Annotated in this window: 97 protein-coding genes and 1 tRNA gene (1 of these 98 running past the window's edge); 54 read left to right on the top strand and 44 right to left on the bottom strand. The window is 36.7% G+C overall.

Features of this window, described 5'->3' with window-relative positions:
• A protein-coding gene (locus ACRD62_RS06400) for a TonB-dependent receptor plug domain-containing protein (RefSeq protein ID WP_430819303.1) crosses the window boundary here: on the top strand, positions 1-1,487 show its 3' portion. It extends 922 nt beyond the left edge of the window; only the last 1,487 of its 2,409 coding nucleotides appear in the window; its start codon lies beyond the left edge, outside the window; it ends in the stop codon at positions 1,485-1,487.
• A 191-nt stretch (positions 1,488-1,678) separates the two neighbouring features.
• On the top strand, positions 1,679-3,331 hold the full coding sequence (locus ACRD62_RS06395) for a DEAD/DEAH box helicase (protein ID WP_430819301.1): 1,653 nt from the start codon (positions 1,679-1,681) through the stop codon (positions 3,329-3,331).
• 89 nt (positions 3,332-3,420) lie between these two features.
• Here the strand turns inward: ACRD62_RS06395 and ACRD62_RS06390 are convergent, their stop codons facing one another.
• Positions 3,421-4,266, bottom strand: a complete 846-nt coding sequence (locus tag ACRD62_RS06390; protein WP_430819300.1) for a DUF6599 family protein — start codon at positions 4,264-4,266, stop codon at positions 3,421-3,423.
• Positions 4,267-4,296: 30 nt separating this feature from the next.
• Entirely contained in the window at positions 4,297-5,493 is a 1,197-nt protein-coding gene (locus ACRD62_RS06385; RefSeq protein ID WP_430819298.1) for an aldo/keto reductase, read from the bottom strand.
• A 271-nt stretch (positions 5,494-5,764) separates the two neighbouring features.
• On the opposite strand from ACRD62_RS06385, the gene dpp5 reads away from it, so the two are divergent.
• Both dpp5 and ACRD62_RS06375 read left to right on the top strand, forming a co-directional pair.
• Positions 5,765-7,852, top strand: coding sequence for a dipeptidyl-peptidase Dpp5 (gene dpp5, locus ACRD62_RS06380; protein WP_430819297.1), 2,088 nt, complete (start codon positions 5,765-5,767; stop codon positions 7,850-7,852).
• Positions 7,853-8,100: 248 nt separating this feature from the next.
• Positions 8,101-9,507 (top strand): type III PLP-dependent enzyme domain-containing protein, encoded by a 1,407-nt coding sequence (locus tag ACRD62_RS06375; protein WP_430819296.1) that lies wholly within the window; start codon positions 8,101-8,103, stop codon positions 9,505-9,507.
• Between the two features lie 20 nt (positions 9,508-9,527).
• Here ACRD62_RS06375 and ACRD62_RS06370 read toward each other — a convergent pair whose 3' ends face one another.
• Complete coding sequence (locus ACRD62_RS06370; protein WP_430819295.1) at positions 9,528-11,936, bottom strand: TonB-dependent receptor; 2,409 nt, start codon at positions 11,934-11,936, stop codon at positions 9,528-9,530.
• Between the two features lie 205 nt (positions 11,937-12,141).
• Between ACRD62_RS06370 and ACRD62_RS06365 the strand changes: the two genes are divergently transcribed.
• On the top strand, positions 12,142-13,848 hold the full coding sequence (locus tag ACRD62_RS06365; RefSeq protein WP_430819294.1) for a chloride channel protein: 1,707 nt from the start codon (positions 12,142-12,144) through the stop codon (positions 13,846-13,848).
• Positions 13,849-13,957: 109 nt separating this feature from the next.
• On the opposite strand, the gene ACRD62_RS06360 is transcribed toward ACRD62_RS06365, so the two are convergent.
• Together ACRD62_RS06360 and ACRD62_RS06355 are read right to left on the bottom strand one after the other, a co-directional pair.
• Positions 13,958-14,995 carry a tRNA dihydrouridine synthase gene (locus ACRD62_RS06360; RefSeq protein ID WP_430819293.1) on the bottom strand — a complete coding sequence of 346 codons (1,038 nt, stop codon included), beginning with the start codon at positions 14,993-14,995 and terminating at the stop codon, positions 13,958-13,960.
• A 14-nt stretch (positions 14,996-15,009) separates the two neighbouring features.
• Positions 15,010-15,393: a co-chaperone GroES gene (locus ACRD62_RS06355; RefSeq protein ID WP_430819292.1), complete on the bottom strand. Its 384-nt coding sequence runs from the start codon at positions 15,391-15,393 to the stop codon at positions 15,010-15,012.
• A gap of 267 nt (positions 15,394-15,660) precedes the next feature.
• Here ACRD62_RS06355 and ACRD62_RS06350 point away from each other — a divergent pair, with 267 nt between their 5' ends.
• Positions 15,661-16,227, top strand: coding sequence for an NUMOD4 domain-containing protein (locus ACRD62_RS06350; RefSeq protein WP_430819291.1), 567 nt, complete (start codon positions 15,661-15,663; stop codon positions 16,225-16,227).
• Positions 16,228-16,349: 122 nt separating this feature from the next.
• Positions 16,350-18,128 (top strand): chloride channel protein, encoded by a 1,779-nt coding sequence (locus ACRD62_RS06345; protein WP_430819290.1) that lies wholly within the window; start codon positions 16,350-16,352, stop codon positions 18,126-18,128.
• A 163-nt stretch (positions 18,129-18,291) separates the two neighbouring features.
• On the opposite strand, the gene ACRD62_RS06340 is transcribed toward ACRD62_RS06345, so the two are convergent.
• Entirely contained in the window at positions 18,292-18,693 is a 402-nt protein-coding gene (locus ACRD62_RS06340) for a DUF2752 domain-containing protein (protein ID WP_430819289.1), read from the bottom strand.
• The gene (locus ACRD62_RS06335) at positions 18,686-19,021 is read right to left on the bottom strand and encodes a TM2 domain-containing protein (RefSeq protein WP_430819288.1); all 336 of its coding nucleotides are present in this window, start codon (positions 19,019-19,021) and stop codon (positions 18,686-18,688) included. The genes ACRD62_RS06340 and ACRD62_RS06335 overlap by 8 nt, the downstream gene beginning before the upstream one ends.
• Positions 19,022-19,252: 231 nt before the next feature.
• Here ACRD62_RS06335 and glyA point away from each other — a divergent pair, with 231 nt between their 5' ends.
• The 9 genes from glyA to ACRD62_RS06290 all read left to right on the top strand — a co-directional run bounded on the left by glyA (position 19,253) and on the right by ACRD62_RS06290 (position 28,193).
• The gene (glyA, locus tag ACRD62_RS06330; RefSeq protein WP_430819287.1) at positions 19,253-20,533 is read left to right on the top strand and encodes a serine hydroxymethyltransferase; all 1,281 of its coding nucleotides are present in this window, start codon (positions 19,253-19,255) and stop codon (positions 20,531-20,533) included.
• Positions 20,534-20,777: 244 nt separating this feature from the next.
• Positions 20,778-21,017, top strand: coding sequence for a hypothetical protein (locus ACRD62_RS06325; protein WP_430819286.1), 240 nt, complete (start codon positions 20,778-20,780; stop codon positions 21,015-21,017).
• Between the two features lie 361 nt (positions 21,018-21,378).
• Positions 21,379-22,053 (top strand): hypothetical protein, encoded by a 675-nt coding sequence (locus ACRD62_RS06320; RefSeq protein ID WP_430819285.1) that lies wholly within the window; start codon positions 21,379-21,381, stop codon positions 22,051-22,053.
• Positions 22,054-22,118: 65 nt separating this feature from the next.
• Positions 22,119-22,970 carry a GLPGLI family protein gene (locus tag ACRD62_RS06315; RefSeq protein ID WP_430819284.1) on the top strand — a complete coding sequence of 284 codons (852 nt, stop codon included), beginning with the start codon at positions 22,119-22,121 and terminating at the stop codon, positions 22,968-22,970.
• A gap of 18 nt (positions 22,971-22,988) precedes the next feature.
• On the top strand, positions 22,989-23,234 hold the full coding sequence (locus tag ACRD62_RS06310) for an HTH domain-containing protein (protein WP_430819283.1): 246 nt from the start codon (positions 22,989-22,991) through the stop codon (positions 23,232-23,234).
• Positions 23,235-23,621: 387 nt separating this feature from the next.
• The gene (locus ACRD62_RS06305; protein ID WP_430819282.1) at positions 23,622-23,819 is read left to right on the top strand and encodes a hypothetical protein; all 198 of its coding nucleotides are present in this window, start codon (positions 23,622-23,624) and stop codon (positions 23,817-23,819) included.
• Between the two features lie 57 nt (positions 23,820-23,876).
• The gene (locus ACRD62_RS06300; protein WP_430819281.1) at positions 23,877-24,728 is read left to right on the top strand and encodes a GLPGLI family protein; all 852 of its coding nucleotides are present in this window, start codon (positions 23,877-23,879) and stop codon (positions 24,726-24,728) included.
• A gap of 3 nt (positions 24,729-24,731) precedes the next feature.
• Positions 24,732-27,371, top strand: a complete 2,640-nt coding sequence (locus ACRD62_RS06295) for a TonB-dependent receptor (RefSeq protein ID WP_430819280.1) — start codon at positions 24,732-24,734, stop codon at positions 27,369-27,371.
• Positions 27,372-27,422: 51 nt separating this feature from the next.
• On the top strand, positions 27,423-28,193 hold the full coding sequence (locus ACRD62_RS06290) for a sulfite exporter TauE/SafE family protein (protein ID WP_430819279.1): 771 nt from the start codon (positions 27,423-27,425) through the stop codon (positions 28,191-28,193).
• Positions 28,194-28,434: 241 nt separating this feature from the next.
• On the opposite strand, the gene ACRD62_RS06285 is transcribed toward ACRD62_RS06290, so the two are convergent.
• From ACRD62_RS06285 to ACRD62_RS06265, 5 genes are all read right to left on the bottom strand, one after another.
• The gene (locus tag ACRD62_RS06285) at positions 28,435-29,334 is read right to left on the bottom strand and encodes a TonB family protein (protein WP_430819278.1); all 900 of its coding nucleotides are present in this window, start codon (positions 29,332-29,334) and stop codon (positions 28,435-28,437) included.
• A 2-nt stretch (positions 29,335-29,336) separates the two neighbouring features.
• On the bottom strand, positions 29,337-29,732 hold the full coding sequence (locus tag ACRD62_RS06280; protein WP_430819277.1) for an ExbD/TolR family protein: 396 nt from the start codon (positions 29,730-29,732) through the stop codon (positions 29,337-29,339).
• Positions 29,732-30,121 carry an ExbD/TolR family protein gene (locus ACRD62_RS06275; RefSeq protein WP_430819276.1) on the bottom strand — a complete coding sequence of 130 codons (390 nt, stop codon included), beginning with the start codon at positions 30,119-30,121 and terminating at the stop codon, positions 29,732-29,734. The genes ACRD62_RS06280 and ACRD62_RS06275 overlap by 1 nt, the downstream gene beginning before the upstream one ends.
• A 2-nt stretch (positions 30,122-30,123) precedes the next feature.
• Positions 30,124-30,819 carry a MotA/TolQ/ExbB proton channel family protein gene (locus ACRD62_RS06270; protein ID WP_430819275.1) on the bottom strand — a complete coding sequence of 232 codons (696 nt, stop codon included), beginning with the start codon at positions 30,817-30,819 and terminating at the stop codon, positions 30,124-30,126.
• Positions 30,820-30,913: 94 nt separating this feature from the next.
• Positions 30,914-35,263, bottom strand: coding sequence for a translocation/assembly module TamB domain-containing protein (locus tag ACRD62_RS06265; RefSeq protein ID WP_430819274.1), 4,350 nt, complete (start codon positions 35,261-35,263; stop codon positions 30,914-30,916).
• Positions 35,264-35,417: 154 nt separating this feature from the next.
• On the opposite strand from ACRD62_RS06265, the gene tsaD reads away from it, so the two are divergent.
• The 6 genes from tsaD (at position 35,418) to ACRD62_RS06235 (ending at position 40,282) form a co-directional block, all read left to right on the top strand.
• Positions 35,418-36,437 (top strand): tRNA (adenosine(37)-N6)-threonylcarbamoyltransferase complex transferase subunit TsaD, encoded by a 1,020-nt coding sequence (tsaD, locus tag ACRD62_RS06260; RefSeq protein ID WP_430819273.1) that lies wholly within the window; start codon positions 35,418-35,420, stop codon positions 36,435-36,437.
• A gap of 127 nt (positions 36,438-36,564) precedes the next feature.
• Positions 36,565-36,849: a PqqD family protein gene (locus ACRD62_RS06255; RefSeq protein ID WP_430819272.1), complete on the top strand. Its 285-nt coding sequence runs from the start codon at positions 36,565-36,567 to the stop codon at positions 36,847-36,849.
• Between the two features lie 12 nt (positions 36,850-36,861).
• Positions 36,862-37,068 (top strand): hypothetical protein, encoded by a 207-nt coding sequence (locus tag ACRD62_RS06250; RefSeq protein ID WP_430819271.1) that lies wholly within the window; start codon positions 36,862-36,864, stop codon positions 37,066-37,068.
• A 76-nt stretch (positions 37,069-37,144) separates the two neighbouring features.
• Positions 37,145-37,963 carry a hypothetical protein gene (locus ACRD62_RS06245; protein WP_430819270.1) on the top strand — a complete coding sequence of 273 codons (819 nt, stop codon included), beginning with the start codon at positions 37,145-37,147 and terminating at the stop codon, positions 37,961-37,963.
• Entirely contained in the window at positions 37,956-38,399 is a 444-nt protein-coding gene (locus ACRD62_RS06240; protein ID WP_430819269.1) for a S24/S26 family peptidase, read from the top strand. The genes ACRD62_RS06245 and ACRD62_RS06240 overlap by 8 nt, the downstream gene beginning before the upstream one ends.
• Positions 38,400-38,500: 101 nt before the next feature.
• The gene (locus ACRD62_RS06235; protein ID WP_430819268.1) at positions 38,501-40,282 is read left to right on the top strand and encodes an ABC transporter ATP-binding protein; all 1,782 of its coding nucleotides are present in this window, start codon (positions 38,501-38,503) and stop codon (positions 40,280-40,282) included.
• Here the strand turns inward: ACRD62_RS06235 and ACRD62_RS06230 are convergent, their stop codons facing one another.
• From ACRD62_RS06230 to ACRD62_RS06215, 4 genes are all read right to left on the bottom strand, one after another.
• Positions 40,283-41,626: an outer membrane beta-barrel protein gene (locus ACRD62_RS06230; RefSeq protein ID WP_430819267.1), complete on the bottom strand. Its 1,344-nt coding sequence runs from the start codon at positions 41,624-41,626 to the stop codon at positions 40,283-40,285.
• A complete protein-coding gene (locus ACRD62_RS06225; protein WP_430819266.1) occupies positions 41,620-42,168 on the bottom strand; it encodes an RNA polymerase sigma factor in 549 nt (182 codons plus the stop codon). Before ACRD62_RS06225 ends, ACRD62_RS06230 begins: the two co-directional genes overlap by 7 nt.
• Positions 42,169-42,339: 171 nt before the next feature.
• On the bottom strand, positions 42,340-42,801 hold the full coding sequence (gene smpB / locus ACRD62_RS06220; RefSeq protein ID WP_321408330.1) for an SsrA-binding protein SmpB: 462 nt from the start codon (positions 42,799-42,801) through the stop codon (positions 42,340-42,342).
• Positions 42,798-43,355 (bottom strand): YIP1 family protein, encoded by a 558-nt coding sequence (locus ACRD62_RS06215; protein WP_430819265.1) that lies wholly within the window; start codon positions 43,353-43,355, stop codon positions 42,798-42,800. Before ACRD62_RS06215 ends, smpB begins: the two co-directional genes overlap by 4 nt.
• A 198-nt stretch (positions 43,356-43,553) precedes the next feature.
• On the opposite strand from ACRD62_RS06215, the gene miaA reads away from it, so the two are divergent.
• Positions 43,554-44,489 carry a tRNA (adenosine(37)-N6)-dimethylallyltransferase MiaA gene (gene miaA / locus ACRD62_RS06210; RefSeq protein ID WP_430819264.1) on the top strand — a complete coding sequence of 312 codons (936 nt, stop codon included), beginning with the start codon at positions 43,554-43,556 and terminating at the stop codon, positions 44,487-44,489.
• On the opposite strand, the gene ACRD62_RS06205 is transcribed toward miaA, so the two are convergent.
• Positions 44,484-45,323: a hypothetical protein gene (locus tag ACRD62_RS06205; protein WP_430819263.1), complete on the bottom strand. Its 840-nt coding sequence runs from the start codon at positions 45,321-45,323 to the stop codon at positions 44,484-44,486. The two genes, miaA and ACRD62_RS06205, sit on opposite strands and share 6 nt — an antisense overlap.
• A 173-nt stretch (positions 45,324-45,496) precedes the next feature.
• On the opposite strand from ACRD62_RS06205, the gene ACRD62_RS06200 reads away from it, so the two are divergent.
• From ACRD62_RS06200 to ACRD62_RS06190, 3 genes are all read left to right on the top strand, one after another.
• Entirely contained in the window at positions 45,497-46,909 is a 1,413-nt protein-coding gene (locus ACRD62_RS06200) for an adenylate/guanylate cyclase domain-containing protein (protein WP_430819262.1), read from the top strand.
• Positions 46,910-47,058: 149 nt separating this feature from the next.
• Positions 47,059-48,696 carry a dipeptidyl-peptidase 3 family protein gene (locus ACRD62_RS06195; protein WP_430819261.1) on the top strand — a complete coding sequence of 546 codons (1,638 nt, stop codon included), beginning with the start codon at positions 47,059-47,061 and terminating at the stop codon, positions 48,694-48,696.
• A gap of 233 nt (positions 48,697-48,929) precedes the next feature.
• A complete protein-coding gene (locus tag ACRD62_RS06190; protein ID WP_430819260.1) occupies positions 48,930-49,922 on the top strand; it encodes a TRM11 family SAM-dependent methyltransferase in 993 nt (330 codons plus the stop codon).
• A gap of 144 nt (positions 49,923-50,066) precedes the next feature.
• Here the strand turns inward: ACRD62_RS06190 and ACRD62_RS06185 are convergent, their stop codons facing one another.
• Both ACRD62_RS06185 and ACRD62_RS06180 read right to left on the bottom strand, forming a co-directional pair.
• Positions 50,067-50,708: a Crp/Fnr family transcriptional regulator gene (locus ACRD62_RS06185; protein ID WP_430819259.1), complete on the bottom strand. Its 642-nt coding sequence runs from the start codon at positions 50,706-50,708 to the stop codon at positions 50,067-50,069.
• Positions 50,709-50,842: 134 nt separating this feature from the next.
• Positions 50,843-52,846, bottom strand: a complete 2,004-nt coding sequence (locus ACRD62_RS06180) for an FAD-dependent oxidoreductase (protein WP_430819258.1) — start codon at positions 52,844-52,846, stop codon at positions 50,843-50,845.
• A gap of 170 nt (positions 52,847-53,016) precedes the next feature.
• Here ACRD62_RS06180 and ACRD62_RS06175 point away from each other — a divergent pair, with 170 nt between their 5' ends.
• Together ACRD62_RS06175 and ACRD62_RS06170 are read left to right on the top strand one after the other, a co-directional pair.
• Entirely contained in the window at positions 53,017-53,715 is a 699-nt protein-coding gene (locus tag ACRD62_RS06175; RefSeq protein WP_430819257.1) for a Crp/Fnr family transcriptional regulator, read from the top strand.
• A 67-nt stretch (positions 53,716-53,782) separates the two neighbouring features.
• Positions 53,783-54,550 carry an exodeoxyribonuclease III gene (locus ACRD62_RS06170; protein WP_430819256.1) on the top strand — a complete coding sequence of 256 codons (768 nt, stop codon included), beginning with the start codon at positions 53,783-53,785 and terminating at the stop codon, positions 54,548-54,550.
• A gap of 406 nt (positions 54,551-54,956) precedes the next feature.
• Here ACRD62_RS06170 and ACRD62_RS06165 read toward each other — a convergent pair whose 3' ends face one another.
• From ACRD62_RS06165 to ACRD62_RS06150, 4 genes are all read right to left on the bottom strand, one after another.
• Complete coding sequence (locus ACRD62_RS06165) at positions 54,957-55,385, bottom strand: UPF0158 family protein (RefSeq protein WP_321408294.1); 429 nt, start codon at positions 55,383-55,385, stop codon at positions 54,957-54,959.
• Between the two features lie 156 nt (positions 55,386-55,541).
• Complete coding sequence (locus ACRD62_RS06160; RefSeq protein ID WP_430819255.1) at positions 55,542-57,602, bottom strand: ATP-binding protein; 2,061 nt, start codon at positions 57,600-57,602, stop codon at positions 55,542-55,544.
• 130 nt (positions 57,603-57,732) lie between these two features.
• Complete coding sequence (locus ACRD62_RS06155; protein ID WP_430819254.1) at positions 57,733-59,772, bottom strand: tetratricopeptide repeat-containing sensor histidine kinase; 2,040 nt, start codon at positions 59,770-59,772, stop codon at positions 57,733-57,735.
• Between the two features lie 26 nt (positions 59,773-59,798).
• A complete protein-coding gene (locus ACRD62_RS06150) occupies positions 59,799-60,164 on the bottom strand; it encodes a hypothetical protein (protein WP_430819253.1) in 366 nt (121 codons plus the stop codon).
• Between the two features lie 159 nt (positions 60,165-60,323).
• Here ACRD62_RS06150 and zupT point away from each other — a divergent pair, with 159 nt between their 5' ends.
• The 3 genes from zupT to ACRD62_RS06135 all read left to right on the top strand — a co-directional run bounded on the left by zupT (position 60,324) and on the right by ACRD62_RS06135 (position 63,190).
• On the top strand, positions 60,324-61,133 hold the full coding sequence (gene zupT / locus ACRD62_RS06145; RefSeq protein WP_430819252.1) for a zinc transporter ZupT: 810 nt from the start codon (positions 60,324-60,326) through the stop codon (positions 61,131-61,133).
• A 12-nt stretch (positions 61,134-61,145) separates the two neighbouring features.
• A complete protein-coding gene (nth, locus tag ACRD62_RS06140; RefSeq protein ID WP_430819251.1) occupies positions 61,146-61,793 on the top strand; it encodes an endonuclease III in 648 nt (215 codons plus the stop codon).
• Positions 61,794-62,488: 695 nt separating this feature from the next.
• Positions 62,489-63,190 carry a cytidylate kinase-like family protein gene (locus ACRD62_RS06135; protein WP_430819250.1) on the top strand — a complete coding sequence of 234 codons (702 nt, stop codon included), beginning with the start codon at positions 62,489-62,491 and terminating at the stop codon, positions 63,188-63,190.
• A 2-nt stretch (positions 63,191-63,192) separates the two neighbouring features.
• Here the strand turns inward: ACRD62_RS06135 and ACRD62_RS06130 are convergent, their stop codons facing one another.
• Genes ACRD62_RS06130 through ACRD62_RS06120 form a run of 3 tightly spaced genes read right to left on the bottom strand, consistent with a single transcriptional unit; the run spans position 63,193 to position 66,067 of the window.
• Complete coding sequence (locus ACRD62_RS06130) at positions 63,193-64,050, bottom strand: fructosamine kinase family protein (RefSeq protein ID WP_430819249.1); 858 nt, start codon at positions 64,048-64,050, stop codon at positions 63,193-63,195.
• Positions 64,043-64,519, bottom strand: a complete 477-nt coding sequence (locus tag ACRD62_RS06125; RefSeq protein ID WP_430819248.1) for a low molecular weight protein-tyrosine-phosphatase — start codon at positions 64,517-64,519, stop codon at positions 64,043-64,045. Before ACRD62_RS06125 ends, ACRD62_RS06130 begins: the two co-directional genes overlap by 8 nt.
• A 57-nt stretch (positions 64,520-64,576) precedes the next feature.
• On the bottom strand, positions 64,577-66,067 hold the full coding sequence (locus ACRD62_RS06120; RefSeq protein WP_430819247.1) for a cytochrome c3 family protein: 1,491 nt from the start codon (positions 66,065-66,067) through the stop codon (positions 64,577-64,579).
• 199 nt (positions 66,068-66,266) lie between these two features.
• On the opposite strand from ACRD62_RS06120, the gene ACRD62_RS06115 reads away from it, so the two are divergent.
• Positions 66,267-67,436 carry an alkaline phosphatase gene (locus tag ACRD62_RS06115; protein ID WP_430819246.1) on the top strand — a complete coding sequence of 390 codons (1,170 nt, stop codon included), beginning with the start codon at positions 66,267-66,269 and terminating at the stop codon, positions 67,434-67,436.
• Between the two features lie 349 nt (positions 67,437-67,785).
• Here ACRD62_RS06115 and tnpA read toward each other — a convergent pair whose 3' ends face one another.
• From tnpA to dinB, 3 genes are all read right to left on the bottom strand, one after another.
• Positions 67,786-68,229, bottom strand: coding sequence for an IS200/IS605 family transposase (gene tnpA / locus ACRD62_RS06110; protein ID WP_430819245.1), 444 nt, complete (start codon positions 68,227-68,229; stop codon positions 67,786-67,788).
• 282 nt (positions 68,230-68,511) lie between these two features.
• Complete coding sequence (locus ACRD62_RS06105) at positions 68,512-71,451, bottom strand: DNA polymerase III subunit alpha (protein ID WP_430819244.1); 2,940 nt, start codon at positions 71,449-71,451, stop codon at positions 68,512-68,514.
• A 181-nt stretch (positions 71,452-71,632) separates the two neighbouring features.
• Complete coding sequence (gene dinB, locus ACRD62_RS06100) at positions 71,633-72,835, bottom strand: DNA polymerase IV (RefSeq protein WP_430819243.1); 1,203 nt, start codon at positions 72,833-72,835, stop codon at positions 71,633-71,635.
• 163 nt (positions 72,836-72,998) lie between these two features.
• Between dinB and ACRD62_RS06095 the strand changes: the two genes are divergently transcribed.
• The 6 genes from ACRD62_RS06095 to ACRD62_RS06070 all read left to right on the top strand — a co-directional run bounded on the left by ACRD62_RS06095 (position 72,999) and on the right by ACRD62_RS06070 (position 79,640).
• On the top strand, positions 72,999-73,724 hold the full coding sequence (locus tag ACRD62_RS06095) for an XRE family transcriptional regulator (protein ID WP_430819242.1): 726 nt from the start codon (positions 72,999-73,001) through the stop codon (positions 73,722-73,724).
• Between the two features lie 51 nt (positions 73,725-73,775).
• On the top strand, positions 73,776-74,192 hold the full coding sequence (locus ACRD62_RS06090; RefSeq protein WP_321408289.1) for an endonuclease domain-containing protein: 417 nt from the start codon (positions 73,776-73,778) through the stop codon (positions 74,190-74,192).
• Positions 74,193-74,292: 100 nt separating this feature from the next.
• The gene (locus ACRD62_RS06085) at positions 74,293-74,943 is read left to right on the top strand and encodes a hypothetical protein (protein ID WP_430819241.1); all 651 of its coding nucleotides are present in this window, start codon (positions 74,293-74,295) and stop codon (positions 74,941-74,943) included.
• A gap of 17 nt (positions 74,944-74,960) precedes the next feature.
• Positions 74,961-75,728, top strand: coding sequence for a TIGR00266 family protein (locus tag ACRD62_RS06080; RefSeq protein ID WP_430819240.1), 768 nt, complete (start codon positions 74,961-74,963; stop codon positions 75,726-75,728).
• Positions 75,729-76,040: 312 nt separating this feature from the next.
• Complete coding sequence (locus ACRD62_RS06075) at positions 76,041-77,090, top strand: proline iminopeptidase-family hydrolase (protein WP_430819239.1); 1,050 nt, start codon at positions 76,041-76,043, stop codon at positions 77,088-77,090.
• A gap of 357 nt (positions 77,091-77,447) precedes the next feature.
• Positions 77,448-79,640 carry an ATP-binding protein gene (locus ACRD62_RS06070; RefSeq protein WP_430819238.1) on the top strand — a complete coding sequence of 731 codons (2,193 nt, stop codon included), beginning with the start codon at positions 77,448-77,450 and terminating at the stop codon, positions 79,638-79,640.
• Between the two features lie 43 nt (positions 79,641-79,683).
• On the opposite strand, the gene ACRD62_RS06065 is transcribed toward ACRD62_RS06070, so the two are convergent.
• The 5 genes from ACRD62_RS06065 to ACRD62_RS06045 all read right to left on the bottom strand — a co-directional run bounded on the left by ACRD62_RS06065 (position 79,684) and on the right by ACRD62_RS06045 (position 87,123).
• Positions 79,684-80,466: a LytR/AlgR family response regulator transcription factor gene (locus ACRD62_RS06065; protein WP_430819237.1), complete on the bottom strand. Its 783-nt coding sequence runs from the start codon at positions 80,464-80,466 to the stop codon at positions 79,684-79,686.
• A gap of 6 nt (positions 80,467-80,472) precedes the next feature.
• Positions 80,473-81,495: a sensor histidine kinase gene (locus ACRD62_RS06060; RefSeq protein ID WP_430819236.1), complete on the bottom strand. Its 1,023-nt coding sequence runs from the start codon at positions 81,493-81,495 to the stop codon at positions 80,473-80,475.
• 84 nt (positions 81,496-81,579) lie between these two features.
• Complete coding sequence (locus tag ACRD62_RS06055; protein ID WP_430819235.1) at positions 81,580-82,938, bottom strand: TolC family protein; 1,359 nt, start codon at positions 82,936-82,938, stop codon at positions 81,580-81,582.
• A gap of 56 nt (positions 82,939-82,994) precedes the next feature.
• Entirely contained in the window at positions 82,995-86,051 is a 3,057-nt protein-coding gene (locus ACRD62_RS06050) for an efflux RND transporter permease subunit (RefSeq protein WP_430819234.1), read from the bottom strand.
• Positions 86,052-86,070: 19 nt separating this feature from the next.
• Positions 86,071-87,123, bottom strand: coding sequence for an efflux RND transporter periplasmic adaptor subunit (locus tag ACRD62_RS06045; RefSeq protein ID WP_430819233.1), 1,053 nt, complete (start codon positions 87,121-87,123; stop codon positions 86,071-86,073).
• 274 nt (positions 87,124-87,397) lie between these two features.
• On the opposite strand from ACRD62_RS06045, the gene ACRD62_RS06040 reads away from it, so the two are divergent.
• The 8 genes from ACRD62_RS06040 to ACRD62_RS06005 all read left to right on the top strand — a co-directional run bounded on the left by ACRD62_RS06040 (position 87,398) and on the right by ACRD62_RS06005 (position 95,827).
• Complete coding sequence (locus tag ACRD62_RS06040) at positions 87,398-88,264, top strand: ChaN family lipoprotein (RefSeq protein ID WP_430819232.1); 867 nt, start codon at positions 87,398-87,400, stop codon at positions 88,262-88,264.
• Between the two features lie 152 nt (positions 88,265-88,416).
• Entirely contained in the window at positions 88,417-89,817 is a 1,401-nt protein-coding gene (locus tag ACRD62_RS06035; protein WP_430819231.1) for a TlpA family protein disulfide reductase, read from the top strand.
• A gap of 196 nt (positions 89,818-90,013) precedes the next feature.
• Positions 90,014-90,598: a TetR/AcrR family transcriptional regulator gene (locus tag ACRD62_RS06030; protein ID WP_430819230.1), complete on the top strand. Its 585-nt coding sequence runs from the start codon at positions 90,014-90,016 to the stop codon at positions 90,596-90,598.
• A gap of 21 nt (positions 90,599-90,619) precedes the next feature.
• Positions 90,620-91,381: an outer membrane lipoprotein-sorting protein gene (locus ACRD62_RS06025; RefSeq protein ID WP_430819229.1), complete on the top strand. Its 762-nt coding sequence runs from the start codon at positions 90,620-90,622 to the stop codon at positions 91,379-91,381.
• Positions 91,382-91,398: 17 nt separating this feature from the next.
• Complete coding sequence (locus ACRD62_RS06020) at positions 91,399-92,622, top strand: ABC transporter permease (RefSeq protein ID WP_430819228.1); 1,224 nt, start codon at positions 91,399-91,401, stop codon at positions 92,620-92,622.
• Positions 92,623-92,639: 17 nt separating this feature from the next.
• Positions 92,640-93,860 carry an ABC transporter permease gene (locus ACRD62_RS06015; RefSeq protein WP_430819227.1) on the top strand — a complete coding sequence of 407 codons (1,221 nt, stop codon included), beginning with the start codon at positions 92,640-92,642 and terminating at the stop codon, positions 93,858-93,860.
• 34 nt (positions 93,861-93,894) lie between these two features.
• Entirely contained in the window at positions 93,895-94,581 is a 687-nt protein-coding gene (locus ACRD62_RS06010; protein ID WP_430819226.1) for an ABC transporter ATP-binding protein, read from the top strand.
• Complete coding sequence (locus ACRD62_RS06005; protein WP_430819225.1) at positions 94,565-95,827, top strand: hypothetical protein; 1,263 nt, start codon at positions 94,565-94,567, stop codon at positions 95,825-95,827. The genes ACRD62_RS06010 and ACRD62_RS06005 overlap by 17 nt, the downstream gene beginning before the upstream one ends.
• A gap of 6 nt (positions 95,828-95,833) precedes the next feature.
• Here the strand turns inward: ACRD62_RS06005 and ACRD62_RS06000 are convergent, their stop codons facing one another.
• From ACRD62_RS06000 to def, 8 genes are all read right to left on the bottom strand, one after another.
• Positions 95,834-97,642, bottom strand: a complete 1,809-nt coding sequence (locus tag ACRD62_RS06000; protein WP_430819224.1) for a PAS domain-containing sensor histidine kinase — start codon at positions 97,640-97,642, stop codon at positions 95,834-95,836.
• Positions 97,629-98,105, bottom strand: coding sequence for an alpha/beta fold hydrolase (locus tag ACRD62_RS05995; RefSeq protein ID WP_430819223.1), 477 nt, complete (start codon positions 98,103-98,105; stop codon positions 97,629-97,631). Before ACRD62_RS05995 ends, ACRD62_RS06000 begins: the two co-directional genes overlap by 14 nt.
• A gap of 57 nt (positions 98,106-98,162) precedes the next feature.
• Entirely contained in the window at positions 98,163-98,468 is a 306-nt protein-coding gene (locus tag ACRD62_RS05990; RefSeq protein ID WP_430819222.1) for an alpha/beta fold hydrolase, read from the bottom strand.
• 165 nt (positions 98,469-98,633) lie between these two features.
• A complete protein-coding gene (locus tag ACRD62_RS05985; RefSeq protein WP_430819221.1) occupies positions 98,634-101,978 on the bottom strand; it encodes a ligand-binding sensor domain-containing protein in 3,345 nt (1,114 codons plus the stop codon).
• Positions 101,979-102,042: 64 nt separating this feature from the next.
• On the bottom strand, positions 102,043-102,618 hold the full coding sequence (locus tag ACRD62_RS05980) for a DNA alkylation repair protein (protein ID WP_430819220.1): 576 nt from the start codon (positions 102,616-102,618) through the stop codon (positions 102,043-102,045).
• Positions 102,619-102,759: a hypothetical protein gene (locus ACRD62_RS05975; RefSeq protein WP_430819219.1), complete on the bottom strand. Its 141-nt coding sequence runs from the start codon at positions 102,757-102,759 to the stop codon at positions 102,619-102,621. It abuts the gene before it with no gap.
• 259 nt (positions 102,760-103,018) lie between these two features.
• Positions 103,019-103,261 carry a hypothetical protein gene (locus ACRD62_RS05970; protein WP_430819218.1) on the bottom strand — a complete coding sequence of 81 codons (243 nt, stop codon included), beginning with the start codon at positions 103,259-103,261 and terminating at the stop codon, positions 103,019-103,021.
• A gap of 93 nt (positions 103,262-103,354) precedes the next feature.
• On the bottom strand, positions 103,355-103,936 hold the full coding sequence (gene def, locus ACRD62_RS05965) for a peptide deformylase (protein WP_430819217.1): 582 nt from the start codon (positions 103,934-103,936) through the stop codon (positions 103,355-103,357).
• A gap of 201 nt (positions 103,937-104,137) precedes the next feature.
• On the opposite strand from def, the gene ACRD62_RS05960 reads away from it, so the two are divergent.
• Complete coding sequence (locus ACRD62_RS05960; RefSeq protein WP_430819216.1) at positions 104,138-104,872, top strand: lysophospholipid acyltransferase family protein; 735 nt, start codon at positions 104,138-104,140, stop codon at positions 104,870-104,872.
• 124 nt (positions 104,873-104,996) lie between these two features.
• Positions 104,997-106,769 (top strand): hypothetical protein, encoded by a 1,773-nt coding sequence (locus ACRD62_RS05955; RefSeq protein WP_430819215.1) that lies wholly within the window; start codon positions 104,997-104,999, stop codon positions 106,767-106,769.
• 54 nt (positions 106,770-106,823) lie between these two features.
• Here the strand turns inward: ACRD62_RS05955 and ACRD62_RS05950 are convergent, their stop codons facing one another.
• Both ACRD62_RS05950 and ACRD62_RS05945 read right to left on the bottom strand, forming a co-directional pair.
• On the bottom strand, positions 106,824-107,282 hold the full coding sequence (locus ACRD62_RS05950) for a cupin domain-containing protein (RefSeq protein ID WP_430819214.1): 459 nt from the start codon (positions 107,280-107,282) through the stop codon (positions 106,824-106,826).
• Between the two features lie 28 nt (positions 107,283-107,310).
• Entirely contained in the window at positions 107,311-108,600 is a 1,290-nt protein-coding gene (locus ACRD62_RS05945; RefSeq protein ID WP_430819213.1) for a M28 family metallopeptidase, read from the bottom strand.
• A 276-nt stretch (positions 108,601-108,876) separates the two neighbouring features.
• Between ACRD62_RS05945 and ACRD62_RS05940 the strand changes: the two genes are divergently transcribed.
• The 6 genes from ACRD62_RS05940 to ACRD62_RS05915 all read left to right on the top strand — a co-directional run bounded on the left by ACRD62_RS05940 (position 108,877) and on the right by ACRD62_RS05915 (position 115,251).
• Positions 108,877-109,419, top strand: a complete 543-nt coding sequence (locus ACRD62_RS05940) for an RNA polymerase sigma factor (RefSeq protein WP_430819212.1) — start codon at positions 108,877-108,879, stop codon at positions 109,417-109,419.
• Complete coding sequence (locus tag ACRD62_RS05935; RefSeq protein ID WP_430819211.1) at positions 109,403-110,119, top strand: hypothetical protein; 717 nt, start codon at positions 109,403-109,405, stop codon at positions 110,117-110,119. The genes ACRD62_RS05940 and ACRD62_RS05935 overlap by 17 nt, the downstream gene beginning before the upstream one ends.
• A gap of 21 nt (positions 110,120-110,140) precedes the next feature.
• A complete protein-coding gene (locus tag ACRD62_RS05930) occupies positions 110,141-111,205 on the top strand; it encodes a hypothetical protein (protein WP_430819210.1) in 1,065 nt (354 codons plus the stop codon).
• A 230-nt stretch (positions 111,206-111,435) separates the two neighbouring features.
• On the top strand, positions 111,436-113,619 hold the full coding sequence (locus ACRD62_RS05925; RefSeq protein ID WP_430819209.1) for a S9 family peptidase: 2,184 nt from the start codon (positions 111,436-111,438) through the stop codon (positions 113,617-113,619).
• Between the two features lie 232 nt (positions 113,620-113,851).
• Positions 113,852-113,935: transfer RNA gene (locus ACRD62_RS05920), tRNA-Leu, on the top strand.
• Positions 113,936-114,150: 215 nt separating this feature from the next.
• Entirely contained in the window at positions 114,151-115,251 is a 1,101-nt protein-coding gene (locus ACRD62_RS05915; protein ID WP_430819208.1) for an AbiH family protein, read from the top strand.
• Positions 115,252-115,343: the final 92 nt, after the last annotated feature.

The raw sequence follows: 115,343 nt of genomic DNA, 5'->3' as shown, positions 1-115,343 counted from the left end.
ACACAAACCCGGAGCTACAAACTCCTACTGCCTACAACCAGGTGAACCTGATGCAAAAGTTTAAATATACACCCAATAATAACTGGCAACTGAATTACAGCTTTAATTACTCTGAATCTTCAAATGTTGATCGTTACGATCGACTTATACAATACAAAAACAATACATTGCGCTATGCCGAATGGTATTATGGACCGCAGGTTTGGATGATGAATAACCTTAGCATCCAACACTCATCTCCAACCAAGATCTATGACCACATGCACATTATTGCATCTCACCAACATTTTAAAGAAAGCAGACACAACCGTAGCTTAAATAGTTCATCCATCACTCACAGAACCGAAAAAGTTAATGCCATTAATCTGAATGTTGACTTTGAAAAAAACAATCAGAATGGCAATCGTCTATTCTACGGTTTTGAAGCTATCGGTAATTCTATCAACTCAGAAGGACTTCAGGAAGACATCTTTACTAACATAACAGCACCTGCTTCATCACGTTACCCCGATGGCTCTGTTTGGTTATCTACGGCAGCTTACGGAAACTACTTACATAAAGTAACAAAAAAAACAAGTCTGCAAGGAGGTGTTCGCTACAACTACATTCACTTAAATGCCGAATTTAGTGATGAGTTTTTCGATTTCCGCTTTGACAACACAACTCTTAACACTGGAGCATTAACCGGTAGTCTTGGCATTATTCACAATCCTAATGAAAATATTCAGCTAAGCTCTTCTTTGTCGACGGGATTTCGTGCTCCCAATATTGACGACATTGGTAAAGTATTTGATTCAGAACCCGGATCAGTCGTAGTTCCCAATCCTGATCTAAAACCTGAATATGCCATCAACGGAGAAGTAGGTGCAGCCATTGTTGTAATTGAAAAACTAAAAATCGACATGGCAGCTTATTACACCTGGTTAACCAATGCCATGGTTCGCAGAGATTATCAACTGAACGGTCAGGACAGTATTTTGTATGATAGTGAATTAAGTAAGGTGCAGGCAATACAAAATGCTGCTCATGCAAAAGTTTATGGAATTCAGGCTGGCATGGAATATAAGTGGAGATCAGGTATCAGTGCTTCCAGCAGATTTAATTATCAGAAAGGACAGGAAGAACTCGACGATGGAACAACGTCTCCTTTACGTCATGCTGCACCATGGTTTGGAGTTACACACCTGAGTTACGAAACAGAAAAACTAAAGCTTGACTTCAATATTCAATACAATGGTGAGGTATCATATAACAATATGCCCGAAAGCGAGATTGACAAAGCATACATGTATGCCCTCGACACAAATGGTAATCCATATGCCCCGGGTTGGACAACCATAAATCTGGTTTCGCAATACCACATCACCCCTAACCTATTAGCTACAGCTGGTATAGAAAACATTACTAATAAACGTTACAAAACCTATTCATCAGGTATTGCTGCACCCGGACGGAATATTATTATCTCTCTGATGCTTTCACTTTAGCAGGTAAAAAGTTAATTAATGCCAAAAAATCAATAAGTTCCGTTTGGATACCACATTTTTAAAAAAAGAGGTCTATCTTTGCGCTCGATTTAACGAGGACCACTCAGGTCACAATCAGTAGCACTGTCGTAGCATAATTAATTCTTGGTATCGCTGCATGATCGTGAGAAGGGGTGGATAAAGAATTATTTATGCAAACATTTAAAGAAAGCGGACTTCCGGAAGAAGTTCTGAAAGCTATTGGTGAGCTTGGATACGAAACACCAACCCCTATTCAAACGAAGACCATTCCTGAAATTCTAAACTACGGTAACGACCTGATTGCTCTGGCACAAACCGGAACCGGAAAAACAGGAGCATTTGGATTACCGGTGATACCACAGATTATTACCGAAGATAAAAAAGTTCAGGCTTTGATTTTATGTCCTACACGCGAATTGTGTCTGCAAATCACAAAAGACCTGAACAACTACGCAAAATATTATAAGGATTTGTACATCACTCCCGTGTATGGAGGAACTGAAATCAGAACTCAGATCAGAGCTTTGAAAAGAGGAACACATATTGTAGTGGGTACTCCAGGCCGTATGAACGACCTTATCAATCGTAACGCAATTGAATTGGGTGATGTTCGTTGGTTGATACTTGATGAAGCAGACGAGATGTTAAACATGGGCTTCAAAGATGATTTGGAAAGCATCATGGCACAAACTCCAGAGTGGAGACAAACCTTACTTTTCTCAGCTACCATGCCACCTGATATTGCACGTATGTCGAAACAGTACATGCAGGATCCGGTTGAAATCAGCGTTGGTACTAAAAACTCAGGTTCATCCAATGTAGAACACCATTATTACATGGTTCATGCAAGCGATCGTTACAAAGCACTGAAGCGCATTGTTGACGTTACACCTGATGTTTACGGAATTGTATTCTGTCGTACCCGTCAGGAAACCAAAGACATTGCTGACAGCTTAATGGCTGATGGCTACAATGCAGATGCTATTCATGGTGACCTTTCACAGGCACAACGTGATTTGGTAATGCACCGTTTCCGTAAAAATCACCTTCAACTTTTAGTTGCTACCGATGTGGCTGCCAGGGGAATTGACGTAAACGACCTAACACACGTTATTAACTATAACTTGCCGGATGATATTGAGGTATACATTCACCGAAGCGGTCGTACAGGACGTGCAGGTAAAAAAGGTATATCCGTATCTATCATCCATGCCCGCGAAGCTCATCGTATCAAAGCTATAGAAAAAATTGCCAAGAAAACTTTCGAACGCAAATGGGTTCCAAAGGCAGACGAGATTTGCGAAAAACAATTATTCCACTTCCTCGACCGGGTTGATAATACAGTATTGGAAGATGATTCACCTGTTAAAGCTTTAATGCCTGCCGTATACGAAAAGCTGGCAACCATGGAGCGCGAACAGTTGATTACTCAGTTTGTAGCAGCAGAATTCAACCGTTTTATGGAGTATTATAAAGATGCTCCTGATCTGAATATCTATAAAGAAGATCGTTCAAAAGGACGTAATGGTGGAGGAAGAAGAGGCGATGTTCCTTTCAGCCGTTTATTTATCAATCTGGGAAAAACTGACAAAGTTTCTTCAGGTGATATCATTGGCCTGATAAACAGCAAATTTAAAGGTACAACCGTAAAAGTAGGTAAGATTGAATTACTTCGTAACTTCTCTTTCATTGAAGTTGATAAAGACTATGAGCAGGAAGTAATTGAAAAGCTTGGTAAAACTAAATTAAAAGGTAAAAAAGTAAGCCTTGAAGTGGCTACACCAAAACCATCGTCGAAAAGAAGAACTAAAAGACGACAATAACACACCAAGAGGCACCGGAAACGATGCCTCTTTTTTATAGATTATTAAATTTTAATTATTCTGTTGTTTCTTAACTATAGCTAAAACCATTATTTATTTTGGCTTACAAAACCATCATATAACCCCTTTACTTTCTCTGGTTCTTTGCAATCCAGCATTCCATAGATAAATCCTTTTTTATAGGTGAGCTTAACCTTATCCAGATAAGGATCATCAAACACATAGGTTATTTCTTTCAACTTCTTTTTAAACTTTAAACGAGTAAAATATTTACTCATGATCTCACGACATCTCTCATCATCTCCCTTATAAACAAATAATCTGCACTCTTCGTCACCTATCTTGTATTTAGCCGTAAACGCACCATTAAACCCGGTTACTCCCATAAAATTCTCGGCCATATATCGCTCGCTCGAAGGTATTTTGTTTTCAGCAGGGAAATAACTTAACTGTTCGGGAAGCAGGCATTTTTCGCATACTTTACCAGCCACCTGTTTGGCAAAGTCAACTAATGAATCCTCATCCAATGCTGGATGCCCGTTGTAAACCTTCACATAATAACTACCCGCCAGAAAAAAAACAGCTCCACTTTCGTAAAAACCCTCAGCTCCAATCTCCAATAAGTTTGCCGCTTGTGGTCTTTCTTCAGAGTAAATACCAAAGGCATACATATTATCACCATGTCGATAGAGCTCCAATGTTAACGACTGTTCCTGATCATTTGTATAATCGGCAACCCATAAATCCTGAAAATCATAACCCAGATAAAAATCAGAGGCTCCGTTGATATAATTATACAGATTATCACGGTCGAAAAACTGCTTTTCTCCTTGCAAAGTAAAACCTTCAATATTTTCAAATTGAGCAGGATAAGTCTGAGCACCCACCAATGTGACGCAAACAAATGCCATCACACTTAATAAAATTTTCTTCATTCAACTATTTTAAAATTAACGCTTACGATATTAGCTGATAAATTCATCCGGAACATCAACCAAACGACTAACTTTTTTAATTTTATCAGCAACGGCAAAATTCTTAACACAGGAAACTGTACAGCTATCACAATCAGAGCATGGATCGTTTTTTACGCCCATATCAGCAAGTAAGGTCTTAGCCTGATTCATATCGCGATAACCATAAGTGTACATATACGAGCGCATAATTTCAGGTATGGGTAATCCTTTTTTACATTGTCCGGCGCACACACTACACTGATTACAATACAACCCTGCATATTCGCGGGCAAATTCCAGATCTTTCTCTTCCTGCTTTGACATCTTAAGCTTTTCCATTACCGAAAAACTCTCGTCTAAATGTTCAAAGGCTGTAAAGCCAGGTATAGCTGTACATATATTTTCATTTTGTAAAGCCCATTTCAAGGCAGCTTTGGTATTAACCGGCTTGGTATGCTCTTCATCCAGAAAACCACCTGCCATTGTTTTCATAGCAACAAAGCCTATTCCTTTAGCAGCTGCATCAGCAATGGTCTGCGTTAATTCGTCGCGATGATCCTGTTTAAAATTATAGGCAGTGAGAACCACATCATAAATACCGGCTTCTACAGCAGCTTTTATAACTTCAGGTTCGTTTTTATGAGTTGATACGCCCAAAAACTTGCACTTACCCTGCTCTTTGGCCAGTTTCAATGCCTTAATCAATTCAGGATGCAACACTGCTTTACCGGAAGATACAGCATGAGCATAAAGTAAATCAACCTGATCCATTTGCAAGCGTTTTAAACTAGTATCGAGGTACTCCATAAACTTTTCGACAGTAAAACCAGATCCTATCTCACCTGTTTTTCTATCCATATCATCAGGCACAACCTTGGTCGCTATAAAAAACTGGTTTCGATCATAATTCTGGAATATTTCTCCCAGCATTTCTTCGTTTTTCCCCTTTTGATAAACGTGAGCAGTGTCAAAATGTACGATTCCTCTTTTTATTCCTGCCTCAATTAAAGCTTTGGTATCACCTCGCATGGCGCCCATACTAACAATGGGAAGCTTAACTCCTGTTCGTCCTAATGTACGGTAAATAACGTCGGCTTTTTTAAAACTGGCTGCCTGTGCCGTTTCACTCTTTATTAAAGCTGCTCCGGCTAAACCGGCTGCTGTCAGCTTTAAAAAATTTCTTCTGCTGTTGTCTGATTTATTCATGGGATTCGGATTAATTGAATCCCAATATAGTAATTTAAGACGATGATAACCAGACAACAAAACACTAAACACTTAATATAGGATGATTCAAAATAAGCAAGAAAAAACATGTTTCTATTCTTAAGAAATCATTTCCATGATAATTCTCACAACTTAATATTCAGAAAGATGTTACTTTTAAAACCGCATTTATTGGTCAGAAAACAACGCAAGTCAATACCTTATCATCATATTAACTTAATAACAAAATTCATCAAAAACTTATAATTACATGAAGAAGTATATCTATTTTTTGGGCCTTCTTGGATTATTGATATCGTGTAGTAATCCGCAAACAGCCGAAAAACCAACCTTTAACAACCGCGACTTAAAAGTAGAAAGTGAAATAATGACACCCGAGGTTCTTTGGTCATTCGGACGTATTGGAAACGTATCTGTATCACCAGATGGAGAAACAGTGGTCTTTACAGTTTCATACACCAAGATTGAAGAAAACAGAACCTATACAGATATTTATACGCTACCTGCCGAAGGTGGCGAATTCAAACAAATAACTTCTACCTATGCAAATGAATTTGAGGTTAGCTGGCGCCCCGACGGACAGAAGATTGCTTATCTGTCGTCTGAATCAGGCGATGTTCAGCTTTGGGAAATGAATCCTGACGGTTCAAAACCCACTCAGGTAACTCATATCAAAAGTGGAATTGAGGGGTATAAATATTCGCCAACAATGGATAAACTGGTTTTTACACAGAGTGTAAAACTAGATGAAAACATTCACGATCTTTATCCCGATTTACCTTTGGCAGATGCCCGTATTGAAGATGACTTAATGTATCGCCATTGGGACAGCTGGCACGATTTCACATACAGTCATGTGTTTTATATCGATTATGCCAATGGCTCAACAGTTGGTTCTGCAACTGATATTATGGAAGGTGAAAAATATCACTCACCACTCAAACCTTTTGGTGGAATGGAGCAGATTACCTTTACACCTGATGGTAAAAACATTGCCTATACTTCAAAAAAACTAGAAGGTAAAGCTTCTGCATTCTCAACCAATAGCGATATTTATTTGTATTCGATAGCCGACAAAACCACTAAAAACCTTACCGAGGGTATGATGGGTTACGATATTGCTCCAACTTTCTCACCTGATGGAAATTTTATGGCCTGGGAAAGCATGGAACGCGATGGTTACGAAGCCGATAAAAACCGCTTGTTTATTCTGGATCTGACAACAGGAACAAAAACCGATTACAGCAAAGAGATTGACTTTAATGTTCATGGTCTTACCTGGAGCGAAGATGGAAAAAAACTTTGGTTTACTTCAGAGGATAAAGGATCGAATGAGATTTATGCTTTTAACCTGGATGATGCCTCCTATGCAAAAGTAACAGATGGCATTCACAACTATAACTCAGTGGATATTGCCGGTGACAAACTGATTGCCACCCGAACCTCAATGCAGTATCCAACCGAAATTATTTCAGTTGACCCCACAACAGGTGAAGGAATAAATATATCGAAGGTTAATGAACCACTACTTTCTCAGTTAAAAATGGGAAATGTTGAAAAAAGATGGATTAAAACTACCGACAATAAGGATATGCTCACCTGGGTGATATACCCACCTAACTTCGATCCTAATAAAAAATATCCTACTCTTTTATATTGCCAGGGAGGTCCACAAAGCATGGTTAGTCAGTTCTGGAGCTTACGCTGGAACTTTCAAATGATGGCGGCCAACGATTATATAATTGTTGCTCCTAACAGAAGAGGTTTGCCAGGTTTTGGTCAGGAATGGAACGAACAAATCAGTGGTGATTACGGTGGTCAGAACATGAAAGATTATCTTTCAGCCATTGATGCCGTTGCAAAGGAACCTTTCGTTGATAAAGATAATCTGGGAGCTGTTGGCGCCAGCTATGGTGGTTTCTCTATTTACTGGCTAGCCGGTCATCATAATAAGCGATTCAGTGCATTTATTTCTCATTGCGGTATTTTTAATCTTGAGCAGATGTACAGCATCACTGAGGAAATGTTTTTTGTAAACTGGGACAACAAAGGCAGCTATTGGGATAAAGATAATAAGGCAGCTATGAAGAGTTATAAAAACTCTCCTCATAAGTTTGTTCAAAACTGGGATACTCCAATTCTTGTTATTCATGGGGCCAAGGACTTCCGCATACCTTACACACAAGGTATGGCCGCATTCAACACTGCCCGAATGATGAATATACCGGCCAGGTTCCTTTATTTCCCTGAAGAAAACCATTGGGTACTTTCTTGTCAGAATGGAATTTTATGGCAACGTGAGTTTTTCAGATTCCTGGATGAACAGTTAAAAAACTAGGACCTTTTTCTTAAAAATATTTAAAGCAGAGGCAAAATATGTCTCTGCTTTTTATTTTTCTTCTCAACTCAATTGAGATTGACTGGATTTCAATACCCTAGATCAAATTATTTAAATTAACTTCATTGAATTAATTTATCTCTAAAGGATAAAAATAATTGGTAACTATTTATATTTTTGCCGAACTTTTTTAAGTTTAGCATTTAATCATCTTTTAATGTAGTAGCAATAATTTTACACGTGCAGAAATGAAGCAATCGTATTTCGAACTTATTGACCAAACTTATTATTTCCCTCAACCGGGTTTTGACATTGAAAATGGAAATTTATACTTCAATAATGTATCATTAAAACACATAATTGATAAGTATGGCACACCTTTAAAAATTTCTTATCTACCTCGAATAGGTGAACAGGTCAAGCGAGTTAAAAACCTTTTTAGTAAATCCATTAAAGCCAATGGTTACAAAGGAAAATACAATTATTGCTATTGTACAAAAAGTAGTCACTTCAGTTTTATCATTAAAGAAGTACTGAAATATGGTGTAAGTCTTGAAACATCATCCAGCTATGACCTTGATATTATTCTTAAATTACACGATGAAGGACTGATAAGCAAAAATATTAAGCTGGTTCAGAACGGACATAAAACAGATGGTTATCTGCAAAAGATTGCTCAGTTACACAATGCCGGTTTTAAAAACCTGATTGTTGTTTTAGACAGCCTTCACGAATTAGATCGCTTGATGCCTTTAATTGAAGGTACCATTCAGGTAGGTATTCGTATGGCGATTGACGAAGAACCTCAGTCAGCATATTATACTTCACGAATGGGTATTCGTCCGGCCGACGTGATGAACTTTTACAAAGAAAAAATTGCCGACAACCCAAAAGTGAAGCTACGCATGCTTCATTACTTTGTGGACAGCGGTATTAAGGATACTCTTTATTACTGGGGATTATTCCAAAAAGGATTAAACCTGTATGTTGAGTTGAAAAAACAATGTGAATCGTTAAGTGCTTTCAACATTGGTGGTGGTTTACCTATTAGAAACAACTTGGGTTTTGAGTACGATTACAACTACATCATCAATGAAATTGTACGTAACATCAAAGATACCTGTACTGCAGAAGGTATTGATGATCCGGATATCTTCACCGAATTCGGAAGATATACCGTTGGGGAGTCTGGAGCTATCATCTTCAAGGTTCTGGAGGTTAAGCAACAAAACGATGCCGAGCTTTGGTACATCATCGATAACAGTTTGATGACCACCATACCCGACAGTTGGAGTATCTTTGAAAAGTTTATTCTTTTACCAATAAATCATTGGGATAAATCATATTCAAAAGTAAATATCGGAGGAATCACATGTGATCACTCTGATTATTATAATACAGAAGATTTAAACCAGCAGGTATTTATGCCTAAAATTGCCAACGCCAACGAAGAACAATTATACCTTGGTTTTTTCCACACCGGAGCTTATCAGGATTCAATTAGTGGCTATGGCGGATTAAAGCACTGTTTGATTCCTGCACCAAAACATGTAGTGATTGAACGAGACGAGAACGGTTTGCTTCGCGATTACTTATTCAAAGACGAACAGCGAGTTGAAGATATGCTTCGTATACTAGGATTTTTAGAACAGTAGCCCATTGGGGTTACTGTTCCTTAGAATTCAATCAACAATCCGACTGTTGGTAAAACAGTTCCTGAAGTACCATTTAGTTCTTTCATCGCATAACGTTGCTCATTCAAAGCTGCATTAGGGTTAACAATAATTGATTCACCATTTTCATCCAGTTGCTGTATCAATTCGGGTGCCTGTGCAGCTTGATTATTATACACATTCTGTATATCGATGTAAAAACCCAAAGTCATCTTCTTAAGATTGTAGGTTTTATCAACCCGTAAATCCAGCTGATGAAAATCTTCCAATCGCCTGGTATTGTATTGCGAATAATCAAGATACTGCTTGTATTGAGCATCCCATGCTACTTTTAACGATGATCTGTCTCCATCGTATGGTGTATATGGCAATCCTCCTACATAGCGCCACTTCATACCTACACTCCAGTTACGTTGCAGGGTCTTATTTACTGTAATGGTAAATAAATGTCGACTATCCCATGCCGATGCCACATAATCGTCTTTGTAATCGGTAAACTCACTGCGTACAAAAGTATAGGCTGCAATCATATTTAACCCTTTGTTTGTTTTTGTGCGATACAAAGCCTCAAAACCATAGGCTCGTCCTTTTGAAGTTGATGTAACTTCTTCGTCTCCAACTACTCCAAAATCTCCTCCCTTGCTGGCCATCGAAATAGAATCCTGAACAGAGAACGGATACTTACCGTACAATTTATAAAATCCTTCCAGCGTCATTCGGCTATGATCATTGGGGCGTAATTCAAATCCGGCCACAAAATGATCAGACGAAATATAACTTAACCCATTTTGCTTATTAACTAATACTCCTTCACTGTTTCGGTAACCCATAGTTGTATAGGAAGGGTTTTGATAATAACGCCCCACATTGGCATTGAAATAAAATTCAGGCATAATCATAAACGACAATGAAGCCCTTGGACTGAACTGATTAAGCATATTATTCATTTGATCGGAATAGCTGTTGGCATCCATTCTGACTCCTCCGGATAAGGTTAGTCGGTTATCGAAAAAAGGATGCGAAACAGATCCAAACAAAGCATACTTGACAAAATTCAATTCCGATTTATAATTTATTTCCGATGATTGACCTCCAATAAAAACCTTATTATAAGTGCGGTTGTAGTAATTGATATATTCCGCTCCTGCACCCAAGTTAATAGTCCACTGATTCGGACGTGCCGTATATTCTGTTCTGAACTTATTCTCAATCTCATCTGAAATATAATTCAGATTCAGGTTTTCGGGCGATTCTACATTATCATCGTATTTTATGGCTTCATTATTCAAATGATTCCTGCTGAGATACATCGACAGGTAACTATTTCCAAAATAATGTTTATAAGAAGTACCAATCGTGTAATTCCATTGATTATTTACGGGCAGATATCCGATTATATATTGGTTTTCCTCAGTTGGTGTTGCATCATTATTAAATTCAAAAACATCAATGGCTCCTATACCCAGAAATGAAATCTCATTCCGGTCATCAATCCGTGTTTCTGTCTTAAACTGAAAATCGGTAAAAGTGGGAAGGAAAGGTAAATCAAGAGCAGCAAATAAAAACTGCAGGTACGATCGTCTGACTGATGCAATTAATCCGGTTTTATCACTTAATGGTGCTAATGTTGTAAGTGATATTTCCGAAGCACCAAGCGTTCCTTTAAAAGTTGGCTTATCCACATCAACATCAATCTGTTTAAATTCAAAAACCGAGCTTAAGGCATTTCCTTTTCCGGCAGGGAATACACTGGAGTAAAAATCAACCTCTCTGATAAAGTCAACATTTAAAATACCAACAGGCCCTCCTGTCGCTCCCTGTGTTGCAAAGTGATTAATATTTGGAATCTCAATACCATCAATAAAAAAGCGATTCTCCGATGGTCCACCACCCCTTACAAATAAATCATTCCGAAAGGTACTGGCAGATCCAACTCCTGGAAATGACTGAATTACCTTGGATATATCACGATTTGCCCCTGCACTTTTCTCAATTTGATCAATTCCTATTCTTCTTAACGACACCGGAGCATCCGGTCTCACAGCATAAGGTGAGGCTGTAATTTTCACCTCCTCCAAAGACTCAGCTGTCGATTCCATTTTTATTTGCACACTGGTATTCCGTACCTGAGAGATATTATATTCTTCTGTCACCACATTTTTATATCCTATCGATGAAAGTTGCAGACGTAGGAATCCGGGTTCGAGGTTACGGAATTCAAATCGCCCCAGGGTATCTGTCATTGTACCTGTAGTAGTATTAAAAATGACCACACTGGCAAAAGGAACCGGTTTATTGGTATAGGCATCCCGCACCTCCCCTTTCAGTACACCTGTTTGTGCCAGAATATTATTACCAAAGAACAATAGAGGTATAAAAACAAAGAATTTCATAAGTCTATTTAAGTTCATATTTTGTCTGTTTTAGTATAATGTTAATCTTATTTGTTTAAAATTTCAATCAATTGATTAAACATTGATCATTTAAAAAAGTTTATTAGTCAGGAATATTAAATTTGATTACCTTTCTAAGGTTAACCCAAGTCTTATGAATCGCAAATCACTGTTCAAACAATTTCTTATTTGGCGGCTACGACATGTCAGCAATCGCCAGTTTATGATGATTCTGAGTATTCTTGTAGGAATAGCAGCAGGTTTTGCTGCTGTAGCCATCAAAAAATCAGTTCATCTGATCAGTCATTTCGTTCATACTTACCTTGGGCAGGAACATGGATATATCTATCTGATTTCACCCACAGTTGGTATATTTTTAACCGTTTTATTTATTAAGTATGTAATTCGAAGGCCTGTTCGACATGGTATTCCCAATGTACTCTATGCCATTTCAAAGAACGAAGGAAAGATGAACCGTCATAATATGTTCTCTTCCATTGTTACCAGTGCACTGACAGTAGGCTTTGGGGGAAGCGTTGGTTTAGAGGGGCCTACGGTTTCAACGGGTGCTGCCATAGGTAGCAATGTAGGACAATTATTTCGATTGAATTACAGACAGATCAAACTACTACTCGGCTGCGCCTGTGCCGCAGCTATGTCGGCCATTTTTAAAGCTCCTATAGCTGCTATTGTTTTTTCTTTGGAAGTAATCATGCTTGATCTGACACTGGCAGCCATTGTCCCCATTCTTCTGGCATCTATTTCGGCCGTAATTGTTTCTTATATTTTTATGGGTCAGGAAGTAGTGTATCCGTTCGAACTGTTTCACACCTATGAGATGATTGACCTGGTTTACTATGTTTTTCTTGGCATTGTTGCCGGATTTGTTTCATCCTATTTTACTCGAATCTATATCTTTATGGAAAAATGGTTCGAGAAACTGGAGAAGCACAGAATCCGCCTGCCTGTAGGAGGTGCATTACTGGGGATTTTACTTTTCTTCTTCCCGGCTTTATACGGCGAAGGTTACGATGTTATTAACAGTGCCTTGAGTGGAAATACAAACTTTATTTTCGAGAATACCATTTTTCAGAATTGGTCGGGTAGCATTTGGGCAGCGTTTATTCTACTGACAGTTATTATTGCCTTTAAAGTCGTTGCCACTTCCCTGACTTTTGGAAGCGGTGGTGTTGGTGGCATTTTTGCTCCTACCTTGTTTATGGGTGCCAATACCGGACTGCTTTTCGCCAACATTGTTAATAAACTTGGTTTTCATCAATTACCCGTTCAAAACTTTGCCCTGATTGGTATGGCCGGATTGATCGCAGGAGTACTTCAGGCTCCTTTAACAGGATTATTTTTGATTGCCGATTTAACCGGTGGTTACGAAATGTTTCTGCCTCTTATGATTACTGCAACCGCCTCGTTTGCTACTGCCAAAACGTTTGAAAGACATTCGGTTTACACACACCTTTTAGCCATGCGGAAGGAATTACTAACGCATGATAAGGATCAGGCCGTATTAACAATGATGGAGGTTAAAAACCTTATTGAAACAGACTTTGCCACCATTGATCCCAAAGCTACCTTAGGTGATTTGGTTAATGTCGTATCCGATGCTCACCGCAACCTGTTTCCTGTGGTTGATTCAAATGGCAGAATGCACGGTATGATAAAGATGGATGACATCAGAAAAATCATTTTCAAACCTGAGTTGTACAAAACAACAATGGTTAAAGACCTGATGTATATGCCTGAATATTTCATCAGCCCCGACGATTCAATGGAAGATCTGGTTGAGATGTTCCGAAAATCAAGTCGTTTTAACATTGCTGTTATTGACCATGGCAAATACCTTGGTTTCATCTCACGGGCAAATGCATTTACAGCCTACCGGAATCAATTAAAGATGTTTTCAGGAGACTATTAGACCATTAGACTTCTAGACGATTAGACTGTTAGACTAATAGATTGATGCTTATAATTTCAGCCGGTTAAAACCCTGGATGGATATTAGAAGGAGTGACAGAATGTAAAAACTATTCCGCTTCGTGTTCCCGTCTTTTAACATCTTCTTTAAATGCTTTTACAATGGTTTCAACCTCATCTATGCCATGAGTTTCCATTAGTTCGGCGCGCAAATGAGCAGCTCCCTTAAAGCTATTGGTATAAATCTTAAAGAAGCGTTTTAGAATAGACCAGTTTTTTTCACCCGTCCAGGTTTTAGAATATAAACGGGCATGCAATAGCAAGGCTTCCAGGCGTTCTTCCATGTCTGGCTCATGTCCCTGATTGTAAAGCCATGGATTATGAAAGATTCCACGACCGATCATTACACCATCAACACCAAACTCTCTCACTTTCTCATTCGACTCATCAATAGATAATACATCTCCGTTACCAAGTAATTTAATATTCGGATTCATTTTATTCCGTAATTCCACTGCTTTAGCTATCTGAGTCCAGTCTGCTTCACCCTCAGACATCATTTTTTGAATTCGACCGTGCACAATCAAAGCATCTATTTCTGATTGTAACAAAGTGCTTATCCACGATTCAGTTACAACTGACTTAAATCCGATACGGGTTTTAACACTCAATGGCAGATCTGATGCCTCTTTAGTTGCCGCAATAATCTCACGGGCCAGATCAGGTGTATTAATAAGTGCTGAACAGGCTCCTTTTTTGATGATATTTTTCATAGGACAGCCCATGTTGATATCAATACCATCAAAATCGGTTTCTTCTGCTATATATTTAGCTGTTTGGTAAAACTTTTCAGGATCAGTTCCCCAAATCTGAGCAACCAGTTTCACATTCATCTCTCGGGCTAATTCTCTTTCTTCAGGATTGATAAAGAAACGATGTAAAACCTTTTCTTTACCCACAGGATGACAAAAACCATCAGTTGATAAAAACTCACTAAATAAAAGATGAACATGTCCTGGCCTGCTTAAGCGCAAAACCACCTCACGAAAAACAGTATCTGTAACATCTTCCATGGGAGCCAGGGCCCAAATTGGTTCATTTATTGATTTCCAGTAATTTTCTTTTCCAGTCTTAACTCCTTTTTCCATTCTATTCAAATCCATTACTCAAATAATCCTTCGTCTCTTATCAACATCAATACAGAAGATTGTGATACAATCACATACTTTTCGTTTTTATATTCAATTTCGTATCCTCCACTCTGAAGATAAATAGCCAAATCACCTTCTTTTGGCTGTAAGGGCAGATACTTTATTTTATCATCTTTTTTCATCCATGGCTCTTCCGATTCTGCAACCACAGGAATCGGAAATCCTGGTCCAACCTTTACAATATATCCGCTGTGAATTCTTTCCTTTTCCTGAACTCCCGGAGGCAGATATAAGCCTGTCTTGGTCTTTTTCTCCGGACTCTTTGGTTTAATCAGAATACGATCGCCAACCAATATAAATTTTTCCAAATCTGCATGATCTATTCCAAGCGACATCTTTTTTTTGGGCAAAGATATTAAAATGAAGAAAATGCCGTTATAATATTTGACATTGTAAAGATAATGCTCTGCTAATTAATACTTAACGTTTTTTAACAGAATTAGTATACAGTGTGATATTGATTTCATATTTGCTTTTTCATACTTTTGCTATTACTTAAGATCAGTTAGCGGGAACAGTAACTCTTTCTTTCCTGAATTTATTAATAGTCAAACATTTTCTTAGGTACATCATTTAACCTAACACTGACCTAAATTTTAATTATGAAACCGAAATTAAATACTCGTAAGCTCCGAAAAATTGAAGATGAACAATGGAAACAGCTTACGTTTACAGATAAAAAATACGAAATCAGTAATTACGGACGAATAAAAAGTTATTGTTACGATAAGGAAAACGGACGAATTGTAAAGCTTGGTAATATCAAAGGATTCTACAATGTAAGCCTTAGAGTTGAAGGTAAGAAAAAGTCATATCTGGTACACAAATTAACGGCCGAATATTTTGTTGACAAAACACATCCCGATCAGGATGTTGTTATTCACCTTGACTGGAACAAACAAAACAACTATCATACTAATCTAAAATGGGTAACCAAAGAAGAAAGCTACAAACGAATGCACAAAGTTCTTCAGGAAGCTCGTAAAAAAGCTGGCAAGGTTGTAACCAGCTCTAAATTAAGTATCGATGATGTTGCTGTAATCAAAGGAATGCTTGAAAAAGGCGTTAAACAAAACCTGATTGCAAAACTATTTTGTGTTAGTGAAATGCAGGTTAGCAGAATAGCCCGTAAAGAAAACTGGGCTGAGATAGAGCCTAAAATGGACTAACTTTTTTATTAAATCAGAAATCATTTTTAAATCCGCATAACAGAATCAATATCCAGGATTAACTGAAAATTCCCATAGTTTTAAAATCAATTCATTATTATTATATTACTTTTGCGGCCATTATGAAGAAGGTCAATCAATTATTAGGGCAATTTTTGGTTTGGAGAGTTAAGAATATCAATCAGAAACATTTTATTCTTATTTTGAGTTTGTTGGTTGGAATTTTCAGTGGATTGGCTGCTGTCATATTGAAGAATGCCATTCACTTCATTCAAACATTGCTGACGAACAATTTCAAGGTTGAGCATATGAATTACCTCTATCTGGCCTATCCGATTATTGGTATCTTCATTACTCTTATCATTGTAAAATATGTGATTAAAGACAGTTTAGGGCATGGTGTCAGTAAAATTCTGTATGCCATTTCTAAACGAGGCGGTCATATCAAAACTCACAATAATTATTCATCAATTCTAACCAGTTCATTTACCATTGGTTTCGGTGGATCGGTTGGAGCTGAGGCACCCATCGTATTAACCGGAGCTTCTATCGGTTCTACTCTGGGAAGATTATTCAGGATGAATACCAAAACCATCGTACTTTTGGTCGGTTGCGGATCGGCAGGTGCTATTGCTGGTATCTTTAAAGCTCCTATTGCAGGACTGGTTTTTACACTGGAGGTTTTGATGCTCGACCTGACCATGGCATCCATTGTACCACTATTGATCTCAGCGGTAACATCAGCAACTGTCGCCTATTTTTTTCTGGGTAAAGGAGTTGAATTCACCTTTGCTTTGGAAGCTCCTTTTCTTCTGAATAACATACCTTATTATGTTGGATTAGGAATTGCTGCCGGATTCATTTCGCTCTATTTTACAAGAGGAGTGATGTTAGTTGAAAAGCACCTGGGAGTTATTAAAAATCCATTTACAAAATGGATTACGGGAGGTGCAGTATTAAGCTTACTCATCTTTTTGTTTCCACCTCTCTATGGTGAAGGTTACCATACCATAACTGAATTATTAAATGGTAACAGTGCCGAGGTTCTTAACGAAAGTCTATTTTATCCCCTGCATGACAATATATGGGCTTTACTGGGTTTTCTAGCTCTGCTTATCATCTTTAAAGTATTTGCAACTGCTGTAACAACAGGTAGTGGTGGTATTGGTGGTATTTTCGCCCCAACTTTGTTTATGGGTGGTGTTACAGGTTATTTCTTTGCCCGTTTGGCCAATACGCTTGGTTTTGTAAATCTGCCTGCTTCGCATTTTACACTGGTAGGTATGGCAGGTTTGATGGCTGGTGTGATGCATGCTCCTTTAACCGCTATCTTCCTGATTGCTGAAATTACCAATGGTTATGGATTGTTTATTCCTTTGATGATTACTTCAACCATTGCCTACCTTACCATTATGTACTTTGAGCCACACTCAATTTATACCAAACGACTGGCACAAAAAGGTGAACTGATCACACACCATAAAGACAAGGCTGTACTTACAATGATGCGTCTTGACAAAGTATTGGAAACAGAGTTTAAAACCGTTTATCCTGAGATGACTTTGGGAGATTTAACAAAAGTGGTTTCCAAGTCGAAACGAAATATTTTTCCTGTGGTTGATCATGCCGATAAATTGAAAGGTTATATTACTTTATCAGATATTCGTAGCATCATCTTTAATCACGACTTATACAATGAAACCACTGTTGAAGAACTCATGGATCTGCCTCCTGCAGTGATTGAGCATGACGAAAATATGGATAATGTTATGAAGAAATTCGAAGAAACAGGAGCGTGGAATCTTCCCGTTTGCGAAAATGGTAAGTATCTTGGCTTTGTTTCCAAATCAAAGATTTTCTCAGTATACCGTCGTGTGTTGATTCACTTCTCGGATGAGTAAAGTTTTTAAAGGTAAAACCTCGAAAGGCAAAAGTTAAAAGTTTTATAGGTGGTTAGATTTTTAGACGATCTGAATAATAGAATGTATAATAAATAAACAGAATCAACATCTTAACATTCATAAATTCTAAAACCTAATTTCTAACATCTAACATCCATAAATCCTACATTCCCAGCCAAATATTGCGACCCCAAACCAGTAGAATTACAACAAACAATACTAAAACACTCCAAAGTGGCCACTTTTGTTTAAAGAAACGGAGTAGTTTATCATCATTCCTGATTATATCAACAACTGCCTGAATAAGGGCGATAATCATCAAGAGGTTAAAAACAATACCCAAAGGATGATAAAAAAGTGATTCTTTTAATTGTCCATGTACTAGAGACCAGGTACTACGACCCATGCCACAACCCGGACAAGGAATACCGGTTGCCTTTTTAAAAAGACAAATACTGTTTTCGGCGTCCGGAAAAGAAGTAAGAAGGAGGTAACTATACCCAAGTATAATCACCCCAACCACAATTACATTTACAAATCGTTTATTATTAAAAAGCTTAAGCAACCCTTAAGAATTTCTCCAGATTACTTTCGCGCGTAGTACCCATTATAATAAACCAATCAACAATTGTCCAAAATACCAATCCACCACAAGTAAGCAATTTAGCTACACCTAAACCTGTCTGACCAATTAAGAAACGATCAATTCCCAACGAACCAAAAAACAAAGAGATAATTAACACCACAACAGGATTTCTATATTCCTGTGTACTAACCAGAAAAAAGCGTTGTTCATCCAATTCTTCAAGTTTCTTTTTAATCATTGGTAATGACTCCACCGGAAAACGATCGCTGTTCTGCGCTAAAAACAAAGTAACACTATTTGCATCCATAAAATTAAGTTTGATCGTCAAAGCTAGTAAAAATGTGAATTTTATCAACAGTGCATTTTCTCATTTCTAAAATTCATAAAAACTTATAAACTGCATTACTTTTTTATATCAATTAGTTCCGTAAATTTGTGAACTCGTGAAAAATAAGCAGTAAAACATATCGACCATAACTCCAGCTATTGGTTAAACATTAACTAAAATTTGGATAGGGTTAAAACTAATTACAAACAAATGAAAAGAGATACAGTCATCTTTGACCTGATCAAAAAAGAATACGATCGTCAAAAAAACGGTATTGAATTAATTGCTTCCGAAAACTTTGTGAGTGAGCAGGTAATGGAAGCACAAGGTTCGTGTTTAACCAACAAATACGCCGAAGGATACCCGGGCAAACGTTACTACGGAGGTTGTCAGGTGGTTGATCAAACAGAGCAATTGGCTATTGACAGAGCATGCGAACTATTTGGAGCAGAATATGCCAACGTTCAACCACACTCGGGGGCACAAGCTAATGCTGCAGTATTTTTTGCCTGTTTACAACCAGGCGATACTTTTATGGGATTGGATCTGGCTCATGGCGGTCACCTTACACATGGTTCACCTGTTAACTTTTCGGGTGTTACCTACCACGCGATCTCATACCATGTAAAAGAAGAAACCGGAATGGTTGATTACGATGAGATGGAAACATTGGCCCGCGAACAAAAACCAAAGATGATTATTGCCGGTGCTTCGGCTTACTCGCGCGAATGGGATTACGCCCGCATGCGACGTTTGGCTGATGAGATTGGTGCTTTATTGCTTTGCGATATGGCTCACCCTGCCGGACTAATCGCTAAAGGTAAATTAAACAACCCGGTTGAACATTGCCACATTGTTACAACCACTACACATAAAACACTTCGCGGACCACGCGGCGGTATGATTCTGATGGGTAAAGATTACGAAAACCCATTTGGCATTAAAACACCAAAAGGTGAAACCAAAATGATGAGTGCTGTTTTGGATTTTGCGGTTTTCCCTGGTCAGCAAGGTGGACCACTAGAGCACGTGATTGCCGCTAAAGCCGTTGCTTTTGGCGAAGCTTTATCTGATGACTACGGTGTTTACATTGAGCAGGTTCAGAAGAATGCACAAGCCATGGCCGCAGAGTTTATTAAAAAAGGATATAAAATTATTTCGGGCGGAACTGACAACCACTTAATGTTAATCGACCTGAGAACGAAGTTCCCTGATATTACAGGTAAGCAGGTTGAGAATACATTGGTTAAAGCCGATATCACCATCAACAAAAACATGGTGCCTTTCGACAGTCGTTCACCTTTTACAACTTCAGGTATCCGTGTAGGAACTTCTGCTATAACCACTCGTGGATTAAAAGAAGCTGATATGGTTACCATTGTTGATTTTATCGACGAGGTTATCTCTAATATCGACAACGAAGAAGTAATTGCTTCTGTTTGCAAAAAAGTAAATGCTTTGATGGCTGATAAGCCAATGTTTGCATGGTAATTTTAAGCTGATAGCTATTAGAAGTCAGATTGCTTCGCTTATAGCTGTTGATAAAACAATATTAAGGAACGGTTCTTTAAAGCCATAAAGGCAATAGAGAACCGTTCTTTTTGTTTTATAGTTCTGCCTTCAAAAAGAAAGTGACAATTTTATTCAGTAGGATCGCATATTAATAAACATACAAATTAAGATGCGATCCTGCTCTTATCAACTCCCCGTGTCAGTTAAAGGAATTACATAGCAGGTGTGCGCTAATCATCAGCCTGCTTCAGGTAACAGGCTAACGATTAAAAGCAAGCCCCTAATCATCTGCATAATATTTGTATCTGTTGAAAGTACAGCACTACCTATACCTTGTGTCATTATAGCCACTTCAGGCAGCGATCAGCCTTTTGAAGGTAAGCCTCAACTTATTCCTGTTGGCCCTGTAATTACAGGAGGTATAACAATGCCTTTCGGGCATCTATACAACGGTTTCAGGTAATAAGATGCCTTTTGAGACTCCTCTTTTTCCTGATTCAGGTTCTGCAATACAAGCCAATTGTAAACAAATATATTCAACAGAACATCCATTTAAACATTTTGTAATAATGTTATAGTAATACACTAAACACTACCTAGGTATTACTTTAAACAAACACAAAAGTGTTATACTATTCTATTAATGTTATTTACTATCACCATTAATTTAATCAACTCAATATTCTCATTCACATAACATTTCTACACGATTACAATATAATATCAAATTTTATTATGAAATAATGTTACGATTACCTCTTTCTTGCAATTAACCATTGAGTTCTCAATGGTGAGGCTTACAATACCTATAAACCCCCTTTATTATGAATTACAAACAGCGAAACAAAATCTCAATGTTCAGAGCCGTTAACAAAGTGTTTGGCACCTATTCAACAGAGTTCAGCTCCATTCCCGTATTAACCAGCTTTATCCAGTCCTTTGGCGAAAGCTTGTCTGAAATGGAAGAAGTATTATTGATACAGCAAGGCAAAACTACAGGAGCCAGTAAGCAAAAAATAAAAGAAGAGGAAGAAATGATTGAAGAAACAGTACAAATGGCCGGTTGCATGTTCGTATACGCCCAGGTAAACAATATACCCGACTTACAGATTAAGTGTGCTATATCATCCTCTCAACTTGGCAATATGTCGGATGAAGATGTAAAAACGACTTGCCTCGCCATTTATAACGAAGCAGCCAAGCTGGATGGTGCATTAACCGACTATGGTAAAACACCCGAAAACATTGCTCAGCTAAAAAAAGAAATTGATGACTTTGCAGCCCTGATCGCCTCTCCCCGATCTGCCATTGTAACCCGCTCGCAGGCCACTCGCGAACTGGCTCGTTTGATTACCGAAAACAACGATTTATTGCGTCTGAAAACAGACAAGTTAATAGAACAATTTAAAACCTCCAATCCTAAGCTTTACAATACTTATAAAGCAGCTCGCGTGATAGTAGATTTACGTGCAGGCAAGCAAACTATTGAAGAAGAATAAAACTATTGAGGATGCGATCTTAGTTACAAAAAAGACAAAAGATCGCATCCTGAAAACCTAATCACATGAAAAAACTTCTCAGAACCTTTCTATTTGTTTTTATAACGACTTTGCCCTATTATTCCACCTCAATTGCTCAAACCCAAAATGGAGTTATAATTACCGATAAAGCTGAATACATAGCTACTTATCGCTACGAATATCAGGAAGACTCAACAAATATTGAAAGTCGTAAACAAAAAGAAATGTGCCTGTTGATTGGCAAAAGCAGTTCTCAGTTTGTCCATAATAGCATATTTAAAATGGATTCCTTGTTTTTTTACTGTCCCGATATTAACAATCCGGAGAGCGGACTTAAAATAGGAAAACAAATAGTTAAGAATAGTTATAGTTATCATACACAATACCGTATTGTCAAAACAAAAAACAGTCGTCAAAGCGATTTATATGAAGTGATGTCTGGTAAATATTATCATTTGCCCGAAGAAATAACGTTTAACTGGCAACTGGTCAATCAACCCGATACTTTTATAACCTATTACATCTGCAAAGAAGCACAAACAACATTTAGGGGTCGACATTACCGGGCCTGGTATACATTATCAATTCCCATTAGCGATGGACCATACAAATTCAAAGGGCTACCCGGTATGATTGTAAGAATAGAAGACATAGAAAAAGAGCATTGCTTTACTCTTACTTCATTTGAAAAAATAAACTACGACAAGTCTATGTATATCTGGGATAAAAAATTTATAAAAATAGATGCAAAACAGTACCTGGCCTTAAAACATAACGAGACTTTAGAAAGCATCAATAAATACGGGAATAATCAGTTCGTCAATTTAACTCCGGAGAAAAGGGGAAGTGTTCAAGCCAAAATTGCGAGTAGAAATAATTTGCTTGAAAAACAATAATTAATAACCTAACAACCTATGATGAAGATAAATTTAAAAACCATCCCCTACCAACAACTAGCTACACTAATAGAAAACCAAAATACCGGAACCGCCACTCAATTGGCAAAACAAATTGGTGTATCTCGTTCCACCCTGTTTAATATGCTCGACGAAATAAGAGGCGCCGGGGTTAAAATAGAATACTGCGAAACTAAAAACAGTTATATCTATACAAATGGTAAACGTTTAAAGGTTAATCAACCTGTTGAGATTATAGAATAATAAAGGGATGCGATCTTACTATTCATCTTGCATATATAGATCGCATCCGTTTCACTTAAGTTTCAGATTCAACTCACGGCGTTACTTAAAGTCAAACCGTGAATAGCACCACAGCCAACACCTGAGCAATTAGCACAAATCGAAACTAAAACAAGAAGCCCGAATAGTTTTATTGAGAAATAGCAATTAACAATATTTAACAAAAAAAAAAAAAAGGGGGGGGAGTCTATTTTTCTACACTAGTGAACATATACCTTTATTTCTGCTTTACAAATGGCCATTTAAAAGCAACCCCTGCCAACCTATTTTTGCGAACCGGTGCAGCAGGGGCGCAGGATTAAACCTGCACAAAATTAATTGATTTATTAACCATTTAAAATTTGTGTAATGAAAAAACATTTGAAGAAACTTGTTCTATTATCAGGATATTTTGCAATAACCACCTTAGCTTTAGCCGGTAACCTTTCGTACATTAGAATAGATTGTGGAGACGGTCGAGGAACTAATCTTATTATGTCTGAAGATGTTAGTCTCGATGAGAAATTAGAGATGGCCAAAGAATTAAAGGAAGCTTTCTGTAATTAAAAAAATAGCACTCAACAGGTAGACTATGAGCTACCTGTTGACTTATAAATAAAAATAATGCAAATAAAAATCGCTAAATTGAGAATTAAAATTTTGCTTTTGATTCTTGTTAGATATGGAGTTGCAATAGCTCAAGATGATGTCGAGATTGACAAAGTTAATTATATAGCAAGCTATTTATATACCTTTCAGGAAGATTCATTAAGTAATGACCGCCTTAAATCCGAAGAAATGAATTTATATATTGGCAGCACCTATAGTAAATTCGAACATGCATACGCATATCAACGTGATTCTATTATTAAAGTTTACAAAAACCACACAAACCAACAAGAAGCTACACAAATAGCATGGTCACTTATTCAACAATTACCAGGTGGTGGACACTTTACAAAGTTTAAGATACTTAAAGAAAACAACAATGATACCATTACATTTTTTGAAAGTAATATAACATCAAAAGTTAACCTCAAAGTTATTCAAAACATACAAATAGATTGGAACCTGGTTGAAAGTAATGATACAATAATATGCAATTATAAGTGTCATAAAGCCACATGTAACTTTTCGGGACGTTATTACAAAGCATGGTATACTATGGAACTACCTTTTAACAACGGCCCATACAAATTTTTAGGCCTACCTGGTTTAATTGTTAAAATAGAAGATAAAGAAGGTCAACATATATTTGAGTTGACATCCTTTAATAAAATCAATTATTGTATGCCAATATACTTCAACAAAGAAAGGTACAAAACTACCGATATGCGCGCATACTATAGGGCAAAAAAAACAAGAGCTATGGAATTAGTTCAATTAATAAATAATTCACAAACGTTTGGAGATGTTAATACAGGTGAAATTGAAGCAAAAATAATGACTTTAAATAATTATATCGAACGCTTGTAATTTATGAGAAAGTGCTTGCGTACCTATTTATTTTCTTCCATTCTACTTTTTTCACTGATAATTAATGCACAATCCCAACTAAGCGGATTTATTAGCGGTGAAGATAATCAACCTGCGGCTGCAGTAAGTGTAATGTTACTAAACCCCGCTGCAGGTAATAATATTATCACCTATGCTTTTACCGATGATAAGGGATACTTTAATATGAGCTACACTGCCCATACAGATACTGTAGCTCTTTCGTTGCGCTCGTTAAACTATAGCGACACAACACTTTTGATTGCCAATAAAACACAGGAACTACACATAATGCTACCAACTGAGGTTAAAGCAATCAAAGAGGTTAATGTACGCGGCACACCTATTGTAAGCAAACAAGATACCACCACTTATATGGTGGGTTCATTTGAAAAACAAAGCGATGAGTCGATTGGTGATGTTATTAACCGCATGCCCGGTTTTACGGTAGATGCTACAGGTAAAATATACTATATGGGCAAACCCATTGATAAATATTACATCGAGGGGATGGATTTACTGGAAGGACGATATGGCATTGCCAATAAAAACCTATCGAACAAAGCAGTGGGTGCCGTGGTAGTTCTGCACAACCATCAGCCTATAAAAATGCTTCGCGACAAACAATTTAACGATGGTACTTCGGTAAATCTGAAACTTAAAAAGAAATTTACTACCACCTTTCGTGCCGAAGGGGCCATAGGCATCCCATATCCCAGGTACAATGCCAACATTACGCCTATGCTATTTTCGCCCAAACACCAGATGATAGCAACACTACAGGCCAACAATATTGGCAACGATTTATCAACACAGCATCATCCGTTTACCATTTCATATAACGAAATTGATAATTACACCAATACCAAACCCAATCTGCTGGATATTTCTTCGGTTGCACCACCGGGCATCTCCAACCGCGAGCGTTACCTGATGAATAATGCCGCCCTGATTAGCTTTAATTATCTAACTAAATTAAGTGATGAAGAAGAACTAAAAACTAACGTTAGCTATTACAACGATCGAATTGAAGAAGAAGCATTGATCGAAACCGAGTATTACCTTGAGAATGACACCACCCGTTTGCGCGAACATACTCAAAACACCTTCAAGAAAAACAGTCTGATCACAGATCTGATCTTTACCAATAATGCCAGCAAAAAATATATAAACAATAAGTTCCGCCTCGAGAACTATTGGGATAAAGCCGAAACATCCATTAACGAAACACAGCAACTTCAGAATGCCAAACTCCCCCACTTTTCCGCAGCCGATGAGCTTGATTGGCATCGTATGGTGGGTAAGCATTTTATCAGCTTTAAAGCTTTTGTTGATTACAACCATAGTCCTCAACAAATACAATACGAACCCGGAGTATTTGATGATTACATCAACAATGGCGAGGCATACAACCTGGCCACACAACATTACTTAAAGCAGGATTTACACACCAAAGCATCAGCTGCATTTACGCTCACCCATAAGCGATGGGCCTTTTCTACCAAAACATTTGTCAACTTCAGTCTGAACAAACTAAATACCACTATTGACAACAATGACTTTGAAATAACTGCCGACAGCTTGCGCAACCAACTCGACTGGACCGAAAGCGAAGCTGGCGTTGATGAAAAAATCAGTTACGAAACACCCAGTCTGAAGCTTCGGTTTAACCTGCCATTATCGTATATCAACAACAATATTGATGATGCCTGGCATCAGGCCAGTCAATACATACAACAAGCTATTTTTGCCCCAAGGGCATACCTTAACTACGAGTTCTATAATTTTTTTAAACTGATCACATCGTTATCCTTCAGTAAAAGCATTGGAGATATAAACGGACTTACCCAAGGTTTTATCATCAATAATTACCGAAGTTTAAACCGTGGTTTAAATCAATTACCGCATAAATACCGATATACGGGTAGCTTTCGAAGCGAATACAAAAATCCCTTATCGGGATGGTTTGCTTCTATCGATTACCGATATAGTTTAAATCACAGTGATATTATTACCCGACAGATAAGCATGGGCAACGGTGTATTGCAAAGCGAGATTCTCCCTTACGATAATGAAAGATCGGATCATACCTTCAATGGAGAAGTAACCTATTACATTTCCAATTGGCGTTCAACCATTGGTATCAACTCTACCAATACTTTTCAACAATCGCAATATGTATTGAACCAATCACTGAGCGACAGAGAATTGCAAACCAACATTGCCGGATTAAATATTAACTGGGGCTATTGGAAAGCATTACAGATAAAATACAATTTTAATTACACCCGAACCCGCCAGCGTACAACTCAGGCTAACAGTAAATTTCACAACTACGAACAGGTTCTTGATTTCTTCTTTTACCTAACTAAGAAACAATGGATAAACATTAGAGGAGAATACAACTTTAACGAAAACAACCAACAAACTTTCCACAGCTGGTTTGGCGACATTAGCTATGCCTATAAACCTGAAAAAGGAAAATTCAGCTACAAAATACAATGCCGCAATATCTTTGATACCCAACAGTTAATAAGCTATTGGAACAGCGACATTTCGTTGGTTCGTAATACTTATTATTTAAGACCCAGAGAAATATTACTGAATGTGAGTTATCGGTTTTGAAAGCTAATAGCCATCATCTGACAGCTACTAGCTTTTTATTACTTTTACCCTATGGACATTTCAGGCATTAATATTCTTCTTCTAATCCTTGCCGGGTTATTTGCCGGTTTTATCAATACGCTTGCCGGAAGCGGATCGTTGATAACCCTGCCCATGTTGATGTTTCTGGGATTAAGTCCCCACCAGGCTAATGCCACCAACCGGGTGGCCATATTTATTCAGAATATTGTTGCCGTCCGTAATTTTCGAAAACAAAAGATACTGGATTATAAGAGTAACCTTTATTTAGTTTTACCGGCCTTGGTTGGATCACTTGCCGGAGCTTTGTTTTCCATCAACATTAGCGAACAGGCTTTGAATTACTTTATCGGTGCTTTATTGTTTGTTATGTTTTTTGTTATTCTGTTTAAACCAGACAAATGGATAAAAGAACAAGCCGGACAGATTGAAGGAAAACCTACTTACTGGCAACTGGTCATTTTCTTTTTAATTGGTTTCTATGGTGGATTTATACAGGCCGGCGTTGGCTTCTTACTCCTTGCCGGATTGGTTTTGGGAGTTGGTTACAACCTGATTCAGGCCAATGCTGTAAAAGTTTTAATAGTCTTATGCTACACAGCAATAGCATTAATTGTATTTATCTGGGCCGGGCAGATTAATTACTTATATGGATTCATACTTTCAGCAGGAAACGCAACAGGGGCATTTATTGCATCGAAATACGCCAAACAAATTGGGGTAAAACCCATACGATATATTTTACTGATAGCTGTTATGCTGGCTGCAATGAAAGTATTGGGCGTGTTTGGATTGCTTTTTTAAGTATCACAACATTTCCTAACTTCCCCATCTATTTCTATCGGATATAGATAATAGAAGTTAGAACGCTTCGCATTTAGATATTATAAGTGTAATTCTAAAAAACTAACCAACTAATTTTAGTCAATCCCTACTACTCGATTCCTATCGAGTAGTTTATATTTATGAATTCCATAATTCAGTTTATTGTATATCAATCAGAATTGATTTGACATGAACCCTTCGTTTGGAAACAAAGGATAGCTTAATCCAAAACAAAATGATAGGTAATGGTTCCTTTTTGATAGGCAGCAGCTTCCTTATCGGCATTAAACTTTGCCTTTTTTGCAGCTTCGATAGCCTTACTCTGCAAGTAATTATTTTGGGTTGTTGAACCTCTCAGAATAGGTACTGCAGTTATCACATTACCATTGCGATCTACCGTTATTTCAACAACAACAATTCCTTCTTCCTGAATATTGTACGTGGGCTTTGGTAATCCTCCAACCAAACTCCTACCTGTTAAATCAAATCCATTACCGGAATTACCTTTTCCTGAGCCGGTTCGGTTAGTAGTATTTCCACCTGTTGTCTGCCCCTGATTACCTGTACCACCGGTATTACCTTCCGAAGTATTATCACCTGTTCCTTTACCAAATGCTCCTTTCACTTTATCACGGGCTTCAGCTGCTTTGCGATCAAGTTCTTCCTGACGTTTGCGCTCTTCTTCCTCAATACGCTTTCGCTCAGCCTCTTCTTGTCGTTGACGCTCCAATTCAGCCTGACGAATCTTTTCCTGCTCTTCGCGTTCTTTACGCTCTTTATCCAAACGGTCCTTTTCTTCTTTCTCTTTTTGCTTTTGGGCTTCCGATTTTACAACCGGAGCATCATCATAATCCTGTGTTTTGATATCTTCTTTTATCGGATCGGGTTGGGTGGGTTCCGGTGTTTTAACAGGCGGTGGTGTTACCTTCTCCTGTTTTACAGCCTCAGATTCTTTTGGCTCCTCAGGCCCTTGACCCAATACTGTATCTCCAAAACTCACCAGTATCCCTTCTTCTCCTTTGGGCAATGAAGACAGCCCGAAGAAAATCAGGAACAACAACAGTAAAGAATGAAATACTGTTGTACCAATTACACCGTATCGTTTGTTTTTCTCATCCATACTTACTTGGCTTGTGTGGCCAAAATCAACTTATATTTATTGCGGATAGCAATATCCCGTATCTTACCAACTACCGAAAAAGGTACCGTCTCGTCAACATGTAAAGCAACATACATTTCAGGACTATCAGCTAATATTTCCTGTAATTTCTTTTCTATCTGCCAGAAAGAAACCTTTTCACCCTGCACAAAATACTCCTGATCAGCTGTTACCGAAATAGTAGTATTGGGCTTGGCTGATACCTGATGATCACTCTTTGGTAAAGACAGGTTTTTATTTGCGACAGGAGTCACCAGAGTTGATGTGATCATAAAGAATATCAACAACAGAAACACGATGTCAGTCATCGACGACATACTGAAACCTGATTCAACCTTACTTCTTTTTTTCAGTCCCATTACCTGATATCCAAGATTACTTTTACACCATTCGATTCAGCAATATCCAATACCCGGGCAGCATCGCCTGTTGAAGCATTAGCATCTGTTTGCAAACGAATAATTGAATTATCGTTTCGAGCAAATAATCGGGTCAGACTGCCTTCCACCTGATCACTCCCCATCCATTTTCCATCAACTACAAATCGACCTGATGCTGTTACTCTCACATTCAAATAGGTATCCACAACAACCTTTTTTGTGCTTTTCTTTGGTATCAACAGTTTGATAGCATTAGGATGCACCATTGTTGATGTGATCATAAAAAAGATCAGCAATAAAAACACAATGTCGGTCATGGACGACATACTGAAACTGGCACTTATTTTTGTTCTTCGCTTTAAAGCCATTTTTAGTGAGCTGGTTCATTCAACAGATCCATAAACTCCATAGTACGCGCTTCCATCTTAAAGACAACCTTTTCAACTTTAGCCACCAGAATATTATAGGCGAAATACGCAATGATACCAATTACCAAACCTGTCACAGTAGTTACCATTGCAGTATAGATACCTGATGAGAGTAGACTCACATCAATATTATTACCTGCATTAGCCATATCATAAAAGGCACGGATCATACCAATTACGGTACCAAGGAAACCAATCATAGGAGCACCACCTGCAACTGTTGCCAATGTTGGCAAACTCTTTTCCAATCTACTAATCTCCAGGTTACCCACATTCTCGATGGCTGTATTCACATCATTTAATGGACGACCAATACGTGTTATTCCTTTTTCGATCATTCGGGAAATAGGAAAATCGTGCGACTGGCACAAAGCAATGGCAGAATCGATTTTACCATCATGGATATAATCCTTGATTTTATTCATAAAGCCATCATCCTCTTTTGAGGCCTTTTTAATAGCCATATAACGCTCAAAAAAGATATATACCGAAACAACCGATAATAAAAGCAGTGGAATCATAATCCAACCACCTTTCATGGCCATCTCAATGTAGTTCATGCTTTGTTCTGCTCCCTCTTCGAGATTTACATCAGCAATGTTCTCAGCCGTTGACTGTATAAATAGTAATAAATTCATTGTTATATTTCTAGATTTCTGATCAGCTAAAATAATAAAAATGCAAACTGCACCTATCATTCAATAGTGTAAACGTAAAGATTTAACTATTATTCTACTCGTCATCTTCCTTTTTACCTTCTCCGGTAAATTTTCTCCAATATTTTCTCATCAGTTCTCTAACCGAATCAAACTCCTCTTTAAATGAAATACCAACCCCCTGACGCGTGGGTGATTCGGTATAGATAATATCGTTATTGGTAACTGTATAAGCTTTACCTCTTAGTGTTCCTGATTGATTTAACTTAACATCCACATCAAAGTCACCAATAAGATTACTGGTACGTGTATTATCTTGTCCGTATCCAACATTACCATTAATGGTAACCCTGTTATTAAAAACCTGTGTCGACAAAGCTACTTCAATCTCATCGTTGGAAATACCCTCTTCTCCTGGTCGATAACTAACACCAATATCAAAATCACTACTAATCTGTGACAACCAGTGGCTTAACTGATTAGACAACATCTCTGAAGTAGTAACCAAGGCAGCATTGTTACCCGTTGATCGGTTTCCATCTGAGACTGTATTTGATAAATTATCATCGGTAAAGAATCTATTCAATACCAGAAGCGATAAAACCTGTCTGTTTAATTCTTCTTCTGTATTAATATAAGCATCAATTACATCCTGGTTATTTTTTTGAGCAGAAGGGGTCTCAATCTGAAACTTAATATTGGGTTTCATCAAACGATCATTCAACAACAAGTTACAATGAACAGGAATACGTCGGCTATAATCCTGTAGCATTTGTTCATCAGTAATGGTAGATCTAACCAAATCATATAGTGAGGCCTTCAGTTTATAAGTTGCATTCAAATCAATCTTTGCATCATACGGATCACCATCCCAACGTATTTTACTTCCCTGATTAATGATAAATCGTTTATTCAGAACATTCTGTAACGTGAATAAATAATCTCCTTCAACAAAACTAAAATCACCAAAGAAGTTAACGCCACCTTCTTTATCCATCCTTATCTGTAGATTTCCATTTCCACTTCCTTTTAGAATATCGCCAATTTTAGAATCAAAAATCACCTGTGTTTGTGCATCTGGTGTAATATCCAAATCCATTGTTACCGTCATTCCTGAAAAATCGGTCAAATAATCTTCTTCCGGCACTTCATCAATGGCTTCATTCTGGTCGAGTTTAGGTTTTGCAAATCGAATAAAATTTGATTCTTCAATCACCTCATCACTGGTTAAAGGAATATAGAAAAGAGTATTGCTCTTGGTCTGCCCACTAATATCTATTATTAAATCATCTGTTCTCCCTGTTATTGACATGTTTCCATCGGCAAACACAGTTCCATAATAGATGGGATTATCTTTAAACCTGGTATCTAGAACCAACATATTATTGGTGAGTAGTGCCAGATTGTATGTCATATTATGAAATCCGGTATGATTGATCACACCATTAAATGATCCTTCTTTACCATACCTGTCGCGTACTGTCATCGATCTAAAATCAATCTGATGTGGTTTGAATATTATCGAATCAGAAACGGAATAAGTTGTTTGCAACAAGTCGACATCAAAAAAAGCTTTATTGATATTTACTTTACCCACTAACTCAGGTTCGGTAATCTTGCCCTGAACAGCCAGGCCCCCTGATGCCGTTCCGGAAAGGTTCTGCATAATCTTCTTTAAATAAAGATTAAGAAACCCAATTTCCAAACTGTCAAGTTTATAATTGAGATCAACCGCCAGAGTATTCATATCCACATATCCGCCACCCAGTAATGGCTGACTTTCACCTTTCTGTATTTTTGAATTTATTGCCAGTCTTTTTTCTGCCGGCATGTAGTCGGTGTTTAGATAAAAATCCCCAATCTGATCATCATTAAATACAAAATCTGCAACTTTTAATTCACTTGTAACTATAGGTGTCCGATAAAAATCTGCAACATGAACGTTACCATTCAATAATCCATCAAGACTTAAACCCTCAACATTTTGAGCAGAAACAATATCTCCAAGTCTGATATTCTGCATATGTACTTCCAATCCATCTTCTGCTGTTTTATGCAAGAATCCATTAATACCCAATTCCTGATTATTATGATGAATTCTGAAATTCCTCATCGATAATCCCATGGGATGATAGTTGATACGGGTTGCCTGAATCTCCCAAATACTATCTTTTACCATCACATATGAAGGTTCTACATTGATAGAAGCATAAAGTCCTGAAGTATTACTCTTTATATTGGCCGCAGCATGGATTGATCCACTATTGTTCACCTCGCTCCAGTTGTTCCAATAGGCATTAACCTGAACAGAATCATTATAAAGCAAATTGTGCAGACTGAAATTTTGCAACAGGGACGACTCATTCAACAGAACCTCTTTACACCTTGTAATAATCGAGAGGTCATTCTTATCATTTGAAGCTATTTGTAATTCCGGATTGACCAAAATTAATTCCTTATATTCAAACTCTCCCAGTTCTACAGTAAGATCCAGAACATTTTCCTTACTATTAAATTTACCCAACACAATGCCATCATCAGAAACCACTAGATCCGGCTGAAGTAAATTCATCAATTCACTCATTTTCTTCAAGCGACATGAAAAAGTAAAATCATTCTCGCGCAGTCTCACTTCTTTTTGAGGTAATAAATTCTCTAATGCCGGCAAATACTGTTGTATGTGTTTTATAAAGATTTGTCTAAAATAGGTAAAGTTGTATGTTCCTATTAAATCACCTTCCATCAAATCCGACTGCAAAACAATATGTTTTTCATCTCCTTCCCTCACTGAAATCAACAACAAAGAGTCCATCCTTACATTGTGCTCCGGTGAAATAAATTCAGCATTATTAACTGTAATATAACCGATAACATCATTAATATCTTTACCCGTGAAATTTGATGTTAATACCATCGACAATTCATTGTCCACGATCTTTGGAAGCAGATTTAGTTTATCCAGTTTAGCACCTTCTATAATGGCTTTAAAATCAAAGTTTGGTTCTTCTTCCGATAAATCAATTTTACCGTTAAAAGCCAATTTTCCGTTGGGGTCATCAACTCCGAATGAACCGTCAAATCTATTATTGGCAAACAGTCCGTTAAGGGTAATATTCTTGTAATTATATCGATTTATTTCTAACGAATCAACTACCCCATCCATAAAAGCATAAAACGACTCGGATGACTTTCTGTTTCCCTGAATAGAGACTTCCATAAATAAATGATCCATCCGTTCTGAAGCTCCCAAAATTCCTCCCACATTAAAATCAGATGTGGCAAGATTACCCGCAAAGACAAGACCTTGCTTGTCGTTTACTTTCAAACCTATATCAGTTGTGATGGATCCTAAATCGGTTGAAAACTCACCAAAAGCAACTATATCACTTAGAAATCCAGTTAAACTTCCTTTATAATGAATGTTACCTAAATTATCCAATGACTTTGGTAATTGATAGGCCATCACTTTATCATATGCCATGATATAACGAAGATCAGCTGGAGTAGTATATAGGTCTTTTATATTTAGATAAAGGAATGTTTCATTAATATTTGGCAACCCATTAATATCAAAACTGGTTGAAATGGATGACTCAGCACCAAAATCGAAACGAACATTTCGCCCTTTGATATTTTTTATGGAGCCATAAGCTTCTCCCGAAATATTAAACGGAAGATTACCCAATTGCTTTAAATCAACAAATAAGCCAAGGTCACGATGCGATATATAAGAAGGTTTTAATCCAATATAGAATTGTTCCAGTTTTTCAGGTCCTTGTTTCGAATTATTATAATGAATAAATAAACTATCCAAATCGATTCTGGAATTATATGTTTTCAACTGCATCTGACTTAGCGTCAGATTTTCTTTTCCGGCACTAATTAAACCAGAAGCTCCTTGAACAATAAACCCTCCCTTTTCAGTCAAACGCAGTTCATCCAGACGTAATGAAAAAACACTGTCCTTATGAATCTCACTTAATACAACATCAACACCTTTGATCAGAATTGGATCTTTCTTTGTTTTTTTATAAACAACATCCCCTTTCGTCAAATTAACCGACTTAACTCCAAACCTCCATAAATTAGCAATTGTATCAGTTTGAATTTTCTTCCGAAACAGAAACTGATAGTTAAAAAGTGAATCTTGCTGATAAATATTAATATGAGGCTTTTTTATTGAAAGGCTCGATAAGTAAATTCTTTTGTCTCTGAAATAAACAGAATCGATATGAGACGTGAGAGATTCAACAAACATTAAAGTATCATTCTGTTGATCTTTTACCAATACATTTTTAAGAATAACACTTGAAAAAGGCTTGATATAAACTTTGCCTACCGAAATTTCGGTATTAAATTCTTCTGATAATTGATTGGTCAAATAAGAAACTATGCGTGTTTGAACTGCAGGAATGAGTACAAGCATATATGCTATTAACAGTAAGCCCAATGGCACCGCTAATACATACAGTCCTATTTTGATATTTTTTTTTATATTTTTGACCCGTTTAAAACCCCACCAAAATTAAGAAAAAGAAGGAATTTAAACGACTAGGAAGCTAATTCTATAAGAAGAAATTATGAGTGTGATTATTTTAGCCATTGAATCATCTTGCGATGATACTTCAGCAGCAGTGTTTAAAGATGAAGTGATCCTATCAAACTGTGTTGCAAATCAGGATGTGCACAAAGCTTTTGGAGGAGTTGTACCTGAATTAGCTTCGCGTGCTCATCAGCAAAATATTATACCAGTTGTAGACAAAGCAATCAAGGATGCCAAAATAAATAAAGACGAAATTAATGCAGTTGCATTTACCCGTGGGCCTGGTCTAATGGGATCATTGTTGGTTGGTACTTCTTTCGCTAAAGGATTCGCTTTGGCAAATAACTTACCTTTAATTGAAGTGAACCATTTGCACGCACATGTTCTGGCTCATTTTATAAAAGAACATCCGGAAGATACTGATCAACCTGAGTTTCCTTTTTTATGTCTGCTTGTATCAGGAGGTAATAGTCAAATTGTTTTGGTTAAAAGTCATTTGGAGATGGAGATTATTGGACAGACCATTGACGATGCTGCAGGTGAAGCGTTTGATAAATGTGCTAAAGTAATGGGTTTACCTTATCCGGGAGGCCCCCTGATTGATAAACTTGCTTCACAGGGTAATGAAAATGCTTATTCTTTTAGTAAGCCTAGAATAGATAATTACGATTACAGCTTTAGTGGATTAAAAACTTCATTTCTTTATTTCTTAAGAGATCAGATTAAGGTCAATCCGGATTTTATTGAGGAAAACAAAAATGATATTTGTGCCTCCCTCCAAAAGACCATTATCGATACATTAATGAACAAATTAATTAAAGCTTCGAAAGACACTGGTATTAAGCAGATAGCTTTGGCTGGAGGCGTTTCAGCCAACTCAGGATTGCGAAACAGAATAAATGAATCGGCACATAAATATAATTGGGTAACCTATATACCAAAGTTTGCGTACACGACCGACAATGCAGCAATGATTGCTATTAATGGTTATTATAAATATTTGCGAAAAGAATTTGTTGGTCAGGAAACGGCCCCTTTTGCGCGATTAGAATTTTAAACTATTCGCAAATTTAAGTGTTTATTGAAGCAGTAAAAAAGCGATTTAGTCAAAATAAAACAAACTTTTAACATTAAGCCAAGGCTAATAGTGGTTTTTTTATATTTTTGCAACTAATTTATTTACAGTGGAACAGCGTTTTAGAAAAGTAACCGGATACGTAGAAAAAAAGATTGGAGATGAATTGGTTATAGTTCCTGTGGCATCAGAAGTTGCTCAAATGAATAAAGTTTTCTCCTTAAATGAAGTTGGCTTATTTATTTATGATCAATTACTTGAACCTAAAACAGAAACTGAAATATTACATTTGGTCTGTAAAGAATTTGAAGTATATAACCAGGTTGCTAAAGATGATATAAAAGTATTTATATCTGAAGCTATTAAAGCCAAAATCATAAAACCACTTGATTAAGTGATTATATAAATGAAGATTAAAAGAGCATATATACCGCCTACCATCGAAACTTATCAGATTGATCAAGAGATCTCTCTTATTATGATGTCAACTCCGGGCGATCCTGGACCTCCTGATCCATTCTCCAAGGCACCAGGTCCATCACCTGAATATCCAACCACTCTTAATTCAGATACTCCTTTTGGAGGTACAACACCAGATTATGATAACTTGTAATTGATCAATGGTATATAGCACCATTTACAATATTGGGGATATAAGAATAAAAGTTAATTTCTTATGTCCTTTTTTATTGCCTAAAACGTTATGTGGAAGTCAGCTTTTCATAGAAAGTTCTGAAAAGCATGATTGGATATTTAACATTGACTGTATAGAAGAAATCGACCTTACTAACCTTCAAACAGTATTTAAAGGGGCTCAATCCTTTGAAGAAGAAATTCCTTACAAGTGGAAGCTACTAAAAAATGATTCCAGCAAGTTTATTCACTTTGAATTTGAAAAAGACATTGACATACATTCAGGATTAGCAACAATTAACGAAAAAGAAAAAGCGATTAATCTGCAGCTGATAACCAAACCCAAAGAAACCATTGAAATTGATCCATTCTTTCACCCTATTGGAATCCTGATTTTACAATACATTGTTCACAGTAGTAAAGGCTTTATTATGCATGCTTCGGCTGTAAACTATAATGGAGCTGGATTTTTGTTCTCTGCTGTTTCGGGTACAGGTAAAACAACCATGGCAAAACTATGGCAAAAAAAAGGAGCTACTATCATTAATGATGACAGAATTATTGTTAATCCGCATGGTCAGGATTATTATTTATACAATACTCCTATGCCATATTACAAAGATGTTAATAAGAGTGTACAGCTTAATAAACTTTTCATCATTAAGCAATCACCCCATAACTACATTAAACCCCTAAGTACAACCAGTGGAATCCTTTCTGTTTTGAGTAATTGTATACAATATCATTTCAACGAATTGCAGATTAAAGAAAGATTGGATTATATTACTAAGACTGTTGAGAGTATTGGTGTATATGAAGTTGGTTTCAAACCCGACACTGAGATTATAGATTTAATTCTGAATAAATTTGGATAAAAATGATTTCATAAATATTATCGTTGATCTTTTAAAAGAAGGTAAAACAACAGAGATTCAAGCTCATGGGATCAGTATGTTTCCTTTGCTATTGCCTGGAGATAAATTAAAAATATCTCCAGAAAGAACTTACGCCAAAGGTGACATTATCGTTTTTAAAGGAAAAGAAACACTTATCGCTCATAGAATTATTTCTATTTCCAACACAAAAGTTATATGCAAAGGAGATAGTCTTTTTTCTACTGACCCAATTTTATCAGAACAAGGTATTTTAGGAAAAGTAATTGGAAGAACAAGAAAAAACAGCTATCGATCTGTTAATCATTGGATTTTCAGATTTGCAAAACAATTGATGCCACGTCTTGGAAAATTTCCAAGAGTGATAATAAGATATACGGCAATATTATATTTAAAATTGACACATCACTCCATTTAAATTTCCAACACTCTAAAATAACCTATTAGAATATTTTCTCTATTTGGTTTTTAAATTGCTGGATTATTAATATTACTTTAGTGTTATATCCAACATAATTAATGAGCGCTAAAAAATCACATTCATTAAAACACATCTTTAAGGCAGTTGAATTGGTTTATTTAAGTTCACCCAAATGGACTTTTATAAATTCTGTTTTCACAATAATAAGAGGTCTTATACCTCTTTTACTTTTATTAGTCGTAAAACAATTAATTGATATTGTGAGCTTTTCCAGCTCCAACAATAATTTTGCAATATCCAATCTATATCCGACGTTAACTTTAGTAGGAGCTTTTTTCCTTCTTAATGCCATCAGTGGATCTGTAAATAACCTGGTGCGAGAAAGACATTCTCATTTCCTAAATGATTACATACAAAACCTCATTCATTTTAAGACGGTTCGATTACCATACGGTTTTTTTGAGGACAGTACCTATCAGGATTTATTCTTCAGAGCTGTTAATGAAGCCAATTTCAGACCAAGCAAAGTATTTTACAGTCTGCTTGGATTACTTCAGAATACAATTACCTTAATTGTAATGCTCACAGTTTTAACCACCTTTAACTGGTTAATTATACCAATCTTAATGATTGCCGGCTTTCCGATTATAATTTTTCGGTTATACTTTTCCAAGAAAGGATATGATTTAAAACAAGAGCAAACAGAAGACGAAAGACGATTACATTATTTCAATCGCTTATTGGTTGGTAAAGATTTTGCAAAAGAAGTTCGCATTTTCAACCTAAGTAAAACATTTAGTAATAAGTACAACGAAGTAAGAGATAACTTAAGAAGTAAACAGTGGTCCATATCAAAAAGCAAAACACTCCGTGAAACTTTGGTGCAGGTATTTGCAACACTTATTCTACTGGTCGTATTCTCGTTTATTATTGTTGAAGCAATTGAAGGAAAGATTACGAATGGAGCAATGGCTATGTATTTTTTAGCTTTACAACGAAGTTATGCAGTTTTACAGGAATTCCTTACCCGCATATCATCCTTACTTGAAGACAATTTATTTCTTAAAAACTTTTTTGATTTTCAACGAATCGAGCTTCCTTCTGAAAAAAATGTAATTGGAAATTTCCCAACCCCTTTAAAAAACAACATCCAATTCAATGGAATTGGTTTTAAATACCCAAATACTGAGAGATGGGTCTTTAAAAATCTTAATCTTACCATCCCTGTTGGAAAAACGATAGCTTTGGTTGGGGCTAATGGATCTGGTAAAACAACATTAGTAAAACTTCTTGCCGGTTTATATAAGCCAACAAGTGGTAAAATAGTACTGGATAATTGCAATCTCAATGACATTCATCCAAGTGATCTGGCAGAAAACATGAGCATCATTTTTCAGGATTTTATGCTTTACAATGTTTCAGCGAAAGATAATATCAGATACGGGAATGTGCGTCGCCCATATGAGATAGATCAAATAAAAAAAGCTGCCCAAAATGCTGGCATTCATAACATTTTCGACAACCTGAAAAAAGGGTATGAAACACCGTTGGGAACACTTTTTAAAGATAGTGAGATGCTTAGCAGAGGCGAATGGCAACGAACTGCTCTTGCCCGATCCTTTTATAACGATGCTCAGATTATTATTCTTGACGAACCAACCAGTTCATTAGATGCTTTTACCGAGGCGAATCTAATCTCACATTTTAAAGAAATTACCCGAAACAGAACAGCAATCATTGTAAGTCACAGACTTTCGACCATTCATTTGGCGGATATAATTGTAGTATTAAAAGATGGTGAGATTTGTGAGAATGGCTCTTACGAAGATCTTATTTCTTCTAAGGGAGAATTTTATAAAATGGTTAATAGCTTTTCGTAATTATTTTAGCAAAAAGGAAATTCCACCAAACACCGAAAAAGCATAAGGCTGAAAATTATAATCCGAATTATTATTAATTGATTCAATGTAATATTTAAAACGAGGCTCGATACTTATACGTACTATTTTAGTGACAGGTACTTCAAAACCTAAACCTACTGAACTACTCCACGAAACAGGCTTAATACCCTCCATCTCACCAACTTCCAAACGATTGTTACCATCTAGAAGATAAGCAGTATTACCTACTAAAATATTCGAACTTAAACCACCAGCAATAGATAAAATGGAAAATCCTTCAATCAATTTATACCGAGCCATTAATGGTATCTCAATATATTCTAATGTCTGTCTGATTCCATCACCTTCAGACAGCAACGCCATATCATAAATCGAACCCATCACTTCGTAATTCAATTGAGGAGCGGAAGAACTATTATTAGTATTGAACTTAATTTTTCCCATCGAGTTATTATAGGTCTTTGGCATGTCCATGCTGGCATTAATCATTGCATCGCTGTACATGAAATCAGACTGATAATTGACTGCACTGTTAATTTCTTGCCCTAATTGCGCATAAACAACACCCGTTTCAATACTCCATCTTTTCCTGGTTTCGATTCGAACATTTATACCTCCACCCATTGAATTAACACCACTTTCGGTGTAGGAGTCGTACGATCTCACAGGAGCACCAGATGTTTGCCGATAATTATATGCGGAAGAAATGGCGCCTCCAACCAAGAGTTGATAATCATTTTTTGACTTTACCTCTTCATTATAGGCATACAATGGAAAATATTCGTTCTTTTTATCTGATTTTAATTGCCTGGAATTTATTTCTGAATAGTTATCAAGTCCCTCAATACCTTTTCTGTTAAGATAATTGAAATGCTCTTCTCTATTTAGAATGACATCAGTAGAACTAGAAAAAACAGTGTTGCTAGTCTTATTATTAGGATCTCCTTTTAGAGCCAATATTAATTTATTGTCATCTTGTTTTACTTCAGATTTTCCATTGGTATTACCCAACTCGTAATTGTTAATTTGGGGATTAATTTTATTGTCAAAATTATTTTCTTCAATTATGGTATTTGGCAATTCAGCCATTGAAGAGGATAAATCGTTTGGATTTTTATCCTGAAACAAAAAGATTGTTGTCATAACAGCTGCCAAGATAGAAGCTGCAGCAACTACACTCCATATAAAAAACAATCCTTTTTTCTTTCCTCCCGAATTAAGCCCTGACTCTATTCCTGACCATACATTAGGTGACGGGTCAATCTCCATACCACCTAATCCATTTCGGAAGGTTTCATCTATTTTATTCCCGAGATCTAGCATACCCCTTGTTTTTTTCCTTTGACCTTTTCTTCAATTTTTTGCTTCAACCATTGTCTTGCCCTTGACAGGTTTGATTTTGATGTTCCGATTGAAATATTCATCTCCTCTGCTATTTCCTGATGAGAAAACCCTTCAATAGCATACATATTAAAAACCAATCGGTATTTTGGAGGTAATTCCTGAATCATAGCCAACAATTCTTGCTGACTGACAACAGGAACAAAAACTTCCTCTTCATATTCCGTAATTATTGGAAATTCGTCCACCAAAATCTCAGGTTGTTTCTTACGATAGAATTCGATTACTGTATTTACAATAATCCTTCGAATCCATCCTTCAAAAGAACCTTTAAAACCAAACAGATGTATTTTTGAAAAGACTTTTATAAATCCCTCTTGCAAGCAATCTTCTGCCTCACTCCTGCTCTTACAATAACGCATACAAACACCCAGCATCTTAGGGGCAAACATATTGTACAATTGTTGCTGAGCCCTTCGCTTATTATTTTGGCAATCCTCAATTATTTTATTCAGTTCGCTCACAAACAAGATTAACTTTCAAAATTTGTTAAAAGAAACAGAGTATTGAAATTAAACTTTTCAGACGAACAACACAACCATAAACAAAGGCAAAAATCCTTACGCATATACATCATTGGGTTTAATATCTCTGATGAATATGAAAATGAAAGGTTGCGTAGCAATTAAAAAATTCTAGTATTTTTTCCGAACACGATCCATTTCACGACTTGCATCTTTCTGTTTCAGCGTTTCACGCTTATCGTGTTGTTTTTTTCCTTTAGCAAGGGCTATCTCGATTTTTGCAAAACCACGATCATTCAAAAAAAGACGAATAGGTATAATTGTTAAACCTGACTCTTTTGTTTTACGCTCTAATTTCTGTAACTCTTTTTTCTTAAGAAGTAACTTTCTTTCACGTTCCGGCTGATGGTTATTATAGGTCCCATAAAAGTATTCCGATACTCTCATTCCCTTCAACCAAAGTTCTCCTTTAACGAAATAACAATAAGAATCCACCAGACTGGCTTTTCCTAAACGAATAGACTTAATTTCGGTACCAGCAAGTTGAATACCAGCAGAAAACCGTTCAATTAATTCATAATCGAATGTTGATCGCTTATTGCGTATATTTATTCTATTTGATGATTGACTCATAAAGCAAACCTACTAAGGTATATTAACAGCTTGTGCAACACATAAGGCAAAACCAGAACCATTATAGTTAAAACCGCAGTTTGCCACCCTCTATTCTCCGACTCAACATTCAATATCTTTAATCCTTCCCAAATAATATACCCTGCATATATTACCAAAAAGAAAAAGAAAATTGTTTGCGGAATTAATGCCGTTATAATTCCTAAAAGATAAATGGGCAATGAGGAATAGGCTATTATCTTAAATGCCAACCCTTTGTCTTCTTTTAAAACAGTAATAGGCATTACTTTGATTAAAATAAAATAAGCAAGATACAAACCCAAAAAGCAAGCCGAAAAAGTAAATGCAGCTAACTTTGTGGCTATTGTAAAATCCAATTCCTGATGCCCCAATAAATATCCCAAAAATATGGACAAACTGTAAGCTCCAATTAATGGCAAACTAAATGTCATCAACACATCATTAATCGAATTTTGTTCGGCCACAATACCTTCCCAAGCTTTTGCTGGCTTAAAAAGCAGATCCTTAACTCTATTAAAAAGATTCTTGTACATATGACCTCAATTGTGATTGATTTCTTTTTTAGTCTACTGGTTGACTTCAATGACAAAAGTAACAAAATTTTGAAATAGCATTTGAATACTAAAAGGAACTAAGACTAATGCGCAAATACATATTTCAGTCTTTTTGAAGAATCACCGGGTTTTATTTACCTTAAAAATAACGTAGTTTTACGATGTTAAAACATTCATATGTCTGCAAACAATACACCATACAATCTTTTAGTAATTTTAGGTCCAACTGCATCCGGCAAGACCACTTTTGCCACACATCTTGCAAAAACACTTGATGGAGAAATCATCAGCGCCGATTCCCGCCAGGTATATAAAGGTATGGATTTGGGAACCGGTAAAGACCTTGAAGATTATACCATTGATGGCGTATCCATCCCTTATCACTTAATTGATATTGTTGATGCTGGCTACAAATACAATGTTTTTGAATACCAGGCTGATTTTTTCAAAGCATTTGAAAAAGTACAGCAGAACAACCACTTCCCTATTATGTGCGGTGGTACAGGCATGTATATCGAATCAGTTCTTAATAAATATAAGCTGATTAATGTGCCTAACAATGATGCCTTACGAATACAACTCAAAGGAAAAACAATTGAAGAATTAACAGAAATACTGCAGTCGTTTAAATCGTTACATAATCAAACAGATTTAGAGGCAGTAGCAAGAGCCATCAGGGCAATTGAAATTGAAACCTATTATCAGGACCATCCTGAAATTGAACTGGATCTTCCGGAAGTTAATCCTCTTATTATCGGTGTTAATATTGACAGAAATGCCAGAAGAAAAAAGATTACTGATCGCTTAAAGAAAAGACTTGATGAAGGTATGCTTGATGAAGTGCGTCAGTTAATTGACAATGGAATTGATCCGCAGGACCTGATATATTATGGCCTCGAATATAAATACCTTACACTCCACATTATTGGTGAATTAACCTTTCAGGAGATGTTTGATAAATTAAATGTTGCCATACATCAATTTGCCAAGCGCCAAATGACATGGTACAGGGGAATGGAACGAAAAGGAGCAATCATTCATTGGGTAGATGCTTTCGAACCTATTAATCAAAGGACAGATAGAGTATTAAAACTTTTAGGTAAAACGTTATAACTTTCCCCAACGATAAGCAACTACCCTGTTATCGAAAAAAGTGGGAATAAAGATGATTTTTGTAGTTGGATCGTAGCCAATATCAGCACAATTAATCTCATCTTCCGATGTATCCATTAATAAAACAGGCACTTCACCCGGTATAGCATGATATAATAATCCTTTCCATGATGAAAAGTAATATCCACCATTCCCATCAGACTCAATACCATCAACAGCAGTTGTCTCATCAAACAAAACTTCAAATGACTGATCGACCATGCTAACCTTAAGAATTTGACTTGCTGTACCAACAATTATATCATCACCTTCGCAAAATAACCCGTTAACACTATTTAGCATTGGACCTTCCAACCAAACTTTCAATATTCCGTCTTTGAGTTTTAATATTCTATTAGCTGTCATATCAGATACAAAAACATCACCATGACTATTGATAGCAACATCATTTAAAAATTTTGCATCCTCTTTTTTAATTCGATCATGTATCTGTTTTAAACGAATATCAATAATCACCAATTCGTTAATATCAGAAACATATAAATACGTTGAATCAGCCGCCATGCCCTTGGGAGCGCTTAACCCACTAACCCAGTTAAGCTCCTTAATATTTCCATCAACATCCAAAACCGAAACCATTCCCTGACCATCCTTTTCTGAAGGTTTACCAGAAACATTGGATACAAAAAGACATTGATGAACAGGTGAATACAAGACTGATTCAGGTACGTCTAATATGGCTTCGGAAGACCAAATTCTGTTTAGTTCTTGTGCACGAACCCCATTACTTATTACAAAAACCGATATAATTATTAGTGGTAGAAATTTTTTCATTGATCAAATTTTTAATGGCATTCTCAGATTAAATCTAAATTAGAATAACATTTTCAATTTATCAACGTAACCATTAAACCAAAGCATGAATTTTTTATAAAAACATCGTAAATTAATTAATGTAGCACCGGAAAGATATTTTTAAACTCCCCCACAAAATCCTCATTAATAATATGGAAAGCATTGATAGTTACATAGAAAGAATAACAAAACTTGCCAACCGAAATAAGGAACTGAATGAACAGTTGAAAGGCTGGATGGGATGGTATGAGGATCTGCAACATCAAAACGAAAAATATCATAATCTTTTAGCTAAATATTCACAAAAAGATATTGAGCAGGAATTGAAGAGTACACGACGCCGCAAAGTGAAGCGTTTCAAAATGGTATCAATTCTTTATGCAACAGTTAAGGGATTTAAAAAACTAAACGGTCATCCTCGTGCACAGGAATTAGTTGATGCTCTTGACGAAGTATACCTTAAGTTTGATGAGATTGCCCACAAATATGGAGTGCTAAAGGTTAAAACCATTGGCGACACATTCCTTTACGCAGGTGGTGTTTTGGAAGAAAACCATACAAACCCCATAGATGTTATTAATACGGCACTTGAAATGCGAAAAGTTATTCTTGATTGTCGCGTTGAAGGTGTTCATCGCCCATTCTGGAATATAAGCATCGGAATACATACAGGTCCTGTTTTAGGAGAACCAACAGGAAGAAAGAAACTACCTTATAATCTCACCGGAGAAAATGTAAACTTCACTTCCAGAGTTGGAATGGCTTGTCCAACAGGCTGTATCAATATTTCGAATATGACTTATGAGCTGGTAAAAGAATTCTTTACACTAAATAAAAGCGGACAAATACCAGCAAAGTACAAGGGACTGTTGGATATGTTCTTAGTTGGCGGAATATTGCCTGAACTTTCAGTGAATGGAAAAGGTATTATTCCGAACCGAAAGTATAATACAAAATATGGATTAATTCAGTTTATGGATTTGCAGGAAGAGGTACTTGATCTGATGGAACAGAAACTACCAACAAACCTGTACTACCATAATATAAAACATACAATCGACGTAATTACTGAAGTTGAGCTAATTGGGTGGGCCGAAAACCTAAGTGAAGAAGAAATACTAATTTTAAAATTAGCCGGACTTTTTCATGATTCGGGACATACCCGCGATTACAAAGAACATGAATTACACGGCACCTATATTGCCCGCGAGATACTAGGCAGTTACAACTACCCCGAAGATTTGATTGATAAAGTATGTAACCTGATAATGTCAACCAAATTTCCGCCAGAACCCAAAAATCTGATGGAACAGGTTATCTGTGATTCAGACCTCGATTACCTTGGAAGAAGCGATTTTATTCCTGTTTCTAACACGTTGTACAGGGAATTAAAAGAAAGGGATATGATAGGTACTATTGATGAATGGAATCAGCTGCAACTTGACTTCATCACAAAACATCAATACTTCACCGAAACAGCACGTAACCTGAGAGAAGTGAATAAGCAAAATCAGATTGAACGATTAGAAGAGTTATTGCAAAGTAAAGCATCTACCAATCAATAATTCAAACCTACAGTTTTTAAGGTAGCAACAACAAAGTAAAATGGTATACATGTTTGTATACCATTTCGTGTTTATGTAATTTCGAATAGAAAATATATTCTTTTAAAAGAGACTGAAGAATAACACAACACCTAAAAAAGTATTCAATCATGAATAAACTTTTATTACCATTATTGGCATTATTGATGCTAAGTGCATATAATCAAAAACCATCAAAAATGTACGTTTCATCTGATCCGGAATTACAAAGAAAGGTTGATAATTTTATCCCTTTTCAATTAACAACTGATTTAAACCAGCTTACTGAAAAAGAAAAGCAAATGCTTCCCTTATTATTTGAGGCTGCTCAAATTATGGATGATTTATTCTGGAAACAAGCCTGGGGCGATAAAAATGAGTTATTAAGCAACACTCAGGATGAAACCTTAAAGAAATTTTTGAAGATAAATTACGGTCCGTGGGAAAGACTGGATGATAATAAACCTTTTGTAGCTGATATTGGCACAAAACCAGCTGGTGCCTGTTTCTATCCCAAAGATATGACCAAAGAAGAGTTTGAAGCTTTGGAAGCTGATAAGAAAGATGATTTGTATACTGTCATAAAACGCAATGACAAAGGTAACCTGGAAGTTATTCCTTATAGCGAAGCCTATAAAGAAGAACTAACCAAAGTGTCTGAATTATTACTGAAAGCCGCTGATTTAGCTGAAGATGAAGGCTTAAAGAAATACCTTGAGTTACGATCAGAAGCGCTTCTTACCAATGAGTATCAGGCCAGTGACATGGCATGGATGGACATGAAAACCAACACAATTGATTTTGTGGTGGGTCCAATCGAGAACTACGAAGATGCGTTGTATGGATACAAAGCTGCTTTTGAAGCTTATATCCTGATTAAAGACAAAGAATGGTCGGATAAATTAACCCGTTTTGCAGCTCTTCTTCCCGATTTACAAAAATCACTTCCAGTTGATGAAGCATACAAACAGGAAAGTCCGGGTAGTGACAGCGACTTGGGAGCTTACGATGCATTATTTTACGCCGGTGATTGTAATGCAGGAAGTAAAACCATTGCCATTAACCTTCCTAACGATCCGGAGGTACATGTTACTAAAGGAAGCCGCAAGCTTCAATTGAAGAACTCGATGCAGGCTAAGTTTGAAAAGATTTTGATTCCAATCAGTAAAGTAGTAATTGATCCATCTCAGCAGGAACATGTTAAATTCAATGCATTTTTTGAGAATACAATGTTCCATGAAGTTGCTCATGGATTGGGAATTAAAGAAACGATCAATGGTAAAGGTGGTGTACGCGAAGCACTAAAAGAAACTTATTCATCTATGGAGGAAGCTAAAGCTGATATTCTTGGATTGTTTATGGTAAGCGAACTGGTAAAAATGGGTGAGTTACCTGAAACAGATTTAATGGATAATTACGTCACTTTTATGGCTGGTATCTTCCGTTCAGTGCGTTTTGGAGCTGCCAGTGCTCATGGGAAAGCCAACATGATGCGTTTCAACTATTTCAAAGAAAAAGGAGCATTCAGCTATAATGAAGTAACAGGATTTTACACTGTTGATTTCGAAAAAATGACAGAAGCTATGAACAGTCTTTCAGCAGATATTTTAACCATTCAGGGAGATGGTGATTATCAAAAATCCCTGCAAACTTTGGCCGAAATGGGCACCATCCGTCCTCAATTACAAAAAGATCTTGATAGAATTGAACAAGCAGGCATTCCTGTTGATATTGTATTTGAACAAGGACCTTCAGTGATTGGAACATAAGATTTAAAAATAGCATTATACTTAGCCCGCATTTTTTCTTGCGGGCTTTTTTTGTGCTATGGATCGATCCATAATATATGATTTTATAAAGTTTCAGAGATGCACTATTTCTGTCAAAGCCATTTTCCATGATTGGTTTTCTCTGCAAGATCCATAAATAGAACATCCAGCTCATCAACAAATATTTGTATTATTGCAAATCAATTCTGATTAGAGGATATTAAATACAGAAAATGATTAAAAACTATCTATACTTTTTTATATACGACAATACTGAAAGTGACTTATGCAAACTCGAATCGAAATATATTTTTAATCAAAAAGAAAAGAATAAACTCCTTTTATCAGATAAAAAAATTGAACCATCCATCAGCGCATTTATTCAAAAAAGAATGGATATACTTTTACAAGCAGAAGATTATTCAACTCTCATTGAAAAAATTAAAAACGAGAAAATTTGCGTCGATAACTTTAAAGTTGAATACATAGTTTTGGATGGTGATACAACTGAGTATTCCAAAAGGCTTGAGAAATTAAAAGATATTGGCTATTCTATCGATGGCACCCCAGAGTATTATAAACCTGCAATAACCTATGCTTTATGTTATTACAAGGGTGTTTGGTATTTTGGCACTTTAATAAAGAATAACCTTGAATGGCAAAAACACAAACAAAAACCATTTTCTTACAGTAATTCTATTAATATCAACATTGCCAAAGCTCTTGTAAACATTGCTGCCCAAACCAATACTAAAAGAAAGATACTGGATGCTTGTTGTGGAGTTGGCACAATAATGCTAGAAGCCTGTTTTGCAGGAAATACTATTGAAGGATGTGATATTAACTGGAAGGTTTGCAGACAGGCCCGCACTAACCTTTCGCATTTTAACTACACTGCTAATGTTTACCGCTCCGATATAAAAGACATTGCTAACCTCTATGATGCCGCCATTATTGACTTACCATACAATATTTTTAGCAATCCTGGTGATGATACAACTCAGCATATTATTGAGTCAACAACTAAAATAGCCGATCGAATTATTATTGTATCCATTACTGATATTAGGGAAATTATTACCAATGCAGGACTAATCGTTTCGGATTATTGTACAGTTAAGAAAAGTGGGAAAGCAAAATTTGCCCGAAGCATATGGCTCTGTGAAAAGAAAGAATCAGATTTAGGCGGATCATTGAGTATGGAACTTATCGATGAAAAAGATTAACGCGGATCAGTTACCTAATCCGCGTTATGTCTACTGAAAAAGACCGAGTTAAAACTCAGGCATATTCTACTACTTACTGATCGTTGTAAGTTTCATTGGCTTTATAAAAGTAAGAAGGTAAAAACACTTAATTTGTGCTTCTGATCACACAAGAGAAATAATTTCAATTTTATTTCTTGACAGATTGATTCGCCCCATTCTTTCCAGTTGTTTCAATAATCGCGATATCACCTCACGTGAAGTATGCAAATCATCAGCAATTTCCTGATGTGTTCCACAAAGAATATTGGTATTTAACTCAGAAGACCGTTGTTGCAGATACAATAATAGTCGTTCATCCATCTTTTTAAAGGCAATGCTGTCAATTGTTACCAGCAATTGTTCCATCCTTTCGCGATACGACAACATAACAAAATTACGCCAGGTAGTATACTTTCTCATCCATTCATCCATAATACGAATGGGTACCATTAAAACACTGACATCCTCCAATACTGTTACCTTTACTTCACTAAGTGTTTTATTCATACAACAAGTAAGAAGAGAAGCACAGGTATCACCCTGATTCAAATAATACAAAAGCAGCTCATTACCGTCAGCATCTTCCCTGACTACTTTAACTGTTCCCTTCATAATTAATGGAACAGAAACAACCTCCTCTCCTATGTCAATCAGGCTTTTTCCAACTTCAAGATTTTTGACAACACAGTATTTTTCCATTTCGCTGAGTAAATCATCTTCAGCAAAAACAGGAAAGTTGGCTTTTATAGATTCGGTCAATAACATAGGCTAATAAGCTTGCTTTCGAATGTATAATTATTGATGCAGCTTTGCAAGCATAATATAAAAAGGATAAAAAAATGGCCACCAGTCTTGTAAAGAACCAGTGGCCAGATTTACTAAAGCAGATTAAATCAATTTTACATGCGTGACATCATTGCAGCTATACCTCCACCGTTTTTCACATTGGTATATCCTCGCTGCTTCAACACCTGTTGCGCATAAGCCGATCGCGCACCAGAAGCACAATAAACAATGATTTCTCTGTCTGTATTATCTCCTAAATCACCTTTACCCGACATGATATCATCCAAAGGAATATTTACTGCATCAGGGAATGCTCCAGACCTGAACTCACCCGGTGTACGAACATCCACTACCAAACGAGCTAATTCATCCTGACTTACATTCTTGTTACTTTCAACTTCGGTTGATTCTTCTTTTTGATGAATATTCTTCTTCTCAATAGGTAATAATTCAACATGGAAGTTTTTAAAACCTACAGCTACTGCATGACGTTGCAAAGAAGTATGACCTCCCGAAATATTGTAAACTTCTTCGAATCCAGCATTTTTTAAAGTACGTAAGGCTTGATGACCTTTTTTACCGGTTTCATCATAAACCACGATTGGCACTTCTTTTGGAATAGCATGTATATTTTGAGATAACATCTCCAATGGAAGGTGGTGTGCTCCTTTTAAATTACTCTTCTGGAATGCGAATACATCACGTACATCTAAAACAATCAAACGTTTACCTTCAATAAACTCATCCAATTCCGAAACCAATAAGCTTGGACTGAATCCCGACATTTTATTCTCAGCTGTATAGGCTGCCATATTCATGGCATCATTGGCTGTTCCAATCGGAGGTGAATATGCAAAGTCCATATCAGCTATTTCGCTAACTTTTATTTTTGCTGCTGCAGCTGTTGCCAATACATCCAAACGCTTATCAGCTCCTTTGTAACCTGCTGTTTGTCCACCGATAACAACACCAGTCTGGCGATCGTAAATAACCATAACCGAAACAGTTTCAGCACCAGGATAATAGGAAGTATGATGCTCTTTATGAACTACTACTGCATCAGCATCAATGCCAGCAGCCTTAGCTTGTTTCAATGACATTCCTGTGATTCCGGCAACAGCTTCAAAAACTCTCACAACCGATGTTCCGATTGCACCCTGATAAGCATGTTTTCCTCCAAGTGCATTTTCTGCAGCAATACGTCCCTGACGGTTTGCTGGTCCGGCCAACGGAATTCGAACCTTCTTACCGCTTACACGATGTTCGATCTCCACCATATCACCGGCAGCATAAATATCTTTATCTGATGTTTGCAGGTACTCATTAACCAATAGCCCACCAGCTTCACCAATTGCTAATCCTGCATCAATAGCCAGTTGTAATGTTGGACGTACTCCAATTGACAACAGAACCATATCAGCATCCAGCTTCTTGCCGTTATCCAATTCTACCGAGTTAGCATTGATCTTAACAACTCCTGTTTCAGTATGAACTCCTACTCCATAAGAATGCAATTCGCGTGTGATAAATCCGGCAGTTTCGGCATCCATCAGCGACATAACATGAGGCATCTTCTCAACAACATGCACTTTCAATCCACGCTTAACCAAGGCCTCAACCATTTCCAAACCAATAAATCCACCACCTACAACAACAGCAGTTTTGGGATCTTCATGTTTCAAATGATTATCAATCTTGTCCATATCTTCCAGCGTCCATAAGCTGAATACATGGTCATAATCTGCTCCCGGCAAATCAGGTTGAATAGGACGCCCCCCCTGAGCAAGGATCAGTTTTGTATATTCATATTGTTTCTTAGATCCATCACGAGTATCCATTGTATTTACAATATGACCGTCTTTATCTATTGATGTTACAAGCGTATGAATATATACATCAACATCGTATTGTTCTTTAAAACTATCGGGACTTTGTAAAATTAAGCTTGAGCGATTTTCAATATCACCTGCTATATAATAAGGTAAGCCGCAATTGGCAAAAGAAACATCCGGACCTGCTTCCAACATGGTGATTTGAGCATCAGGTGATAATCTTCTTGCCTTTGCGGCGGCCGTAGCTCCGGCAGCAACTCCTCCAATAATTACAATCTTTTCCATATAGACTTTATTTTATGTTTTTATATTCAAATTTTCTTGTGACAAAACTATATCCTATCCAAAAAAGAACCTGAAAAAATGCATTGACCTTGATCCGTATTTAAATTGACCTTGCACAACTTTTCAGTTGTTCATCGGTTCATTTCATAAAATAGATTCTATTTTTGTGTATGATGAAAACGATTACTGAAAAAGACACCGACTACATTTGCGATATACAGGCCCCTTGTTTTCAGGCTTTAGATGATAATGAAGTAGAAATTATAAGAACAAGCAGAACACAGGTACAGTTTCGAAAGGGTGATAACCTTACAAAACAAGGAACCTTTGCTTCATATGTATTATTTGTTGCACGAGGACTAGCCATTCAGTATGTAGAAGGAGATGTAAATAAAAGTTTTAATCTTCGAATTATTCAACCGGGAGAATTTGTAGGCTTATCATCTGTTTTCTCTAAAAATACATTCAACTATTCGTCGGTTGCAATCAGCGATTGCCATGTTTTACTGGTAGAAAAACAGGCTATTAATGAAATCATAGGTAAAAACGGAATATTCGGACATGGTTTAATAAGTCGTTATACAGAGCAAAACATTAGTTTATTTGATACGCTTCGATCTGTTTTATATAAACAAATGATGGGACGCATGGCAGAATCATTGCTTTACATTGATGGATTTAAAAAGCATTACCCGGAAATCTTTACTTTGATGACAAGAAAGCATATCGCTGATTTTGCAGGTATCACTACCGAGAGTGCTGTTAAAATTTTGAAGACACTGGAGAAAGAAGAAATTCTGAAACTTGACGGTAAAGACGTTCTATTATTAAATAAAGGTTATCTCAAGGATTTGAGTTTACGGGGTTAATTGAACATTGAGGATATAAAATCTGTATTTATATCAATTAGTTTGAAATAAATAAAACGAAATAATAGTGAAGTTAATATCATGGAATGTCAACGGATTACGTGCCGTTGCTAAAAAAGATTTTTTTGAGTCATTTGATCAAATGGGTCCCGATATACTTTGTTTACAAGAGACGAAGGCACAGGATGATCAGGTAGCCGAGGTGTTAAAATCGATGTTTGGATACCATATTTATTCTAATTCAGCTGAAAAGAAAGGATATTCGGGTACTGCCGTCATATCGAAACAAGAACCCATTAGTGTAACAAAGGGTATTGGTATTGAAGAGCACGATAACGAAGGTCGCGTTCTCACAGTGGAATACGATAAGTTTTACCTGGTTAATGTATATGTGCCAAATTCTGGTAGTGAGTTAAAGCGTCTGGATTACAGACAAGACTGGGACAAGGCTTTTTTCGATTACCTAAAGAAGCTGGAAGAAAAGAAACCTGTATTAAGTTGTGGTGATTTTAATGTAGCTCACAAAGAAATTGATTTGGCTCGTCCAAAGGCTAATTATAATAAATCTGCTGGTTTTATGCAGGAGGAAATTGATGGCATGGATCGTTTTACACAAGGAGGTTTAATTGATACCTTCCGATATTTGCATCCTAATGAGCCTGATAAATATTCGTGGTGGAGTTACAGAGCTGGAGCACGAGGTAAGAATATTGGCTGGAGAATCGATTATTTCCTGGCCTCTGAATCATTTTTGCCTGAAATTAAGGATGCTTTTATTCTTCCTGAAATTATGGGATCTGATCATTGTCCGGTGGGAATTGAGATTAATGCTTAATTGTCACTGATAAATTATAAATGGTTAGTGGTTAATTGAGATCATTAACCTTTTTTTATCACACCCATATTTTTCAATCTTATCACCTTTAATACTACAGTCACCCCTCCGGGGCTCAACTTACCTTCTTGGTTCTCACAGCACTCACGTACTGTGTTGTTACAGTCAGGGCTCCGCCTTTCATTTTGTGATTAGGAAGTTATGGCAGTCCCGTAGGGACATCTGTATTAGTATAGTATGCAAATGCTATGTTCTATGATTTTAAGAACGAGTAGTTCCGAAGGGACGTCTTTGCCAGCATAGTACGTAAGTGCTATGTGTAAAATGAGTGTAGGTTGAGTCCTGAAAGGACGACTGTATTGGCACAGTTTGTAAATGCTATGCTGATGATATGTTTCGAAATAGATTAATTAAACTGCTTCTTGCGCATCAGTTTATTTTTGATAAAACGCTGTAATCGTTCATCACGGAATTCGAGCCATTCAAATCTCACATCAGGCATTTGTTTAATAGCATCGTTAAAATGACCAATACCATCAGATTTACGCAATGCATCCACCAGTTTCTTTGTAACCTGCAATTCATCCTGCTCCTGGGCAAAATCCATCATTAAGTTATACATCTCTCGCGAGTTCATTCCCTGAACATGAATGTATTCCTCCGGATTTCTGTCGATATTGTCGACTTCCCAGTTTGTACTGTCTTCAAAATCAGCAAAGCCGTCAAATTCGGGAATGGCCGTAACCTTACCAGTAGGTTTGTGAAGGTAAACCATATAGCCGTTGTCGAGCAGACGTACAATGTTTTGAATAGAAGAAGCTGAAATTGTATTCATGGCTCAAACATTTAGGTTCAACAATACGCTAGCTGAATAAAGGGTGCTCTAGTTCACGATAAATTTATCGATTTTTAAATTAATTTCAAGGAGGTAGATGTTAAATTTTATTGTTTGTCGAGGCTCTAATCCGAAGTAATTAACTTGTTTTTAAAATTAACTTAATACTTTGGAATGTTTACTTATCTCCGGGACAGATTTAGTCGCTGTAAAATCATTGGGAATTGTAAACCCAACTTTTGTACCTTCGGAATGCATGGAATCAACCCAGATTCGGCCATTGTGTCTTTCAACAAACTCCTTACAAAGTATTAATCCAAGACCAGTTCCCTTAGCTTTCGATCCTGCTTCAATAAAAAAGGTTTCTTTTTTCTCAAATAAGGCAGATGTCTGCTCGGCCGACATACCAATGCCCTCATCTGCAACAAAAATACTGGTTTCAACTTCATCTTGATTGGCTGATATGGTTATACGACCATTTGCAGGAGAGTATTTTATAGCATTTGAAACCAGATTTCGTATAATAGTTCTTAACATGTTTGAATCAGCATTAATCATTAGTGCCGGAGGAATCTCATAGCGGAATGATACATGCTTTGCATTCAACAGTTGAACACTTTGTTTTACCAATGGAAGAAAAGGAATATCTGATGGTTTAAATTCTATTTGACCACGTTGTGAGTTTGCCCAGGTCAACAGATTTTCTAATAACAGGTACGAACCTGTTGATGCTTCACGAGCTGCCTTTAATAAATTACGTATGTCTTTTTCATCAAAGTCAGGTAATTCCAAATACAATTCAATCAACTCTTTTAAACCACCAATAGGGCCACGCAGGTCATGACCAATGATTGATAAAATACGATCTTTAGCCTGATTGGAGATTTTCAGTTCGTTATTTATCTGCTCAATTTCCAGCTGTTGTTTTTGCAGATTCTCTTCTGATTTCTTAAGACGTAAGCGCTGTCGATTAATAAAGAAACCCAATATTAATAAGGCAAACACAAGTGCTGTAATAAATGATATCATTAGCCATTGCAATTTTAAAGTAGCTTTGTTTAGTGCTTCTTCTTTCTGCAACAATGCAATGTCTTTGTCTTTTTCTTGTATCTCAAAGCTTTTGTGTAATTCAACCAGTTTATCAGCAAAGGCAGCCTGGGTTAAAGAATCATTCAGGTGAGCGTATTTTATCAGTTCCTTGTCAGCCAGTTCTGATTGCTTAGTAAGATGGTACAGCTTTAATTTATTGTAGCTAAAGGCAACCAATTTGTCTGTTTGGATATTTTCTATGTTCTCAATAATGTTGCTTAAGCGTTTTTCTATCCCGATTGCTTTGTCAACATCTTTCTTATCCAGTGTAAGTTTGAACAGATTCACAAGTGTTGATGCAATCAGAAGCGAGTCATTACCGGCTTCTCTTATTTTTAGCGCCTCTGATAATTTTTTCTCAGCCATGTTTAAATCGCCAAGTTGCAAATATGCTACGCCAATATTATTTTTTATTCTCGACAATTTATCAATGTTTCCTTCAATTTGTCTCGATGCTTCTACTTTGTTGTAAAATAACAATGCACTATCATAATCATTGGTCTTAAAATAGTGATTCCCCATATTCAACATCAGGCTCTCTTTGTATGATGTTTTTATATCATGGCTCTCTACAATTTTATTTGCATTATTGTAATATTTAGCGGCATAAATATCATTTCCATTTTGAGAGAAATAGTTACCCATTGACATCTGACACAAAAAAGCATTACTCATATTGCCGACATCAATATAACACAGATATGATTTTTCATAATTTGTAATGACTTCTTCAGCATTGCTACTAAATCCACCTATCTTGCCTTTGTAGAAATAACAGTCTCCAATAGCTTCGGTATTTTTACTTTGCTCGAATCTTTGTATACAATTATCCAATAATTGAGGCACTGAATCGTATTTTCTGCTCTGAATTAATATTTTGCATAGCTGTAGCTGGTAATGTGGCTGGCTAACAGTGTTAAGCTTTTTTATTTGCTCCAATAATTGCTCAACGTTTAAATCCTGTTTTTTTAACTCATCGTAGATAGCCGTTTTGTTAGAAGCGAAATCTTTTAATGGGTCATAAACATCTGTTAGTTCATTTTGAGCAAAAGATTTTTCACTTATCATTAATGCGATAAGTAAACTAATTATATAAACAAGAGTGATTCTTGTTTTTTTATAATTCATTCTTAACATTTTATGAGTATGTAGTGTACTCATTGTAATGTTTTAAGAGGTTTAAAAATATAAAATAAGGGTTCTAAGATAACAAAATTGTTAACCATAAATACATTTTATCAATAATTGAATGATAAGATTAATTGGTTTTAACAGCTTCAACTAACGATTCTGTTTTAACAACCTTTGCTGATAAGTTAACCGGAATAGTAAAGCAAACTTTAGTGCCAATATTAGGTTGAGAATCGGCCCAGATATGACCGTTGTGCTGCTCAACAAATTCCTTACAAAGTATTAAACCCAAACCTGTACCTTTTGCATTATAACCGGCTTCGATATAAAATGTCTCTTTCTTTTCAAAAAGAACAGCCGATTGTTCGGCACTCATTCCATAGCCTTCATCGGCAATGCAAATAAATGTTTCGGCATTGTCTTGCCTGGCCGAAATGGTAATGCAACTCTCGGGTGGTGAGTATTTAACGGCATTGGATACCAAGTTACGAATAATCGTACGCAACATATTTAAATCAGCAGTTAGTTTTATAGTAGATGGTATCTCGTAACGGAAGCTTACATTTCGGGTATTGATCGAACTGTCTAATAAATCAATACTGTGTTTGATGAGTGGTAATAACGGAGCCGTTACCGGTTGAAAATCAATTTCACCACGTTGCGAGTTGGCCCAGGTAAGCAGATTCTCGAGCAAGTGATATGAGCCGGTAGAAGCTTCGCGTGCTGCTTTTAGTAAGTTTCTAAAGTCTTCTTCTTCGTAGCCCGGCATCTCCATATACAATTCTATCAGCTCTTTTAAACCTCCGATGGGGCCACGCAGGTCATGACCAATGATTGACAAAATACGGTCTTTGGCCTGGTTCGATAGTTTTAATTCCCCATTAATTGTTTCAATCTCTTTTTGTTGATTTAATAAATCGTTTTTCGATTTTTTTAATTTAATACGCTGACGATTGATAAAATACCCCAGGGTGAGGGCCAATAATAGTACCCCGGCTATTGTTATAATAATAAGAAATTGATTATCTAAACGTGCCTCTTTTAATTCATCCTCTTTTTGTAATAAAGCAATGTTGTTATCCCGCTCCTGTATCTCAAAGCTTTTTTGCATTTCAATTAGTTTGTCGGAAAAGGCAATATTTGAGAGAGAATCTTTTAAATTAACGAATAAATTAAAATAGTCAACAGCATCATTTATACTTTTAGTTTTTAATGATATATATGTTGCATTAAAAAGAAAATCTAATAACTGTCTTCCTTTAAGATTTTTTTGATATGGTTTTAGAGATTCAAATAACACATTAGCTTTGTTTAGTTGGTTTGTTTCTGTATATACATTAAGTAAATTTAATTTAGAGTTGAAAATACTTACTGTGTCATTTAAATGTTCTTTTGCTGCAATACTCTTAACCAAGAATTTTTCAGCCTCACTATAGTTTTTCTTATTAATATGTATTAATGCTAAGTTGTTTATCAGTTTGTAATAGCTAGCTTGAGAAAGTTGTTTTGAGTCAATAGTATCAACTAATTTGTATATTTCTAAAGCTTTATCATATTTTTTTTGCGATAGCAAACAATGCCCCAGATTTAATGTTGATATATTAATTAATGATTGATCGGATTCAGTTCTAGCTTTTGTGACGGCATTATTTAAATTCATTTCAGCAAGATCGTAGTTACCTTGTTTAGAAAAGTAAATTCCGATCTGCATTAAAGAGTATACCACTCCTTTTAGATAGTTACTGCTTTCATAAATAACTGCCGCCTGATTAAAGAATGAATATACCTTCTCACTTGAATTAGTCTGCTTTGCAATTAGCCCCTTATAAAAATAACATTGACCTTTTTCATTCAAAAAGATAGAATCGGATAAATTATTAGCTGCAAATGTGAAAATTGAATCAGATTCAGAATACATTTTGTTCTTAAAATATATAAGACCTTTCTGATACTGCAGGTAAGGTATGATTGAATCGAATTGATTATCTTTTGCTTGAATTATCCATTCATTAATAGATTCAATTGGTTCTTTACTTTTCGAAATAGATTCAATAATATTCTCCTTTGAGAAGTACTTTTTATTGTTGGTAATCTTATTTTGAGCGGCAGCAAATAAAACAAAACACCCCCATAACAATATTAAAAGATATTTAAGGGGTGTCTTCATTTCACTTAATTAAATACAATGTGTTATTAAGGTACTATAGGGTCATCATATTCTACGACTAACCCTCCTTCTCCTTCTGGATCTCCATAAGAAGTAGATTTTAAATTACTGTCCACCGATTTTACTTTAACATTTACTCCTCTTTCCAACAACCCCACATCTTCACGATTAATGGTAAAGTCGGCACCAAAATAATCAAAGTCTGTTGAGGTACCATCATAAGAGATGGTTAAAAGGCGATATAAAATATTATCAGCTATAGGGCCTTCGCCACTGGTGGTTACTTTGCTGTCTTTAGGCAGGTACGATACCGTACGCACTACAAATTTCTCAATTTTTCCGTTGCTGTCTTTAACCGTTTCCAGGTTCACATAAGGTACTAATTCCTTCATAAATTAAATTGTAGGTTATTATGAATGCTAATATATAAAAAACACTTTATTGTCTGATATTTATTTTAAATATTATTAACCAGAATCTTATAATAGCTTTTTGTTGTGTTGTAAAAAAGCAATTCCTTTGCATAAACTATTATTAACCGAAACACATTTATGGAGTTTAATTCAATTCTATTTGCCTTTGCATTAACCCTTTTTGCCGGATTAAGTACCGGTATTGGAAGTGCAATGGCATTTTTTGCAAAACGAACAAACACCCGTTTTTTGGCCATTTCTCTTGGTTTTTCGGCAGGAGTAATGATTTATGTGTCTTTTGTTGAAATCTTTTTTAAAGCCAAAGATGTATTGATTGAAGCATATGGCGAGACATTGGGTACATGGTATACGGTAATTGCCTTTTTCGGAGGGGTATTATTCATAGCACTCATTGATAAATTTATTCCTTCGGCTGAGAACCCGCACGAATTGCATTCAGTGGAAGATATGAGTGGAAAACCTCCTACTAAAGATAAGAAACTGATGCGAATGGGTATGTTTACGGCTTTGGCAATTGGTATACATAACTTTCCCGAGGGATTGGCTACTTTTACGGCAGCCTTGCAGGATCCTAATATAGGTATTGCCATTGCGGTTGCTATTGCTATTCATAATATCCCCGAAGGTATTGCTGTTTCGGTGCCCATCTATTATGCAACAGGTAGCAGAAGAAAAGCTTTTCGATTAAGTTTCTTATCCGGATTATCTGAACCGATTGGTGCGTTAATAGGTTATCTTGTTTTAATGCCATTTATGGGGCCATTAACTTTTGGTATTATTTTCGCCGGTGTAGCCGGAATAATGGTATTCATCTCCTTAGACGAATTATTACCTTCTGCACGCGAATACGGCGAACATCACTTGTCAATTTATGGATTGTTTGCCGGAATGGCGGTAATGGCTGTTAGCTTGTTGTTGTTTTTATAATCTGATTATGGGATGCTAAAAAAAGAACGTTTTCAACGAACCATCGAATATTTTCAAAAAAACATGCCGGTTGCCGAAACCGAGCTGCATTATTCAAATCCTTATGAGTTGCTGGTGGCTGTTATTCTTTCGGCACAATGCACCGATAAAAGAGTTAATCAATTAACACCTGCAATCTTCGAGCGCTATCCAAATGCCGAAGATATGGCTGTATCAACCGCTGAAGAAATTTTTGAATTGATTCGTTCGTGCAGTTATCCGAATAATAAGAGTAAGCATCTGGTTGGCATGGCTCAAATGCTTGTTAATGATTTTAATGGCATAGTACCTGATGATATTAATGAATTGCAAAAGCTTCCGGGTGTTGGACGTAAAACCGCCAATGTAATAGCTTCAGTTGTTTATGAAAAACCGGCCATGGCTGTTGATACGCATGTTTTTCGCGTTGCAGCTCGCATTGGCTTAACAACTAATTCGAAAACACCCCTTGATACTGAGAAGCAATTAGTGAAATATTTTCCTGAGGATTTGTTACCCATCGCACATCACTGGCTTATTCTGCATGGGCGATATGTTTGTATTGCACGTAAACCCAAGTGTGGCAAATGTGGATTAAAAGAATTTTGCAAGTTTTATTTACAACAATCAGAGTTAGCCTAATTGATTAACTTACAAATTGTAAGTATAAGGCTACAAAATACCTTAATTTATCATTTAACAATTATTAACTGTGATAATTTGATAGTATGTAAATAAAATTTGCATATTTGCAGTAGGGATTTTCATAAAAATTGGATTTAGTTAGCTGATTTAAGGGTAAGGACAGATTTTCCGATCTGTCCTTTTTCTTTACTCAAAACTTCTCACCTGCTAACTCTTAACATGAATTAACTTTGTTTGCATTTTGTTCACTATATTAATTATGATATTTGTATTGTAGATTTTTTTTCATAGATTTTGGATTTGGTTAACGAACTGATAAGGTAGGACAGATTGCTCAATCTGTCCTTTTTTTGTCTCAAGCTGAAATATTTAACACGAATTAACCTTGTTTGAGGTTTCTTTACTATAATATAATGCATCTTTGCACTGTAGATTTTTATTCATAGATTTGGATTTAGTTAACGAACTGATTTAAGGGTAAGGACAGATTTTTCGATCTGTCCTTTTTTTTATTTATAGCCTTTCTCTTCTTTTTTGATCCTCAATCATTTCTGATAAATCGTAAATTTCAATTGAATTACAGACGATTTTGTCTTTAATTTAAGTTTCTTAAAAATACATGTTGATTTTTCTTGTCTGCTTTGTTGGTTTTTACTAACTTATGTACAGTTTAAACCTCAAAAATCAGCGCTATGGATAATTTGTTTCTAAAATACATGCAAGAGCGTTCGGGGCAACGCAAAGCACCTGAAACCAAACATGGTTTGGCAGGACCAGTAATTACCATTTCGCGCGAATATGGTTGTCATGGTCAGAAGATCGGTCAATTACTTGCTGAAAAGATCACAAAAGAATTAAGTGCGGAAGGAATTAATAAAGAGTGGCGTATGATCAGTAAAGAGATTCTGGAACGATCGGCCAACGAGCTTAAACTGACACCTGCACTTCTTCAGGATTTGAGCGATTACCGTCAGAAAAACTTTTTTGAAAACCTGGCACTGTTCTTCAGTAGTTCTTATTATCCGGGAGACGCAAAAATTAAGAATACCATTGCAAAATTCCTGCACGATGAAGCAGAGGAAGGCAATGTGGTAATTGTTGGTCGTGCAGCAGAAGCCATCACTAAAAATATCAAGCAATCGTTTCATGTTAAGCTGGAAGCACCACTGGAATGGAGAGCTGAGCTAGTGGCAAAAGAAGAGAATATTAGTTTGAGTGATGCTAAGAAAGAATGCGTAGAACAGGATAAACGAAGAGCAAACTTCAGAGATTATTTCGAAAATGGTCGTCCTGATATAGATTTCTTCGATTTAAAGATCAATGCCATGACAATGTCGGATCATGATATTGTGAATTTATTGTATTGCCTGGCTCGTTCCAGGGGATTCATATAGTGTTACTGATAATATCTCATCAATTGTTCGGATTGTGATTTGTATGAACTTCCAAACAAGTTTAGATGGTTGAGCACATGGTACAGCAAATAAATATTCTGCCTGTATTCATATCCTTCTTTTAAAGGAAAGGTTTGTTGATAGCTCTGATAAAACTGTGGTCCAAAACCACCAAATAATTTAGTCATAGCAAGGTCGGCTTCGCGATGGCCATAATAAACAGCCGGATCGATGAGTACGGCCTTGTTTTGATTATCCACTATATAGTTTCCACCCCATAAATCACCATGTAATAGTGTTGGTGGTTCTTCGCTTCCGTCTAAAATCTGATAAATCTGCCTTTCTATTCCACTAAATAAACGCCTGAATCCGGCATCGCTGAAACCATTTTTTTCGGCCAGAAGAAACTGGAATTTTAATCTTTTATTAAAATAAAACTCAGGCCAGTTATTAGACTCTGTTAATGATGAGAGATTCACTTGAGGTGTTGCACCAATGTAGTTATCTTCATAAAAACCGAAACCGGATGATGTGTATTGGTGCAAATGAGCAAATGCCTGCCCAAATTCAGTAAAGAAATTTCCACTTCTTATTCCTGTTTCGATGTTTTCCAGTAAAAGAAAATCTTCATCAACAGCAATCACTTTGGGTATTCTTATGCAATTGGCTTTGGATAGTTCCCTGAGCCCATTTGCCTCGTTGCGAAACATGGTATTAGAAAAGCCCGACTTCAGAAAGAATTGATCACCCCCTTCTGTTTTTATAACCTGTGTTTTAGCAATACAACCACCACCCACCAACTGATGATGAATAATGGTTGTATCTAATATATCTTCTATCCTTCGAATGATATCATTCATTCTCGATATGTTCTATTAAACCCTCACAAGCATCCTCCAAAAGATCCAGTACCAGTTCAAATCCATCGGCGCCACCGTAATAAGGATCAGGTACCGATGTATGATTAAAAGATTTACAATAATCCGTCATTTTACTAATTCTGGATCTTTGCTCATCGTTAGAAGCCATGTATTCAAGATCTTCTACATTCTGATCATCCATACCAATAATGTAATCAAAATGATCGAAATCAACCTTTGCATTTACCTTACGGCTTATGCTGGTTAAATTGTAATCACGATTGATCGCATGGCGTTGCATACGTCTGTCAGCCGGTTCGCCCGAATGATAGCCTGCTGTTCCGGCAGAATCAATCTCATATTTAGAAGCTAATCCTTTTTTTTCAACCAATGCCTTCATAACGGCTTCAGCACTTGGGCTGCGGCAAATGTTACCAAGGCATACAAAAAGTATCTTTGTTTTATCCATTCTCATCAATTTTACCTCAAATATAATAGTTTACTTATGATGAGAAAGGATAACCTGTTAAGGATACAAATATCTGTGACAATCGATGCACAAATAATCCTTCCAGTCGGTTCCAATGTCAACAGGATGATAAAAATCCAGTGATTCGTTTATAGTGGCAGTCTCCAGATTATCATTCGTACCTTGAGCTAAAATAGTATGACAAGCATTACAGTCTTTGGTAATTCTTTTGCCACTGATGCTTTCGTGAGTATCGTTGTGACATCTGAAACATCCGTTAAATTCAAGGTGACCAATATGATCGGGGTAAACATCCCAGTTGGCTCCCATTTCAGGGAAAATATTATTGAGGTAACCGTTGGTGATACCTGTAACAGCTTTATCAATCAATTGAGGATCCGAATCAGGATAATTATCAGCGTAAAACTGTCGTATGGTTTCATTAATTACCATCAGAGCAGTATCGGTTGTGGGATACGGATCTTTCAAAATCTCCATCGCAATATATTTAATTTTCGGTAGTTTTGGTACTTCACCCGATGAAATGGCCAGATCAACAAATTCTGATGGGAGCTGATAGTTATGTGACGGACGGTTGTGACAATCCATGCAATCCATCGTACGGGTTACTGCTGTTTTGATGTCTTCCTGATCCATTGGGCTCCAGCTATCTTCGTATAAGGTAGTGTCTCCGGTTTTAAGATTTATATACCGAACCCATGGTATACTTTCTCGTGCTTCATCAGCTGCAATATATTCAATTTTAACATCAGGGTTGATATGCCAGTGAATCCCTTCAGCCAGATTGCTTGAACTGTGCGGACTATTGGTTTTCATTTGTAGCTGGATAATCCATTCTGTATTCAAACTATCTGAAAGGTAATGTTTTTCCATATTCAAACGAGGGGTATAGAATTTTTGTGGCCAGTGACATTCCTCGCAGGTTTCTTTAGCTGGTCGTAAGCTGGAAATAGGCGTAGGAATGGGCGTAGGATAACTATTGGTCAGAACTGCATAGACCTGATATAATCCCGATAATTTAGATTTTACATACCAGTCAGCACCCTGACCAACGTGACATTCGACACAAGCCACTTTTGCATGAGATGAATTCATATATGTAACGTATTCGGGTTGCATCACCTTGTGACAAACTTTACCACAGAACTCTACCGATTCGGTATAATGATATGCTTCATAACTTCCAACTGCAGATAGGAGAATCAACACAACTGTACCAATAATAAAAATAGAAGCCGCATTTCGATAACGGGGATCGTTAAAGTCGATAACCATCCATTTCATCTCAAGTGTTTCACTTGATTTACGGGCTCTTCTCGAATTAATAAACATGCCTATCGGAATCAAGATTAATCCAAATACCATGATGGCAGGAAGTAAAATATAGGAAAACAATCCCAGGTATGAACTTCCGGCATTAAACAGAAGTGAGAACAAGAAACTTACAATAATCAGAAATAACGAAATTGCAGCAATAATAGTACCTGCAAACGAAATGTGGTTGTAATAAGACTTGGGTAGATGCATAGCTGTAGATTTTTAAGGAATTTAATAAAAATCCTTTTAAAATCCAATAGCTTAATACATGGTACGGTTTAATATTCAGGAAGATAAGTGTATTTTTATTTTCTAGAAATATGTTTAATAAACAAACAGTCTTTATGCTTGTTTTTTTTATACATAAAATCCTTTTACTTTGAATGTTGAAGGAACAAACTACAACGTAATGAAAAAGACTAGCCTTATATTGGCCTTATTTCTCGTAACAATAGGAATATCAGCCCAGGAAGAATACAAAGAAGTTAAGCATGAAAAGTTCGAATACACTGCTGAAAAACAACATGAAGTAGTTTCGTTTGATGCAAAAGAAGTAAAATTTAAAAAGCGCCCGAAGAATATCATCATATTTATTGGTGATGGCATGGGAACCGCTCAGGTTTTTGCTGGCATTACAGCTAACGGAGGTGAGTTAAATATTCAAAACATGCCTTTTACCGGTTTTAGTAAAACACAGAGTAGTGATAACTACATAACGGATTCGGCAGCTGGAGGAACTGCATTGTCAACCGGTAAAAAAACAACCAACGGTACTATTGGGTTGGATTCAGAAGGAAACCGAATTACCAGTATTCTTGAATATGCTGAAAGAAACGGTAAGGCAACAGGTTTGGTATCAACATCAGCAATAACACATGCTACGCCAGCTTCGTTTATTGCTCATCAGCCAAATAGAATTATGTATGAAGAAATTGCTGCGGATTTTATGAATACTGATATTGATTTGTTTATTGGTGGTGGAGCTGATTTCTTTACAAAGCGTGTTGATGGTCGTAACCTGGTTTCTGAATTAAATGACAAGGGATACAGAATTGCCTATAACATGAAGGAGATTGAACCTTTTACCAAAGGGAAGCTGGCTGTGTTAACTGCTATTGGACACAATGCGGGTTATCGTGACAGGGGAGACATGTTACCACAAGCAACCTCAAAAGCTATTGAAGTATTATCAAATGCCGATAGTAAAGGATTCTTTATGATGGTTGAAGGAAGTCAGATTGATTGGGGAGGGCATCAAAATGATGCTTCTTATTCAACCGGGGAAGTATTGGATTTGGACAAGGCAGTAGGTGAAGCAATAAAATTTGCTCTTGAAGATAAGCGAACCTTGATTATTGTGACAGCCGATCATGAAACTGGCGGCATGTCAGTAAATGAAGGAGATATGAATAAAGGCTATGTCAAAGCCGGATTTACAACAGGAGATCATACAGCTATAATGGTGCCTGTTTTTGCGATTGGTCCTGGTGCAGAAGAATTTACAGGAGTTTATGAGAATACGGAGATTTTCGAAAAGATGTATAAGCTGTTTAAGTTTAAGGAGCAGGATAAAGATTAAACCTTTCTTCTATAAAATAAAAATATTATGAGGCTGGATAATTATTCAGCCTTTTTTATGCCAATCGTTTAGGTAGGATGATGTTGATACTCACTTACAGTCGTCCTTTCAGGACTCAACCTGCGCTTATTTTACACATAGCATTTACATACTATGCTAATACAGACGTCCCTAACGGGACTACCTTAAAAACAAATGTTAATCATTTAAATACTAACTAACACAAACGTTCCGAACGGGATTGCCCAAATCATAAAATGAAGGGCGGAGCCCTGACTGTAACAACACAGTACGTAAGTGCTGTGATAGGCAAGAGGGGAATCAGAGCCCCGGAGGGGCGACTGTGATATTAGTCCATATATTCAGGTTTGAACTCAATCTCATATTTTTCATAAAACTTCAGCAGTTCATCTCTGCAAGAAACACTCTGATGGTGTAACGGCTGATTCCTGATATATTGTTCTACCGCATCTTTTCGGGATGAGCTCACTGAAAAGCACGAATAACCATCCTGCCAACTAAAATCAACTGCACCTTTTGTTTTGATCCAACCTGATGAAGCAGCCTTGATCTTTTGAACCAAAACAGCAATGGTAATGGTGCGGGGTAACGAACATAGAATATGAACATGATCTGGATTAGCATAGATTTCATAAGTATAAGCACCTAACTTAGACAAGATACTAACTAACAAAGCTTGCAATTCCAGTCGATAAGACTCTTCAATAAAATGCTGTCTATGTTTTGTTGTGAATACCAAATGAATATACACTTTAGATAATGCCTGAGCCATGACTGAAGTATTTGGTTAAAAGCTTCTTTAGTCAATTTACTGAAACTTTATGATAATGTACAGGATTTAATCTATTAGATATAAAATATTACATCGCGTTAAACAAACGTTCCGAACGGGATTGCCCAAATCATAGAATGAAGGGCGGAGCCCTGACTGTAACAACAGAGTACGTAAGTGCTGTGATAGGCAAGAGGGGAATCAGAGCCCCGGAGGGGCGACTGTAAGGTTTTAGTTTCTTTCAGACAATCCACTGTGCTCTGGCGGTCAGTCAATAGCTTATTACTCATCTAAATTACGATTGCGCAATCGATACATCTTAGTCACTTCAATACTAACAAAACCATACTCTTCCACCACATTACCAAAAATATGATAACACCCTGGTCCACGAAACGGATACCGGGCTGCTGCCTCCACAAAATGAACCGTATCAATCCATCGTCCCTGCGTATCCAGCCAGGTACCAAAAAACATTGCTGCACCATTGGCTGTGCGAGTAGGCTTACGTGTTACCAGGTAACCTACTATCGACACATATTTACCAACCAATAAAGGTAAGTCGCGAGCCCGAAGAGTACTAGGCAACTTTTCTGCCAACAACTTAAACGGACTGACTAACGGAAATCCCAATAATTCCAACTCATCAAAGGCATTCTCCAAATCGTGGCTCCATAGTTCGGGCAACTCGAAGGCTTTTACCTCAGCTGGCGCAAACAAAGTAGCTTCAGCCTTCACTTTTTTTGTATATCCCAACAAATGATGTGCATCCCAAAGTAGTTCCTTCTTTCCTTTTCCCGTAAAACGAAAAGCTCCCACTCGTATCAGAATCAATAACTGCTCCAGCGAAATACCTACCCTCACAACAAAATCAGACAAATCTTTAAATTCTCCTTTACGCTCACGCTCTTCCAGCAGTTTACGCACAGCACCTCTTTCAAGATTATACAACATCATAAAACCCAGATACAAACGCTTACCTGTGATACTGTTCTGCCAGTTACTCCGATTGACACAGGGTGCCTCCACCTCAGCCCCATTAATACGGGCTTCGTGCAAATACAACTCCTGGCGATAAAATCCTCCTCCATTATTGAGTGTGGCCACCATATATTCGAGCGGATAATGAGCCTTTAAATAAAGCGCCTGATAACTCTCAATAGCATAACTGGCCGAATGCCCCTTGGCAAAAGCATAGTTGGCAAAACTCTCAATCTGCATCCAGATGTCTTTCACCGTTTGTTCGGCATAGCCTTTTTTACGACAGTTACTGTAAAACTTATCACGCACCTTCCAGAATTCGTTGCGCTGCCTGAACTTCCACGACATTCCCCGGCGCAGAATATCAGCTTCATCAAGGGTGAGACCAGCAAAATAATGCGCCACCTTAATAACATCCTCCTGATAAACCATCACCCCGTATGTCTCTTCCAGTATCTCGTACAACTGCGGAAGATCCTGTTTCGCTTTTTCTCGTCGTTTCTCATCCTGAAAACGAAGTATATACTCACGCATCATTCCGCTTTTGGCTACTCCCGGACGAATAATAGAACTGGCTGCCACCAACCGGAGGTAATCATCTGCTTTTAGCTTGGTTAATAGCATACGCATAGCTGGCGACTCTACATAAAAACACCCAATGGCCTTCCCCACTTTCAGATGTTCCTTAATGCGTTCGTCTTCTTTAAACTTTTTGATATCGTGAATATCAATATCAACACCTCTGTTCTCTTTGATGATATCCAATGCGTCCTTTATCTTACTCAACCCACGCTGACTGAGAATATCAAACTTATGCAGCCCCACATCCTCGGCTACATACATGTCAAACTGTGTTGACGGAAAGCCTTTGGGCAGCATCTCGGTGGCCGAATAATACGAGATAGGTTTTTCGGAAATAATGATGCCACTGGAGTGAATACTGCAATGACTGGGAAATCCGTCGATGTACTTACTATACTGAATCACCCATTTTCCATATTGCCCATAATTTTGTGGTGACGGATCTTTTTGCAGCGCTACAATTTCCTCTTCGGGCAAGCCAAAAACCTTCCCAATCTCTCTGAAAGCCGATTTATGATTGAATGTGATATAGGTTCCCAGCAATGCAACACGATCGTAGCCATATCGCTCAAAAATATAACGGGTCACATCATCCCGATCGGTCCACGAAAAGTCGATATCAAAATCGGGAGGTGAAGTCCGGTAAGGATTGATAAAACGCTCGAAATAAAGATTCAGACCAATGGGATCAACGTTGGTGATACGCAACAAATAAGCCACCAGACTATTGGCCCCACTGCCCCGCCCCACATAATAGTACCCTCTGCTACGAGCATATTTCACAATATCGTTGGTCACCAGAAAGTAAGCACAAAAACCCAGATCACGAATGGTCTTCAGTTCCTTATTCATTCGCTCTACTACTTCTTTGGGCCGATCAGGGAAACGATATTTCAGTCCTTCTTCGCATTCATCCTTCAACAACTGAAAATCCTTTTCGTCTGATCCCAGAAAAAAACGCTTATTCTTATTCACTCCCAGCTCAAAATCAATACTACACGATTCCATCAGCTTCTGCGTATTGTGTAGTATGGCAGGATATCGTCCAAATAGGCCAATCAGATCATCTTTCGACAGCAGCTTCTCATTCATCGTACCCTGTTCCTCTTCGGGCAATTTACTCAGCAGCATATTCAGGTCGATGGCACGTAGCAAACGATGCACATTGTAATCGTGCTTATCGCGAAACGTTACCGTGTGCTGAATCACCAGCTTACTCTTCTGATCTTTCCAAACCGAGAAAGGCAGATTCTTCAGCTGATCGGGACGCACTCCTATAAACTCATTATAACGTAATTCGCGTTTTTTGTTTGTGAACGGATAAATCACATAAGCATGCACAAACTCCGGAGCCTTAGCATCAAAATCATCTCCCAAATGCCGATACGCAGTAAGATGCTCGCACAACTCGCGATATCCCTCATTGTTACGGGCAATACCTACATACATCGGCTCAACTCCATTTCTAAAATCGATACCTACAACCGGTTTAATACCAAACTCAGCCGAACGACGTACAAAATCGATACAGGCCGAGGTACTGTTGATATCCGTCACAGCAAGAGTACTGTATCCTTTTTGTGAGGCTTCTTTCAGCAAATCTTCGGTAGAGATGGTTCCGTATTTAAAACTATAGTATGTATGACAGTTTGTGAGCACCTTTTTAGAGATTAGACCGTTAGACTTTTAGACTATTAAAAAAAGCTGTTGAGTTGTTGAATTGCAGAACTGTCGAGTTGTTAAGTTGATTTTATTACAATTAAACGACTCGATAGCTATCGAGTCAACAACTCAACAATTAAACATACAAGCCATTAGCTATCAGTCAATAGCTTTATAACTAACCATTCGCAACTGCTGTTTGTCCATTAAAAGGATTGGGTCGGGCAAGGGTTTTAGACCCCATTCCCATAGCACGCACCACCGCTTGTTGGCCGTAACGATCGCGCACCTTATCCATAGCCTGATAGAGCTTAATGAGTTTAAACGAATCTTCAAACAACCGGATCTGATAACTACCTCCAATCAGGTGACTAAAACGCACTCCCACCAGCCGCACCAGCACCCTACGATCATATACCTTATCAAACAGATCTTTCACCACCTCAATAAGGGTATGATCAAGCGAGGTATACGGAATGCGTTTTTGCTTGCTGTGTGTTTGAAAATCGCTGTAACGCACCTTTACCGTTACACAAGCCGTAATTTTATTGTCATGCCGCAGCTGAAAAGCCAGATTCTCAGCCATTCCTATAACAATGGCCCGCAGTTTATACACATCGGTGGTATCACTATCGAAAGTACGCTCCATCGAAAGCGATTTACGCTCGTAATAAGGCACCACAGGCGAATTATCTATGCCTTGTGCCTTTTTCCAGATGACAGCGCCATTTTTTCCCAGCACCCGTTCCATCAGCTCAACAGGCATTTGCTGAACCGTTCGTACCCGCTCCACTCCCATGCTTCGCAACAAACGATAAGTCTGATCGCCTACCATGGGTATTTTCTTCACCGATAAAGGAGCCAGAAAAGGCTTTTCATAACCATTTTCAATACGCATAAAGTTGTTAGGCTTAGCCTCGCCCGTTCCTACCTTCGAAACCGTTTTGCTGGTTGACAAACCAAACGAAATGGGCAGATGCGTCTCCCTGATAATCTCCTCGCGTAACTCCTGTGCCCATTGATAAGTCTGTTTTACGTAACGATCCATTCCACTCACATCCACATAAAATTCATCAATGGACGATTTTTCAAACATGGGCGAACGCTCTTTTACAATCTCTGTAACTGCATCTGAAAATTCGCTATACACAACACTATTCCCTCTGATAACAGTGGCATGCGGACACAATTGCCGGGCCATACGCATGGGCATAGCCGAATGAATGCCGTACTGCCTCGCCTCGTAGCTGCATGCAGCCACCACTCCCCTGTCGGAGGTTCCTCCTATCAGCACCGGACGGTTGTTTAATTTACTATCCATCAGGCGCTCGCACGACACAAAAAAAGTGTCTAAATCCAGATGTAAAATTGATTTCAACATTTATGTCGATATTTTCGTCATTATCCTGACTATAATTTAATCATTTTTTATATCTTTATGAAATAAACAGGTAGTTAGTTTTTAGCCAGAAGGCAGAAGAAATTGAATATCAAGAACAAAAAAAAGCTGTCGGCTAACAGCCATCAGCCAAAAGCTAGAAAATATGTATTTTGCAGAAAACATCCGTTTTTTACGCCAACGAAAGAAGCTCTCGCAAAGCGATCTGGCCAGCAATTTAGAACTTACACGAACCACTTTAGCAGGATACGAAAAAAGTGTTCAACCTCCGTTTAAGACACTGGTAAAATTTGCCGATTATTTTAAAGTATCCATCGATGCCTTGATCCGTTACAACCTTCAGGCTTTATCCGAATTTCAGCTTTCGCAGATAGAAGATGGTTTTGATATTGACGTAACCGGCCAAAAGCTTCGTTTACTAACCGTATCGGTGGATAAGGAAGGTAAAGAGAATATTGAGATGGTTCCGGTAAAGGCGCAGGCCGGATACACATCAGATTATGGTGATATCGAATTTATTTCGTCACTACCTAAGTTTTCGTTACCCTTTCTGCCGCAGGACAAAACCTACCGAACCTTCCAGATCAAAGGTGACTCAATGCTACCTATACCTGAAGGCTCATGGGTGACAGGTGCCTACATCCAAAACTGGAAAACCATTAAAGACGGCACTCCTTGCATTATTGTTACCCGCGAGGATGGCATTGTTTTTAAACTGGTGTATAACCAAATTGAAAAAGATCAGACACTATTATTGGTATCCACCAATCGTAACTACAAACCCTATGAGATAGCTGCTAACAGCATTATTGAGGTATGGCAGTTTGTTACCTATAATGGGTTTGAAGTGGAAAGAGGAACAAGATTATAGCAATACCATTATTCACCCCAAACCCCTAAAGGGGCTTTAATATCAAGGACAATGAGCGTGAGTGATCAGGTTAATATGTTTTACAATGCTAAACCGCATATATTCGAAAAAGCAAAAGCTTTACGCAAAAATATGACTAAATCAGAACTCATATTATGGGACAAATTAAAAGGTAAGCAAATACTTGGTTTACGATTTAGAGCTCAACATCCAATCGATATATTTATTGCTGATTTCTATTGCCATCCCATAAAACTAGTTATTGAAGTTGATGGTTTAATACACTTAAAACAACAACAAATAGAATACGACATTGGCAGAGAAGCTGAATTAAGCCATTGGAACATTAGAATTATCAGGTTTACCAATCAACAAATTGAAACCAATCTTGATTATGTCATTCAGGAAATAACATCTGAATGCAAACGCAGACTATCCGCAAGCCAAAGTCCCCTTCAGGGGATTTAGGGGTATACATAGCTATTAGCTAAAATCCTAAAAAAGCTACCAGCTATTGGTTATAGGCTATTAGCTTTTTCCTATCTTGTATGCTCTAATTTTAACTCATATGAAGAACCTCTTAATAACAGTCTTTATTATACTGGGTAGTGTACAATTGAAGGCACAAATAAAAGCTACGACCGAAACGGGTAACACTGTAATCTTACACAAAAACGGCACCTGGGAATATTACGAAGCCGGTACCGAAGAAACACTCAAACAGGAAGCCCAGGCAAAAGCGTTGCCAACAGCCATTACCATTGACACAACAAAAGATGTCACTTCAGAGCGCTTTGAGTTATTTTACGAAGTGAGTCCTCGGATGGCACGGTTCTTTGGCGAAGAGAAAGGAAAAATACGATGCAACAGCACCATCAGAAATCAAAAAGGCCGGTTTTTAATGTCGTTCGAAATTAACGTGCCTGTTGGAGATGCAAACCGATATTTTGGCCCCTCACTGGCAGAAAGTAGCATTACATTAGAACTAAGCAATGAGCAAAATATTGTTATTCCGATCACAGAAAACATCAGCGAAAAATGGATGGAGAAATGGAATCAGAGTTATTACATTGGAGCCGGATTTTTAAGCGAAGCTGATTTAAGCGCTATCGCAGGAAATCCTGTGATTAATGTATATATTGATTGGAAAAAACACCCTGAAAATTACAAAGTAAATAATAAATCGATACTTCAAAATGCAATTAATGAAGTACGCTAACCAAATAATTAAACCCTATGAATTCACACGAAATTGATTACGAAATTAAAGGCCACGATGTTCAGTTTGTAGAAATTGAACTCGACCCGCAGGAAACAGTCATTGCCGAAGCAGGCGCCATGCTTTACATGGAAGAAGGAATTGAATTTGAAGCAAAGATGGGCGATGGCTCCAATCCTTCGCAAGGTTTTTTTGGTAAACTGATGGCCGGAGCCTCACGTGTCATAACCGGCGAATCCTTATTTCTGACCCATTTTACCCATCGTGGATACGGCAAAAAGAAGGTCGCTTTTTCTGCTCCCTATCCGGGAACAATCGTACCGTTAAATTTAGCTCAGTTAGGTGGCAGAGTCATTGTACAAAAAGATGCTTTTTTATGTGCCGCTTTGGGCACCCGATTATCCATGCATTTTAATCAACGTCTGGGTGCCGGATTCTTTGGCGGAGAAGGCTTTATCCTTCAAAAACTGGAAGGCGATGGCAAAGCCTTTATTCATGCCGGAGGAACACTGATTGAGCGACAACTGAATAACGAAACACTAAGAATCGATACCGGTTGTGTGGTTGGTTTTACCGATGGAATTGATTTCAGTGTTCAAAAAGCAGGAAATCTTAAATCCATGATTTTTGGTGGAGAAGGATTGTTCCTGTCTACTTTAAGAGGCACCGGAACAGTATGGATTCAATCAATGCCAATCAGCAAATTGATCAGAGCCGTTGCTCCTCATGGTAAAAACTCAGGAAAAGAAGATGCCGGTGGATTATTAAATAATCTTTTTGAGTAACTTATCAGTTAATCAGTTTTCAGGCAAAAGGCAGTAGCTTACAAAGCATAAATTTGAAAGACCCATTTTATATTAGTCGCTCAAATGTCAACATTCGGTATACATTCACAAGTCATTAACTACTGCCTTCAAGCTTATTAATGGTTATAACATTCTCAAATCAAAATCCAATATCTTATCTACTCAGATTCGACATAAAAACCTTATAATTTTTAGCTATATTGATCTATTATTAATCTCCTTTACTTATAAATCAGCGCTAACTTCTTTTTGTTGTAGACCATTAAATAACATAAATCAAAATTGAGTATCATGAAATACTTTGTAACACCTCTGCTGATTATTCAATTACTTATATCGGGTTGTGTGAATAATCAAAAAGAAAACAACATTGTTGTGGAAAAGAATAGCTACTGGGATTATTCAAACAGCAATGACCAAATTACTGGTGGTATTAGAATGATTCCCATAGAAACCCCCAAAGGAACTTTTAATGTTTTTACTAAGCGAATGGGGAATAACCCGCGAATGAAAGTATTACTCCTTCATGGTGGTCCGGGTGGCACTCATGAATTTTTTGAGAGCTTTGACGGATACTTACCCAATGAACAGATTGAATACATTTATTATGACCAACTAGAAAGTTACTATAGTGACCAGCCAAATGATTCTACTCTTTGGACCATCACTCATTTTGTGGAAGAAGTAGAACAGGTGAGACAAGCCTTAAATCTTGATAAGGATAATTTCTATTTATTAGGTCAATCCTGGGGAGGCATATTGGCGATGGAGTATGCGCTGAAATATCAGGATCATCTAAAAGGACTGATCATATCAAACATGGTAGCGAGTATTCCTGAATACGAAAAGTATGCAGCCGAAGTATTGGGACCACAGCTACCTCCCGACGTGTATAAGGAAATTAAGGCTTTTGAAGCCAGTGAAGATTTTGGCAATCCCAAATACGCAGAGTTGGTTCAACAGCATTACTATACCAAACATATTCTGAGAAAACCATTAGCGGAATGGCCCGAATTCATAAACAGGGCTTTCAAACACCTTAATTCAAATATCTACATCTACATGCAGGGATATAGTGAATTTGGAGTTACCGGGAATGCATCTCTAAAAAATTGGGATGTATCAGACAGACTTTCCGAAATAAAAGTACCTACATTAATGTTGGGCGGAAAGTACGATACAATGGATCCTAAATATATGGAATGGATGAGTACTCAGGTTCAAAAAGGTCGCAGCGTTACAACCAATGGAGGTCATGTATCTCAATACGATGATCCAACAACATATTTCTCAGGATTAATTCAGTTTATTAAAGATGTAGACGCTGGGAAATTTAATTAGAAACCAACAGCAATCATAAAATTCACGAAGGAGCGCCCCCCGGTGTATTTGGAAATATATTTGAATTGTTTTTGAATAAAGAATCTTTTGCAATTTATGCCTGCCCCCAATGTGGAAAATTTGAATTCTTTACTCCTGAGAATGGATAACAAGATCCCTTTACTCATTTCATATTATTTACGAATAGTATATAAACATTCAGATTGAAGAATCTCCTTCAAACGTTAACCATAAATAGAAGGCTATTTTAATTTTAAATAATATTTCACCTGTTTATCAAATAAATAACTCACCCTAAAAAACTTACAATTCGTAAAATTCGAAATCATATTCTGCTATTTTTCTTTACCTTAGAACATGTTTCCGAAAAAAGTAATATTTGTTTTAAGTCTTTTGATCAGTATCTTAACCTATGGTCAGGATGAGAAAGCAAATATTGTTTGCTCGTCCGAAGAAACTGATTGGCTTCAAAACAACCTTCATAATATGAGGTATGCGCCAAATCCTACCTGGGCTCCTGGCGATTACATCGATGAAAACGGGGTACATCAAGGCATCATTTCTGATTACATTAAAATATTTGAAGATGAATTAAATGTAGATTTCATACGTGTTTACTACAAAGATTGGAAAGAAATGTATTCTGGCCTGTTGAACGACGAAATTGATTTTCTGGGTGCAATGCAGGTGACTGAAGAACGAAAAGATTATTTTGCATTTACTGAACCGGTTCTGAATATTCCCATCGTTCTTCTGATTAATAAAACCAAAACCTTTGATTTCTCAGACCATGATCTCAATGGGATGAAAATATCAGTCATGAGAGACTATATCACTCAAGACTATTTAACAGAGAATTACACCAATTTTGAATTGGTTGAATGTAACGATGAACTGGAAGCACTTATTAAAACCTCTTTGGGTTCTACTGATGCGACCATCGTTAATATTATGACAGCAAGCTTTATTGTTGAGAAATATGGAATTACCAACCTTAGCATAGGTACTGAACTGGACTTTGTATGGCATCTCTCTTTTGCCTTCAGAAAAGAACATAAAACGTTTGCACAGATCATCGATAAAATTCTTCTTACAATTGACGAAGATCAACGAAGACAAATATTTAATAAATGGGTATGTATTCCATTTATTCCTAAGCAAAACTTTTTTCAACGAAACTATAAGGTTTTTATCGTCTCATTAATTGTGTTTTTGATAGCACTTTTCATTTTTCTTTTTTATTCCATTGTTTTACGTCAAATGGTAAGGCGCAAAACATTGGAGCTAAAAAATGAACTTAGAGCTAAGAAAGAGACTATTATTCAATCGCAAAAGAATGAAGCTCGGTTGGAAAGCTTAGTAGAACTTTCAAAGATAAAAACAGATAAAAGTAAAGTATTTCTCGATCATGCCTTATATGAAATAGTGCGACTTACAGAAAGTAATTTTGGTTTGCTTTATAAATTTGATGTAAAAAACAATGTTTTTTTCTTATCCAATAAATTAGACATAAAAAACGCTTCAATTGAAGTAAACGAAACTTTTCCGTATAAAGATCTGGATCATTGCATTATAAGAGCTACCAATCTAAATATGAATACGTGCAGTAGCTGTAATCTATCACAAACTCATCAATGTCCGATAACATCCCAAAGATTTGAACATACTTTAATTTTCCCAATTTATGAGGATGATACCATCGAAGCATTACTATACCTCACAAGCCATAAAGCATATGATGAGAAAGATTCACATCAGATTGTTCAGCTTGTAAGTGCTATTTGGAAATTATTGAGCAAACAAAAATGGCAGGAAGAATTAATTATTGCAAAAGCAAAAGCTGAAGAAAGTGATAAACTTAAATCTTCATTTCTGGAAAATCTTTCACATGAGATCAGAACACCAATGAATGGAATAATTGGCTTCACAGAACTTTTAAACAGTCCTGACCTTTCCATTGAGGATGCACAATATTATACAAACGTAATACGTAACAGTGCTTATTATTTATTATCCATTATTACTGACATTATTGAAATATCCAAAATTGATTCTGGACTGGTTAAACCCAACAAAAACATTTTTTCACTTAGCGATTTTTTTGACAATATTCTGATAAATTCCCGCAATTTACTTGCCGACAAGACATTAAAAATCATTATTGATAACTGTAAAAACGGTGACCTTTCAATTCAGTCGGATGAATTAAAACTAAAACAGGTTATTATCAATTTGGTATCCAATGCCATTAAATACACCGACGAAGGCAGTATCACCATACAACATGAAATAAATAATAACCAATTAATAATTAAAGTGATTGATACCGGAATAGGTATTGCCCCTGAATATCAAAAGGTTATTTTTGAAAGATTCAGACAAGGAGATGCCAAATTAGCTTCACTTAAAGGTGGTACCGGTCTTGGGCTTTCTATTTCTGATTTATACATAAAGATGCTTGGTGGCAATATAAAACTGGATTCGGAAATTGGTAAAGGTTCTGTCTTTACAATTACTATTCCTGTTGAAGTCGTAACTACAAATGAATAAATATTACTTCATAAATTATCATTGAAGCTGTTGTACAATAATTTTATTGATTCACCCAATCTTTAAACTGAACAGCTTTCCCCCTGCTGATCATTATTTTATCATTTAGCTTATTGACTAGCTTAACAACCAGTTTTCCACTGAAATAAGCTTCAAAATGGTCAATGGCTTCGATATTAACAATGGTTTGACGATTAGTTCTGAAAAACATTTGAGGATCCAGTTCTTCTTCCAGCTTATCCAAAGGATGACTAAGAATATGTTGTTTTCCATCAAACGCAACAGCAAAGGTAACCCTCGACTCAAAATAGAAATAAGCTATTTCTTCTACAGGTAGCTTAAAAAATGAGTCTCTTTTGGAGATAAGAAATCGTTTACGGTATCCACCGCTCGAAGACATTATGCTACGTGCCAACTGCTGATAATCGACTTTACTGGATTGCGAAACATTGGTTTCGAACAATTCAATTGCACGCTCAAACTTTTCAATAGCTTTTATTAATTCCGATTCCTTAATAGGTTTAAGTAGGTAATCAACACTATTCAATTGAAATGCCTTTAAGGCAAATTCGTTATATGCCGTTGTAAATATGATTGGATTCTCTACTTTCATCTGTTCGAAAATGGAGAACGAATTGCCATCAGCCAGTTCAATATCCAAAAAAATCAGCGGTTTAATATCACTATTTTGCAACCAATCAATTGTTTCAGAAACACTCTGTAAAATAGCAAGTACATTCCACTCAGGACGTAATTTCTGAATCATATCCTTTAACATCCCTGCCGTATGCAACTCATCTTCAACAATAATAACCTTTATCTGCATATGCTATTATATTAATGGTAATTCAACAACAAACTCTGTTGCATCGTGTTTAACATTCATTTCCCGCTCACTTAGAAATGCCATTCTTTTCTTCAAATTTTTTAATCCTGTATTAGTTGAATAAGTAGTATTTTTAGGATTAAGGTTATTTGTTACCCTAACAAATTCTTTATTAGCTTGTATTGAAATTCTTAATGGTCTCTTTACTGTAGCAACATTGTGCTTGATGGCATTTTCAACCAAGAACTGCAGTCCTAAAACCGGAATATGTCTTGAATTTGCTTCCTCATCAATGTCATAGAATAATTGCAGTCCTTCTCCTAATCGTTCTTTGTGCATTTCAAGATACGATTTAATAAATTCCAACTCTTCATTCAGGCTGACTGATAGATTATCCTTGCTTTTCAAAACATATCGATACACATCGGAGAAATTCTCCGCATACCGGATTGCCGCCTTTTGATCCTGCCGGATTATAGCAATCAGTGTACTTAGATTATTAAATAAGAAATGTGGGTTAATCTGATCCTGCAAAGCCCTGTAGTCAAGTTCCAGTTTCTCATTTTGTAAGGCTTCGTTTTCTTTAATAAACATAGCCAGACTTTGGTGATAATTATAGGCAATGAGTAAACTAACATAAATAGACACAAACAAAATAGAAATAACCATACTTGCAAGAAAGAGAGTTCTGGGAATTTCTTGCCCTCTTTCGATCAATGGTTTGGTTATATAGGCGAGACGAGCCACAACAATGTACCAAAACACAGTAAACAGAAGCAGCGAAACCAATCGCTTAAATGTATGCTGATGCCATGAGTATTTATAACCAAGAAGTTTATTAAAAGCAAAAATACCTTCTGATATAGTAACAAAAAGACAAACAGTAAAAGCAAAACTTTCTAACGTATATTCCTCTTCAGGAAAGAAGGTTTTAACAACAACCATATTAAATACAACTCCTATAATTGTTTCAAACAGGAGTCTTGCTTTATAGCTAACTATTTTCGGTTGACAGTCTTTCTTTTTCATTGCTAACGATGCTTTAAAGTTAGCGACAAGTATTGATTTTCCTGTCGCCAACCATAAAAATAATCAGGTATTTAAAACCACTATCTAATTCTTCATCTGACTTAATTGACCAATTCCTTTATAATAACTTGTTTTCGCAATTTCATATTCAGCCAATGCTACTAGCAGATTAGCCTGCGCTTTTTGCCAGCTAGCCTGTGCATTAAGCAGGTCGGTCGTTGAATTCAGTCCGGCTTCATAACTCAGGCTTACTTCTTCCAGGCTTTCTTCAGCCTCTTCTTTTGCACTTTTAGCCAAAACAATTGATTCGTAGGCTTCCACCAGATTTAGCATATATTGCTGTACTTCAAGCTGAACCAATTCTTTAGTATCATCTAATTGAAGTTGTGCCTGCTGCTTTTGGTAACGAACCGCATCCATCTTATACTTTTTCTCTCTCCAATGGATCAAAGGAATGGATAGCTGAGCATTTACCTGAGTCATGGTGCGGCTTGTTGAAAGCGTTGGTAGATCCATATATCCATAACTTACCTGAGCACCTAGTTGAGGCAAGTAAGAACCTGCCAACGATTTCTTTTGCAATTCAACTATCTCAACCTGACCATCCAGCATTTTAAGCTCATTTCTGTTTTCCAAAGCCATAGTTAATGAATTACTCACATTTAACAATTCCGGATCATCCTGCAAGCTTTCACTTATCTCTAACTCGGTATTTAAAGGTAAACCAATCTGCTGGCACAAATTCATTTGAATTAACTTATAACCGTTACGCACTTTAATCAGATTCAATTTTGCTTCATTCTTTTGAACAGACACTTTCAAATATTCACTCTTTGGGGTTAATCCAACTTCGTACATGGTCTGTAACTGACTCTGCAATGAGTCCAGCATCTCAACATATTTATCTGCCACTTTCAGGTTTTCTTTTAAAGCCACCATCTGCCAGTATATATTATCAGTATTTAAAATGACTTCATCCGATTTCAATTGAAAATTCTGCCTGGCAATTTCAACCCCTTTATCAGCCATTTTATTTCCATAACGTATTTGTCCACCTGCATAAATAGGAATAGCTGCAGCTACCTGTGCCTGATACAATCTCAGTCCTTCTGTTTCAAGTGCCATTCCCGGAAAATAAGCATCACTATTACCGGTAATATTTCCATCTTCATCAGCTGATGGAAGAAAAAAACCAGGTATTTCAATATTCTCCATATCTGGCAGATACATTAAGGTTCCTGTTCCATCAATCATTGGCAAATAATTGGTGCGTGCCTCCTTTTGCTTCGAAACCGCTTCCATCTGCTTTAAATCGGCTACTTTTAAGGTCCTGTTGTACTCAAGTGCCATACTTCGGGCTTTGCTAATGGTCATTACTTCCTGACCATTAACCACTGAAACTAACAGTAAACCGATTAGTATATATATGTTTTTGAATTTCATAATAACAATATTTTAAGCTGACAAAACTTATATATCTATCAGCTAATGAGTTGTATTTACTTAACTTTCTTATAATGCAACGATCTTGTGTCAACACGGTAGAACACTGCATACAAGACAGGCACTACAACCAGGGTAATGATTGACCCAATCAATAAACCAAACATAATAGCGATGGCCATACTGTTGAACATCATGTCCCACAATAATGGAAGCATACCCAAAATAGTAGTGAGCGAAGCCATCATTACAGGTCGTACCCTCGAAATGGTTGAATCAATAATGGCATGAAGTTTATCTTTCCCTTCTTTAATCTCAAGATTAATTTCATCAAGTAATACTACTGCATTCTTAATCATCATTCCCATTAATCCTAAAGTACCTACCAATGCCATAAAAGAGAAGTATCCTTGTGTTACTATAAAACCAAAAACAACACCAATAAAAGCCAGCGGTACAAGTAAGAAGATTATAATTGGCTGGCGGAAATTACCAAACAAACCAATGATGATGATGATCATTAAAAACAATGCCATCGGAAGATTTTCAGCCAATCCAGCATTGGCTTGTTCACTGGTATGCATTTCTCCTAACCATTCCAGTTCATAACCCTCTGGCAGAGCAATAGATTCAATCTTTGATTTAATCTTCGACATGACCACATTGGTAGTCGTTCCGTCTATCGGATCACACTGGGCTTTAATAGCTCTTTGCCCGTTGTAATGCATGATTCTACTATCTGACCATTCAATAGAAACGGAATCAACCAGTTGTCCTAATGGAATACTATTCGGTAGTGCAGCCCATACAGGAATAGAATTGATTTGACTAACATCCTGATCTAAGTTTTTTTCCAATCTCAGCATTACAGGTAACTGATAATCGCCATCGTAAAAAACACCAACGGGTGCGCCATTGGAAGCTATTGCCAGAGCACGAGCTACGTCTTCACGATTTACCATGAGTTCACGAGCCTTCACATTTGAATAAACCGGTTTGAGTACTTTTACCTCATTTTTCCAGTTATCAGTCACAAACTGGGTAGTAGGTTCGTCTCTCATAATCTGCTTCGCCTGTTCAGCCAGATCTTTTAAGACAGCCTCATCCTTACCTGAAAATTTCACTTCTATCTTGGCATCTCCACCAATAGCAACATATTCTCTAACTCTGGCCAAAGCTTGCGGATAGGATTCAGTAACATAATCTTGTAATTCAGACATTACTTCCCTGGTTTTCTCAACATTTTTAACCGAGATAATCAGCTCTCCGTAACTCTGACTTAAACCATTCATAGGTCGTAATAAAGTATACCTGGCAGGTGTACTTCCCAAACCTGTTACTACATATGATATTTCATCCCACGATGATATTTCCTTCTGAATCTCATCAAGATCTGATTCCACCTGACTTAAATCCGAACCTTCTGGCAATCGATACTCTAACAGAAACTGGTCATAATTAGCTCCCGGGAAGAAATTCTGTTTCATGTATTTAGCTGAAAATAAAGCAAGAACCAGAATAACAAATGTTCCGATAGCAAATAATGACTTGTGCCACAGTGAAAAACGAACTACACGTTCAAAAACCCTGTAGAATTTATTATCATATGGATTCGTTGATTCTTCTTTCTTCTTTTTACTACCGTTCGAATAAAAATACTGAGCCATAAATGGAGTTTGAAGCATTGCCAGTATCCAACTCACAAAGAGCGATATGGCTAACACAAAAAACAACGGTTTCAGAAACTCACCTGCTCCGGTACTGTTAAACCCTAAAGGCATAAATGCAAGGATAGCCACTAGCGTGGCAGCCAGTAATGGCATAGCTGATTTCTTTGCTGTATTAACAAAGGCTCTTTTTCGATCCATCCCTTTCTGAAGATCTACCAGGATACCGTCAGCAACAACAATGGCATTATCAACCAACATACCCATAGCAATAATAATTGCAGCCAATGAGACTCTGTGCAGTTCTATATCCATTCCTTTCATCACAATGAAAGTACCCAGAATGGTAAAAACCAAACCACTGGCAATCAGCAGACCAGCTTTCATACCCATAAAAATGAGTAAAACAGCAATTACAATCACAACAGATTCAACCAGATTAACCATAAAATTATCAATGGCATCATCAACCTTTTGGTGTTGATAAAATATAGGATGTATATCCACACCAACCGGAAGATTATTCTGTAATTCAGCTAATCTTGCTTCAACACGTTCACCTAATTCAATAACGTTTCCGCCTTTCTCCATTGAGACAGCCAAACTGATTGATTCTGTTCCGTTAAATTTTAATTTCTGATGAACAGGTGTATAGAAGCCTCGTTCAACTTTAGCAATCTCACCCAGTTTATACCGACCACCATTGGGCAGGACTACTTCAAAGTCTTTAATCTCATTCAGATCCTGAAACTTGTTACCAATATCCAGTCGAATGCGCTCACTTCCGTTTTTGAATGATCCAGGATCAACAATGATTCCCTGATCATAAAACTTCTGAAATATCATCATAGGATTAATTCCCAATGATGCGAAATATTCATTGTCAATGATAATGTCGATGGTTTCTGTTTGCTTTCCAAACACTTCAATTCGCTTCACACCTTCCACAAGCAACATTTCTTCCTTCACATAATCAACATACGACTGAAATTCGTCGTATTTGTATCCATCGTTACTTATGGCGAAGAAAATACCCGACACATCACCAAAGTCATCATTTACAATTGGTTCACTGGCACCTCTTGGTAAGCTACCTTTGATATCATGTATTTTACGACGCAAATGATCGTATAATTGAGGCATTTCTTTTGATCGGGTACCCGACTTAATATTTACAGTAATCTCTGACATTCCGGCAATGGAACGAGACTCTATAAAATCAATATTTTCGAGCCTTTGAATGGCCTTCTCCAACACCTCTGTCACTTCTTTTTCAACCTCTTCGGCTGATGCACCCGGGTATGGAGTTATTACAACAGCAGCTTTAATTGGTATCTCCGGGTCTTCAAGCTTACCCATATTTCGAAAAGAGGATACTCCTCCTAAAATCAAGGCGATGAAGAAAAAGCTTAAAAAAGCTTTCTGACTTAATATCTTATCTAACATATTCAGGTTACGTTTCTGATTACAGCTTATTATTTTCCAACACTCTCACTTCCTGATTATCCTGCAAACTATGCACTCCGGCCACTACAATCATTTCATCACCTTTGAGCTTGCTGTTTATCGCCACATAACCATTATTTATTAATTGATTGACCTGAATCTGTTGTTTATTAACAGTAGAATTAGCCCGATTATACACCCAAACATACGATGCCTCGCCTTCTTTAAATACCGATTCCAATGGCACAACCATCTGTTGTTTTCCCTGGGTTGATACTTCAACATTAACCTTTACCGACATACCCGGACGTAACTGAGAAACCTGTTCTTTGGATAAAGCCAGACGAACATCATACATATCACTTCCATTGGCTTTTTCGTTAACAGACAGAATTTCAGCTTCTATCCCTTTAACACCTGCAGTTGTCACATCGCAAGTTATCTTTTTAAAATCGTTTGATTGAGCAACCTGTCGTTCTGAAAGACTAAAATGCACTTCCAACTGGCTCACATCCAACAGTGAGATAACAGGCTGTCCCGGACCAACATTCTCATATTTATGAATATTTCTTTTATAGACATAACCAGAAAACGGAGCTTTTAATTCGGTATCGTGTAATGCATTTTCAGCCGCTTCATATTGACTTTTTGCTCCCAGATATCCTGCTTCCAACTTCTCTAATGTATTAGCCGGAAGCTTATTCTTCTCAAACAGCTCCTTATAACGAGTATATTCCCCTTCTATCTGATCGTACTGGGCTTTAGCTCCTTGCAAACGAATTTTATAATCACGCTTATCAATTTTGGCAATTACCTGACCTTCTTTTACATAGTCTCCTTCATCAACCAACAAATCAACTACCTGTCCTCCAACTTTAAAAGCCACATTAACTTCACGTTTCTCTTTCACTTGTCCGTTAAATTGCAGTTGCTCTCCCAATTTATTGGTATCCAGCTGCATTACTTTAACATAGCGGGCTTTTTTGACAGTCTCTTCCTTTTTGCTCCCACACCCTGCCAACACTGTTACCAAAATTGTCAGCATGAATAAATAATGTAATTTGTTTTGCATGTTCTGTTGAATAATTTGAATTAATCTTTTGATAGTTTCCAGCAAAAATATTTCACTAATCAGCTCTTTTTCAGATTTTATTGCAGGAAACGGTTATTCTTATGTATGAACATGCCTCAAGTAAGTATTAAAAGAATCGGATCTGTTCGAAAAAATTAAAAATAGATGATTTACAGCCTTTTGAATGGAAGTATTTTGTAATTTCACATGGTATCAAAAACAATTAAAATCATTAGCTGGTTTGATAATCAGTAAACCTATAAAACGAAAACATATGTCCCAATTTTATAAAATAACCCTTTTCTTTTTAGCCAGTTTAGTTTTAACTCATTCAGCCATTGCTCAGGATAAATCTGCTTATCAGCTATTCAATTCGAAAGGCAAAAAGGTTGCTTTTCAAAAGATGCTAAAAGAAGCATCTCAATCAGATATTGTATTTTTTGGAGAACTACACAATAATGCCATTTCACACTGGTTACAATACGAACTTACCAACGAACTCAATAAATCGAGGAAACTCATACTGGGAGCGGAAATGTTTGAGGCTGACAATCAGGAAGGCCTGAATCAATACTTACAAAGTCTGATCAACGAAGATTCCTTATCAAGTAAAGTGAGATTATGGCCTAATTATCCAACTGATTATAAACCATTGGTTAAACTAGCCAAAGAACATCAATTACCTTTTATTGCAACCAATGTTCCCCGAAGATATGCAAGTCAGGTGTACAGAAAAGGTGTTGAATCGCTCGACTCATTAAGCACAGAAGAAAAAAACTGGATGGCTCCCCTTCCTTTCGCATACGATAGTAACGTAGCATGTTACAAAAACATGTTAAGCATGGGCGGTGGCCACGGTGGCGAAAATCTTCCCAAAGCCCAGGCCTTGAAAGATGCAACCATGGCTTATTTTATTCTTAAAAATTTTGAAGCCGGTAAATTGTTTATTCATTATAACGGAGCATATCACAGCGACAATCATGAAGGTATTGTATGGCAGATTCGTCAGAATAATCAAAATCTGAAGATCATTACTATTTCCACCGTCAACCAAAGCGATTTAAAAAAGCTGACAGATGAGAATAAAGGAAAGGCTGACTTTATTATTTGTGTTGATGAAGATATGACACCAACCTACTAACCTAAATTGGATTTATAATTCATTTTAAGGTAGGAAATATGGTTAATGTATAAAAAAATTTAAACACCCCCCTTAAATCATATACTTCCAATAAATAAAAAATTATATTTACCATTACTTTAAACAATTACACATCTAAAATCAACCAAATTATGAAATTTGTTTATTTCATCCTGTTTATTTTGGCATTAGCATCGTGCAATACCAATAATACGGTAAAAATTACCGGAACCATCACAAATCCGGATGGCGATGTCATTACGCTTAACGTTCCTTTTAAGACTAGTCGCGACACCATTGCAACCATCCAGGAAGATGGCACATTTAAAGCCGAATTGGAAATTACCAAACCATATATGGCTACAATAATCAATGGTGATGCCTTTGTAAAACTGAATCTGGTTCCTGGTTCTGTTCTTAACATCAGCTTTGACGGCACTGAGCTTAAAAGTGGTAAAACTGAAAATGTTACTATTGAAGGTGAAGGAAGTGAAAGCTCCATACTTTTACTTGAATTGCGTAACATTCAACCAGAAGAAAACATAAAAGCCTTACTTGCCTATCCAGCACCCGAATTCGATTCCAAGGTAACTTCTCATATCCAAACAATCACTGATAAAATAGATGAGTTTGAGTCATCAAATCCTGGTTATGAAAGCCTAACCGAAATACTTCGTCTGGAGCAAAAAGTAGCATTAGCTCAATATTATAATTACTTTGTAATGTATCATGCGCGCTTTGCGCCAAACGACACACTACCAGTGCCGGAAGAATTCAAAACTTTTGTTGATGCCATTGCAACAGACAATTACGATGCATTTGAACTAAGCAGACAATATAAAGGCTTTGTTGTAGATCAAACTATGTCTGCCATTGATGACAAGCTGACTCAGGATGGAGTTGCTGAAGGTAGCATTGCCTACACCAGTAAATTATTTGATGCTGTTGTAGCAATGGAAGTACCTCAAATAGTAAAAGATGAAATGGGAAATCGAATGCTGGGATCTTACACCTACGAACCAGACAGCATCAAAGAAGTGATGAAGACCCGATATACCGAGATCATCAAAAACGAAGAATATACCAATGAATTTAAAGCACTTTTGGCAAAATTAGAGAAACTGCAACCCGGAGCAGTGGCGCCAACCTTTGCTTATAACGACATTAATGGTAACCAGGTTACTTCTGAAGATTTAAAAGGAAAAGTAATCTATATTGATGTTTGGGCAACCTGGTGTGGACCTTGTAAAGGCGAAATTCCATATTTAAAAGCAATGGAAGAAGAATTACATGATTCAGACATTGCCTTTGTAAGTATCTCGGTTGATAATGACAAAAGTGCCTGGGAAAAGATGGTTGCCGATAAAGAATTGAGAGGATATCAACTCTTTGCACCTAATGCATGGGACTCAGAAATTATTCAAAATTATGCTATCAGAGGCATTCCTCGCTTTATTATGATTGACAAAGAAGGAAAATTGGTTAATGCCAATGCCACTCGCCCATCCAACCCTGAAACAAAAGATAAGTTGATTGAACTGGCAAACAGTTAATATCAAATTCAATAAGATAATTAAAACCTGGCTTTTTAAGTCAGGTTTTTTTGTATCTGTAAACTTCCCATCACGTATGGCTTTCAGAAGATTTTAACCGCTCACTTTCAAAACCATAACAAATATTAGCAGAAAAAAATTTGGTATATAAAATATTTCCCCTACTTTTGACTGAACGTTCAGTCATTTAAAAATCATGTCACCAAGAACAGATATACAAAACGAAAAAATTCGAGAAGAACGCAAACAGCAAATCATGCAAGTTGCGTTGGAAGTAATTGCAGAAAATGGATTTGCAAGCGCATCTATATCTCGAATTGCACAAAAAGCAGGAATCTCCAAAGGATTAATGTATAATTACTTCGAAAGCAAAGAAGCTTTGGTAATCAGCATCATGCTGGAAGGATTCAATCAACTTACTTCTGCTTTTGATCCCAACCACGATGGAGTATTAACAGAGGCAGAACTGCACTTCTTTATAGATCATTCATTCAAAACACTGGAAGACAATCTTCCATTCTGGCGTATGTACTTTATGGTACTGCTTCAACCAGACGTTTATAACATCATTACTCCTCATCTTGAAAAAACATTACAACCTTTCTACGAGACAGCCATGAGCTTTTTTATCAACCATGGGTACGAAGATCCGCTTACTGAAGTCCGATTTTTTGCAGCCATGATGGATGGTGTAGGCCTTCATTATATAATGGACCCCGACAATTTTCCGATGGAAGGAGTAAAAAAGAAAATGCATCAAATGTTTAAGAGCAAATTATAGAATAACCCTAAATACAAAACAATGTCAACTATTCAATTATTAAAAACTACGTTTCTTAGTCTTGTTATCGTGCTATCTTCAATGGCAAAAGCACAAGATGCAAAAGAAATTGTAAAGCAGGCAGATGATAAAATGCAGGGAGAAGAATCCAGCATATCTGTAATGTCTATGACGATTAAACGTCCGACCTATGAAAGGAACCTGACTTTTAAAAACTGGACAAAAGGAACTCAGTTTGCTATGACTCTTGTTACTGCTCCTGCACAGGAAAAAGGTCAGACCTTTTTGAAACGCGAACGCGAAATGTGGAACTGGAATCCACGTATCTCACGCATGATTAAACTTCCACCTTCAATGATGTCGCAAGGCTGGATGGGATCGGACTACACCAATGATGATGCCTTAAAAAAATCTTCTATCGTTGAAGATTACAACCATACCCTGCTTGGTTCAGAAGAAATTGACGGACATGACTGTTACCATATTCAACTGATTCCTAACGAAGAAGCAGCCGTAGTTTGGGGTAAAGTAATAATGTGGATTACAAAAGACGAATATATTCAAATGAAGATTGAGTATTACGATGAAGATGAGTTTTTGGTAAAAACTGAACTGGCTCATAACATCACCACGCTTGGAGGACGTGTTTTACCTTCGCAATTTGAGATTATTCCGGCCGACAAACCCAATCAGCGCACCCTTGTGAACATTGAGAATATTGAATTTAATGTGCCTATTGAAGACACATTCTTCTCGCAACAAAGCATGAAACGAATTCGCTAATCAAATACTGCAAAATCATGGCAAACAGCGAACTAAAACTAGCCTGGCGAAATATCTGGCGCAACAAGCGAAGAACTCTGATTACTGTAGCATCCATCTATTTTGGTGTAATTCTAAGTACTTTGATGACTTCGATGCAGAATGGCACTTATTCAAAAATGATTGATAATGTAGTTAGCTTTTATTCGGGTTATGTCCAGATTCATCACCCTGATTATTGGGAAACTAAATCGATTGATGACCTTTTTGTTCCAACTGATTCATTAATGGAAATTGTATCAGGCAATAAAGACGTGGACATGATTATTCCCCGCATGGAGTCTTTTGCTCTAATGTCATATGGTAATAACACGAAAGGTGGAATGTTAATAGGAGTTGACCCTCCTAAAGAAAACGAATTGACCAGACTTGGACATTGGGTTAGTAAGGGTAAATATCTGGAGCCGGATGACGATGGCATATTAATGGCAGTTAACCTGGCCAAAGCTTTAAATGTGCAGATTGGCGACACCATAGCCTTAATCAGCCAGGGATATCATGGATATAGTGCCAGTGGGCTCTTTCCTTTGAAAGGTATTCTTGAGTTTCCTTTCCCGGCAATGAATAATTTCGGAACTTATATTACACTCAATAAAGCCCGTGAGTTTTTCTCAGCTCTGGAAATGGTCACTAGTCTGGTATTAACCGTTGACGACTATGACGATGTTTATCCTGTAAAACATCATCTGGAAGGAAGTCTGGGAGATAATTATTCTGTAATGACCTGGGACGAAATGGACCCGGTTACCAAACAAATGATCGAAGGAGACAAAGGTCAGGGCATCATCATGAAAGGGATTTTATATATCCTTATTGGCTTTGGAGTCTTCTCAACAGTGATTATGATGATTGCAGAACGAAGAAAAGAACTGGGTGTGATGGTTGCCGTTGGTATGAATAAACTTAAGCTGGCTAAAGTGTTGTTTTACGAAACCATGTTGATTGGAATGGTGGGTGTCATTGCCGGTTTTGCTATGAGTGTACCTTTAGTCTGGGGTTTGGTTAACAGCCCTATTCCTCTCACCGGTGAAGTAGCTGAAGTATATGAACAATTTGGTATGGAACCAGCTATCTATTTTGGTAACGATCCAATGGTTTTCTGGGGGCAGTTACTCATTGTATTTGCCATTACCTTATTGGTTTCCATCTATCCATTGAGTAAAATACTCAGGTTACAGGTTACCAAAGCACTTCGTTCTTAACTATAAAATAGACTATCATGATACTATCAATATCCTGGCGTAATGTGTGGCGAAGTAAAACCCGCAGTGTGGTAATATTATTAGCCATCGCCTTAGGAATTTTCACAGGAGTATTCAACTATGCCTTTTATAATGGCATGGCAGATCAACGAATCAACTCAGCCATTTCAACAGAAGCCTCACATATTCAGATTCATCCCAAAGGCTACCTCGATGAGCCTGATGAAAAAAATTACATCAGTAATGCAGCCTCTCTGGCAAGTGAGATTTCAGACAAAGATTCAGTGAAAGCAGCTTGCTCACGTTTTATTGTGCAAGGAATGATCCAATCGCCCACTACCTCATCGGGTATTAAAATAATGGGGATTAATCCTGAAATTGAATCAACAGTGACCAATGTTCACAGTAAAATTATTGATGGAGCTTATTTTGAAGGTGTAAAACGTAATCCGGTAGTAATTGGTCAGAAACTGGCTGATAAACTCAAACTAAAAGTTCGCTCAAAAGTGGTTATTACTTTTGCTGATGCTTCGGGTTATATATCAGGAGCTTCCTTCAGGGTGGCAGGCATATACGAAACATCCAACAAGATGTATGATCAGACCAATATTTTTGTCAGAGCAGATGACCTGACTTCATTATATGGTGCTGACATAAACGCCGGTCACGAAATAGCTGTTTTACTCAATCAATCTGATGATGTGCCAGCTGTTCTGACAGGACTAACAAATAAGTATCAGCAATACGATGTAAAAGAGTGGCGTAAGATCATGCCGGAAGTATCCATGCTGGAATCAAGTCTGGATATATCCATGTATATTTTCATGATTATTATTCTTCTGGCACTGACCTTTGGAATTATCAACACCATGCTAATGGCTGTTTTGGAACGCACCAAAGAATTGGGTATGCTCATGTCGATAGGTATGAATAAAGGGCGTGTTTTTAAGATGATTATGATCGAAACGGTCTTCCTTTCTCTCATTGGCGGTGTTGTAGGCATAATAATAGGAGCTTTAGTAACTGTTCTTACTGCTAAATCAGGCATTGACATATCCATTGTATCAGAAGGATTTGGTGCAATGGGATATGATTCAATGGTTTATCCGGTTTTAAGAATCAAAAATGTAATTGATGTGGTTGTCATGGTATTTATCACCGGCATGTTGGCAGCACTCTACCCTGCCTATAAGGCTTTGAAGCTGAAACCAGCCGAAGCCATTCGCATTGATATGTAAAAAATGAAGTTTGTAACCTTTAAAATCAAACACAATGAATGTAATTGAAGTAAAAAACCTAAGCAAAATATATAACGATTCAGAAGTTAAAGTTCACGCTGTTCAAGGAATCGATTTAGCCATACAGGAAGGTGAATTCACTGCCATTGTAGGTCCATCGGGATGTGGTAAAACAACATTTCTTAATATGCTGGGTGGGCTGGATCAACCTACAGAAGGAAGCATCAGGGTTGGAGAAACCATGGTAAATGATCTGAAATCATCAGAATTGATTGATTTCAGATTGCACAATATTGGTTTTGTTTTTCAGGCCTATAACCTGATACCCGTATTAACAGCTAAAGAAAATGTGGAGTTTATCATGCAATTACAGGGCAAAAGTAAAGAGGAACGTGACAAAAGAGCCATCAGCCTCTTAACTGAAGTCGGTTTAGGAGATCGCGTTGATGCCCGTCCTTCAAGACTTTCCGGTGGTCAGCAACAACGTGTGGCTGTGGCAAGGGCACTGGCTTCCAAACCTAAATTTGTTCTGGCTGATGAGCCTACTGCCAATCTTGATTCTACCTCAACAGAAACATTACTCGATATCATGGAAAGGCTGAACCGCGAAGAAAATATCACATTTATCTTTAGTACTCACGATGCCAGGGTAGTTAATAAAGCCCGTCGGGTTATTCAACTGGAAGATGGTAAAATTATCAAAGATGAACGTAAAGCTTAAATCCATGCTTCGATTCAAACCAACACTGTTGATACTTTTTGGATTCTTAATCTCAACCTTAACCGCTGCTCAATTTGATGATTCAGCAAAAAAGCTTGTTGTAAATGGATATTTGGTTAATATGCAATCGGTATCTATTTCAAAAATGCCGTTTGAGATACCTGATTCTCTTGATTTTTTAAAGCGTGGAGATGACCATCTTTACATCACAGATATTTATTTTCAGAATCGTTTGAATCTGTTTTGGTATGCGAGTGATAAACTAACCATATCTGCTCAGATGCGTAATCGTTTAATGATCGGAGATCAGGTGAGACTGGATTATACCGGACTGATGGAGAAGGGATATGAAAAGAATGGAAACTTCATTAATCCTTCGTGGAATATTGCTGTAGGCAACAGTTACATTCTAAACTTGGCTTTTGATCGCATTTACGCTGAGTATTCTTCGGGTAATATGGACATTACAATTGGAAAACAGCGCATCAATTGGGGTAAAACATTTGCCTTCAATCCCAACGACATGTTCAACACCTACTCCTATTTCGACTTTGATTATGAAGAGAAACCCGGAACAGATGCAGTGAGAGCCATGTATTATACCGGAGCAGCTTCATCCATTGAGCTGGCTGCCAACATCGATAGTGCTTCACAGGTATCTGCGGCTGTTAAATGGAATGCCAATATCTGGAATTACGATTTTCAACTGATTGGTGGAACCTTAAAAGGAGAAGATCTGGCCTTGGGTTTTGGCTGGTCGGGATACGTTAAAAACTCAAGTTGGCGAGGCGAGTTGAGCTGGTATCAGCCTTTTGAAAATTTCGCTGATACATCTGGCATTATTATGCTATCTACCGGAATGGATTATTCCATTGATTCGAAATGGACGGTACAAGGCGAAGTATTAGTTGCCAAATTACCAGAAGGAAAAGAAATTGCATTTTTTGATGCTTATGCACCACCCCGATCAGTAAAAGATCTGGCCACTTCGCCATTTCAATTACTTGGTAGTGCAATGTTCCAGGCTACTCCATTATCAACATTTTCGCTGTCTGGAATCTGGTATCCTCATCCCAATATTAAAGGTATTTTTTGGGGACCATCCTGGACATATAGTATTGCTGACAACTTTAGCGCATCACTCTATTGGCAGTTTTTCCATGGTATTTTCCCCAACAGTATTACCGGCGAAATCAGTAAGCAAAATGTGAATGCTGGCTTTTTACGAATGAAATACAGCTTTTAGATTTGTTTATGTCAATCGATAGGGAATAGTAAGCGCAAAGGTTGTTCCTTTGGGTGAAGAGGTAAGTAGTTCAACTTTACCTTCAAGCATTTCTGCAAGGTTAAGACAAATAGCCAGTCCCAGACCCGTACCAGGAATGCTAAAGGTTTTTTTGTCTTTTACCTGTACAAAACGTTCAAATATCTTTTTATGAAACTTTTGTGGAATACCAATACCGGTATCGACTACATGAAACAGCAGATTATTGTCAACCAAAGACACTTTTAATGAAATTTTCCCTTTACGGGTATATTTTACAGAGTTGTTTAACAAATTGGATAAAATCTGTCTTAGTTTAACCTCATCCGTCTGCACAGTTTTATGTTGCAAGAATTCTGGAACATCAAAAAATGTTTCTATATGTTCTTTATGATAGTTATATAGAAAAGATTGAATGTTTAATTCAAGGCTTTTAATGATGCCGGCAATATTAACTGCAGTAATGATAGGTTTTACATATCCGGCTTCAATCTTAGAAAAGTCCACCAAATCATTAATCAGGTTTAATAAGTGAGAACTGTTATTTAATATGATATCGGCAAAATCTTTTACTTCACTCATTATTAAATTATCTTCTTTAATCAATTCGGCAAAACCTAAAATGGCATTCATAGGCGTCCGAATCTCGTGACTCATATTAGCCAGGAATGAAGATTTTAAACGATCAGACTCCTCTGCTTTTTCCTTTGCTTCAATCAGATCTTTTTCGATCCTTCTTCTGTTTGAAATATTTCGCGATATAGAGATTATAACTTCTTTATTATGAAGTGTAAACTGATGCGCATTGATTTCAACAGGATAAGTTGTTCCATCCTTACGTCTATGAATCACTTCAAAGCGTTTTATCTTTTTTTCGTTGAGATAAGTTAATAACTCTTTTTCTTTTTCTTTAAGTTCATCAATTAAAAGATCATAAGGTGTCATTTTTAGCAACTCATCATGGGAATACCCTGTCATATCAGATGCTGCCTGATTTGCTTCAAGACATTTTTTCACATTCCCTTTTTTATCTAATTCCCATAAATAAATTGCATCATTAGCCATTTGAAAAAGTTGTTTAAACTTCTCTCTTTCAATGTTCAGTTCCTGATTCGTATTTTGATTTGTCTGTATTTCATTAAAAAGCAATTCGTTTAAACGAGTAAGTTCCAGCGTTCTTTTTTTAACCTTTTTTTCAAGTGATTCATTCAGCTTCTTTAACTGGAGAATCAGACCTAATCGCTCCCATTTATCTGATACAATTTTCACAAACTGATTGAAAATAAACAGATCATCGAACACAAATTTATTTTCAATACCACTAACAAATACAAACATACCGCTCCTTACGTGGTGATTATGAAAATGGATCATTACGATCTGATTAGGAGTAAACTTCCCAAAAGAGTCAGGATTGAATACATTTTCTCCCAATTCCTTACAATCAAGTTTCAAAAATCCCTCTGTCTTAACTTTTTTAATTAAACCAGCATCCAAAAGAGGCTCAACACAATCATTACTACCGTTATCATAAGCACAATAACTTGCCAACACCTGGTGACTTCTTTGTTTCAATTCAATACAATAACACAACGGAATATCTTTCAGAATGGAAATTTTTTCCAATAATGCCTCAAGTAATTCTTTATCATTACTTATCGAATCGAAACTCTCTGAAATAAAATTGAATAAAACAGTCTCTTCAACATGTTCAGACAAAGCATTATTTTCCCTTTCCAGGTAAGCAATACGCTCCTTTAACTCCTCAATTGTATGGTCATTTTTATCCCCTGTCATTTAATTCCTTGTGGAAACTTAGTATTAAATCAGAAAGTTGCTCTGGTTCATCTTCCTGAATAAAATGTCCTCCTGTGATGATTTTTTTATATGTTGCATTAGGAAGATTCTTATACAAATCCTCACTTATCGCTTTTTGTAAATAAACATCTGCTTCCCCCCTTATTATTAAAACCGGTAATGCAAGCTTCGACAGTTCTTCTTTCAACTCCATCAAATCATTATTATTAAGACAATGTGCAAAATACAAAAAGGCTTTACGGCCCTCAGCTGTATTCATCGGTTTCCAGAATAATGACATTAATGCATCATTCACTCTTTCGCGATGGTACATTCCTCTTTTTACCAATAACCGAAATGCCCCTAAATCAAGACTTATCATGGCAAGATTTCGTATTATGGGTGTTCGCATTGAAATAATGGGCTGTACCGGCCAATAATCGTATGCAACTGTGTTTATCAAAGTAATACTTTTAAACAAATTGCTCTGACGCACTGCCATGATCTGCCCAATGCCTCCTCAAACATCGTGACACACTAAATGAACATTATGAAGATCAAGATGATCAATCAACTTCAATAACATTCCGGCATGATTTTTTAAAGAATAAGAATCGTCAATATTTTTGCTTGATTCACCACAACCGGCCAGATCAACTGCAATTACATCATAATTCTCGGCAAAAAAGGGTACTATATTTCGCCAAATAAACGAATATGTTGTTATGCCATGAATAAACAAAACCGGCTCTCCCTTCCCGAAACGATGATAGGCAATACTTTGATGAGCAATATCAAATGTATATGTCTGTTCAAAAGCTGCCATAGTTATCTTTTAAGTCTATTCAATTTACTAAAATATATTTCAATATCAATAGAATAGTTTTGTTTTACACGTAACCGGATATAATGCAATAGTTAATGTTACTTTCGCTAAATCAATGCAGATGTATACTAATTGCTGGACCTAACATCTTCCTGGTCAAACTAACTATTTATTATCAGGCAGTGTAAACCAAAAACAAGATCCTTTTCCTTCTTTACTTTCTACACCAATATTACCGCCATTTTTCTCAACAAACTCTTTACAGATTATCAAACCTAAACCTGTTCCTTTTTCTCCGGCAGTCCCTTCGCGCTTCAGTTTCTGATCTATTTTAAAAAGCTTTTCACAATTATCGGGCGACATTCCAATACCAGTATCACAAATACTTACTTTAAGCTTATCCTCAATTTTTTCAGATTTTATCTTTATGGCTCCACCATCGTTGGTGAACTTGACTGCATTTCCCACCAAATTACGAATGACAGTATTGATACTATTGCGATCGGCTACAGCCTTTTCCACACCGTTCTCGATATACTCAATTTGTATATTCTTTTTACTGGCAGCCAAACGATACAAGTTAATATTTTCATTTATAACCGTTGACAGATTAAACTCAGCCAGTTCGTAATCAAATTTCCCTCGCTGCGATCTCGACCATGTTAAAAGATTCTCAAGTAATGCATGGATCTGCCGGATAGATTCATGTATTTTATTTACACATTCCTTGCGATCCTCTTCAGCGTATTCATTATAGTTATCATGCAAAATATCACTGATTGACATAAGGCTGGCGAATGGATTCTTTAAATCATGAGATATAATAGAAAAAAACTTATCCTTGGTCGCATTCAGGCTTAAAAGATGATTCTCTGACTCTCTTAAACGAACATTAGCCTGTTTAATAATCACATTTTGTTTTTTAAGCAACTTATTGGTTTTCTGACGAAGCAAATATTGATAGATAAAAACCACAATTGCCAAAACCAGTAAAAGCTCAATAATTATAAACCAGCTTTTCAGCCATAATGGTGGAAGAACATTGATTTTTAATTCACTTACTTCATCGCTCCATTTGCCATCTGAATTGGAACTCTTTACCTTGAAAATGTATTTTCCCGGTTTGACATTAGCATAAGAAACAAAATTACGATTACCGGCATTATTCCATTCCTTATCCAAAGGCCATAACTGAAAGGCATACTGTGTTTTGGTTGGAAACATATGGTTCATACCTGAATATTCAAGGGAAAAGAACCGTTCTGAAAATGGCAAACGAATCTCATCAATATATGAAATATGACTTCCTAAATACAACACATCATTTTCGTCCCGCTTTAAAAGATTTGCTTTGGGCAATGTTGGATTAGTCTGCACCTTTGCTCCCATAACATCCAGACGGGTAAATACAGTCTTATTTACCTTAGCTGATAAGTCAATTTTATTGGGTTCAATAATGTTTAAACCATAAACCCCACCAAAGTAAAGTTTCCCATCAAGCCCTTTATAAAAAGCCCCTCCGTTAAATTCATTACTTTGTAATCCATCATTAATATCAAAGTTGGTTGTGGCTTTGGTTTCCATATTAAAACAGCAAATCCCAAAGTTGGTACTCAACCATAAATTCCCGTCATCGTCAGGCAAAATGCCATAAATAACCTCGTTAGGCAAGCCTTCGTTTGTTCCGTAAAAACTCATAGTTTTATTCGATCTATCGAAACAGTTCAGTCCCTGATTGGTTCCAATCCAGAGCAATCTATTTTCATCTTCATAAATAGAGAAAACAATATCGTTGGATATCGGAATTTCTGAAGTAGTAGTGTAATGAGTAAAATGCAATGATTCCGGGTCCAGACAATTTAATCCACCTCCATAAGTCCCCAACCATAACAAGCCTTCGCTGTCTTCCATAATGGTAGAATAAACAAAGTTATTACTTAGAGAATTAGAATTATCCGGATCGTGCATCAATCGTATCACCTCACCTGTTTCACGGTTAAAAAGATTCAAACCGTTTTTTGTCCCAACCCAGAATCGGTCTTTAGAGTCTTCGAAAATCACTCTTACAGAATTATCTGATAAACTATTAACATCATCTTCACGATGTGTAAAAACAGTAAATCCTTCACCATCAAACCTACACAGCCCACCTCCATCGGTTCCCAACCAAATGGTACATTCATGATCTTCATAAACATCCCTTACCGAAGTATTAGGCAATGCTCTTGGATTACCCTCTTCTACATCAAAATACCTGAATTGATTATGCTTAGGATGATAACAGGAAATGCCTTTATCGTTGGTACCCACCCAAATCCATCCATCTCTCGCCTGGCAAATCGACCAGACAAAATTACTTGATAAACTGTTTGATTGTAATGGATTGTGTTTCATCAGTTCAAACTTACTGGTGCCCGGATTATAAATATTTAAACCTGCTCCATAAGTACCCAGCCAGATATTACCATTTACCGGATCCTGATAGATACAATTAATTTGATTTTGACTCAGACTTGAAGGATCTAAAGGATTATTAGTTAATAAATTTACACCTTCATCATTAATAAGATACAGTCCATTGCCATGGGTACCATACCAAATTGCACCCTTTTCATCTTTCATTAAGCTTTTAATGGTATGAATGGATAGACTCTTGGATTTTTCAGATGCTGAAATAATCTTTTTAAGTACCTGACTTTGTGTATCAAAACGATATAATCCCTCTTCCTCACCCAGCCATAATATATTATCCCCACCCATCTCAACCAACTCGAATTTTAATTCATGCTGATGAATCAGATTGATTTCTTCCCATTGATCAGAATTGGATGATTTTCTCCATAGCTGATCTGTTCCAACTGCCCAAATCTCCTTTTCATTAAAAGTCAGATCAACAACTTCATTCGTAATGACTGGTTCTATTGTTGAAGCCTTTAGATCAGTCTTATATAAACCATTTTTAGAACAAATCCATACAACCTCATTATCTTGTAGATAAATACCATAAACCCAGCCTGTTTCGATAAAAGAAGTGCTCTCAAGAGAATGAATATCAATTACTGTTAGCCCACTTGCTGTACCTGCCAGCACTATACCTCCTGCTGATTTTAAACTGATGATGGTATCATTGGCTATTACATTGGTGGCATTTGCAAATGTAAAATTGGTAAAAACTTCTTCTGCGGGATTGAATCGGGAAAGCCCGTTGGTTGATCCAAACCACAGACACCCTAAAGAATCTTCAGCAATGGACTCAATCCATTTATGGCATATACTATTCTGGTTTTCTGCTTCTGATCGAAAAACCCTGAAATGGTATCCATCATAGCGGTTTAATCCATCTTCTGTACCAAACCACATATATCCTTTTGAATCGCGAAAAACACAATAAACAGAACTCAGTGACAACCCATCGTTAATATCGATATGTTGAAAACGAACAGGCGAATTCTGACCTGAACTAACAAGACATACAAATAATAAAATCAGAAAAGAAAGCGGATGTTTCATTTTTTCAGGGTTAGCTATTAAATATAGCTAATAATCAGACTAAAATCAATCTGAAAATCAAACCCTATTTCTTTTCTTTCCTGAAATTTTGGCGATATTCTTTTGTCATTTTTTCTGTTGCATATTGAAAGATCAAACGCGCTGCATCATTTTTCCATTTTTGTAAGAACCTTTCAACTGGCATGGGATCTTTCTTCCAACATTCACGCAAAAACCATCCTAATCCCTGATGAACAACCCGCTCCTTATCCATCATCAAAGGATCGATATAATCCAGCAAAAGATTCAGATCATATCCTTTTTTGAATGGTTTAATAAAACTGACAGGAACAGCTCTACGCTGAAATTTATTTTTAGCTATGCGCCACGAATCAAAATCTTCCAATGTCACTATTCCTTTATCTAAAAAATAGGGAGTTAATTCACCACATATTGTATCTGTATGAGCCCAATTGCTTATACCAATTAGAAACCATTTTTCGATGGCTGAAAAGGTATCTTTGGTAAAGTCTTTTTTAAATTTACTGGCCAGGGAAAATGCAAAAATTGTATCTTCATATTTACCAGTTGGTACGAGTAGTTCAGCTGTTTGCAACACCAAATCAAGATCCACCTCTTCTCTGGTTGCTATTTCATCCACTTAGGCCAGTAGAATTTCTGTGGTCAATCCATAGGCATCATATCCTTCTTTAAAGTAACGCCCATATTTTTCTACTATCGTTTGATCTGCATTAGCAATACAGTACTCTCTGATTTCATTAAATAAGCTCTTGGGATCCATTGTTTTTGAGATTTGCTAACCACCAATTTAGCAAATGATTAGTATAAAAAAAAGCTCCACCTTGGGGAAGATGGAGCAAACTAGAGTGAGTGAAAGGACTCGGGGAGAATCCTTTCAGATGGAGATCTTTAATATCTTAATTTCACTTGTCTCTTGATTTAATAATTCAAAGAAAAGCTTTAATCACTTATAATGTCAACAAAAAATGCACGAAGCTGCATAATTTTTGTCTAAAACGACAATATTTTCTTCAGGAACATTAAATCTCATCGTATGATATAAATTCAGGGCATAAGATGGTATTATATCCGCCTACATAATTTACCACTACAAATAAAAAATGAGATTGTCGGATCTTTTCAATTAAGGACAATTGCAAATCCTTTGCAGTATACACAACAACCTTACCATCCAGATTGTGCACTGTCATTTGATCAATCTTATCTAATTCTGATTGCGTGGAGAGTAGCTTCTTTGTCCAGGTTGAATATTTAAAACGCATAAGAGTCAACTTTAGGTTAACTCAAATCTAGTATTTCAACAAAAAAAAGCTAAAACAGATATGTATGAAACGGTAATATTTATGTCTGAAAAATTACTTTGCAAATCGCATTCGATACTTAGGAGATATTTTTCCTTCGGCAATCTGATTCAGTTTGTTTTTCATCAAGCGTTTACTGATGCCCGAAACATGATCGATATATAATATTCCTTCGGTATGATCGTACTCATGCTGAATAACACGGGCATTATATCCTGAAAAGGTCTTTGTAAGTTTATTAAACTCTCTATCGTTGTATTCAATGGTTATTGACCATGCACGCTCAACTTCACCATTCAAATCAGGCAAACTTAAACATCCTTCCTGATCTGCCCACCATTCTTCCGACTCTTCTACAATGCGCGCATTGATAAAGACTTCTTTTATTCCTTCTTCATCTTCGAATAATTCGGCTTTATCTTCTTCATCCATCCCCTCAAAAACCTGCACCGTATCAACAATAAACAAACGAATGGCCTTATTTACCTGTGGAGCAGCCAAACCAACTCCCCCAGCCTCATACATGGTTTCCCACATATTATCAATCAGGGTGTTTAATCCTTCAAATTCAGGAGTAATCTCTTCACAAACTTCTCTCAACACTTTACTTCCGTATGCTGTAACTGCTAATGCCATTTCTAAATTATTTGTTTACGGGGTGCAAAAATAAATATAAAACATCAACAAGCCAATTAAATAAAGGTTGATATAAACTGATAAGAATATTTAATCAAACTGATTTCAATAAGCTTTGTTACATAAAAAGGTGTTGATAACATATTATTTTGTTCTTTTGTTATCTGGAATCATACGTCGATCAATTTTATCAAAAAAATAATGAAGTTAATTGCCAGTTACATATTAACATTTTTCTTTCACCTTTATTACGGATTATTTCTGGGTATTTTTCATCCGATACAGGTTTTAGCCCATTGGATTTTTGGGGATAAAGGCCGAAAAAAAGTAGTGGATATACTTAACTTTTTTCTTGTAAAAGGTCTTTATATCTTAGGATCAAAGGTGACTTTTAAGGGATTCGAAAAATTACCAGCTGACAGACCAATGATCATTATTGCAAATCATCAGAGCATGTATGACATACCTCCTGTTGTATATGGTTTCAGAAAACATTATCCTCGTTTTATTTCCAAAATTGAACTGGCAAAAAACCTTCCAAGCATTTCGTATAATCTCAAGCATGGCAAATCTGCCCTGATCGATCGATCAAATCGATCACAGGCTGTGAAAGAAATATTTAAAGTGGGCCGATTAACCCAACAAAACAAACAAGCCATTTGTATTTACCCCGAAGGAACAAGAAGTAAGAATGGTAAACTAAAACCATTTAAACAAGCTGGTATCGAAACCTTGTTAAGGACCATACCTGATGCTGTAATCGTTCCTTTTGTTATTAATGGTCACGACAGGTTAACTGCTAAAGGTACCTTTCCGATGATGATTGGACAAACCATTACGTACACGGTTCTGGATCCTATTGAACCTAAGGGTCAGGACATTGAGGAAATGGTTAAAGACATTCATTCAAAAATGAAGAATGAACTGAATCAATAGTCTTTTCGAACATACGACTCATTTGTTCTAATATACTGTAAATTAATAAGAAAGATCATCCTGATTGTTTTTATATGTAATGCCATAACGTTACCTTTGGCACTCTATATTAACCATTGATCAAATGAACATATTTAAAAAGCACACCTTTCACATACCTGTGTTAGGACTGGGCTACACGTTGGACACACCAATTAAGGTGGCACCATTAGGAATATCTTCGGTTATTTCGTTGGTGGATGACGCATTGATGGAACAGCTTAGAGAATTCTACAGTAAGCAGTTCAACCTGCCTTTTCAGGCGATTTCAGAAAAAGTTGAAGACTTCAGAGCCAAGCGCATCACATCTTATCTTAATATGGTAGATGATATCGTAAGCAAAAAAGTAGCCGATCTTAAAAAAACAGCCTTTGATAAAGGAGGTGAGCTTGAGAAATACATTGGTATGTTACCAAGCCTGACTGACTTCACAAAAAAATGGAATCTGGCAGAAAAAAGCAAAGAGGTTAAAGATGACTTGATGCATTGGATTCATAATCATTTACCTATCGGTGATATCGATGTAAATATTATGACTAAACTGGATAAAACCAATTATAAAGGCGGTGAGGAACTACCAATCGAATACAACGATGCACATGCTGCACTGCGTGGATTTGCCAACAGTAAGTTAACTTCATCACTGGTTTTGTCTGCCGGTATGAGTCCTCGTCTATACTCCTATCTTGAAAAGTTCGATGATTTCTTTCCTGATTCTGAGGGAAATATCAAAAAGAAAATCATTTTGAAAGTAAGCGACTACCGTTCGGCTCTTGTTCAGGGTAAAATGTTGGCTGCAAAAGGACTCTGGGTATCCGAGTATCGGATTGAATCTGGCGTAAACTGTGGTGGTCATGCTTTTCCAACGAATGGTGTGCTATTTGGCCCAATATTGGATGAGTTTAAAGAGAAGCGCGATGAACTATTGACAACATGCCAAGGTGTTTATACTGATGCCTTGACAAAAAAGGAATTAAGTCAACCGGCAGAGAACCCGGAAATTAAAATAACTGCCCAGGGTGGTGTGGGTACCAATGAAGAGCATCAGTTTTTAATGGATCACTACAAAATGGATGGTGTTGGCTGGGGATCACCTTTTATGCTGGTACCCGAAGCTGTAAGCATCGATCCAACAACTCTTCAGCTACTGGCTGATGCTAAAGAAGATGACCTTTACTTCTCAGGATTATCACCTCTGGGAGTGCCTTTTAACAGTGTTAAGGGTGCAAGTATGAGTATTCAGCGTTTGGAATATGCCAAGGAAGGCAAAGCAGGAATGCCTTGTACCAAACAGTTTTTGAAATACAATACTGAATATACAGACAAACCAATTTGTACTGCTTCAAGACAATACCAAAAACAAAAACTGGAAGATCTTCAGGCATTGAATCTGAATGCTCAAGATTACAAGGAAGCCTACGATGAAATCATAGAAAAAGAATGCCTTTGTGTTGGACTGGGCATTTCATTGTTAGAGGCGAAGAATATTGAGGTTAAACCTACTGATAAGGTGACCGTTTGTCCAGGACCTAATCTGGCTTACTTCTCAAAGAAGATGAGTCTGAAAGAGATGGTTGATCACATTTACGGACGTACCAATATGCTGGACGATCGTCATCGCCCTCATATGTTTCTGAAGGAGTTGGGCATGTATCTTGATATCTTTAAAAAGCGCATCGAGAAATTTATGAAATCACCTGATGACAAAAAGGAGTTGAAACAATTGCAATCGTTCCAGAAAAATATCTTTGACGGAATAGCTTATTATAATGAGCTGTTTAAGGAAAAGAAAAAAGAAATTCTGGATGAGATTGAACAGATGCTTCACAAAAATCCAAGCATAAAAACAGAATTATAATACACCAATTTCTTTATTATAAAGGCCGGGAATGCAATGTTCCCGGCTTTTATTTTATAAATCCCATTTGGGCGTTGATGCAACTCTGCGGCCATCATCGGTAGTGTGTTCTTCCAACGAATGTTCTTTGGCTTGCACACAAATATAAATCATGTCTTCATCTGAGGTATTGCATAAGCTTCTCACCCCTTCCGGAGCAACCCGAATAACACTACCTTCTTTAATTGGAAAACACTCCTCATCAACCTGATAATATCCTACCCCTTTAATAATGATATAAATTTCTTCGTCTTTGTTGTGAATATGAAAATATCCTAATTCAGATTTTGGCGGCAAGGTTGTAAAAGATATCTCGGTTGATGTTGCACCGGTATGTTTATTCACAAACACTTTAGCTTTTATTTCAGTCCTCAGTTTTGGATGAATTAATGAATAGGATTTAATATCCTCCAGCTCTCCCAGGTCAATAGCAGTATGATTTTTACCATCTGATATTATTTCTGCTTTTTTCATAAAGGTATATTTTAGGTTACAATAGGTTTTATCTTGTTGAAAAACTCTCAAAAAAATCAATCATCAGTTGAGCATAGTCTTCAAACTCAGTTAAAGGTAGCGTATCCGACCTGTCATAAATATCATGATAAGCCTGAATCCCTCCCATGGTGTAAATGTAAAAACATGGAACCTCTTTATTATAGAACATACAATGATCACTGTTACAAGCTGCTCCACGTGATTGGACATCAACTAAATAATCATTTGCCTGGTTTAACTCTTTCAGTATAGTAAATTCAGTATTAAAGACGGTTGCATTAACCACTTTGATGCCTTCTTCACCAGTACCCGCTAAATCGAAATTAACCAGAAATTTAATCGAATTCAGATCAAATAAAGGATTTTCGGTATAGTATTTAGCACCTAGAATACCTAACTCTTCTGCACCGAGACATATAAAAGCAATCGAATATTTTGGTGGATGTTCTTTAAAATACTTCGCCTGATTTAACAACATAGCAACACCGCTTGCATTATCGTTTGCACCAGGAATGTATTCATTCTTACCCAGCTTGCCCAGATGATCGTAATGAGCCGTTAGAACTAAAAACGAATCAGGAACCTCCTGCCCTTTAATAAAGCCAATAATATTTTGTGTTTTGTAATTACGGATGTACTCTGCATCAATCTTTAACTCCACCTTTTTTCCTATCTGAAAATCCTTTTCTTTTTTAACAATCAAAATCGGTTTGATCCCCTGTTTTGTAGATGCACCCCATGTTAATTTATCATTTGTTAGAATGATAGTTCCTAAGGTCTTGATTTGCGGATTATATTTAAGAGTGGCAATAACTCCATTGAGTTTCTTCTTTTCTTCAGGATTAGTGGATGTATATTCCCGTTCATCAATCACCAAAATCTTATTTACAGAGCTTTGTATTATTTCATTAATTTTTTGATCATCAGTCAAATCCTGTTTCTTTACCATGTAAGTTTTAAATGTCCCTTCAATAGAAGGTGATAAAGGCTCAATTAAAAAATCCTTACCCGGTTCTAATATTACCTGGTTCGTTTTGAAATATAGATCTGCAGGGAAAGTATTCACATCAACCGTAAAATTTTGAAAGTAGTCTGCTCCGAACGGTTCCAATCCAATTTTCTCATATTCCGCCTTGATAAATTCTGCTGCTATTTTTTCCCCGCTCTCAACATATCCGCGACCTTTAAAGCCGGGTGATGCAAGTTGTTGAATAATATCTTTTGCATAGTTCAGGTCTTGTGCATAAAACAGGAATGGCACAAACAAAAGGCTAATAGAAATAAAAAACTTTCTCATTTCGCTTTTATTATAGAGTTAGTGGTTAAAAGTTAAACAGGCATAGAACCTGTTGACAAATAGTCAGAATTAAATTTGACAATTTTAAAAATAGCTAACATAAAATTACTTTCCAAAATGAATCAATTATTCAACTATATTAGGAAATAATAAAAACACTCTGATTCATTAAAAGCTATCAGCTGACAGCGATTAGCTAATGGCTAAAAAATAATTCCCTCAGGCAACCCTTTTTACAAAGCCTGCATTTATCTTAGTAAACACATTGCCCAACAAGTGAAGAAACTAATTAAAGATTTAAAAAAGAAACGAAGCAAAGCACAGTTCAAGGTGTTTGAACTTTATTCAGATTATCTATGCAAGGTTGCCTATCGTTACCTGAAAGAAACACATCTGGTGGAAGATGTGGTGTCGCAGACTTTTTTAAACATCTTTGAAAAAATCGACTCAACCAACATTGAAGAAGAAGGAGCCTTTAAAGCATGGGCACGAAAAATTACAATCAACCAATCGTTGATGGAAATTAGGAGACATGTCCGCTTTCAGGATAACATCAGCTTGATTGATCACATTGAAGAATCGCCAATACGAACCGATCAACACCTTCACGAGCAAGATATTGTGAAGATGGTATTACGACTACCCGATGGTTACCGTACCATTTTTAATTTATATGTAATTGAGGGATATACGCATAAAGAAATTGGTGAAATGCTTTCCATTTCGGAAGGAACATCCAAATCGCAGTTAAGCAAAGCCCGCAATTTACTAAAGACTTACATTCAGCAAAACGAAGATGACTATGCAGCCATTCGATGAAAACAATATACGCAAGGCCATTGAAAAATGGGAGAATGAACCTTCTCCTCTGGCTTTTAATAAAAAAGCAATATTTGCTAGATTATCTGTCAAAACCGTTCCTCTTTGGCATTATCGTATAATGCAGGTTGCAGCTATTGTTATTATTCTGCTGCTGAGCGGTAGTCTGGGTTATGCAATCATCAGCAGCAGACAGGCCCGGTTAGATAATAATATGCTTTTGTCGGAACAAATTAAACAGCAAAAAGAGCTGAAAAAACTGCGCGACTCTCTTAATACAACTAAATATGAGAAAGAAATAAAATACGTGACGGTGGTGGAAGAAAAAAAGATTCCCGATCCGGATTGCAACCAGAATCAGTTACAGATGCAAACCCAGTTGGCAACACTAGAAAATGAGAATATGAACTTAAAAGCATCGCTTCAGGAATTATCAACAGCCACATCCGATTTGAACGACAGCATTCAAAAACTGCTGAATAATATGGATGACATGGAACAGGAATACCTAACGGTAATCAACAAGATGAAGACTAAATCAACCTTTGATATTAACTATGATCAGCAGATGCTTGCTTCATCAAAAGAAAACGGATCAGCTATTTCTTTAAACGAAACAGAAGAAGAAAAAGTGCAGCTAAAACTCGGTAATGGCCCTGCCGGCACAGCCCCTATCCGACGTACTTTTTCTTTTCGATAATAATCTAATAACAAAACTAAGATGATTAAAAAAACAACCATAGCACTGTTGCTGGCAACCATACTTATACCAGCCTTGCAAGCCAAGGAAAGCAGCAAAGATACCTTGCGCCTGATTATGCCTAATAATGTACAAATAGATCAATTGGTGTATTTCCAAAAACCAAAAGATGTAATTGTATTGAAAGAAGTTAAAACGTACCTGGAGTCTTTTCTTAACGACTTTAAAAAACTGGATACTGACGAACTTAATGCAGATCACCCTGTTAAGTTTATTTACAAAAAAGGCGATGGAAAACAGGTTGCCAGTTCCATTACATTTGATGAATATCAGGCACCCACAACCATCATATTAACCATGAATGAATCAGCTTATTTAAAAGATTCAACTCTAAGTAATGAGATACTAATCAACAAACGAATTCACCGTCTGGAATTATCGTCCAACAATCACTTTAATCAATACAAAGCATTTATACATTTCAACTCAATCGAACAGCTGGATGAATTACTATTGTATGATTTTGAAAAGATTATTCAAAATGTAGAAGAATTACTAAGTAAAAAAGAAAATAAATATGCCAGTAACAAGTTATTTACAGCATACATTCGAATTGATAGTAACGCACAGCCTGACCTTATAAAAATTGATATTGCAAGAGGTCCAATGGATGTGATCCAGTTATCAGCTGGTTCAGGCCTGCAAAGTCTGAAAGGCCAATGGTTAGGAAGTTTTAATGCGCAGGCAGCGATTATATTCACACGAAAAGGAATTGACAAACATGCCTTTAGCTTTACCTACGAATGGATGTATAACTTTACAACACCTGACCAGAAATATGTGAATGAATTTATTGACTTGGGCTATTCGTATAACTTTTCGCGAACCATTGGTAAAGATGAATGGGTTGGGTTAACTTTTGGTTTTATGACTAAACAAAGAGGTGAGTTTTTTGCCAACAACACCTATCGCTTAGGTTTAAATACCCGATTGAATAAACATTTAGGTGTTGGACCTCAAATTTATTTCAACGATTTTTTTCAAAATGTATATCCCGGAATCAATGTATCGATTTCAATAATGTAGAATTGACTTCAATCTAATCTTAATAAAAAGGGTGTTGGTAATTAAGTTTACTGTCACCCTTTACTGATTAATTATTGGTTGTCATATAAACAAAATAAGTAACAATCGAAACATAAAAACATATTGTTTTTTAACACCCTGTCATTTGCCATTGTTATAAGAAGCACTTTTTTATTAGTTTTGGATTTCTTATAGATCTGCTAATTAAAATCATTAAAACAATCAATCATATGCGCAAGCTTTTTTATTTAATGATTTTTCTGGCCTTACCTGCATTGGTTTTCGCCCAGAAAAAGACAGTAACACTGGATGATTTCACAACAAAAGGAACCTTTTATGCCCGTTCGGTTTATGGTTTAACCTCGATGAATGATGGTATTCATTTTACCACCCTTGAAGAAGGATCAAAAATCGAGAAGTATGAGTATAAGTCTGGAAAGAAAGTGGCTACCATTCTGGATTTAAAATCCATTGATAATTGTCCGGTAAAATATATTGATGGCTACGAATTAAATGCCGATGAAACCAAAGTATTGTTTTATACCAACAGCGAAAAGATTTATCGCCATTCATTCAGAGCTGATTATTACATTTACGATTTGGTTCATAAAGAATTAAATCCTTTATCTGAAAATGGAAAACAACAAGTAGCGTCTTTTTCTCCCAATGGTGAAATGGTTGCTTTTGTACGTGAGAATAACCTTTTTCTGAAAAAACTTAAGTTTGGAACCGAAAGTGCCATTACTGAAGATGGAGAATATAATTCCATCATTAACGGTGCTCCAGACTGGGTTTACGAAGAGGAATTCAGCTTTAACAAAGCCTATGACTGGTCGCCAAACAGCCAGGAAATTGCTTTTATCCGTTTTGATGAATCGAAGGTAAAAGAATACTCATTTCCTGTTTACCAGGGGTCCAATCCAACACACGAAGAAAACGCTTTATATCCCGATCAGTATCGTTTTAAATATCCTAAAGCAGGAGAAGAAAATGCTACAGTAAGTGTACACGTTTTTAACATTAAAAACCGCACCACCAAAACAATGGATATTGGCGATGAAACAGATATTTATATCCCTCGTGTACGTTTTACTTATACCGAAGGCAAACTGGGTATCATGAAATTCAATCGTCATCAAAACCAGTTTGATCTGATGATTGCCAATACAGCATCAGGTATTTGTAATACCATCTTCACCGATCGCAATGAATATTATATAGGAGAAGGCGTTTTAGACAATCTTCAATTTACTGAGGACAATAAGTACTTTGTATATGTTGGAGAAATAGATGGTTACAACCATATTCATCTATACACCATGGCTGGTGCCAAAGTGGCACAGGTAACCAAAGGAGAATGGGATGTAACTGACTACCTTGGATACGATGTAAACAAAAAACTGTTTTATTACCAGGCAGCTGCAAAATCTCCATTACAACGAGAGGTTTATGCAATAAGCGCAGATGGAAAAAAGAAAATCAAATTCTCGGATAAAGAAGGTACCAACAGTGCCTCATTCAGTAAAGGATTTAAATATTATATCAATAATTTCTCAAACACCACCACTCCTACCCTGGTAACCTTGCATGATGGTAGTGGAAAATTGGTAAGAGTATTGAAAGACAATGCTGATTTAAAATCACGAGTTGAAGGTTATCAGCTAAGTCCTAAAGAATTCTTTACATTTAAAACAACTGAAGGTGTTGAATTAAACGGATGGATGGTAAAACCATTAAACTTCGATCCAAACAAAGAATATCCGTTATTAATGGTTCAATACAGTGGCCCTAATTCTCAACAAGTACTCGACAAGTGGAGTATTGGATGGGAACAGTACCTGGCTACCGAAGGTTATATGGTTGCTTGTGTTGATCCTCGCGGTACCGGTGCTCGTGGTGAAGAATTCCGTAAGTGTACCTATCTTAATTTGGGTGAGATTGAATCGCATGATCAGATAGAAGCCGCCAAATACTTTGGTGGACTACCATATGTTGATGCTTCGCGCATTGGTATCTGGGGATGGAGTTATGGCGGATACATGTCAGCCATGTGTTTAAGTAAATCAGATGTATTTAAAATTGGTATTGCTGTTGCTCCGGTTACAAGCTACCGCTATTACGACTCTGTTTATACCGAGCGTTACATGCGTACTCCAAAAGAAAATCCTAAAGGATACGAAAACTGCCCGATGAATCTTGCCAAAGACGTAAAAGGTCGTTTATTTCTTATCCATGGTACAGCAGATGACAATGTTCATTACCAAAATACCATCGAATATGTTGATCGTTTAGTTCAGGCTGGTATTCAGTTTGACATGTTCTCATACACTAACCGTAATCACAGTATTTACGGAGGAAACACACGCTCACATCTTTACAGAATGAAGGCAGATTATATTTTGCGTAACCTGTAGAATAAGACTAGTAGATTATTAGACTGTAGACTAATAGAATATTTCTTCCCATAAAGTAAATCTTAGTCTACAAAACAAATATCTACAGATCAAAACATAACAATATAAAACGAGCCGATTGGATGATTCTGATCGGTTCTTTCATATAATTTCAAACTGAAATATTATATTTGCTTTCCGCAAGCCCAAATGGCAGTCCTGATAACTATCGGGATGGTAGACGGTAATAAATGCCCAAATGGCGGAATTGGTAGACGCGCTGGTTTCAGGGACCAGTGTTCGCAAGGACGTGCAGGTTCGAGTCCTGTTTTGGGCACATATTAAATCCTAACAATCTGATTATCAGTGTTAGGATTTTTATTTTCCCCACACTTTCCCCACAAATATTAATAAAGATTTTAATTGAGATATTTAATTATACATTACTTTAATAATTAATTGTCATACGGAATAGATTATAATTATTCTTTTAAATAAGTGGCTAATTCACAATTTATCAATAATATTGAAATTACAATTAATTTTATTGTTATGCCTACACCGGAAATGCAACATAAGAAAATTCTAAATCGTAGAAATAGACTAATAATAGTCGGAAATGGGTTTGATCTTGCTCATAAAATAGAAACATCATTTAAGAATTTTATTACATCATATGTAACGAGTTGTGTTAAAGAATTTTTAAAAGAATCATATTTTAAAGATGATTTGATAGAAATTGGAAAACCTAATCCTATATATAAGATTCACTACTCCGGTGAAATAACATCTAATGACATTAACCAAGTCATAGATAGAATTTTTTCAGCGAAACGAGAGCCTGGACACGAATATAAAGTTTCATCTTTCCTTCGACATATATATGTAAATGCAATTAATAAAGGATGGGTAGATATTGAATACGAATATTTTAGTCTCTTAAAAAAAGCAAAGAAGTTTTCAAGTTCCAATGTCATAGCATTAAATAAAGACTTTGACTTGATTAAATCCAAGCTTATTGAGTATCTTAAAAAGAAGGAAGGTGAGTTTACTAATTCTTTTGATATCCAACCATTGGTTGATTCATTTTGTGAAGATATTTATGGAGAGGAAGATGGAAGCGATCAAATACCAGGAGAATTATTTTTTTTAAATTTTAATTACACGAATACTTTAGAACCATATGTACGTGTATGTAACTCATCGATTCCTTCCACAATTACATATATTCATGGTAGTCTTGAAATGGATAAACACGGAGAACCTATTTTTGGATATGGGGATGAATTAGATAGTGAGTATTCTTTATTTGAAGAGTTAAATGAAAATGAACTTTATAAGCATATCAAATCATTCGAATACGTATCCCAAAATAATTATCAAAACCTTTTAGGTTTCTTAGAATCTGGTCCTTTTGAGGTGTATGTGTTTGGACATTCTTGTGGAGTTTCAGATAGAACTATGTTGAATGAAATATTTGAACATCAAGACTGCAGATACATAAAAATCTTTTACCATAAGAAGCTTGATGGGAGTACTGATTTCAAAGAAAAAACATACAATATCTACAGACATTTTAAAGATAAAGGTACTTTTAGAAAAAGACTTATCCCCAAGGGTAAACCAATGCCCCAACCAAGATATGCAGACTAGGCGATTTCAGAAGTAATACTTAAAAAGGAAAATATATGAGGTTAATCTTTACCGATTAGCCTCTTTGTTTTTCATAATAATATATTGATTCA

Origin of the sequence: Carboxylicivirga caseinilyticus (assembly GCF_050589785.1) — a bacterium.
In the GTDB taxonomy this organism is placed as follows: Bacteria; Bacteroidota; Bacteroidia; order Bacteroidales; family Marinilabiliaceae; genus Carboxylicivirga; species Carboxylicivirga caseinilyticus.
This window is presented reverse-complemented; position numbering and strand designations above follow the sequence as displayed.

Coding starts and splice junctions, on each gene's coding strand:
- ACRD62_RS05955 (WP_430819215.1), top strand. CDS start 104,997: ATGAACATATTTAAAAAGCACACCTTTCACATACCTGTGTTAGGACTG.
- def (WP_430819217.1), bottom strand. CDS start 103,936: ATGGCATTAGCAGTTACAGCATACGGAAGTAAAGTGTTGAGAGAAGTT.
- nth (WP_430819251.1), top strand. CDS start 61,146: ATGCTAAAAAAAGAACGTTTTCAACGAACCATCGAATATTTTCAAAAA.
- ACRD62_RS05930 (WP_430819210.1), top strand. CDS start 110,141: ATGATTAAAAAAACAACCATAGCACTGTTGCTGGCAACCATACTTATA.
- ACRD62_RS06065 (WP_430819237.1), bottom strand. CDS start 80,466: ATGCAGATAAAGGTTATTATTGTTGAAGATGAGTTGCATACGGCAGGG.
- ACRD62_RS05925 (WP_430819209.1), top strand. CDS start 111,436: ATGCGCAAGCTTTTTTATTTAATGATTTTTCTGGCCTTACCTGCATTG.
- ACRD62_RS05915 (WP_430819208.1), top strand. CDS start 114,151: ATGCCTACACCGGAAATGCAACATAAGAAAATTCTAAATCGTAGAAAT.
- ACRD62_RS06360 (WP_430819293.1), bottom strand. CDS start 14,995: ATGGAAAAAGGAGTTAAGACTGGAAAAGAAAATTACTGGAAATCAATA.
- ACRD62_RS06280 (WP_430819277.1), bottom strand. CDS start 29,732: ATGGGACTGAAAAAAAGAAGTAAGGTTGAATCAGGTTTCAGTATGTCG.
- ACRD62_RS06050 (WP_430819234.1), bottom strand. CDS start 86,051: ATGTTAGATAAGATATTAAGTCAGAAAGCTTTTTTAAGCTTTTTCTTC.
- ACRD62_RS06180 (WP_430819258.1), bottom strand. CDS start 52,846: ATGGAAAAGATTGTAATTATTGGAGGAGTTGCTGCCGGAGCTACGGCC.
- ACRD62_RS06045 (WP_430819233.1), bottom strand. CDS start 87,123: ATGCAAAACAAATTACATTATTTATTCATGCTGACAATTTTGGTAACA.
- ACRD62_RS06250 (WP_430819271.1), top strand. CDS start 36,862: ATGAAGATTAAAAGAGCATATATACCGCCTACCATCGAAACTTATCAG.
- ACRD62_RS06000 (WP_430819224.1), bottom strand. CDS start 97,642: ATGACAGGGGATAAAAATGACCATACAATTGAGGAGTTAAAGGAGCGT.
- ACRD62_RS06185 (WP_430819259.1), bottom strand. CDS start 50,708: ATGTTATTGACCGAATCTATAAAAGCCAACTTTCCTGTTTTTGCTGAA.
- ACRD62_RS06080 (WP_430819240.1), top strand. CDS start 74,961: ATGAATTCACACGAAATTGATTACGAAATTAAAGGCCACGATGTTCAG.
- ACRD62_RS06370 (WP_430819295.1), bottom strand. CDS start 11,936: ATGAACTTAAATAGACTTATGAAATTCTTTGTTTTTATACCTCTATTG.
- ACRD62_RS06390 (WP_430819300.1), bottom strand. CDS start 4,266: ATGAAGAAAATTTTATTAAGTGTGATGGCATTTGTTTGCGTCACATTG.
- ACRD62_RS06200 (WP_430819262.1), top strand. CDS start 45,497: ATGGAAAGCATTGATAGTTACATAGAAAGAATAACAAAACTTGCCAAC.
- dinB (WP_430819243.1), bottom strand. CDS start 72,835: ATGTTGAAATCAATTTTACATCTGGATTTAGACACTTTTTTTGTGTCG.
- ACRD62_RS06230 (WP_430819267.1), bottom strand. CDS start 41,626: ATGCTAGATCTCGGGAATAAAATAGATGAAACCTTCCGAAATGGATTA.
- ACRD62_RS06030 (WP_430819230.1), top strand. CDS start 90,014: ATGTCACCAAGAACAGATATACAAAACGAAAAAATTCGAGAAGAACGC.
- ACRD62_RS06235 (WP_430819268.1), top strand. CDS start 38,501: ATGAGCGCTAAAAAATCACATTCATTAAAACACATCTTTAAGGCAGTT.
- ACRD62_RS05970 (WP_430819218.1), bottom strand. CDS start 103,261: ATGCGTTTTAAATATTCAACCTGGACAAAGAAGCTACTCTCCACGCAA.
- ACRD62_RS05975 (WP_430819219.1), bottom strand. CDS start 102,759: ATGGATCCCAAGAGCTTATTTAATGAAATCAGAGAGTACTGTATTGCT.
- glyA (WP_430819287.1), top strand. CDS start 19,253: ATGAAAAGAGATACAGTCATCTTTGACCTGATCAAAAAAGAATACGAT.
- ACRD62_RS06055 (WP_430819235.1), bottom strand. CDS start 82,938: ATGAAATTCAAAAACATATATATACTAATCGGTTTACTGTTAGTTTCA.
- ACRD62_RS06395 (WP_430819301.1), top strand. CDS start 1,679: ATGCAAACATTTAAAGAAAGCGGACTTCCGGAAGAAGTTCTGAAAGCT.
- ACRD62_RS05990 (WP_430819222.1), bottom strand. CDS start 98,468: ATGGCAGCTTTTGAACAGACATATACATTTGATATTGCTCATCAAAGT.
- ACRD62_RS06290 (WP_430819279.1), top strand. CDS start 27,423: ATGGACATTTCAGGCATTAATATTCTTCTTCTAATCCTTGCCGGGTTA.
- ACRD62_RS06375 (WP_430819296.1), top strand. CDS start 8,101: ATGAAGCAATCGTATTTCGAACTTATTGACCAAACTTATTATTTCCCT.
- tnpA (WP_430819245.1), bottom strand. CDS start 68,229: ATGGCTCAGGCATTATCTAAAGTGTATATTCATTTGGTATTCACAACA.
- ACRD62_RS06060 (WP_430819236.1), bottom strand. CDS start 81,495: ATGAAAAAGAAAGACTGTCAACCGAAAATAGTTAGCTATAAAGCAAGA.
- ACRD62_RS06195 (WP_430819261.1), top strand. CDS start 47,059: ATGAATAAACTTTTATTACCATTATTGGCATTATTGATGCTAAGTGCA.
- ACRD62_RS06175 (WP_430819257.1), top strand. CDS start 53,017: ATGATGAAAACGATTACTGAAAAAGACACCGACTACATTTGCGATATA.
- ACRD62_RS06355 (WP_430819292.1), bottom strand. CDS start 15,393: ATGTCGCTTGGAATAGATCATGCAGATTTGGAAAAATTTATATTGGTT.
- ACRD62_RS06165 (WP_321408294.1), bottom strand. CDS start 55,385: ATGAATACAATTTCAGCTTCTTCTATTCAAAACATTGTACGTCTGCTC.
- ACRD62_RS06385 (WP_430819298.1), bottom strand. CDS start 5,493: ATGAATAAATCAGACAACAGCAGAAGAAATTTTTTAAAGCTGACAGCA.
- smpB (WP_321408330.1), bottom strand. CDS start 42,801: ATGAGTCAATCATCAAATAGAATAAATATACGCAATAAGCGATCAACA.
- ACRD62_RS06270 (WP_430819275.1), bottom strand. CDS start 30,819: ATGAATTTATTACTATTTATACAGTCAACGGCTGAGAACATTGCTGAT.
- ACRD62_RS06125 (WP_430819248.1), bottom strand. CDS start 64,519: ATGGATAAAACAAAGATACTTTTTGTATGCCTTGGTAACATTTGCCGC.
- ACRD62_RS06095 (WP_430819242.1), top strand. CDS start 72,999: ATGTATTTTGCAGAAAACATCCGTTTTTTACGCCAACGAAAGAAGCTC.
- ACRD62_RS06365 (WP_430819294.1), top strand. CDS start 12,142: ATGATGATTCTGAGTATTCTTGTAGGAATAGCAGCAGGTTTTGCTGCT.
- ACRD62_RS06295 (WP_430819280.1), top strand. CDS start 24,732: ATGAGAAAGTGCTTGCGTACCTATTTATTTTCTTCCATTCTACTTTTT.
- miaA (WP_430819264.1), top strand. CDS start 43,554: ATGTCTGCAAACAATACACCATACAATCTTTTAGTAATTTTAGGTCCA.
- ACRD62_RS06190 (WP_430819260.1), top strand. CDS start 48,930: ATGATTAAAAACTATCTATACTTTTTTATATACGACAATACTGAAAGT.
- ACRD62_RS06335 (WP_430819288.1), bottom strand. CDS start 19,021: ATGGATGCAAATAGTGTTACTTTGTTTTTAGCGCAGAACAGCGATCGT.
- ACRD62_RS05985 (WP_430819221.1), bottom strand. CDS start 101,978: ATGAAACATCCGCTTTCTTTTCTGATTTTATTATTTGTATGTCTTGTT.
- ACRD62_RS05950 (WP_430819214.1), bottom strand. CDS start 107,282: ATGAAAAAAGCAGAAATAATATCAGATGGTAAAAATCATACTGCTATT.
- zupT (WP_430819252.1), top strand. CDS start 60,324: ATGGAGTTTAATTCAATTCTATTTGCCTTTGCATTAACCCTTTTTGCC.
- ACRD62_RS06010 (WP_430819226.1), top strand. CDS start 93,895: ATGAATGTAATTGAAGTAAAAAACCTAAGCAAAATATATAACGATTCA.
- ACRD62_RS06025 (WP_430819229.1), top strand. CDS start 90,620: ATGTCAACTATTCAATTATTAAAAACTACGTTTCTTAGTCTTGTTATC.
- ACRD62_RS06085 (WP_430819241.1), top strand. CDS start 74,293: ATGAAGAACCTCTTAATAACAGTCTTTATTATACTGGGTAGTGTACAA.
- ACRD62_RS06155 (WP_430819254.1), bottom strand. CDS start 59,772: ATGAAGACACCCCTTAAATATCTTTTAATATTGTTATGGGGGTGTTTT.
- ACRD62_RS06275 (WP_430819276.1), bottom strand. CDS start 30,121: ATGGCTTTAAAGCGAAGAACAAAAATAAGTGCCAGTTTCAGTATGTCG.
- ACRD62_RS06310 (WP_430819283.1), top strand. CDS start 22,989: ATGATGAAGATAAATTTAAAAACCATCCCCTACCAACAACTAGCTACA.
- ACRD62_RS06075 (WP_430819239.1), top strand. CDS start 76,041: ATGAAATACTTTGTAACACCTCTGCTGATTATTCAATTACTTATATCG.
- ACRD62_RS06070 (WP_430819238.1), top strand. CDS start 77,448: ATGTTTCCGAAAAAAGTAATATTTGTTTTAAGTCTTTTGATCAGTATC.
- ACRD62_RS06120 (WP_430819247.1), bottom strand. CDS start 66,067: ATGCATCTACCCAAGTCTTATTACAACCACATTTCGTTTGCAGGTACT.
- ACRD62_RS06130 (WP_430819249.1), bottom strand. CDS start 64,050: ATGAATGATATCATTCGAAGGATAGAAGATATATTAGATACAACCATT.
- ACRD62_RS05945 (WP_430819213.1), bottom strand. CDS start 108,600: ATGAGAAAGTTTTTTATTTCTATTAGCCTTTTGTTTGTGCCATTCCTG.
- ACRD62_RS06005 (WP_430819225.1), top strand. CDS start 94,565: ATGAACGTAAAGCTTAAATCCATGCTTCGATTCAAACCAACACTGTTG.
- dpp5 (WP_430819297.1), top strand. CDS start 5,765: ATGAAGAAGTATATCTATTTTTTGGGCCTTCTTGGATTATTGATATCG.
- ACRD62_RS06305 (WP_430819282.1), top strand. CDS start 23,622: ATGAAAAAACATTTGAAGAAACTTGTTCTATTATCAGGATATTTTGCA.
- ACRD62_RS06285 (WP_430819278.1), bottom strand. CDS start 29,334: ATGGATGAGAAAAACAAACGATACGGTGTAATTGGTACAACAGTATTT.
- ACRD62_RS06350 (WP_430819291.1), top strand. CDS start 15,661: ATGAAACCGAAATTAAATACTCGTAAGCTCCGAAAAATTGAAGATGAA.
- ACRD62_RS06015 (WP_430819227.1), top strand. CDS start 92,640: ATGATACTATCAATATCCTGGCGTAATGTGTGGCGAAGTAAAACCCGC.
- ACRD62_RS06135 (WP_430819250.1), top strand. CDS start 62,489: ATGGATAATTTGTTTCTAAAATACATGCAAGAGCGTTCGGGGCAACGC.
- ACRD62_RS06265 (WP_430819274.1), bottom strand. CDS start 35,263: ATGCTTGTACTCATTCCTGCAGTTCAAACACGCATAGTTTCTTATTTG.
- ACRD62_RS06020 (WP_430819228.1), top strand. CDS start 91,399: ATGGCAAACAGCGAACTAAAACTAGCCTGGCGAAATATCTGGCGCAAC.
- ACRD62_RS06345 (WP_430819290.1), top strand. CDS start 16,350: ATGAAGAAGGTCAATCAATTATTAGGGCAATTTTTGGTTTGGAGAGTT.
- tsaD (WP_430819273.1), top strand. CDS start 35,418: ATGAGTGTGATTATTTTAGCCATTGAATCATCTTGCGATGATACTTCA.
- ACRD62_RS05960 (WP_430819216.1), top strand. CDS start 104,138: ATGAAGTTAATTGCCAGTTACATATTAACATTTTTCTTTCACCTTTAT.
- ACRD62_RS06215 (WP_430819265.1), bottom strand. CDS start 43,355: ATGTACAAGAATCTTTTTAATAGAGTTAAGGATCTGCTTTTTAAGCCA.
- ACRD62_RS06205 (WP_430819263.1), bottom strand. CDS start 45,323: ATGAAAAAATTTCTACCACTAATAATTATATCGGTTTTTGTAATAAGT.
- ACRD62_RS05935 (WP_430819211.1), top strand. CDS start 109,403: ATGCAGCCATTCGATGAAAACAATATACGCAAGGCCATTGAAAAATGG.
- ACRD62_RS06035 (WP_430819231.1), top strand. CDS start 88,417: ATGAAATTTGTTTATTTCATCCTGTTTATTTTGGCATTAGCATCGTGC.
- ACRD62_RS06040 (WP_430819232.1), top strand. CDS start 87,398: ATGTCCCAATTTTATAAAATAACCCTTTTCTTTTTAGCCAGTTTAGTT.
- ACRD62_RS06300 (WP_430819281.1), top strand. CDS start 23,877: ATGCAAATAAAAATCGCTAAATTGAGAATTAAAATTTTGCTTTTGATT.
- ACRD62_RS06150 (WP_430819253.1), bottom strand. CDS start 60,164: ATGAAGGAATTAGTACCTTATGTGAACCTGGAAACGGTTAAAGACAGC.
- ACRD62_RS06320 (WP_430819285.1), top strand. CDS start 21,379: ATGAATTACAAACAGCGAAACAAAATCTCAATGTTCAGAGCCGTTAAC.
- ACRD62_RS06315 (WP_430819284.1), top strand. CDS start 22,119: ATGAAAAAACTTCTCAGAACCTTTCTATTTGTTTTTATAACGACTTTG.
- ACRD62_RS06115 (WP_430819246.1), top strand. CDS start 66,267: ATGAAAAAGACTAGCCTTATATTGGCCTTATTTCTCGTAACAATAGGA.
- ACRD62_RS06090 (WP_321408289.1), top strand. CDS start 73,776: ATGAGCGTGAGTGATCAGGTTAATATGTTTTACAATGCTAAACCGCAT.
- ACRD62_RS06160 (WP_430819255.1), bottom strand. CDS start 57,602: ATGAATTATAAAAAAACAAGAATCACTCTTGTTTATATAATTAGTTTA.